This window comes from Streptomyces sp. NPDC030809, from assembly GCF_055572195.1.
The window spans coordinates 238,874-353,067 of the sequence record NZ_JBVIDV010000001.1 but is presented as its reverse complement, the minus strand read 5'-3'; the positions used below and the strand labels follow the sequence as shown (position 1 = coordinate 353,067).

93 protein-coding genes and 1 pseudogene (1 of these 94 cut by a window edge) are annotated in these 114,194 nt (G+C 74.8%); 49 read left to right on the top strand and 45 right to left on the bottom strand.

Annotated elements, in window-relative coordinates; translation table 11 throughout:
• Positions 1–179: 179 nt before the first annotated feature.
• Positions 180–1,478, top strand: a complete 1,299-nt coding sequence (locus ACZ407_RS01500) for a DUF6986 family protein (protein ID WP_468124555.1) — start codon at positions 180–182, stop codon at positions 1,476–1,478.
• Positions 1,479–1,880: 402 nt separating this feature from the next.
• On the opposite strand, the gene ACZ407_RS01495 is transcribed toward ACZ407_RS01500, so the two are convergent.
• The gene (locus ACZ407_RS01495; protein ID WP_468124900.1) at positions 1,881–2,867 is read right to left on the bottom strand and encodes a LacI family DNA-binding transcriptional regulator; all 987 of its coding nucleotides are present in this window, start codon (positions 2,865–2,867) and stop codon (positions 1,881–1,883) included.
• 210 nt (positions 2,868–3,077) lie between these two features.
• Here ACZ407_RS01495 and ACZ407_RS01490 point away from each other — a divergent pair, with 210 nt between their 5' ends.
• Positions 3,078–4,112, top strand: coding sequence for an NUDIX hydrolase (locus ACZ407_RS01490; protein ID WP_468124554.1), 1,035 nt, complete (start codon positions 3,078–3,080; stop codon positions 4,110–4,112).
• A gap of 11 nt (positions 4,113–4,123) precedes the next feature.
• On the opposite strand, the gene ACZ407_RS01485 is transcribed toward ACZ407_RS01490, so the two are convergent.
• Together ACZ407_RS01485 and ACZ407_RS01480 are read right to left on the bottom strand one after the other, a co-directional pair.
• Positions 4,124–4,834: an MBL fold metallo-hydrolase gene (locus ACZ407_RS01485; RefSeq protein WP_468124552.1), complete on the bottom strand. Its 711-nt coding sequence runs from the start codon at positions 4,832–4,834 to the stop codon at positions 4,124–4,126.
• A gap of 106 nt (positions 4,835–4,940) precedes the next feature.
• Positions 4,941–6,305 carry a M20/M25/M40 family metallo-hydrolase gene (locus ACZ407_RS01480; protein ID WP_468124550.1) on the bottom strand — a complete coding sequence of 455 codons (1,365 nt, stop codon included), beginning with the start codon at positions 6,303–6,305 and terminating at the stop codon, positions 4,941–4,943.
• Positions 6,306–6,817: 512 nt separating this feature from the next.
• Here ACZ407_RS01480 and ACZ407_RS01475 point away from each other — a divergent pair.
• Positions 6,818–8,068: a geranylgeranyl reductase family protein gene (locus ACZ407_RS01475; RefSeq protein WP_468124899.1), complete on the top strand. Its 1,251-nt coding sequence runs from the start codon at positions 6,818–6,820 to the stop codon at positions 8,066–8,068.
• Here the strand turns inward: ACZ407_RS01475 and ACZ407_RS01470 are convergent.
• Entirely contained in the window at positions 8,052–8,531 is a 480-nt protein-coding gene (locus tag ACZ407_RS01470) for a nitroreductase family deazaflavin-dependent oxidoreductase (RefSeq protein ID WP_468124548.1), read from the bottom strand. The two genes, ACZ407_RS01475 and ACZ407_RS01470, sit on opposite strands and share 17 nt — an antisense overlap.
• A gap of 164 nt (positions 8,532–8,695) precedes the next feature.
• Between ACZ407_RS01470 and ACZ407_RS01465 the strand changes: the two genes are divergently transcribed.
• Positions 8,696–9,394 carry a TetR/AcrR family transcriptional regulator gene (locus ACZ407_RS01465; RefSeq protein ID WP_468124546.1) on the top strand — a complete coding sequence of 233 codons (699 nt, stop codon included), beginning with the start codon at positions 8,696–8,698 and terminating at the stop codon, positions 9,392–9,394.
• Between the two features lie 43 nt (positions 9,395–9,437).
• On the opposite strand, the gene ACZ407_RS01460 is transcribed toward ACZ407_RS01465, so the two are convergent.
• The 5 genes from ACZ407_RS01460 to ACZ407_RS01440 form a co-directional block, all read right to left on the bottom strand.
• Positions 9,438–9,692, bottom strand: a complete 255-nt coding sequence (locus ACZ407_RS01460; RefSeq protein WP_468124544.1) for a DUF6332 family protein — start codon at positions 9,690–9,692, stop codon at positions 9,438–9,440.
• Positions 9,693–9,841: 149 nt separating this feature from the next.
• On the bottom strand, positions 9,842–10,585 hold the full coding sequence (locus tag ACZ407_RS01455) for a maleylpyruvate isomerase family mycothiol-dependent enzyme (protein WP_468124543.1): 744 nt from the start codon (positions 10,583–10,585) through the stop codon (positions 9,842–9,844).
• A 797-nt stretch (positions 10,586–11,382) separates the two neighbouring features.
• Entirely contained in the window at positions 11,383–12,060 is a 678-nt protein-coding gene (locus tag ACZ407_RS01450; protein ID WP_468124541.1) for a hypothetical protein, read from the bottom strand.
• Positions 12,053–12,625 carry an RNA polymerase sigma factor gene (locus ACZ407_RS01445; RefSeq protein ID WP_468124539.1) on the bottom strand — a complete coding sequence of 191 codons (573 nt, stop codon included), beginning with the start codon at positions 12,623–12,625 and terminating at the stop codon, positions 12,053–12,055. Before ACZ407_RS01445 ends, ACZ407_RS01450 begins: the two co-directional genes overlap by 8 nt.
• A gap of 2 nt (positions 12,626–12,627) precedes the next feature.
• Positions 12,628–12,876: a hypothetical protein gene (locus tag ACZ407_RS01440; protein ID WP_468124537.1), complete on the bottom strand. Its 249-nt coding sequence runs from the start codon at positions 12,874–12,876 to the stop codon at positions 12,628–12,630.
• A gap of 128 nt (positions 12,877–13,004) precedes the next feature.
• Between ACZ407_RS01440 and ACZ407_RS01435 the strand changes: the two genes are divergently transcribed.
• Complete coding sequence (locus ACZ407_RS01435; protein WP_468124535.1) at positions 13,005–13,664, top strand: alpha-ketoglutarate-dependent dioxygenase AlkB; 660 nt, start codon at positions 13,005–13,007, stop codon at positions 13,662–13,664.
• Positions 13,665–13,735: 71 nt separating this feature from the next.
• On the top strand, positions 13,736–14,989 hold the full coding sequence (locus tag ACZ407_RS01430) for an ROK family protein (protein ID WP_468124533.1): 1,254 nt from the start codon (positions 13,736–13,738) through the stop codon (positions 14,987–14,989).
• Positions 14,990–15,161: 172 nt separating this feature from the next.
• Here ACZ407_RS01430 and ACZ407_RS01425 read toward each other — a convergent pair whose 3' ends face one another.
• Positions 15,162–15,659: an ATP-binding protein gene (locus tag ACZ407_RS01425; RefSeq protein ID WP_468124531.1), complete on the bottom strand. Its 498-nt coding sequence runs from the start codon at positions 15,657–15,659 to the stop codon at positions 15,162–15,164.
• Between the two features lie 199 nt (positions 15,660–15,858).
• The gene (locus tag ACZ407_RS01420; RefSeq protein ID WP_468124529.1) at positions 15,859–16,143 is read right to left on the bottom strand and encodes a hypothetical protein; all 285 of its coding nucleotides are present in this window, start codon (positions 16,141–16,143) and stop codon (positions 15,859–15,861) included.
• 182 nt (positions 16,144–16,325) lie between these two features.
• On the opposite strand from ACZ407_RS01420, the gene cds1 reads away from it, so the two are divergent.
• Positions 16,326–17,468 carry an L-cysteine desulfhydrase Cds1 gene (cds1, locus tag ACZ407_RS01415; protein WP_468124527.1) on the top strand — a complete coding sequence of 381 codons (1,143 nt, stop codon included), beginning with the start codon at positions 16,326–16,328 and terminating at the stop codon, positions 17,466–17,468.
• Between the two features lie 119 nt (positions 17,469–17,587).
• Here cds1 and ACZ407_RS01410 read toward each other — a convergent pair whose 3' ends face one another.
• On the bottom strand, positions 17,588–18,076 hold the full coding sequence (locus tag ACZ407_RS01410; RefSeq protein ID WP_468124525.1) for an SRPBCC family protein: 489 nt from the start codon (positions 18,074–18,076) through the stop codon (positions 17,588–17,590).
• Between the two features lie 201 nt (positions 18,077–18,277).
• On the opposite strand from ACZ407_RS01410, the gene ACZ407_RS01405 reads away from it, so the two are divergent.
• Positions 18,278–20,806, top strand: a complete 2,529-nt coding sequence (locus tag ACZ407_RS01405; RefSeq protein ID WP_468124523.1) for a hypothetical protein — start codon at positions 18,278–18,280, stop codon at positions 20,804–20,806.
• Here ACZ407_RS01405 and ACZ407_RS01400 read toward each other — a convergent pair.
• The 5 genes from ACZ407_RS01400 to ACZ407_RS01380 form a co-directional block, all read right to left on the bottom strand.
• Positions 20,754–23,186 carry a right-handed parallel beta-helix repeat-containing protein gene (locus tag ACZ407_RS01400; RefSeq protein ID WP_468124521.1) on the bottom strand — a complete coding sequence of 811 codons (2,433 nt, stop codon included), beginning with the start codon at positions 23,184–23,186 and terminating at the stop codon, positions 20,754–20,756. The two genes, ACZ407_RS01405 and ACZ407_RS01400, sit on opposite strands and share 53 nt — an antisense overlap.
• Before the next feature lie 78 nt (positions 23,187–23,264).
• Positions 23,265–23,876: an Rv1733c family protein gene (locus ACZ407_RS01395; protein WP_468124519.1), complete on the bottom strand. Its 612-nt coding sequence runs from the start codon at positions 23,874–23,876 to the stop codon at positions 23,265–23,267.
• Between the two features lie 147 nt (positions 23,877–24,023).
• On the bottom strand, positions 24,024–24,848 hold the full coding sequence (locus tag ACZ407_RS01390; RefSeq protein WP_468124517.1) for an MOSC domain-containing protein: 825 nt from the start codon (positions 24,846–24,848) through the stop codon (positions 24,024–24,026).
• Positions 24,849–24,927: 79 nt separating this feature from the next.
• The gene (locus ACZ407_RS01385; protein WP_468124515.1) at positions 24,928–25,413 is read right to left on the bottom strand and encodes a DUF6643 family protein; all 486 of its coding nucleotides are present in this window, start codon (positions 25,411–25,413) and stop codon (positions 24,928–24,930) included.
• 247 nt (positions 25,414–25,660) lie between these two features.
• Positions 25,661–26,851 (bottom strand): glycosyltransferase, encoded by a 1,191-nt coding sequence (locus tag ACZ407_RS01380; protein WP_468124513.1) that lies wholly within the window; start codon positions 26,849–26,851, stop codon positions 25,661–25,663.
• A 162-nt stretch (positions 26,852–27,013) separates the two neighbouring features.
• On the opposite strand from ACZ407_RS01380, the gene ACZ407_RS01375 reads away from it, so the two are divergent.
• The 4 genes from ACZ407_RS01375 (at position 27,014) to ACZ407_RS01360 (ending at position 30,723) form a co-directional block, all read left to right on the top strand.
• Positions 27,014–27,808, top strand: coding sequence for a glutamate racemase (locus ACZ407_RS01375; protein ID WP_468124511.1), 795 nt, complete (start codon positions 27,014–27,016; stop codon positions 27,806–27,808).
• Positions 27,809–27,935: 127 nt separating this feature from the next.
• Entirely contained in the window at positions 27,936–28,472 is a 537-nt protein-coding gene (locus ACZ407_RS01370) for a hypothetical protein (protein WP_468124509.1), read from the top strand.
• 111 nt (positions 28,473–28,583) lie between these two features.
• Positions 28,584–30,218 carry an apolipoprotein N-acyltransferase gene (gene lnt / locus ACZ407_RS01365; protein WP_468124507.1) on the top strand — a complete coding sequence of 545 codons (1,635 nt, stop codon included), beginning with the start codon at positions 28,584–28,586 and terminating at the stop codon, positions 30,216–30,218.
• A gap of 10 nt (positions 30,219–30,228) precedes the next feature.
• Entirely contained in the window at positions 30,229–30,723 is a 495-nt protein-coding gene (locus ACZ407_RS01360; RefSeq protein WP_468124505.1) for an NUDIX hydrolase, read from the top strand.
• A 14-nt stretch (positions 30,724–30,737) separates the two neighbouring features.
• Here the strand turns inward: ACZ407_RS01360 and ACZ407_RS01355 are convergent, their stop codons facing one another.
• Both ACZ407_RS01355 and ACZ407_RS01350 read right to left on the bottom strand, forming a co-directional pair.
• Complete coding sequence (locus tag ACZ407_RS01355; RefSeq protein ID WP_468124503.1) at positions 30,738–31,508, bottom strand: trypsin-like serine peptidase; 771 nt, start codon at positions 31,506–31,508, stop codon at positions 30,738–30,740.
• A gap of 79 nt (positions 31,509–31,587) precedes the next feature.
• Positions 31,588–33,042, bottom strand: a complete 1,455-nt coding sequence (locus ACZ407_RS01350; RefSeq protein WP_468124501.1) for a glycosyltransferase family 39 protein — start codon at positions 33,040–33,042, stop codon at positions 31,588–31,590.
• Between the two features lie 336 nt (positions 33,043–33,378).
• On the opposite strand from ACZ407_RS01350, the gene ACZ407_RS01345 reads away from it, so the two are divergent.
• Both ACZ407_RS01345 and ACZ407_RS01340 read left to right on the top strand, forming a co-directional pair.
• Complete coding sequence (locus ACZ407_RS01345) at positions 33,379–34,665, top strand: ATP-binding protein (protein ID WP_468124500.1); 1,287 nt, start codon at positions 33,379–33,381, stop codon at positions 34,663–34,665.
• 383 nt (positions 34,666–35,048) lie between these two features.
• Positions 35,049–35,369, top strand: coding sequence for a DUF6191 domain-containing protein (locus tag ACZ407_RS01340; RefSeq protein ID WP_468124498.1), 321 nt, complete (start codon positions 35,049–35,051; stop codon positions 35,367–35,369).
• A gap of 19 nt (positions 35,370–35,388) precedes the next feature.
• Here ACZ407_RS01340 and ACZ407_RS01335 read toward each other — a convergent pair whose 3' ends face one another.
• The 4 genes from ACZ407_RS01335 to ACZ407_RS01320 all read right to left on the bottom strand — a co-directional run bounded on the left by ACZ407_RS01335 (position 35,389) and on the right by ACZ407_RS01320 (position 39,565).
• Entirely contained in the window at positions 35,389–36,135 is a 747-nt protein-coding gene (locus ACZ407_RS01335) for a hypothetical protein (RefSeq protein WP_468124496.1), read from the bottom strand.
• Positions 36,132–37,790 carry a serine/threonine-protein kinase gene (locus ACZ407_RS01330; RefSeq protein ID WP_468124494.1) on the bottom strand — a complete coding sequence of 553 codons (1,659 nt, stop codon included), beginning with the start codon at positions 37,788–37,790 and terminating at the stop codon, positions 36,132–36,134. Before ACZ407_RS01330 ends, ACZ407_RS01335 begins: the two co-directional genes overlap by 4 nt.
• A 137-nt stretch (positions 37,791–37,927) precedes the next feature.
• A complete protein-coding gene (locus tag ACZ407_RS01325) occupies positions 37,928–38,398 on the bottom strand; it encodes an NUDIX hydrolase (RefSeq protein ID WP_468124493.1) in 471 nt (156 codons plus the stop codon).
• Between the two features lie 108 nt (positions 38,399–38,506).
• Positions 38,507–39,565 carry a cation diffusion facilitator family transporter gene (locus ACZ407_RS01320; protein WP_468124491.1) on the bottom strand — a complete coding sequence of 353 codons (1,059 nt, stop codon included), beginning with the start codon at positions 39,563–39,565 and terminating at the stop codon, positions 38,507–38,509.
• Positions 39,566–39,727: 162 nt separating this feature from the next.
• On the opposite strand from ACZ407_RS01320, the gene ACZ407_RS01315 reads away from it, so the two are divergent.
• Genes ACZ407_RS01315 through ACZ407_RS01305 form a run of 3 tightly spaced genes read left to right on the top strand, consistent with a single transcriptional unit; the run spans position 39,728 to position 43,906 of the window.
• Positions 39,728–42,094: an ABC transporter ATP-binding protein/permease gene (locus ACZ407_RS01315; RefSeq protein WP_468124489.1), complete on the top strand. Its 2,367-nt coding sequence runs from the start codon at positions 39,728–39,730 to the stop codon at positions 42,092–42,094.
• Positions 42,095–42,098: 4 nt separating this feature from the next.
• The gene (locus ACZ407_RS01310) at positions 42,099–42,911 is read left to right on the top strand and encodes a hypothetical protein (protein WP_468124488.1); all 813 of its coding nucleotides are present in this window, start codon (positions 42,099–42,101) and stop codon (positions 42,909–42,911) included.
• On the top strand, positions 42,911–43,906 hold the full coding sequence (locus ACZ407_RS01305) for a serine/threonine-protein kinase (protein WP_468124486.1): 996 nt from the start codon (positions 42,911–42,913) through the stop codon (positions 43,904–43,906). The genes ACZ407_RS01310 and ACZ407_RS01305 overlap by 1 nt, the downstream gene beginning before the upstream one ends.
• A gap of 451 nt (positions 43,907–44,357) precedes the next feature.
• Here the strand turns inward: ACZ407_RS01305 and ACZ407_RS01300 are convergent, their stop codons facing one another.
• Positions 44,358–45,620 (bottom strand): streptophobe family protein, encoded by a 1,263-nt coding sequence (locus ACZ407_RS01300; RefSeq protein WP_468124485.1) that lies wholly within the window; start codon positions 45,618–45,620, stop codon positions 44,358–44,360.
• Between the two features lie 171 nt (positions 45,621–45,791).
• Between ACZ407_RS01300 and ACZ407_RS01295 the strand changes: the two are divergent.
• A pseudogene (locus ACZ407_RS01295) lies at positions 45,792–47,153 on the top strand (DUF6777 domain-containing protein); the annotation flags it as partial.
• 349 nt (positions 47,154–47,502) lie between these two features.
• Here the strand turns inward: ACZ407_RS01295 and ACZ407_RS01290 are convergent.
• Entirely contained in the window at positions 47,503–48,447 is a 945-nt protein-coding gene (locus tag ACZ407_RS01290) for a LysR family transcriptional regulator (RefSeq protein ID WP_468124483.1), read from the bottom strand.
• A gap of 160 nt (positions 48,448–48,607) precedes the next feature.
• On the opposite strand from ACZ407_RS01290, the gene ACZ407_RS01285 reads away from it, so the two are divergent.
• The 4 genes from ACZ407_RS01285 to ACZ407_RS01270 all read left to right on the top strand — a co-directional run bounded on the left by ACZ407_RS01285 (position 48,608) and on the right by ACZ407_RS01270 (position 56,644).
• A complete protein-coding gene (locus ACZ407_RS01285) occupies positions 48,608–50,053 on the top strand; it encodes an MFS transporter (protein ID WP_468124481.1) in 1,446 nt (481 codons plus the stop codon).
• A 202-nt stretch (positions 50,054–50,255) separates the two neighbouring features.
• Positions 50,256–51,074, top strand: a complete 819-nt coding sequence (locus ACZ407_RS01280) for an endonuclease I family protein (RefSeq protein ID WP_468124479.1) — start codon at positions 50,256–50,258, stop codon at positions 51,072–51,074.
• Positions 51,075–51,180: 106 nt separating this feature from the next.
• Positions 51,181–53,358 carry a SpoIIE family protein phosphatase gene (locus tag ACZ407_RS01275; RefSeq protein ID WP_468124477.1) on the top strand — a complete coding sequence of 726 codons (2,178 nt, stop codon included), beginning with the start codon at positions 51,181–51,183 and terminating at the stop codon, positions 53,356–53,358.
• Between the two features lie 406 nt (positions 53,359–53,764).
• Positions 53,765–56,644 (top strand): phosphodiester glycosidase family protein, encoded by a 2,880-nt coding sequence (locus tag ACZ407_RS01270; RefSeq protein ID WP_468124475.1) that lies wholly within the window; start codon positions 53,765–53,767, stop codon positions 56,642–56,644.
• A 43-nt stretch (positions 56,645–56,687) separates the two neighbouring features.
• Here ACZ407_RS01270 and ACZ407_RS01265 read toward each other — a convergent pair whose 3' ends face one another.
• The 4 genes from ACZ407_RS01265 to modA all read right to left on the bottom strand — a co-directional run bounded on the left by ACZ407_RS01265 (position 56,688) and on the right by modA (position 63,909).
• Positions 56,688–58,757 (bottom strand): dynamin family protein, encoded by a 2,070-nt coding sequence (locus tag ACZ407_RS01265; RefSeq protein WP_468124474.1) that lies wholly within the window; start codon positions 58,755–58,757, stop codon positions 56,688–56,690.
• Positions 58,758–58,761: 4 nt separating this feature from the next.
• On the bottom strand, positions 58,762–60,747 hold the full coding sequence (locus tag ACZ407_RS01260; protein ID WP_468124472.1) for a hypothetical protein: 1,986 nt from the start codon (positions 60,745–60,747) through the stop codon (positions 58,762–58,764).
• A gap of 98 nt (positions 60,748–60,845) precedes the next feature.
• Complete coding sequence (locus ACZ407_RS01255) at positions 60,846–62,840, bottom strand: ABC transporter permease (protein WP_468124471.1); 1,995 nt, start codon at positions 62,838–62,840, stop codon at positions 60,846–60,848.
• A 259-nt stretch (positions 62,841–63,099) separates the two neighbouring features.
• On the bottom strand, positions 63,100–63,909 hold the full coding sequence (modA, locus tag ACZ407_RS01250; protein WP_468124469.1) for a molybdate ABC transporter substrate-binding protein: 810 nt from the start codon (positions 63,907–63,909) through the stop codon (positions 63,100–63,102).
• 290 nt (positions 63,910–64,199) lie between these two features.
• Between modA and ACZ407_RS01245 the strand changes: the two genes are divergently transcribed.
• Positions 64,200–64,574 (top strand): RNA-binding S4 domain-containing protein, encoded by a 375-nt coding sequence (locus tag ACZ407_RS01245; protein ID WP_468124467.1) that lies wholly within the window; start codon positions 64,200–64,202, stop codon positions 64,572–64,574.
• A 78-nt stretch (positions 64,575–64,652) separates the two neighbouring features.
• On the opposite strand, the gene ACZ407_RS01240 is transcribed toward ACZ407_RS01245, so the two are convergent.
• Both ACZ407_RS01240 and dhaL read right to left on the bottom strand, forming a co-directional pair.
• A complete protein-coding gene (locus tag ACZ407_RS01240) occupies positions 64,653–65,060 on the bottom strand; it encodes a PTS-dependent dihydroxyacetone kinase phosphotransferase subunit DhaM (protein ID WP_468124465.1) in 408 nt (135 codons plus the stop codon).
• Positions 65,057–65,671, bottom strand: coding sequence for a dihydroxyacetone kinase subunit DhaL (dhaL, locus tag ACZ407_RS01235; protein WP_468124463.1), 615 nt, complete (start codon positions 65,669–65,671; stop codon positions 65,057–65,059). The genes ACZ407_RS01240 and dhaL overlap by 4 nt, the downstream gene beginning before the upstream one ends.
• 274 nt (positions 65,672–65,945) lie before the next feature.
• Between dhaL and ACZ407_RS01230 the strand changes: the two genes are divergently transcribed.
• Both ACZ407_RS01230 and ACZ407_RS01225 read left to right on the top strand, forming a co-directional pair.
• Positions 65,946–66,593, top strand: a complete 648-nt coding sequence (locus tag ACZ407_RS01230; protein ID WP_468124462.1) for a DUF4142 domain-containing protein — start codon at positions 65,946–65,948, stop codon at positions 66,591–66,593.
• Positions 66,594–66,599: 6 nt separating this feature from the next.
• A complete protein-coding gene (locus ACZ407_RS01225; RefSeq protein ID WP_468124460.1) occupies positions 66,600–68,066 on the top strand; it encodes a DUF1996 domain-containing protein in 1,467 nt (488 codons plus the stop codon).
• An 81-nt stretch (positions 68,067–68,147) separates the two neighbouring features.
• Here ACZ407_RS01225 and ACZ407_RS01220 read toward each other — a convergent pair whose 3' ends face one another.
• Positions 68,148–69,284, bottom strand: a complete 1,137-nt coding sequence (locus tag ACZ407_RS01220) for a PucR family transcriptional regulator (RefSeq protein ID WP_468124459.1) — start codon at positions 69,282–69,284, stop codon at positions 68,148–68,150.
• A 423-nt stretch (positions 69,285–69,707) separates the two neighbouring features.
• Between ACZ407_RS01220 and ACZ407_RS01215 the strand changes: the two genes are divergently transcribed.
• The 4 genes from ACZ407_RS01215 to ACZ407_RS01200 all read left to right on the top strand — a co-directional run bounded on the left by ACZ407_RS01215 (position 69,708) and on the right by ACZ407_RS01200 (position 74,325).
• Positions 69,708–71,126: a hypothetical protein gene (locus ACZ407_RS01215; RefSeq protein WP_468124457.1), complete on the top strand. Its 1,419-nt coding sequence runs from the start codon at positions 69,708–69,710 to the stop codon at positions 71,124–71,126.
• On the top strand, positions 71,123–72,631 hold the full coding sequence (locus ACZ407_RS01210; protein ID WP_468124456.1) for an NADH-ubiquinone oxidoreductase-F iron-sulfur binding region domain-containing protein: 1,509 nt from the start codon (positions 71,123–71,125) through the stop codon (positions 72,629–72,631). The genes ACZ407_RS01215 and ACZ407_RS01210 overlap by 4 nt, the downstream gene beginning before the upstream one ends.
• Before the next feature lie 114 nt (positions 72,632–72,745).
• On the top strand, positions 72,746–73,807 hold the full coding sequence (locus ACZ407_RS01205; RefSeq protein WP_468124454.1) for an SCO0930 family lipoprotein: 1,062 nt from the start codon (positions 72,746–72,748) through the stop codon (positions 73,805–73,807).
• Positions 73,808–74,067: 260 nt separating this feature from the next.
• Positions 74,068–74,325, top strand: a complete 258-nt coding sequence (locus tag ACZ407_RS01200; protein ID WP_468124452.1) for a hypothetical protein — start codon at positions 74,068–74,070, stop codon at positions 74,323–74,325.
• Between the two features lie 13 nt (positions 74,326–74,338).
• On the opposite strand, the gene ACZ407_RS01195 is transcribed toward ACZ407_RS01200, so the two are convergent.
• The gene (locus ACZ407_RS01195) at positions 74,339–74,959 is read right to left on the bottom strand and encodes a TetR/AcrR family transcriptional regulator (protein WP_468124450.1); all 621 of its coding nucleotides are present in this window, start codon (positions 74,957–74,959) and stop codon (positions 74,339–74,341) included.
• A 67-nt stretch (positions 74,960–75,026) separates the two neighbouring features.
• Positions 75,027–77,093: a galactose-binding domain-containing protein gene (locus tag ACZ407_RS01190; RefSeq protein ID WP_468124449.1), complete on the bottom strand. Its 2,067-nt coding sequence runs from the start codon at positions 77,091–77,093 to the stop codon at positions 75,027–75,029.
• 474 nt (positions 77,094–77,567) lie between these two features.
• Here ACZ407_RS01190 and ACZ407_RS01185 point away from each other — a divergent pair, with 474 nt between their 5' ends.
• The gene (locus ACZ407_RS01185; protein ID WP_468124447.1) at positions 77,568–79,787 is read left to right on the top strand and encodes an NADP-dependent isocitrate dehydrogenase; all 2,220 of its coding nucleotides are present in this window, start codon (positions 77,568–77,570) and stop codon (positions 79,785–79,787) included.
• Positions 79,788–79,910: 123 nt separating this feature from the next.
• Here the strand turns inward: ACZ407_RS01185 and ACZ407_RS01180 are convergent, their stop codons facing one another.
• Both ACZ407_RS01180 and ACZ407_RS01175 read right to left on the bottom strand, forming a co-directional pair.
• Positions 79,911–81,257 carry a HAMP domain-containing sensor histidine kinase gene (locus ACZ407_RS01180; protein WP_468124445.1) on the bottom strand — a complete coding sequence of 449 codons (1,347 nt, stop codon included), beginning with the start codon at positions 81,255–81,257 and terminating at the stop codon, positions 79,911–79,913.
• Positions 81,258–81,331: 74 nt separating this feature from the next.
• Positions 81,332–82,018 (bottom strand): response regulator transcription factor, encoded by a 687-nt coding sequence (locus ACZ407_RS01175; protein WP_468124444.1) that lies wholly within the window; start codon positions 82,016–82,018, stop codon positions 81,332–81,334.
• Between the two features lie 990 nt (positions 82,019–83,008).
• Here ACZ407_RS01175 and ACZ407_RS01170 point away from each other — a divergent pair.
• From ACZ407_RS01170 to ACZ407_RS01160, 3 genes are all read left to right on the top strand, one after another.
• Entirely contained in the window at positions 83,009–84,616 is a 1,608-nt protein-coding gene (locus ACZ407_RS01170; protein WP_468124443.1) for an ORC-CDC6 family AAA ATPase, read from the top strand.
• Positions 84,617–85,175: 559 nt separating this feature from the next.
• Positions 85,176–85,562 carry a GntR family transcriptional regulator gene (locus ACZ407_RS01165; RefSeq protein ID WP_468124441.1) on the top strand — a complete coding sequence of 129 codons (387 nt, stop codon included), beginning with the start codon at positions 85,176–85,178 and terminating at the stop codon, positions 85,560–85,562.
• On the top strand, positions 85,559–86,137 hold the full coding sequence (locus ACZ407_RS01160) for an HD domain-containing protein (RefSeq protein WP_468124439.1): 579 nt from the start codon (positions 85,559–85,561) through the stop codon (positions 86,135–86,137). Before ACZ407_RS01165 ends, ACZ407_RS01160 begins: the two co-directional genes overlap by 4 nt.
• On the opposite strand, the gene ACZ407_RS01155 is transcribed toward ACZ407_RS01160, so the two are convergent.
• Both ACZ407_RS01155 and ACZ407_RS01150 read right to left on the bottom strand, forming a co-directional pair.
• On the bottom strand, positions 86,125–86,598 hold the full coding sequence (locus tag ACZ407_RS01155; RefSeq protein WP_468124438.1) for an NUDIX domain-containing protein: 474 nt from the start codon (positions 86,596–86,598) through the stop codon (positions 86,125–86,127). The genes ACZ407_RS01160 and ACZ407_RS01155 overlap by 13 nt on opposite strands.
• Positions 86,599–86,600: 2 nt before the next feature.
• Positions 86,601–87,359 (bottom strand): helix-turn-helix domain-containing protein, encoded by a 759-nt coding sequence (locus ACZ407_RS01150; RefSeq protein ID WP_468124436.1) that lies wholly within the window; start codon positions 87,357–87,359, stop codon positions 86,601–86,603.
• Between the two features lie 588 nt (positions 87,360–87,947).
• Between ACZ407_RS01150 and ACZ407_RS01145 the strand changes: the two genes are divergently transcribed.
• The 14 genes from ACZ407_RS01145 to ACZ407_RS01080 all read left to right on the top strand — a co-directional run bounded on the left by ACZ407_RS01145 (position 87,948) and on the right by ACZ407_RS01080 (position 102,035).
• The gene (locus tag ACZ407_RS01145) at positions 87,948–88,205 is read left to right on the top strand and encodes a DUF6284 family protein (RefSeq protein WP_468124435.1); all 258 of its coding nucleotides are present in this window, start codon (positions 87,948–87,950) and stop codon (positions 88,203–88,205) included.
• The gene (locus ACZ407_RS01140; RefSeq protein WP_468124434.1) at positions 88,205–88,477 is read left to right on the top strand and encodes a DUF6303 family protein; all 273 of its coding nucleotides are present in this window, start codon (positions 88,205–88,207) and stop codon (positions 88,475–88,477) included. The genes ACZ407_RS01145 and ACZ407_RS01140 overlap by 1 nt, the downstream gene beginning before the upstream one ends.
• Positions 88,474–89,487 carry a DUF2637 domain-containing protein gene (locus ACZ407_RS01135; RefSeq protein ID WP_468124432.1) on the top strand — a complete coding sequence of 338 codons (1,014 nt, stop codon included), beginning with the start codon at positions 88,474–88,476 and terminating at the stop codon, positions 89,485–89,487. Before ACZ407_RS01140 ends, ACZ407_RS01135 begins: the two co-directional genes overlap by 4 nt.
• A gap of 159 nt (positions 89,488–89,646) precedes the next feature.
• Positions 89,647–90,072, top strand: a complete 426-nt coding sequence (locus ACZ407_RS01130) for a hypothetical protein (RefSeq protein ID WP_468124431.1) — start codon at positions 89,647–89,649, stop codon at positions 90,070–90,072.
• Positions 90,072–90,668: a plasmid transfer protein TraA gene (gene traA / locus ACZ407_RS01125; protein ID WP_468124429.1), complete on the top strand. Its 597-nt coding sequence runs from the start codon at positions 90,072–90,074 to the stop codon at positions 90,666–90,668. Before ACZ407_RS01130 ends, traA begins: the two co-directional genes overlap by 1 nt.
• 18 nt (positions 90,669–90,686) lie before the next feature.
• The gene (gene traB, locus ACZ407_RS01120) at positions 90,687–92,732 is read left to right on the top strand and encodes a plasmid transfer protein TraB (RefSeq protein ID WP_468124428.1); all 2,046 of its coding nucleotides are present in this window, start codon (positions 90,687–90,689) and stop codon (positions 92,730–92,732) included.
• A gap of 170 nt (positions 92,733–92,902) precedes the next feature.
• Positions 92,903–93,370, top strand: a complete 468-nt coding sequence (locus ACZ407_RS01115) for a hypothetical protein (protein ID WP_468124426.1) — start codon at positions 92,903–92,905, stop codon at positions 93,368–93,370.
• 129 nt (positions 93,371–93,499) lie between these two features.
• Positions 93,500–94,339, top strand: a complete 840-nt coding sequence (locus ACZ407_RS01110) for a bifunctional DNA primase/polymerase (RefSeq protein ID WP_468124424.1) — start codon at positions 93,500–93,502, stop codon at positions 94,337–94,339.
• Positions 94,340–94,341: 2 nt separating this feature from the next.
• A complete protein-coding gene (locus ACZ407_RS01105; protein WP_468124422.1) occupies positions 94,342–95,817 on the top strand; it encodes an ATP-binding protein in 1,476 nt (491 codons plus the stop codon).
• Between the two features lie 491 nt (positions 95,818–96,308).
• On the top strand, positions 96,309–96,506 hold the full coding sequence (locus ACZ407_RS01100) for an excisionase family DNA-binding protein (protein WP_468124897.1): 198 nt from the start codon (positions 96,309–96,311) through the stop codon (positions 96,504–96,506).
• 75 nt (positions 96,507–96,581) lie between these two features.
• A complete protein-coding gene (locus tag ACZ407_RS01095) occupies positions 96,582–97,766 on the top strand; it encodes a site-specific integrase (RefSeq protein ID WP_468124421.1) in 1,185 nt (394 codons plus the stop codon).
• Between the two features lie 149 nt (positions 97,767–97,915).
• On the top strand, positions 97,916–99,088 hold the full coding sequence (locus ACZ407_RS01090) for a UDP-N-acetylglucosamine--N-acetylmuramyl-(pentapeptide) pyrophosphoryl-undecaprenol N-acetylglucosamine transferase (RefSeq protein ID WP_468124419.1): 1,173 nt from the start codon (positions 97,916–97,918) through the stop codon (positions 99,086–99,088).
• Positions 99,085–100,107, top strand: a complete 1,023-nt coding sequence (locus ACZ407_RS01085; protein WP_468124417.1) for an SDR family NAD(P)-dependent oxidoreductase — start codon at positions 99,085–99,087, stop codon at positions 100,105–100,107. Before ACZ407_RS01090 ends, ACZ407_RS01085 begins: the two co-directional genes overlap by 4 nt.
• A gap of 257 nt (positions 100,108–100,364) precedes the next feature.
• Positions 100,365–102,035: an FG-GAP repeat domain-containing protein gene (locus ACZ407_RS01080; protein WP_468124415.1), complete on the top strand. Its 1,671-nt coding sequence runs from the start codon at positions 100,365–100,367 to the stop codon at positions 102,033–102,035.
• A gap of 13 nt (positions 102,036–102,048) precedes the next feature.
• Here ACZ407_RS01080 and ACZ407_RS01075 read toward each other — a convergent pair whose 3' ends face one another.
• Positions 102,049–104,565 carry a SpoIIE family protein phosphatase gene (locus tag ACZ407_RS01075; protein WP_468124414.1) on the bottom strand — a complete coding sequence of 839 codons (2,517 nt, stop codon included), beginning with the start codon at positions 104,563–104,565 and terminating at the stop codon, positions 102,049–102,051.
• A 258-nt stretch (positions 104,566–104,823) separates the two neighbouring features.
• On the opposite strand from ACZ407_RS01075, the gene ACZ407_RS01070 reads away from it, so the two are divergent.
• Positions 104,824–106,068 (top strand): glycosyltransferase, encoded by a 1,245-nt coding sequence (locus ACZ407_RS01070; RefSeq protein WP_468124413.1) that lies wholly within the window; start codon positions 104,824–104,826, stop codon positions 106,066–106,068.
• Positions 106,069–106,171: 103 nt separating this feature from the next.
• On the opposite strand, the gene ACZ407_RS01065 is transcribed toward ACZ407_RS01070, so the two are convergent.
• The 5 genes from ACZ407_RS01065 to ACZ407_RS01045 form a co-directional block, all read right to left on the bottom strand.
• Positions 106,172–108,106, bottom strand: a complete 1,935-nt coding sequence (locus ACZ407_RS01065) for a helix-turn-helix domain-containing protein (RefSeq protein WP_468124411.1) — start codon at positions 108,104–108,106, stop codon at positions 106,172–106,174.
• A gap of 21 nt (positions 108,107–108,127) precedes the next feature.
• Positions 108,128–109,501 carry an MFS transporter gene (locus tag ACZ407_RS01060; protein ID WP_468124409.1) on the bottom strand — a complete coding sequence of 458 codons (1,374 nt, stop codon included), beginning with the start codon at positions 109,499–109,501 and terminating at the stop codon, positions 108,128–108,130.
• Positions 109,502–109,640: 139 nt separating this feature from the next.
• Positions 109,641–110,417 carry a 3-hydroxybutyrate dehydrogenase gene (locus ACZ407_RS01055; RefSeq protein WP_468124407.1) on the bottom strand — a complete coding sequence of 259 codons (777 nt, stop codon included), beginning with the start codon at positions 110,415–110,417 and terminating at the stop codon, positions 109,641–109,643.
• A gap of 105 nt (positions 110,418–110,522) precedes the next feature.
• The gene (locus tag ACZ407_RS01050) at positions 110,523–111,041 is read right to left on the bottom strand and encodes a hypothetical protein (RefSeq protein WP_468124406.1); all 519 of its coding nucleotides are present in this window, start codon (positions 111,039–111,041) and stop codon (positions 110,523–110,525) included.
• A 151-nt stretch (positions 111,042–111,192) separates the two neighbouring features.
• On the bottom strand, positions 111,193–112,782 hold the full coding sequence (locus ACZ407_RS01045) for a serine hydrolase (protein ID WP_468124404.1): 1,590 nt from the start codon (positions 112,780–112,782) through the stop codon (positions 111,193–111,195).
• A 162-nt stretch (positions 112,783–112,944) separates the two neighbouring features.
• Here ACZ407_RS01045 and ACZ407_RS01040 point away from each other — a divergent pair, with 162 nt between their 5' ends.
• Entirely contained in the window at positions 112,945–113,694 is a 750-nt protein-coding gene (locus tag ACZ407_RS01040) for a class I SAM-dependent methyltransferase (protein ID WP_468124403.1), read from the top strand.
• A 33-nt stretch (positions 113,695–113,727) separates the two neighbouring features.
• On the opposite strand, the gene ACZ407_RS01035 is transcribed toward ACZ407_RS01040, so the two are convergent.
• Positions 113,728–114,194, bottom strand: partial view of an AAC(3) family N-acetyltransferase gene (locus ACZ407_RS01035; protein ID WP_468124402.1) — the 3' portion only. It continues 352 nt past the right edge of the window; 467 of the gene's 819 nt are visible here — the last part of the coding sequence; its start codon lies beyond the right edge, outside the window; it ends in the stop codon at positions 113,728–113,730.

Genomic DNA, 114,194 nt, shown 5'->3' with positions numbered 1-114,194 from the left:
GCGCACCAGCGACCCTCTCTCCCTCCTTCTTTTCTTCTTTTTCCCCCCCCCCCCCCCCCCCCCCCCCCCCCCCCCCCCCCCGCGCCGTTTCCTGCAACCATTGACTGAGCGGAACGCCCTGACTAAATTCTGCTATGCGGATCGATGCTTCCGTGAAGCGGAAAATAGGAGAGTGCAGGATGGGTCAGCAGGAGAAGGTGGCGACGAGCCTCGCGGGCGCGGTCAGCGAGGAGATCAGTGCCTCCCTCAAGCCGGTGGACGCGGAGCTGGCACGCCGCTACCCGGGCGACCCCGGCACGCGCCAGCCGATCCACACGGTCTACGTGCCCGGCGACGTCTTCGCGGCGGACACCATCCGCTCCTGGGGAGACCAGGCCCTCGCAGCCCTCGACGAGCACGCTCCGGACGCTGCCACCTTCGGCAAGGTGCTCGGGACATCCGACGAACTCGCCGGCACCGTCTACGAGCGCGTCCGCGCCAAGCTCGCCACCGAGCCCATCGAGGACCTGCGCATCGACTTCGAGGACGGCTTCGGCGTCCGCTCCGACGAGGAGGAGGACCAGGCCGCGGCCCGCGCCGCCCGCCTGGTGTCCGAGGCCTTCTCCAACGGCACCAACGCCCCCTACATGGGCATCCGGATGAAGTGCATGGAGTCCAACGTCCGCGACCGCGGCATCCGGACCACGGACATCTTCCTCTCCGGCCTCCTGGCCCACGGCGGCCTCCCCGACGGCCTCGTCCTCACCCTCCCGAAGGTCACGTACGCCGAGCAGGTCTCCGCCTTCGTCAGGCTGCTGGAGGCCTTCGAGACCAGCCGGGGGCTGCGCCCGGGCCGCATCGGCTTCGAGATCCAGATCGAGACCAGCCAGTCCATCCTGGCCGCCGACGGCACGGCCACCGTCGCCCGCATGATCGACGCCGCCAAGGGCCGCGCCACCGGCCTGCACTACGGCACCTTCGACTACAGCGCCTGCGTGGGCGTCTCCGCCGCCTACCAGTCCAGCGACCACCCGGCCGCCGACCACGCCAAGGCGATCATGCAGGTGGCCGCCGCGGGCACCGGCGTACGCGTGTCCGACGGCTCGACCAACGTCCTGCCGATCGGCACCACCGAGCACGTCCACGAGGCCTGGAAGCTGCACTACGGCCTGACCCGCCGCGCCCTGGCCCGGGCCTACTACCAGGGCTGGGACATGCACCCGGGCCACCTCCCCACCCGCTACGCCGCGGTCTTCACCTTCTACCGCGAGGGGCTGGAGGCCGCCGCCGCCCGCCTGAAGGCGTACGTGGCCAAGATCGAGGGCGACGTCATGGACGAGCCGGCCACCGCCAAGGCCCTCGCCGGCTACCTGGTCCGCGGCCTCGACTGCGGCGCCGTCGGCGCCGACGAGGTGACGGCGCTCACCGGCCTCAGCCGCGCCGAACTGGACGCCTTCGCCATCCCGCGCCGCTCCGCCACCCTGACGGCGACCGCCTGACCCGCCGCGCCGCCGACCCCGCCCCCGCCGGGCTCGCCCCCGGACCGCCGCCCGGAACGGATGCGGGCGCGCCGTCTTCAGCGGGCCGGGGCGGCGGCCTCCGGGGCAGGGACCGGCCCGTCGGCGGCCGTCGTCCGGCCACCTCGGCCGTGTCTTCCGGATCTTGCCTGACCCGCGACGCCTGGCACCGCGCCTCGCGGCACTGCGCTCGCTCCGCTCGCTTCGTCTCGGCTCTTCTTGAAGGCCCTTGGATGCCGAGCTGTCGGGCAGACCAAGTACGTCCAGTACGGCGGTCCACCCTCCGCCTTGCGATGCGCGGCACCAGACGCCGCGGGCTTGACCGGCAATATCCGAAAGACACGGCCTCGGCCCGGACGTACGGGGCTGCTGTGCCGGTCCTGCTCAGGGGGCCGGGGGCAGTTCGCCCGAGCCGCGGGGGATCAGGCGGGTGGGGAGTTCGATGCGCTCCGGCGCCGGGCGGGCCCCGGCCAGCCGGTCGAAGAGGCGCTCGGCGGCCACCCGGCCCAGGGCGGCCGGGTCCTGGGCCACGACCGTCACGCCCGGGCGCAGCAGGTCCGCGAGCTCGAAGTCGTCGAAGCCGACCAGGGCCACCGGGCGGGCCCGCCCGGCCAGGACGCGCACCAGGGTCACCGTCACCCGGTTGTTGCCCGCGAAGAGCGCCGTGACCGGCTCGGACCCGTCCAGCATCGCCGCGGCGGCCTCGGCCACCCGCCCCGGGGCCGTCGAGCCCAGCGCGGTCCAGGCCTCCGCGACCGGCAGCCCGGCCTCGGACATCGCCGCCCGGTAGCCGCGCAGCCGCTCCGCCGCGGTGTGGATGTGCGGGTGGTCGCCGATGAACCCGATCCGCCGGTGGCCGTGCGCTACCAGGTGGGACACCCCGGTGCGGGCCCCGCCGAAGCTGTCGGACAGGACCACGTCGGCCTCGATCCGGCCCGCCGGGCGGTCCACGAACACCGTGGCGATGCCGGCCCTGATCTCCGGCTCCAGGTAGCGGTGGTCGCTCCCGGCCGGGATCACCACCAGGCCGTCCACCCGCCGGGCGCACAGCGCGAGGGCCAGTTCCCGCTCGCGCTCCGGGTCCTCGGCGCTGGACCCGTTGACGAGGAGCGCCCCGTGGGCCCGCGCCACCTCCTCCACGGCGCGGCTCAGCGGGCCGTAGAACGGATCGGCCAGGTCCTCCAGCACCAGACCGATGCTCGCCGTGCGGCCCTTGCGGAGCACGCGGGCGCTGTCGTTGCGGCGGAAGCCCAGGGCCTCGATGGACGCCTGCACCCGGTGCTCGGTCTCCGGGGTGACCCCCGGTTCCCCGTTGACCACCCGGGAGACCGTTTTCAGTCCGACCCCGGCGTGCGCGGCGACGTCCTTCATCGTCGGGCGGATGCCGTAGCGGGGCTCGGACGGGCGGGGCGCAGGGGGCACGGGCGGGGTCCTCCGGACGGGTCGCGGGCGGACGGCAAGGCCCGCCGGTTCCAGGGTAGGGGGTCTGACAACGTTGTCGGCGCCGACTTGGCCGGTAACCGCGTTTCTGTGCCAGGGTGTTGCGGGCAAGCCACAGGGGGCTTCGGAAGAGGGGGATACGTGATTGTCTGGATCAACGGCACCTTCGGCGCCGGCAAGACCAGCACGGCGCGCGAGCTGACCGGCCTGATACCGAACAGCAGCCTGTACGACCCCGAGGTGATCGGCGGCGCCCTGGGGCACCTGCTGCCGCAGAAGCGCCTGGACGAGGTGACCGACTACCAGGACCTCCCCATCTGGCGGCGCCTGGTCGTGGAGGCGGCCGCGGCGATGCTCGCCGAGCTGGGCGGTGTGCTCGTGGTGCCGATGACCCTGCTCCGGCAGGAGTACCGGGACGAGGTCTTCGGGGGGCTCGCGGCCCGCCGGATCCCCGTCCGCCATGTGGTGCTCAGCCCGGACGAAACGATCCTGCGGGCGCGGATCGCGGCCCGCGAGGAGCCGGACCTCCCGGACGCCGAACAGCGGGTCCGCCAGTGGGCGTACGACCACATCCCGGCCTGGCTGGAGGCCCGGTCCTGGCTGACCGCCGACGCCTTCGCCGTCGACAACGGCACCCTGAGCCCCCGCGAGACCGCCGAGCTCATCGCGGCGGCGGTGCGCACCGGCGAGGCCGCGCCCTGCGAGATCGTGCAGACCCCCGAGCCCACCCGGGAGACCGTGGCGGCCGGGGTGCTGCTCTTCGACGACCGGGACCGGGTCCTGCTCGTGGACCCCACGTACAAGCCGGGCTGGGAGTTCCCCGGCGGGGTGGTCGAATCCGGTGAACCCCCGGCCCGGGCCGGGATGCGCGAGGTCGCCGAGGAGATCGGACTGACCCTCGACGAGGTGCCCCGGCTGCTCGTCGTCGACTGGGAGCCGCCGCGCGGACGCTCGTACGGGGGCCTGCGGATGCTCTTCGACGGCGGCCGGCTCCCCGCCGCGCAGGCCGCACGGCTGCGGCTGCCCGGCCCGGAGCTGCGGGACTGGCGCTTCGTCACCGAGGCCGAGGCGGCGGGCCTGCTCCCGCAGGCCCGCTTCGAGCGGCTGCGCTGGGCGCTGCGGGCGCGGGAGCGCGGGACGGTCCTCAACCTGGAGGCCGGCATCCCGGTCGGCTGACCGCAGGGCCGCTACCCGGCGGCCGAGTCGCGGACCGCGGCCGCCTCCAGGGTCTCGGCCGTGTCCCGGGTCAGCGGGTCTCCGTGGCCGAAGCACGCGATCGCCGGCTTGAGGGCCGCGAGGCGGCGGAACGTCTCCAGGGCCCGGGCGCGGTCGGTGTTGAACACGCCGAGCATCACCTGCTGCACGCCCGCGACGCAGTCGCCGGTGAACAGCACCCCGTGCCGCGGCAGGTGCACGGAGATGCTGCCGTCGGTGTGGCCCGGGCTGTGCACCGCGTACGCGCCGTCGCCGAAGCCGAGTTCCGCCCCGTCCTCCACCTCCCGGTCCACCCGGGTCGGCGGGGCCTCCGGCACCGTCATCCCGTGCGCGTACAGGGGGAGTTCCCAGTCGAGCAGCACCGGCTCCGGCACCGGCTGCTCGCCGCGGACGACGGGCGCCTCCAGCCGGTGCGCCACCACCTCGGCCCCGTACCGCCCGGCGAGCTCCTCGGCCGAGCCGATGTGGTCGCGGTGGCAGTGCGTGAGCACGATCCGGCGCAGGGCTTCGGGGTGCAGCCCCAGGGAGCGCACCGCCGCCTCGATCTCCGGTCCGGAGGTGGCGTTCCCGGAGTCGACCAGGGTCAGTTCGGCATCCGCGCCCTCACCGTCGCGCCACAGGTACGCCTGGCCGATCGGGAAGCGGAGCATGTGCAGCTGCGGGGTGATTTCCACGAGATCCATGCCGCGAACCTACGTCGCCCCCTCGGCCCGTCGGGCCGGAAAGCGCCGTGGGCGCACTACGCGCTCGGCGCAGTACGCCCACAGCGGATCCCGGAACCCGGGAGGGTCAATTCCGCTTGGATTCGGCGTAGTTGACGAGGAACAGGGCCTCGGCGACCGACAGCCGCTCCAGCTCCTCCGGGGAGACGCTCTCGTTCACGGCGTGGATCTGCGCCTCCGGCTCGCTCAGCCCGATCAGCAGGATCTCGGCCTCCGGGTACAGCCCCTGGAGGGTGTTGCACAGCGGGATCGAGCCGCCCATGCCCGCGGTCTGCATCTCCTCGCCCGGGTACGCGACCTGCATCGCGGCGGCCATCGAGGCGTACGCGGGGCTGTCGGTGTCGGCCCGGAACGCCTGGCCCTGGCCGATCTGCTCCGCCGTCACCCGCGCGTTCCACGGCGTGTGCGACTCCAGGTGCGCGATGAGCGCCTTGTTCGCGTCGGCGGTGTCCATGCCCGGCGGCACCCGCAGGCTCACCAGGGCGCGGGCGCTCGCGTGCACGGACGGGGTGGCGCCGACCACCGGGGGGCAGTCGATGCCGAGCACGGTGACGGCCGGGCGCGACCACAGGCGGTCGGACACCGAGCCCCCGCCGATCAGGTCCACGCCCGGCAGCACCCGGGCGTCGGTGCGGAACTGCTCCTCCGGGTACTGCATGCCCTGCCAGGTCTCCCCGGCGGGCAGGCCGTCCACCGTGGTCGAACCGTCCTCGTCCCGCAGCGAGTCCAGCACGCGGATCAGCGCGGCCAGGGCGTCCGGTGCGGCGCCGCCGAACATGCCCGAGTGCAGGTTGCCCTCCAGGGTGTCCACCTGGACCCGGACCAGGGTCATGCCGCGCAGGGTGGCCGTGACCGTCGGCAGGCCCAGCCGGAAGTTGCCGGCGTCGCCGATGACGATGGTGTCGGCGGTCAGCAGGTCCGGGTGCGCCTCCGCGTACTGCTGGAGACCACCGGTGCCCACCTCCTCCGAGCCCTCGACGATCACCTTGATGCCCACCGGCACCCCGCCGTTGGCCTTCAGGGCGCGCAGGGCGAGCAGGTGCATGATGAACCCGCCCTTGCAGTCGGCCGTGCCGCGGCCGTACCAGCGGCCGTCCCGCTCGGTCATCTCGAACGGCGGGGAGATCCAGGCGGCCTCGTCGAGCGGGGGCTGCACGTCGTAGTGCGCGTAGAGCAGCACCGTCGGCGCGCCCTCGGGGCCGGGCAGGTAGCCGTACACCGACTGCGTGTCGTCGGGGGTGTCCAGCAGGGCCACGTCCTGGAAGCCCTCGGCGCGCAGCGCGTCGGCCACCCAGTTCGCGGCGCCCTCGCTCTCGCTCTTCGGGAACTGCGCCCAGTCCGCCACCGACCGGAAGGCCACCAGCTCGGCCAGCTCCGACTTTGCCCTGGGCATCAGGGCGGCGACGGTCTCGGCGATCGGATGGGACGGCATGGGCACGCTCCTCGTGGGTGCGACGTTGTTGTATGTGTACGCCGGCACCGTACGCATCGTGTGCGTACCGGAGGTACGGCGGGGACAGGGCCGATCTTCCCACAGCGGGGCCGTGAGGGCCGCCGCCGTAGGATGCGCTCGGCACCGGAGCAACTGGGGATCAGGAGCAGCAGCACATCGTGAGCGAGCACGGGGACAACGGCCGCGCGGACCGCGCGGAGAGCGCCGAGGCCGTCGAGGGCACCGGGGACGGCGCCGTCGCGGCGGGGGCCGTCGTGGAGGGGCCCGTCACGGAGGGGCCCGTCACCCAGGGGGCGGACACGGGCGCCGGCACGGACGCGGACGCGGACGCCGGCGCGGGTACGGACGGGGCCTCGGTCGCGGACGCAGGTACGGACACGGGCGCAGGTACGGAGACGGGCGCGGTGCCGGACGCGGGCAGGGAGACGGCCGCGGAGGCGGACGCGGGCACCGGCTCGCACGCGGGCGCCGGCTCGGACGCCGACGCCGCCGTGGACGCCGACGCCGACGCCGCCGTCGAGGCGGGAGCGGGGGCCGGCTCCGGGGAGGTCTGGGACGTGGTCGTGGTGGGAGCCGGTCCCGCGGGTGCCTCCGCGGCCCATGCCGCCGCGGTCGCGGGGCGCCGGGTCCTGCTCCTGGAGAAGGCCCGGCTGCCCCGGTACAAGACCTGCGGCGGCGGGATCATCGGTCCCTCGCGCGACGCCCTGCCGCCGGGGTTCGTGCTGCCGCTGGAGGACCGCATCCACGCGGTCACCTTCTCGCTGAACGGCCGGCTGACCCGCACCCGGCGCGCCCGCCACATGCTCTTCGGGCTGGTCAACCGTGCCGAGTTCGACGCCGGTCTGGTGGCGGCCGCCGAGAAGGCCGGGGCCCAGGTGCGCACCGGGGTGACGGTGGCGCGGGTGGAGCAGCACGGCCCGGCCGTGCCCGACCGCCGCACGGTGGCGCTCGTGCTCGGCGACGGGGAGACCGTACTGGCCCGCGCCGTGGTCGGAGCCGACGGCAGCGCCGGCCGGATCGGCGCGCACGTCGGGGTCAAGATGCGGCAGGTGGACCTCGGCCTGGAGGCGGAGATCCCGGTTCCGGCCACGGTGGCCGAGGACTGGAAGGGCCGGGTGCTCATCGACTGGGGCCCGCTGCCGGGCAGTTACGGCTGGGTCTTCCCCAAGGGCGACACCCTCACCGTCGGCGTCATCTCGGCGCGCGGCGACGGGGCCGCGACCAAGCGGTACCTGGAGGACTTCATCGGCCGGCTGGGCCTGGCCGGATTCGAACCGGCCATCTCCTCCGGGCACCTGACCCGCTGCCGCAGCGAGGACTCGCCGCTCTCGCGCGGCCGGGTGCTCGTGGCCGGGGACGCGGCCGGTCTGCTGGAGCCGTGGACCCGGGAGGGCATCTCCTTCGCGCTGCGGTCCGGGCGGCTGGCGGGGGAGTGGGCGGTGCGCATCGCTGAGGCGCAGGACGCCGTGGACACCCGCCGCCAGGCGCTGAACTACGCCTTCGCCATCAAGGCGGGGCTCGGCGTGGAGATGGCGGTGGGCCGGCGCATGCTCGCCGTGTTCGAGCGCAAGCCGGGCCTGCTGCATGCGGCGATCACCGGTTTCCGACCGGCCTGGCGGGCCTTCACCCGCATCACGCGCGGGTCCTCCTCGCTGGGCGAGATGGTGCGCACGTACCCGCTGGCGCGGCGGGCCCTGCACGCCCTCGACCGCAGGGAGGGGCCGGTCACTCCGACACCGTGAGGACGAAGACGGGGTGGTCGGGGGCGGCGGCCAGGAGCTCCGCGGCGGAGGACCGGTGGGTCACCCCGCGGAAGAAGGCGTTGACCTCCCAGCCCCACTTCTCGAGGTAGCCGCGCAGGATCTCCGGCTTGTCGGCGTCGGCGAGCTCCGTGGCCGTGAAGGTGCGCACCTTGCGGCCCACGCGGAGCTCGCCGCCGCCGGCGGCGCGCATGTTGCGGACCCAGTGGGAATGGCCGCGGGCCGAGACGAGGTAGAGGCTGCCGTCGTGGTCGAACGGGTTCACGGGGATGCGCTGCATCTGCCCGGACTTGCGGCCGCGGACGGAGAGTTCGGCGGTTCCGGCGAGGCTGATGCCCATCCGGGCGAGCTTGCCGAGGAGCGCGTTCAAGCGCACCGCGAGGCCGCCCGCCCGGACGTAGTACGGGGCGGGGTCCGCGGTCGGGTTCGGGGTGCTGGCGTTCATCGTGGCCTCCGTCGGGGGTGACTGCCGAGCCGTCTGGCTGAGCGGTGCTCGCATTGGAGAGCAGCGCTCTCGCTTGGGATCAGTGTGCACGGATCGGTGCACCGAAGCAAGAGCAGTGCTCTCGTTTTCGTGCAGTGCTCCGATTCCATGGCAGACTGCTGCCCATGACTACGGTCCGAGGGGCCCGCGAGCGCGCCCGCATCGAAATCACCGCCGCGATCAAGGACGAGGCGCGCCGGCAGCTCGCCGCCGAGGGTGCGGCCAAGCTCTCCCTGCGGGCCGTGGCCCGCGAACTGGGCATGGTCTCCTCCGCGCTGTACCGGTACTTCCCGAGCCGCGACGACCTGCTGACCGCCCTCATCATCGACGCGTACGACAGCCTCGGCGCGGCCGCGGAGGGCGCCCGCGCCGAGTCCGCGGCCGCCGGGGTCCCGCCCCTCGCGCAGTGGGTGGCCGTCTGCCGGGCGGTACGCGACTGGGGCCTGGCCCATCCGCACGAGTACGCGCTCATCTACGGTTCGCCGGTGCCCGGTTACGAGGCCCCCCAGGACACCGTGGCGCCCGCCTCCCGGCTCGGGAACACGCTGATCGCCGTCGTCCGCGAGGGGCACCGCGGCCGGGGTCTGGCCCTGCCCCCGCTGCCCGCCGCCCTGCGCGGCGAGGCGGAGCGCATGGCGGCGGACTTCGCCGGGGACCTGCCGCCCGCGGTGGCCCCGGCGCTGGCCGCCGCCTGGGCCCAGTTGGTCGGGCTGGTCTCCTTCGAGCTGTTCGGCCAGTTCCACCGCGTGGTCGAGGCCCGCGACCTCTTCTTCACCCACGCCGTCACCCAACTCGCCCACCAGGTGGGGCTCCAGGCCTCCTGACGGCGGCCCCGGCCCGGCCGGGGTCCCGGCCGGTCTCCCGCCCTCAGCCGCCGTTCCCGTGCCGCTGCCCGTGGTCGAAGTCCCACAGCACGTGCGTGACGCGCAGCAGGAAGACCGTCATGGCGAGGACCGCGCCCACCCCGGTCAACAGGCCCTCCAGGGCGGGTGCGAGGGCGAACAGGAGAGCCGGGCCCGCCGTTGCGCCGAAGACCAGCGCGGCCGCGCAGGCCGCGCTGAGCACTGCGTGGGCGACCTCCACCGTGAGCGCGTGGCGGTCCGTCGGGCGGTTTCCTTCCATGCGGGGGAGTGTCGCCACCCGCCGGGGGAGCGGCAAGCGGCCTTGAGCGTGTTCGGAGCACGTCCGGAGCGCGTCCGGAGGGCTGCCGGAGGGGGCCGGAGGGCGGCCGCCGCATGTGCGCGGCGCGGTCCGGGGCGGTCGGTCCGCGGTCAGATCGCGGAGTTGGCCTGCCACAGGTGCGCCAGGGAGAGGTCGCCCGTGACCCCCGGCCCCGCCAGTGGCAGCCGGTTCCACAGCGCGGCGTACAGCCAGCCCGCCGGGGCCGTCACCTCGCAGTCGGCCGGCCCCGCGTCGTCCCGTACCGTCCGCGGCGGCTCCGCCGACAGGTGCACCGACCACACCGCGGCCGTGTCCGCGGACCGGATCCGCAGGAGTTTCGCCTCGCCCCCGGTCCGCACCCGGCTGCGCGGGCGCGCGTGGAAGCCGGTCAGCAGCTCGTCCACCCCGTCCTCCGCGAACCGCGGCGCGACCGCCGTGAACTCCCGTCCCAGCGCGGATTCCGCGTCCATCCGGTGCACCGCCGTCTCGTGGGCCTGGCGGCGGGCCCAGAAGGCCAGCGGCGAAGGCGGGGCGGTGGGCAGGAAGGTCCAGCACTCCCGCTCGGCGGGCGCCTGCGCGAGCACCTTGAGCAGCCCGGAGCTCTGCTCCCGGTACCAGGCCAGCAGTTCCGCACCCGACAGCTCCGGACCCGGCCCGAGCGGCAGCGGCTCCAGGAGCCCGTCGGCCACGAAGCGGGCCGCCCAGCGGTGCACGGCCCCGGTGTGCCGCAGCAGGTCGGTCACCCGCCAGCCGGGACAGACGGGCACCGGCGCGTCCGTGCCCGCCCGTTCCGCCGTGTCGGCCAGCAGCACGCTTTCACGTTCGAGCACGTCGAGGTGTTCGCTGATCTCCATGCCCGCGAGTCTGCCACCCGCGCCCGGCCCCGGGCGGGGCATTCCCCGCCCCGCCCCGCCCTGCCCGGCCGCGGGCCGAGTGGGCCTGGGGCCAGTGCGCGAAGCGGGACGAGGCGCGGGACGCGGGGCGGGTGTCCCCGGGGCCTTTCCGGGGCTCTGCCCCGGACCCCGGTCCTCAAGCGCCGGACGGGCTGGGATGTGCCCCCCGGCCGGGTGTCGGCTGACGGCCGGTCGGGCGGGATTTCTTCCCCGTGGAGGAGTTGCGGGACGCCGGGCGGGTGTCTCCGGGGCCTTTCCGGGGCTCTGCCCCGGACCCCGGTCCTCAAGCGCCGGACGGGCTGGGATGTGCCCCCCGGCCGGATGTCGGCTGACGACCGGTCGGGCGGGATTCCTTCCCCGTGGACGAGATGCGGGACGCCGGGCGGGTATCCCCGGGGCCTTTCCGGGGCTCTGCCCCGGACCCCGGTCCTCAAGCGCCGGACGGGCTGAAATGTGCCCTCCCGCCCGGCATCGGCTGACGACCAGTCGGGCTGGAATACGGCCCCGCCCGGGTGTCGGCTGACGGCCGGTCGGGCCGGAATGCGCCCCCGCCTGGGCATCGGCTGACGACCGGACGGGCTGGAATGTGCTCCCCCCCGGCATCGGCTGACGACCAGTCGGGCTGGAATACGGCCCCGCCCGGGTGTCGGCCGACGGCCGGTCGGGCCGGAATGCGCCCCCGCCCGGGCATCGGCTGACGGCCGGACGGGCCGGAGTGCTCCCCCGCCCGGGTATCGGCCGACGGTCGGGCGGGTCGGTCAGCTCGGCTGGAAGAGGTGCTCGTCCACGTCCTCGAAGAGCCGGACCACCTGGGCCTGCAGCTGCAGCGCGGCCCGGTGCCGTTCGGCGAACCCCTGCCGCACCGCCTCCGCGTCCGCCGACGGCGGATCGGTGCGCGCCGCCTCCGCCGTCCAGCCTTCGGCCTGCTCCTCCAGGAGCCCCAGGATGCGGTCGAACTCGGCCCCGGCGGACTCCTTGGTGAGGGCCCGGTCCAGCAGCAGCCGCCGGATGCGGTCCAGCTCCTCGTACACCGCGCCCAGCGCACCCCGGGGCCCGAGGCCGGCTCCGTACGCCCTGTCCGATGCCTGGAAGCGCCGCTGGATCGACTCCCGGAAGCCCGCCACCTCCCGCCGCTCGGCCGCCAGCGCCTCCAGGACGGCCGCCAGGGACGCGCTCCCCAGGTAGCGGACCTTCCCCCCGGGACTCAGCACGGCCAGGGTGATGCCGGGCGCGAAGGGGGCCGGCGGCGGCCCGTCGCGGGACCCGTCCACACGGACCCGGGTGTCCGCGAGCCACCGGTACGCCCGCCTGAGGCCCCCCTCGGTGTCGAGAACAGACCCGACCGCGGTGCGGAGCCCGGCCAGGTGCCCGGCCAGGACGGCGTCGAGTGCGGTGTCCGCGGCCGTGCCGCAGTCTTCCGGGCGGCGCTCACTCATCGCCCGCCACCTCCCCCGTCAGGCCGAGCATCGCGCCCAGTCGGCCGCGTGCACGCTTGTAGGCCTGGCGCACCGCCGCCGGGCTCTTCTGCAGGATCCGGGCCGTCTCGTCGTGGGAGAAGCCGTCGAGATGCCACGCCATCGCCTCGCGCTCCGCCGGCGGCAGCGCCGCGAGCAGGCCGAGCAGCCGCTCCTGCTCCTCGCTGACGACCAGCTCCTCCATCGGGCAGGTGCCGCCCGGCCGGTCGGGCACCGGGTCCGTCGGCAGGGTGCGGCTGACGGCCTGCCGCAGGTAGTTCCGGTAGGCCGTCTTGCGCAGATAGGCCTTCGGGTGCTCCAGCCGCCGCCACTTGTTCGGCAGCAGTTGGAGGAAGGCCTCGTGCGCGGCGTCGGCCGCCTCGTAGGCACTGGCCCCCAAGGTCATGAGGAACACCGTCACCCGCACCATCTCGCTCCGGTAGAAGGCGTCGAAGCCGAAGCCCTCCAGGTCCTCGGGTGACGGCACCGCGGGCCGGGGCGCCGCCGGCACGGCCCCGCTCCTGGCGGGCGCGGGAAGCTCGGCCACGGTCACCTCTCCCGGCCGCGGCCGGGAGAGGCGGACGTGCCGATCACGATCTCCACGTGCCGGTCCGCATCCCGCTCCGAGAGACGGCTGCCCGGGGGCAGCGACCGCACCCGCTCCGACAGCCACCGCTGCGCCGCCTCGGCCCGGCGGACCTCCGCCCGCGCCCTGACCACCCGGTACGCCAGCCGGGCCGGCACACCGACCAGCGGAGTCGCCCCCGCCAGCACCCACATCGCCGTCGCCGCTTCCACGTCCTGCCCCTCGGCCGGTGCCGGGCGGTGCGCCCCGCGTCTGGTTACTGAAGCACCGAGGGGCCCCGCGTGTGACATCCCCGGGCGGAAATCACGTACGCGCCGTCCCGGGGCACCATGGAAGGACCATGACCGGACTCCCCGACGCCCTGTTCCCCCGCGCCCGCACCACCGTCGCGCCCGGCGCCGTGCACGTGCCGGACTGGCTTCCGCCGGCGCGGCAGCGGGAGCTGGTCGAGGCCTGCCGGGAGTGGGCGCGGCCGCCCGCCGGGCTGCGTACCGTACGGACCCCCGGCGGCGGGACCATGAGCGCCCGGCAGGTCTGCCTCGGGCTGCACTGGTTCCCGTACGGGTACGCGGACACGGCCGTGGACGGGGACGGCACCCCGGTCAAGCCGATGCCCGAGTGGCTGGCGGACCTGGCCCGCGAGGCCGTGCTCGACGCCCTGGGCACCGGGCCCGGACCGGACCCGTACGACATCGCGCTGATCAACTTCTACGACGCGGACGCCCGCATGGGCATGCACCGCGACGGGGACGAGAACTCCGGGGCACCCGTGGTCTCGCTGAGCCTGGGCGACAGCTGCACCTTCCGGTTCGGGACGGCGGCCTCGCGCGGCCGCCCGTACCGGGACGTGGAACTCCGCAGCGGCGACCTGTTCGTCTTCGGCGGCCCCGCCCGGTACGCCTACCACGGCGTGCCCCGGGTGCACCCCGGCAGCGGCCCGCCCGAGCTCGGCCTGAAGGGCCGCCTGAACCTCACGCTCCGGGTCAGCGGCATGCGGTGACCGTCCGGATAGGGGCCCCGGCGGCGGGCGCGGGTGCGGAGCGCCGGCGAGATCGTGCGAGGATCGGCTCCATGAACGGCAACGCGGCCCCGCGGCGGGTGGGGGATGTGTCCACGCGGACCCGGCTGGAGCGAGGCCGCGGCGCCCTCGGACCGGCTCTGGAACTCGTCCACACCGGCCGGGCCCCGACCCGTGCCGTCCTGACCGCGGAACTCGGCGTCACCCGCGCCACCGCCGGAGCCGTCGCCGCCGAGCTGGAGGCGCTCGGGCTGATCCGCGTGGACTCCCGGCCCGTGGTGGCCGGCGGGGCGCAGGGCCGGCCCTCGCACCGGCTGTCCATCGACGAGAACGGGCCGGTCGCCCTCGCCGCCCAGGTGCACCCCGACGGCTTCCGCGCGGCCCTGGTCGGCCTGGGCGGCCGGATCGTCGCCACCTCCCCGGGCTGCGTGACCGTCTCCGCCGACCCCGCGCAGGTGCTCGGCGAGGTGGTCGACGCGGGCGCCGCCCTGCTCAAGGAGAGCGGCCGCCGCTGCATCGGTGCGGGCCTGGCCGTGCCCTCGGCCGTCGCCGAGCCCGACGGCACCGCCCTCAACCCCCTGCACCTGGCCTGGCCGGCCGGCTCCCCGGTGCGGGCGATCTTCGCCGAGTGCGTGCGCGACGCCGGCATCGAGGGCCCGGCCCTCGCGGGCAACGACGTCAACCTGGCTGCCCTCGCCGAGCACCGGCACGGCGCCGGGCGCAGCGCCCAGCACCTGCTGTGCGTGGCCACCGGCCACCGCGGTGTCGGCGGCGCGCTCGTGCTCGACGGCCGCCTGCACAGCGGCAGTTCGGGACTGGCCCTGGAGGTCGGGCACCTCACGGTGAACCCGGAGGGGCGGGCCTGCCACTGCGGGGGCCGCGGCTGCCTGGACGTGGAGGCGGACCCGCTGGCCTTCCTCACGGCGGCCGGCCGCACCCCCGGGCCCGAGGTCAACCTGCTCCAGCAGGCCCGCGAACTGCTGCGCACCGAGTACGCCGAACCCGCGGACCCGGCCGTCCGGCACGCGGCCGAGGAGCTCATCGACCGCCTGGGCCTGGGCCTGGCCGGGCTGGTGAACATCCTCAACCCGGACCGGATCATCCTCGGCGGACTGCACCGGGAACTCCTCGACGCCGACCCCGAGCGGCTGCGCGCGGTCGTGGCGGACCGCAGCCTGTGGGGCCGCAGCGGGGGCGTGCCGATCCTGCCGTGCACGCTCGACCACAACAGCCTGGTGGGCGCCGCCGAACTGGCCTGGCAGCCGGTCCTCGACGACCCGCTCGGCTCCCTGGGCGCGGCGGCCTGAACCGGCGTACGGGAGCCACGCGCGCACGGAGGAACGGGCGTACGCGGTACCGGCGTACGGAGGTACGCGCCCATGGAGGTACCGGCGCATGGAGGTACCGGCGTACGGAGGAACCGGCGCACGGAGGTGCGGGCGTACGGGAGCCCCGTACGCCCCGCCCGTCCGCGGCGGTTCAGAGCGAAGGCACCGCCACCGGCAGGAGTGCGGCCCGCAGCGGGGCCGGGCGGATCCGTACCGCGGTGGGGTGCGGCGGGGGCGGTGCGGCGGCGGCCGCCTCCAGCGTGAACCACACGACCTTGCCGGGGGCGCCCGCGTCCTCGCGCGGCCGCGCTCCCCAGCTCTCGCTGACGGCCGCCACCATGGCCAGCCCGCGTCCGCAGGTCTCCAGCGGCCCGGCGGTCCGGACCTCGGGGAGGCGGGGGTCGTGGTCGTGCACCGAGACCGTGAGCCGGCCGCGCAGCAGCCGCATCTCCACCGTGCACAGCTTGTCGGGCTGTGCGTGCCGGTGGACGTTGCTCAGGAGCTCGGTCACGCCGAGCGCGGCCCGGTCGATGAGCGGGTCCAGCTGCCAGTAGCGCAGTTGCGCAGAAACGATTCTGCGTATCTGCCCGATGCGTGGCGGCAGAGCGTCCAGCTCCACCGCGCAGTGCCTGCTTCGATGACTGATCACGGCTGCGACTCCCCGAAATGAGGTCCGGAAGAAGACGACGATCCGATCCAGCACGTGCTGACGTTCCGCACGGATGACGCTCCGTGCTGCGGGGTGCACCCTGCGTGACGTCCCTTCAGCGTCACCCGCCGCCGCGCTGCACGCAACTCGCGGCGGCCCGGGGCGGGGGCCCGGGGCGGGGGCCGACCGGGCCCGCGGCTCAGTCCCGGGCCGCTCGGGCCCGCCGTACCGCTTCCACGAGCCGGCGGGCCGGTATCCGCAGCCGGTAGCGGGTCCCGTTGAGGCGCGCCACCGTGGCCTCGCGGCCCGGCAGCCAGGACCTGGCCGCGCTCACCGCGCCCAGCGGGGCGCTGTCGATCTCGCGGTCGCTGCTCGTGAGCAGGTGCAGCCGGCCGTCCCGGATCAGAACCTTGCCGGCCCGGGTCAGCGCGCGCGGCCAGCGGTCGATGCGCACGCCCGTGGCGGTGAAATCGGGTTCGCTCATGGTCGACGGCCCCCTTCGACCCGGCCCAGTCTGCCCCGCCCGGGCCGCTCGCACCAGGGGGCGCGCGCCCTCGCACATCTGTTCTCAAAGCAAATCGGTGGGAGACCCAAAGTCAGCGTTTGCGCAGGTGAGAGAGGTACATTGCAGTTCAGGGGGACCGCACGGAACGAGGAGCACGGCACATGAGCACGACCGCACAGCAGGGCACCGCAGGCCCCCTGGCCACCGTCGACGTCGACCGCAGCGACGCCGAGTACCGGGCCTGGCTGAAGGAGGCCGTCCGCAAGGTGCAGGCCGACGCGAACCGCTCCGCCGACACGCACCTGCTGCGCTTCCCGCTGCCCGAGGCCTGGGGCATCGACCTGTACCTGAAGGACGAGTCCACCCACCCGACCGGCTCGCTCAAGCACCGCCTGGCCCGCTCGCTGTTCCTGTACGCGCTGTGCAACGGCTGGATCCGCCCGGGCCGCCCGGTGATCGAGGCGTCGAGCGGCTCCACCGCGGTGTCGGAGGCGTACTTCGCCAAGCTGATCGGCGTCCCGTTCATCGCCGTCATGCCGCGCACGACGAGCCCGGAGAAGTGCCGGCTCATCGAATTCCACGGCGGTCAGTGCCACTTCGTGGACGACCCGATGAAGATGTACGACGAGTCCGCCTCGCTCGCCGCCGAGACCGGCGGGCACTACATGGACCAGTTCACGTATGCCGAGCGGGCCACCGACTGGCGCGGCAACAACAACATCGCCGAGTCGATGTACCAGCAGCTGAAGCTGGAGCGGTACCCCGAGCCGGCGTGGATCGTCGCCACCGCGGGCACCGGCGGCACCTCCGCCACCATCGCCCGCTACGTGCACTACATGCAGCACGACACCCGCATCTGCGTCCCCGACCCGGAGAACTCCTGCTTCTTCGACGGCTGGACGCGGAACGACCCGCTCGCGCACAGCGACTGCGGCTCGCGCATCGAGGGCATCGGGCGGCCGCGCATGGAGCCGAGCTTCGTGCCGGGTGCCATCGACCGCATGATGAAGGTGCCGGACGCGGCGAGCGTGGCCGCGTGCCGTGCCCTGGAGCAGGCCATCGGCCGCAAGGCGGGCGGCTCGACCGGCACCGGGCTGTGGAGCGCGCTGAAGATCGTCTCCGAGATGGTCGCCGAAGGCCGCAAGGGCAGCGTGGTCACCCTGCTCTGCGACCCGGGCGACCGCTACCTCGACAAGTACTACTCCGACGCGTGGGTGGCGGCGCAGGGGCTGGACCTCGCCCCCTACGCGCGCACGATCGAGCACCTGCTCGCCACCGGCAGCTGGCAGGAGCCGGCCGCCTGAGCCCCGCCCCGCGTACCGGTCCCGCGTGCCGGTCCCGCGTGCCGGTCCCCGTACCGGTCCCGCGTACCGGCCGTGCAGGATCGTCACTGCACGGCCGTGCCCGCTGCCGCCGCCCGGTCTCAGACCGAGTCCGCCCAGGTGCCCGTGAGGCGGCGGTCCAGGGTGCGGACCGCATCGCGGAAGCTGCGGCCCAGTCCCGGGCGGGCGGCCCGGAGCGCCACCCGGAAGGCCGGGGAGCCCGCGGCCGCGAAGGTCCACCGCACCCGGGCCCCGCGGCCCGAGGGCTGGAGCCGCCACTCCTCCAACAGGGCGTGCACTCCGGGGCAGTTGGTCTCGTCGACCCGGTAGGCGTACCGCTCCGCCGGCTCGGCCGCCATGACGGTCTCCTGGAAGTGGACCCCGCCCACCAGCCCGATCTCGCGGCCCGCGCCCCCGTGCGTGGGCCGCGCCAGGGTCACCGCGCGGAACCAGGAGGGCCAGCCGGCCACCTCCTCGGCCAGTGAGCGGTAGAGGGTCTCCGGCGGGGCGTGGGTCACGGCCTCGAAGGCCAGGCGCACGGGAGCGGACTCGACGAAGTCGAGCCCCACGGGTCGGAGTCGGCGTGCCATGGCGGATACCCCCTGTGGTGCGACGGCGTGGACGGCGGCGGCCCGGCGGGCCGGCCGGAGTGCATCGCGCCACCCTAGCTGTCGGGCCGTCAGATGTCTTGACCCGTCTGCCTGCTGGGCGGACCGGCCGGGGCGCGGGATGCTGTGTGCGTGGGCCGGAGCAGGAGCCGGAGCCCGGCCCGGGTCGCGAGAGGAGCCGACGTGTCCGAAGCCCCGCTCTGTCTCGAACTCCTGGTGCACGGGGTGGCCGGCGCCGGCCCCGAGGAACTGCTCGGGGATCCCCGGACCGTGCGCGTGACCGGGGACGACACCGCGGCCGTCTTCCGCCGCGCCGACGACGCGGACGCGGAGGACCGGCCCGGCGGTTACACGGGCCGACCCGTGCCCGAGGCCTACTGCTGGTCCCGGCTGACCTCCGGGAACGGCGCCCGCGCCCTGTGGCTGCTGCTCCTGCCGTTCATGGTGGCCAACCTGGCCCACTGGAACCGGCCCGCCGCCACGGGCGCCCCGCGCACGGTCCGCCTGTACGGGGTGCTCGTCCGCCTGATCGCGCTCAGCCTCACCGTGCTGCTCGTGGCGGCCGCCTGCGAGGTGGCACTCGACCTGGTCGCCTGGCAGTGCGCGGGCTCGGCGCACTGCGCCTCCTCACGGTCCTGGCTCGCGTTCCTCGCCCCGGACGCGGCGGGCGGGAGCGGCGGTCGGTGGGCGCAGCCGGGCCGCCGCCTCGCCCTCGCCGCCCTCGTGCCCGCCGCCCTGACCGCCCTCCTGTGGTACCTCTCCCACCGCACCTGGAGCGCGTACGAGTCCCAGCCCCCACCCGGTCCGGCCGCCCCGGCCGCCCCACCCGCGCCCGGTCCGGCCCCGTCGTCCGCCCCGCCCCGTGCCCGCGCCGGGGGCACCGGCTTGGCCGCCGCCCCCGCCGCAGGCACCGGCTTCGCCGACGACCCGCTCGGGCGGCCCGGGTTCTGGTACGGGCGGCGGCTGGTCGGGCGGCTGCGGGTGGCGCATGCCGCCGCCGGGCTGCTCACCGTGGCTGCGGCCGTGGTCGGGCCGGCCGCCCGCCAGGACCGCGGGGCCGGGGGCGGGACCGGCCTCGCCGCGGCCGGGTGGGTGCTCCAGGCCCTGCTGGCCGCCGCGTTCGGGGCCGTGCTCTGGGTGGTCTGCCGCCGCGGCCGGGCCGAGCGCCGCGCCGACGAGCACGCCGACCGGGCCGTCATGGTCCTGCTGCCCGGCAGCGCCCTGGCCCTGCTCCTGGCCGCTCTCGGCTACGCGGCCTGGTCCCGCCCCGGCTGGACCTCGGCCGGCCGGCTCCCCGGCGATCCCGCCTTCGGCGTGCTCGTCCTCCTCCAGGGGCTGCTCGTCCTCGCCCTCGCGGCCACCGCGGCCCGCCTGCACCGCCGTTCGCCCGCCGATGCCGGCGCCGCGCTGGCCGGCCTCGGCGGCCCGGCCGTGGCCATGCTGGCCTGCGCCCTGGGCGGGGTGATGACCGGCGGAGTGGCCCAGCGGGTCGCCGACTGGCTCGACGGCGGCGCCACCCCCGGCATGTCCGGCGCCCCGCTGCCCGGCCCGCCCGTCCTGCTGTCCTGGCAGGCCTCCGTCCTCCCGCCGCTGTTCCTCGTCCTCCTCCTGCTCGCCCTCTGGTTCGCGCTGCGCGGCATCCTGCACCGGCGCCGGCTCGCCGCGGGCGTGGCCGCCGAGTACCCGGGGCAGGGCCACGACCCGGCCCGCAGCCGGGCGGTGGCCGGCGCCCGGGCCGCGGCCGCCCTCACCGACGCCACCCCCTGGTTCCTCGCCGCCGTCGCCGGGCTCACCCTCCTGCTCGGCACGGCGGCCGTCGCCGCCGCCTGGGCCACCGGCCAGGTGCCGGGCGAAGCGGCCCGCGGCACGCATCCGCTGCTGGAGCGCGCCGCCCAGGGCGCCCAGGGGGCCGGGTCCTGGCTCACCGGATTCGCGTTCCTGCTGTTCGTGACCTGGGGACGGCGCGCCTACCGGGACCCCTCGGCCCGCCGGACCGTCGGCATCCTGTGGGACGTGGGCACCTTCTGGCCGCGGGCCGCCCACCCCTTCGCCCCGCCCTGCTACGCCGAGCGCGCCGTCCCCGACCTGACCTGGCGGATCGCCACCTGGACCGGGCGCACCGGCGGGCGGATCGTGCTCTCCGGCCACTCCCAGGGCAGCGTGCTCGCGGCCGCGGCCGTCCGGCAGCTGCCCCCCGAGGTCCGCGCCCGGGTCGCGCTCCTCACCTACGGCTCCCCGCTGCGCCGCCTGTACGGGCGCTGGTTCCCCGCGTACTTCGGGCCCGGACCGCTCGCGGCCCTGCACCGGGACGTGGACTGCTGGCGCAACCTGTGGCGGGCCACCGACCCGATCGGCGGCCCGGTGCTCGCCCCCGCGGACGGCGTGGACCACGGCCCGCTGGCCGACCCCCTCGCCTACGGGCGTACGGCCGAACATCCGCTCCCCGCGCCCATCCTGGGCCACAACGGCTACCAGGCCGACCCGGTCTTCGCCGCCGAGCGCGCCGCCCTGCTGGCCCGCCTGGAGCCGGGCCCGGCCGCCTGCCCCGGGCAGGCGCCGGCATCCACCCCCGCACCCGCACCCGCCGCCGAAGGCAGCGCCGCGCCCCCACCCCCGCCCGGCTCACCGGACCCCGCCGGGCAGCTGCCCCGGCCCCGCGTCAGCAGGGTCCCGGAGCCGCCCCCGGCAGATCCTCCGGGAACAGCAGGGTGAGCTGGTCGGTGTCCGGCTCCGGCAGCTGCGCGACCCGGCCGGCGTGCCGCTCGACCATCGACTCGAAGGTCTGCCGGGCCGTGCGCCCGTTGCCGAACGCCGGGCCCCGCGGCAGCTCTGCGAAGTACGCGAGCAGGGCGTCGGCGGTGCCCCGGCCGAGCCGGTACTCGTGCTCCTCGGCCTGCTGCTCCACGATCCGCAGCAGCTCGCCGGGCCCGTAGTCGCCGAAGGTGATGGTCCGGGAGAAACGGGAGGCCACCCCCGGGTTCACGGTCAGGAACCGCTCCATCTCGGCCGTGTACCCGGCGACGATCACCACGACCGCGTCCCGGTGGTCCTCCATCAGCTTGACCAGGGTGTCGATGGCCTCGCGGCCGAAGTCCCGCCCCGAGTCCTCGGGCGCCAGGGCGTACGCCTCGTCGATGAACAGCACCCCGCCGCGGGCCCGTTCGAAGGCCTCCTGGGTGCGGATCGCGGTCGAGCCGATGTGCTCGCCGACCAGGTCCACCCGGGACACCTCCACCAGGTGCCCGCGCTCCAGCACCCCGAGGGAGGCGAGGATCTCCCCGTACAGCCGGGCCACGGTGGTCTTCCCGGTACCGGGGGAGCCGGTGAAGACCAGGTGGCGGCGGACCGACGCGGCCTTCAGCCCGGCCTGCTGCCGGCGCCGCCCCACCTCGATCATGTCGGTGAGCGCGCGCACCTCCCGCTTGACGCTCTCCAGGCCCACCAGTGCGTCCAGCGCCCCGAGCACCTGGTCGGCGGCGCGGGCGGCGGGCACCCGGGGGGCCGCGGCGGACGGTTCCGGCTGCGCCGCCGGGGCCGCCGACTCCGCGGCCGGATACCGGACGTCGGCCATCGCCGCGGTGACCGTGAGCGGAACGGCCGGCGCCGGTACGGGGGAGCGGCGCACCGCGCTCTCGTCGCTGGTGCAGTCGACCGCGACCGGCCCGTCCTCGGGGAACTCGTACCCCCCGCGCGCGCAGCGCTCGGTGCGGCAGCCGGTGAGGGTGGTGCGGCAGCCGTCGAGCACGTGGAAGCCGAAGCCGTCGCTGCCGGTCACCCGGCAGTCCCGGAAGGTCCCGCGGCCCTCGGCGGACACGTAGAACCCGGCCTCCGCGGGGGAGGTGACGGTGCACCGCTCCACTTGCGGGTCGGCTCCCTTGGTGACGATCACCCCGGTCTGCACGGAGTCCACCGAGCAGCCGGCCAGGGTGCCGCCGCTGCCGTGGTCGCGGAACCAGGCGCCGGTGCCCGCCTCGCGGATCCGGCAGTCGTCGAGCTCGGCCACCGCCCCGTCGCTGACCGAGACCGCCGTGTTGCGGACCTGGCTCAGATCGCTGTCCACGACCTGCGCCCGGGAGCCGCGGTCCAGGACGAACACCGCGTCCGGCACGTCGTGCACCCGGCAGGACACCAGCGAGGCGCCGGCCCCGTCGCTGATCCACACCGCAGGGTAGTCCCCGGTGCTGTCGTGGATCTCGCAGTGCTCGGCGGTGGCCCGGGTGCCCGGGTCCCACACCGACAGCCCGTTGCGCCCGAACCGGCGCACCTTGGTGTGGTGCAGGGTCAGGACCGAACGCGCCCGCAGGTCCAGCGCGTTCTCGGGCACGTCGTGGATCTCGCAGCCGGACAGCGTCAGCACCGCGTCCGTGTCCAGGGTGATCCCGTCCGCGGCCGTGCGGTGCACGGTGCAGTCGGTCAGCCGGGCCGCGGCGCGCACCGAGACCTGCACCCCGGCGCCCTTCACCTCGTAGATCTCGCAGCCCAGCGCCTCCAGCCCGGAGCCCTCCCCGGTGACCATCAGCCCGGCGCCCCCCGTGTGGTGGACCCGGCAGCGCTCCAGCCGCGGATGCCCGCCGCCGCGCACGGCGACCCCGGACTGCCCGGCGGACAGCACCTCGCAGTCCTCGAACACCCCGCCCGCGCCCTCCGCCACGGCGATGCCCACCCCGGTCGGATTGTCCACGGTGCACCGGCGCACGACCGGACGGCCGCTGCCGCGCACCTCGATGCCCGCGGCCGAGCGCGTCACCACCCGCAGGTCCGTCAGCTCGGGCGCCCCGTCCTCGACGAGCACCGCCGGAGCGGCCGTGTCCCGGCCCTCCAGGTGCAGGTCCTGGACCACGGCGGAGGCGTGCACCGTCAGCGCCACCCCGTCGGCGGGCGCGATCCGCACCGCCCCCGCCGCCCCCTCCGGGCCGCGCAGCGTGACCGCGTGACGGACCACCAGGTTCTCGCGGTAGGTGCCGGGGGCGATGGACAGCACGTCGCCGTCCCCCGCGGCCGCCAGGGCGGCGCTCAGGGTGGGGTATTCGCCGGTACGGCGCCGCCACCGCGAGGCGCTGCCGTGGGTGACCTGGACCGTTCCCTGTGCCATCGTGCTGCTGTGCCCCCGCCTGTGCCGACCGGACTGGTCGCTCCACCGTAGCGCGCGCGGGGCCGCGGAGTTGACCGCTCAGCTGCCCGCGCCCGCCCGGCCCCAGTCCGGCCCGGCCGCCGCCCAGGCCCGGTCGAGCCGGGCGTACCGCCGATGCACCAGTCTCCGTACGATCAGCCGCCGGACGGTGTCCACCAGCGCGGCCAGCGCTCCGGCCGCCGCGATCCCGGCCAGCGCCGCATAGGCGAGGGCCGCCGTGCGGTTCAGCGGCGGGGGCATCGGCCGGCCGCGGCCGTCGGTCCAGATCCGCAGCCGGTCACCGGGGCGCGGGCTTCCCTCGACGGCGTTCAGCGGCCCGGTGCGGGCGCTGCCGTCCGGAGCCGGCCACTCCGCGAGCACCTGCGGGTACGGCCCGGTCTGCCGCTGCCCCGGAGCCTCGGAGCCGGGGGCCGCGGGCGGTTCCTTGGGCGGCTGCAGCACCACGGCCACCACCTGGTGGCGGGCCCGGCCCTGGTCCCGGGCCGCCCGCTGGAGCGTGTCGTCCACCCGCGCACCGGCCAGCCAGCCGGCCGCCGGCGCCACCACGAACAGGCAGACCGCCGCGGCTAAGGCCACCCAGGCCTCCACGCAGTCCGTCCTCCGGCGCAGCGGATTGCGCCGCCACCGCCAGACACCCAGAGCCGTCCGCACGTACGGCACCCCCTTTGCCTCGGTCGTAGCCTCCCCCATGTCCCGGGACCGCGCACCCCGACCCGCTGGGACGTGGACCATCGTTCACAACGTCCCCACGGCATGCGCGGGTTCCCGCCCGGGACGGCCCCTGCGGGCCGGCCGTGCTCAGTCCAGGATCCGCACCTCGTCGCCCACGCGCAGGGTGCCGGGGGTCAGCGGCACCAGGTGCTGGCCGAAGACCAGCTGCTTGCCGAACCTGCGGTGCTGCCCCAGCGTGCGCAGCGGCTCCCGGCCGCGCTCGCCGGTGCTCTGGTCGGTCGTGGTGACGATGCAGCGGCCCACCATCTTGGCGACGCGGAACTCCACCGGGCCCACCGCGATCCGCCGCCACCCGTCCTCGGCCCACGCCTCGGCCCCGGCCACGACCACGTTCGGCCGGAAGCGGTCCATGGGCAGCGGGCCCTCGGCGGCGTGATCGCCTTCGGCGATCAGGGCGTTGAGGGCGTCCAGCGAGGCGAGGGTGGCCACCATCACCGGATAGCCGTCGGCCAGGCTCACGGTCTCGCCGGGCAGGGCGTACTCCGGGTCCACCGGCCGCCGGTGCTCGGGCGCGTCGAGGTGGATCATCCGCACGGGGACGCCCAGGTAGGTGCTGAACCAGCGGTGTGCGGCGGCGTCCGCGAGCACGGCCTCGATCTTCTTCCCGAAGATCGTCACCGGCACCGTCTCGTCCGCTCCGGGAACGGCCACGGTCAGCGGCTCGAGTCCCGGAGCGGTCAGGGCCACTCCGCCGCCCCCCAGCGGCAGAGCGGAGGCCAGCGCCAGCATCGGATGCTCGCGCTGTGTGAGGACCGCGCCGTCGGGCGCGACGAGCGCCCAGCGGCGGTCCCCGGACAGACCCCAGGGCTCCACGGCCACCTCCCGAGGGGCCGTACCCGCCAGGGACTTGACGGGGTGGACGTGGAGCGCCTGGACATGCATGTTCGCCATGAGGGCATGGTGCCATCCGGCCTTCACCGGCGGGCAGCCCCCTTCCTCGGACTGTTCCTCCGCGCGGTCCGCGGAGGGATCAGTAGCCGCGCCCCTGGTACTGCCGGCCGTACGGGTCCTCGTACGGTGACGGGGCCGGGACCGGCGCCTGCATCGGACGCGGGGCGGCCGGGCGCATCGCCTCGTACCCGGTGGTCGCCACCGGCCGCGGCTGCTGCTGCGGGGCGTACCCGCGGGCGGCCGCCGCCTGCTGCGGGATGTAGGGGGCCGGCGCGTTCTGCAGCGGGACGGGCTGGGCCATCTGCTGCTGGTACGGGTACCCGTACGCCGGGGTGTGCTGCTGGTTCTGGTACGCCGGGACCGGCGCGGCCGGGAGGGCCGGGAGCGCCGACGGCAGCGCGGGCAGATGGCTGCTGCTCAGCGCCGGTTCGTAGGCGGCGGGAACGCGGATCGGGGCGATCTGCGGGGTGCCACGCTCGGCCACGAGGGAGTCGTAGATGGGGGTGTCCGGGAAGGACGGCGCGGAGTAGTAACCGCCGCCGTAAGAGGCGCGGGGGGACGTCATGCGACATAAGTTAAGCCCACGGGTCCACCGGGTCTATAGCGAGGTTGTTTCAACCCCGCTCTGACCTGCCTCTTCCCAGGTCAGGGCCACAGCCGCCACCTGGCGCGCAGGCGTACGTTTCGTCACTTGCGCCCCTTTCTGCGCCCACTCGTACCGCCGGTAAGTCACGGCCTCCTGACGCTCTGTCATGCCGGGGCGGAGGCGGGACGGGTCCGGCGGCGCGCCCCGAAACGGAATCCGCTGCGGGTCAGGCGTCGCCCGGGCCGACCGGCTCGCCGGGACGGGTGTAGGTGCGGCCCTTCCATGCGGCGCCCGCCCCGCGGTGGTGCCGGAGCGCCGAGTCCACCGTCATCAGGAGGTACAGGAAGGCCGTCACCGGCAGCAGCGGCGCGAGCCACGCGGGCTGGCGGTAGTAGCGGAGCATCGGCAGGTAGGTCCCCGCCATGAGCAGCCAGGCCAGGGCGCCGGCCCAGGCCGCGGCGGGCCGGCCCGAGGCCGCGCCCGAGACGGCGGCGGCCGGCGGGACCAGGTAGACGAGCGCCAGCCCCGCCACCGTGCCGGCCAGCAGCACCGGACTGTGCCGCAGTTGGGTGTAGGCGCTGCGCGAGACCATCCGCCACAGCTCCCCGAGCCCCGGGTACGGGCGGACGCTCTCGACCCGGTCCGCGAGCCCCAGCCAGATCCGGCCGCCCGAGCGCTGCACCGCCTGCGCGAGCGAGACGTCGTCGATCACGGCGTGCCGGATGCAGTCGGGCACCCCGGCCCGGTCGGCGGCGCCGGTGCGCAGCAGCACGCAGCCGCCCGCGGCGGCCGCCGTCCGCCCGCCCGGCCGGTTGATCCACCGGAACGGGTAGAGCTGCGCGAAGAAGTAGACGAACGCGGGGACGATGAGCCGCTCCCAGCCGGTGACCACGCGCAGCCTGGCCATCTGCGAGACCAGGTCGAGACCGGCCGAGCAGGCGGCGGCGACCAGTTCGCGCAGGCCGTCCGGGGCGTGGGCGATGTCCGCGTCGGTGAGCAGGAGGAACTCCGGCTCCCGGGGCGCGGCCGTGCGCGCGAGCGCGATGCCGTGGCGCAGGGCCCACAGCTTGCCGGTCCAGCCGGGCTCCGGCTCGCCCGGCGAGGTCACGGTGAGCGGGAGCCCGCCGTGCCGCTCCGCCAGTTCCCGCGCCAGGGCGGAGGTGCCGTCGGTGCTGCCGTCGTCGACGAGGACCACGAAGGCCTCGCCCGGATAGTCCTGCGCGAGCAGCGAGGGCAGGCTCGCCGGCAGCACCCCGGCCTCGTCCCGCGCCGGCACCACCACCGCCACCGAGGGCCAGCGGGCGGGCGCCGCCCGCGGCGGCAGCCGTACGTCGGTCCGCCAGAAGAAGCCCTGCCCGAACAGCAGCCACACCCAGGCGGCCAGTGACAGCAGCGCGGTCACGGTGACGAAGCTCATCTCCCGGAGTCTGCCGCATCCGGTCCGCCCGGCAAGGGGACCGGCGGGCGGGCCGGACGGCGTGTCCCGGGCCCCTGCGCGGAAGCGGTTTCCGCCGACCGGCGGCCGGGTGCGCGGCGCGATCGCCCCGGGGGCCGCAGGGCGGTCGATTAAAGTGACCGGGTGAAGATCGCGCTGATGGACTCGGGAATCGGGCTGCTCGCGGCGGCCGCCGCGGTGCGGCGGCTGCGGCCGGACGCCGACATCGTCCTCTCCTCCGACCCCGACGGCATGCCCTGGGGACCCCGTACCCCGGAGGACCTCACCGGGCGCGCGCTCGGCGTGGCCCGGGCCGCCGCCGGGCTGGCCCCGGACGCCCTGATCGTCGCCTGCAACACCGCGTCCGTGCACAGCCTGCCCGCGATCCGGGCCGAGCTGGAGCCGGGCATCCCGGTCGTCGGCACCGTGCCCGCGATCAAGCCCGCCGCCGCCCGCGGGGGCAAGGTCGCCATCTGGGCCACCCCGGCCACCACCGGCAGCCCGTACCAGCGCGGCCTCATCCGCGAGTTCGCCGCCGGCGCCGAGGTCACCGAGGTGCCCTGCCCGGGCCTCGCGGACGCCGTGGAGCGGGCGGACGAGGAAGCCGTGCAGCGGACGGTCGCGGCCGCCGCCGCGCTCACCCCGCCCGACGTCACCGACCTCGTGCTCGGCTGCACCCACTACGAGCTGGTGGACGGGGCCATCCGGGCCGCGCTGCACGCCCGTACCGGCGGCGCCCTGCCCGTGTTCCACGGCTCCGCGGAGGCCGTGGCCGCCCAGGCCCTGCGCCGCCTGGGGCTCGCCGCCGCACCGGAGGCCGCGCCCACCGGCGGGCTGACGGTCCTCCTCAGCGGACGCACCGGGGAGCTGCCGGCGGACGCCCTGGCGTACGCCGAGGGCCGGCTGCTCGCCGCCGCGGCCGCCCCCGCCCGCGGCTGACCGCGGATCCCGGCCGGCCCTGCGCCGGGACGTTCCTGCACCCGGTCCCGCAGAGGACGGCCGCAGGTTCCCCCGGCCGGCCCAAGCACGCTGCCGGGCCCGGGCCGCCCCCAGTACGCTGCCTGGCATGAGGGACCATCCCCGCGGCACCCCCGCCGCGCTCTGGACCGGGCGCGCCACCAACCGCGGCCAGTGGCTGCTCGCCCTCGGCGGCGCCGCCTTCATGGCGCTCGGCATCGAGCTCGCCGTCGAGTACGCCTGGACCTCCGGGCTCGTCGCCCTGGTCATGTCCGTGGTCGGCTGCACGGCCGCGGGCCTGCTCGTCCTGTACGGCACCCTCGCCTTCGTCCACGTCGCGGTCACCGTCGACGACGAGGCGATGGAGGTGCGCTGCGGGCACATCGGCCTGCCGCGCCGCCGGATCCGCCTCAGCGAGGTGGCCGCCGCCGAGTTCGAACCCCGCGTCACCCCGCGCCAGTGGGGCGGCTGGGGCTACCGCTGGCGTCCCGAGAAGGGCACCGCGGTGGTGGTGCGCCGCGGCGAGGGCCTGGTGCTGCGCCTGGGCGACGGCCGCCTGTTCACCGTGACCGTGGACGACGCGGAGACCGCCGTCCGCATCATCCGCGCCCGCCTCCTGGCCCTCGCCACCCCGGGCCCGGCCTGACCCGGTGCGCCCGCCGCCCCCTGCGGGCCGCTCCCGCCTCCGCGGGCCCGGCCCGAGCCGGGGCGGCGCCCTGGGAGCACCCCGCACAGGACGTCGTCGTACACTCCGGCAATGAGCAGCGCCACCCGTACCGCCGAGGACACGACCGCCGCCGCCCCGCCGGCCGGGCGGGGGGAGCGGCTGCGGGCGCTCGTGCGGCCGGGGCAGGCCGCGGCCGCCGGGGTGCTCCTCTACCTGAGCTTCCCGCCGCGCCCCCTGTGGTGGCTGGCGGTGCCCGCCTTCGCGCTGCTCGGCCACTGCCTGTACGGCCGCCGGCCCCGCGCCGCGTTCGGCCTCGGGCTGCTCGCCGGGCTCGGCTTCCTGCTGCCGCTGCTCGTGTGGACCGGCGAGGAGGTCGGCCCGGTCCCCTGGCTGGCGCTCACCCTGGTCGAGGCCCTCTTCATCGCCGCCGGCTGCCTCGGCATCGCCCTCGTCACCCGGCTCCCGCTGTGGCCGCTGTGGGCCGCGGCGGTCTGGGCGGCGGCCGAGGGCGTCCGCGCCCGCTGGCCGTTCGGCGGCTTCTCCTGGGGCAAGATCGCCTTCGGCCAGGCCGACGGGATCTTCATCCCGCTCGCCGCCGCCGGCGGCACCCCCGCCGTCGGTTTCGCCGTGGCCCTGTGCGGGTTCGGCCTCTATGCCCTCCTGCGGACGCTGCGCACCCCGCGGCCCGGTCCGGCCGGACCCGCGGCCGCCGCCCGGTCCTTCGCGGGACCCGCAGCCGCCGCCCTCGCCGTGCTGGTGCCGGTGGCCGGGGCCCTCGCCGCCCGCCCCCTGGTGCATTCCGGCGCCGAGGACGGCACCGCCACCGCCGCCGTGATCCAGGGCAACGTGCCCCGCGCGGGCCTCGACTTCAACGCCCAGCGCCGCGCGGTCCTCGACAACCACGCCCGGCGCACCCTCCAGCTCGCCGCCGACGTGAAGGCCGGCCGGGTGCCCCGCCCCGACTTCGTGGTCTGGCCGGAGAACTCCTCCGACCTCGACCCGTACACCAGCCCGGACGCGTACGAGGTCATCGACCAGGCCGTGAAGGCCATCGGCGTGCCCGTGTCCATCGGCGCCGTGCTCGCCCCCGAGTCCGGACCGCTGCGCAACACCCAGATCCTGTGGGACCCGGTCGAAGGACCCACCGCCACCTACGACAAGCGGCAGATCCAGCCCTTCGGCGAGTACATCCCGATGCGCTCCGTCGCCCGCGTGTTCAGCTCCGACGTGGACCGGGTGCGCCGGGACTTCGGCCCCGGCGACAAGCCCGGCGTCTTCGACATGGCCGGCACCGGGGTCGGCCTGGTGACCTGCTACGAGGCCGCCTTCGACGGCCGCGTCCGCGACACCGTCCGCGCCGGGGCGCAGGTCGTCTCCGTCCCCAGCAACAACGCGACCTTCGGCCGCAGCCAGATGACCTACCAGCAGCTCGCCATGGACCGGGTCCGCGCCGTCGAGCACAGCCGCACCGTCCTCGTCCCCGTGACCAGCGGGGTCAGCGCCGTGATCCGGCCGGACGGCAAGGTGGTGCAGCAGACGGAGATGTTCAAGCCCGCCGCCCTGGTCGCGGAGGTCCCGCTGCGCTCCTCGCTCACCCCGGCCACCCGGCTCGGCGCCCTCCCCGAGTACGCGCTCTTCGTCCTGGCCGCCGCCCCCCTCGGCCGGGTCCTCGCCGGGGCGGTCCGGCGCCGCCGCCGGGCCGCTGCGTCCGCCGCCACCCCTTAGGGTCGGGATCATGGCCACCCCCGAGTTCATCCGCCGCATCCGTGCCACCGCCGGACACCAGCTGCTCCTGCTGCCCGGCGTGACCGCGGTCGTCTTCGACGAGGAGGGGCGGGTGCTGCTCGGCCGCCGCGCGGACACCGGCGGCTGGTCGGTCATCGGCGGCATCGCCGAGCCGGGGGAGCAGCCCGCGCAGACCGCCGTGCGCGAGGTGTACGAGGAGACCGCGGTGCGGTGCGTCGCCGAGCGGGTGGTCCTCGTCCAGGCCCTGCGCCCCGTGACCTACGCCAACGGGGACGAGTGCCAGTACATGGACATCACCTTCCGGTGCCGGGCCGTCGGGGGGTCGGCCCGGGTCAACGACGACGAGTCCCTGGACGTGGCCTGGTTCCCCCTGGACCGGCTGCCGCCGCTGGACGCGTTCGCGCTCGACCGGATCCGGCAGGCGGTCAAGGACGAGCCCACCTGGTTCGAGCCCGCGCAGCCCGCCGGGCCCGCCGGCACCTGAGCCCCGGCCCGCCGTCAGCCACCCGAGACGGCGGCCTCCTCGTAGAGCGCCCGGGCCGTGTCGCCGAGTACCGCGCTGTAGGAGATCTCCGGCACCGTGCCGCCCCCCTCGTACCCGCCGAGCACACCCGCGATCCCGCCGGTGGAGGTGAGCCAGGGGCTGCCGCTGGTGCCGCCGCTGAGCTCCGGGCAGCCGATCTCGCGCTGCGTGCTGCTCCACTTCTTGGTGGTGTTGGCGCAGATCAGCGGGGTCTCGCGCTCGTTGGGGTAGCCGACCACGGTCACCGCCACGTCGTCCGGCTGCGCCGCCTGGAGCGGGAATCCGCCCAGCAGGTCCTGGATCTCCTCGCCGCCGAGCGGGGCCACCGTGGCGAAGGCGATGTCCGCATCGGGGTCCGCGGCCGTCTCCCAGGCCGGGTCCTTGTACGCGCCGGTCAGCTTCCAGACCCCGTACGGCGCCGTGCCGTCGCGGTAGCCGGGCACGAACACCGTGTTCGTCACGTCGTCCAGGCAGTGCGCCGCGGTGGCGATCAGGTTGCGGTCGTCGCTGCGCACCACGGAGGCGGTGCAGAAGTGCCCGCCGTCGACCCCGCCCGCGAACAGGGCCCCCACCCGGTCGGTGACCTTGTTCGCCTGCGCCTCCGCCGTCACCCCGAGGGGCAGCGGAGCGGACACGGCGGGCTCACCCGTGGCCGCGACCAGCGCGGCCAGGGCCGTGGAGGCGATCAGTATCCGGCCGGAGGACCGGACCCGGGGGGCGGAACCGAGGTGCATGCCGTGGATCATGCCCCGACGATGGGCCGCGAGGCTATGGCCCAAGCCCGGTTTCAGCTGAGAATCGTCTGTGAATTCCGGCGGCGGAGTCTCACGTTCCGGACATCCCGCGCGAGTCGGCCCGAGCGGCCGCCGGCCGCCGCTCGTACAGCAGCACCCGGCGCCCCCGCACGGTGCGGTCCGAGAGCACCCGGAAGGACTCCGCCAGCACCCCGACCTTGACCCGGTCCCGCTCGTTGCCCGCCGCCCGGACCGGGCCGCGCGCATCCGTGACCAGCAGGATCCGCTGCCGGGCGAGCATCGCCGCCCGGATCCGCCGCCCGTCGCACTCCACGCCCTTGAGGGTGCCGGACTCCACCGCCGTCCGCGCCAGGGCCACGTCCGCGAGCCCCTCGAAGACGTCCGGCGAGACCAGTGCGGTGTCCCGGCGGGCCGCCGGGATGAACAGCACCGCGTCTCCCGGCCGCTTGAGCGCGGCCACCTCGCCGGCCGCGCCGAACACGTCGTCGGCCCGGCTGCCGGGCGACCGCTCGGCCCGCTCCAGCGGCAGCAGCCCGGCGAACGCGGCCAGCGCCGCCACCGGCACGACCAGCGGGGCCCACCGCAGCCCCCGGCCCGCGGCCGCCCGCACCAGCGCACCCAGCGCGTGCCCGGCCAGCAGCGCGAGGCCCAGCATGGAGAACAGGACGTACCGCTCCAGGTACAGCGGCTTGAACAGGGAGGCCGTGAGCAGCGCCGCCTGCGGGACGGCCAGCAGCGGCAGCCCCACCGCCGCCGCACCCGGACGGCCCGCCGCCCGGGGCGCCCGCACCAGCGCGCAGATCCCGCCGGCCAGCAGCAGGGCCCCCGGCCCGGTCAGGGTGTGCCAGGTGGTCGGCGGGATCCACGAGACCTGCCCCGACTGGGACCGGCTGAAGAGCACCAGCGGCAGCGCCCCCGCCACCGCCCCGGCCGCGGCCGCGGCCCAGCGGCGCAGCAGCGCCCGGTCGGCCCGCACCCAGGCCAGGCTGACCGCGTGCGCGGCCGGGACCAGCAGCGAGAACCAGTTGAGCAGCGCGCAGCCCAGTAGCACCAGCCCGTACGCCGTCCACAGCCGCCGGCTCCCGGGGCCGGTCCCGTCCAGCGCCCGGACCAGCAGCCAGGTGGCCGCCGCCGCGCCCGCGGTAACCAGGGCGTACGAGCGGCCCTCCTGCGCGTGGAACTGCATGGCCGGGAGCAGTGCCACGGTGAGCCCGGCCGCCGTGCCGGCCCAGCGGCCGCCCAGCCGCGCCCCTGCAAGGGCCGTGCAGGCTGCGGCGGCGGCCATGGCCAGCACCGAGGGCAGCCGCAGGGTGGTGGTGCTGTCCCCGAACAGCGTGAACAGTCCGTGCATCAGGAAGTAGTAGAGCCCGTGGACCGCGTCCACCTGCCCGAGCATGTGCCAGATCTGCGGCACGGTCCGCAGTGCGGTCTGCCAGGTCGCCGCCTCGTCCCGCCACACGCTGTGCCCGCGGGAGAGCCCCCACAGGCCCAGCGCCAGGGCGGCCAGGGCGGGGACCAGCGGCACGGCCGCGCCGCGCAGCCGGGACCGCGGGCGGGACCCGGCGTCGGGCCGGGGTCGGGCCGGCGGACAACGGAGGGGGAGCGGAGGCATCGGGACTTCCGTGACTGGGTGGCGGGTGGCGGGTGGCGGCATGGCGAGCGGCTGGTGGCGGCGGTCGGCCGCCGGCCGCCTCGGCCGGGCTGCGGGCGGCCGTGACCTGCGGCGGACGGGCCGCCGGGGTCCGGCCCCCGTCTATAGACGGAACGGAAGGGCCCGGGGTTGCCCTTGTGCACCACGGAGCTGAAGTCCGGCCCCGGCCCGCCCCTAGCCTCGGCCCAGGAGACGAAAGGGGCGGTACCGGTGAACTGGCTGATCCACGACTACCGCGAGAGCGATCTCGCCGCGGTGGTCCACCTGATCGACACCACGGCCGAGCTGGGCCAGGAGTCGGTGTTCTCCCTGGCCGAGTGCATCAGCGCGCTCACCGGCCGGCAGCCCGCCGTGGTCGCCGTCCACCAGGGCGTCCCCATCGGCGCGGCCCTGGCCTGCGTGGCGGGCGAGCGCGCCTGGGTCATGCGGATCGCGATCAACTCCGGCTGGCGGGGCCGCGGCCTGGCCAGCGCCCTCCTGGTCGAGCTGGAGCGGCGCCTGATCGCCGCCCGCGTCGGCAGGATCGCGTACGTGCTGCCCGAGGAGGACCTGCTCGGCGAGGGACTCCTCAACGCCGGCTACACCCGGCAGCCCGCGGTCGCCTACTTCGAGAAGACCGAACCGCACGGCCCCGCGGCCGGACTCCTCGACGACCTCGGCGGCCGGTTCCTCCCGAACGACCTGTGGGCCAAGGTGGCCGGCATGGAGAAGGAGAAGGACCTCATCGAGCGCCGGGTGGTCCTGCCCCTCGCCGAGCCCGAGCGGGCCGCACAGCACGGGGTGCAGCCGCCGCGCGCCGTCACCCTCTTCGGCCCGCCCGGCACCGGGAAGACCACCTTCGCCCGCGCCATCGCCTCCCGGCTCGGCTGGCCCTTCGTCGAGCTCCTGCCCTCCCGGCTCGCCGACGAGGGCAACCTCGCGGCCGCCCTGCGCAGCGCGTTCGCGCGGATCGCCGAGCTGGAGCGGGTGCTGGTCTTCATCGACGAGGTGGAGGAGATCGCCCCGGTCCGCAGCGAACCGGTCCAGCCGGGCGGCATCCACGGGGTGACCAACGAACTGCTCAAGCTGATACCCGGCTTCCGCGAGGGCGACGAGCGGCTCCTCGTCTGCGCCACCAACTCGATCCGCTCCCTCGACCCGGCCTTCCTGCGGCCCGGCCGCTTCGACTACCTGATCCCCATCGGCACCCCCGACGCCGCCGCCCGCGCCGCGATCTGGTCCCGCTACACGGCCGGGCGCGCCGACGTGGACGTGGCGGCGCTGGTCGAGGCGAGCGAGATGTTCTCCCCCGCGGACATCGAGCACGCGGCCCGGATCGCCGCCCAGGTCTCCTTCGAACGGGACCTGGAGGCGGTCGGGGTCCGCATCGCGAGCGAGGTGCCGCTCGGCGCGAGCACCGCCGACTACCTGGCGGCGGTGGCCCGCAGCCGGCCGACCGTGACCCCGGCCATGCTGGGCGAGTTCGAGGCGGACATCACCGCACACGCACGCGCCTGAGCCCGGGCCCCGGCCCGGGGCCGCGGGCAGGCCGGTGGCCCGCAGCGCTCCCCAAAGCACTGCGGGCCTTCCGCGCGGACTCGCGTCCTGCGCGGAACGCCGCGTTCCTGTTGGGGTGTGCCGCCGGCCGGAACGCGGACGCGGTGCTGCCCGGCGACCCGCTCGTGTCCCCGGCAGCACCATCCAGTGAAGCCCCCGCACCCCGCCCCGCGCCTCGGCCGCCCGGCCACACCCGAACCGGCCGAACGGCCGGAGCCGTTGGACCCGGGCCTTCCGTCCGGGACCCCCGGCCCCCCCGCACGGGACCTCCGTCCCGGGCCCCGCTCGGCTACGCTGCCCGCAGGCGCGCAGCGCCCCCGTACGGCCGTCGTGGAGGGAGCAGCATGGGTTTCGCCGTCTTCGTGACCCTTCCGGGCCTGGCCATCCTGCTCACGCTGATGGCCTTCGCCGACTTCGCCCTGGTCCGCGCCGGCCGGGCGGGACTGCTGCCGTGGCGCTGGGGCGGCCGGGAGGGGCAGATCTCCGCCACCGGCTTCGAGCAGCTCCACGCGAGCTTCTCGCCCGGCAAGCAGAACGAACTGAAGGAGCGCCAGAGCTCCCTCGTGCTGCGCGCGGACGAGGAGGACGGCGCCCCGCCCCGCACCCGCGTGGACCTCGACGGCGGCACCGCGGTCATCCGCCTCCCCGGCGGCGGCACCGCCTGACCCCCGCCCCGGCCGTCCGTCACGCACACCGGTACGTGAACTCCCCCGCGGCCGCCCGGTGCACGGGGGACAGCAGCTCCAGCCGGGCCTGCGCGCGGTACGTGCCCGTGCCGCGGAAGGTCCACAGCAGGCGCAGCCGGGTTTCCCGCTGCCCTCGGACCACCCGCTCGGAGAGGGCCTCGGAGCGGGTGCCGTCGTTGCGGACCCAGCGGTAGTCCAGGGTGCCCGGGCGGCCGTTGGTGCGGACGACCGCGGTGATCTCGGCCGCCGAGTCGCAGGCCGGGCCCCCGGCGGGGGTCTCCACCCGCAGCCCGCGCACCTCCAGCGCCGGCCCGTACCTCTGCCACCCCAGGTGGCAGAGGACCGCGAGCAGCACCGCGCAGGCGAGTGCGTACCGGCGCAGCCCCGCCCGGCGGGCGGGCGCGGGCTGCTCGGGGAGCGCGCCCGCGGTGCCGTGCCAGACGAGCGTGGTGTCGAACCCGCGCGGCCGCGGCACGGCCGCCGTCACCCCGGGTCCGAAGCGCAGCACCGAGCCCTCGACCCGGTCGGGCACCACCACCGGAACGGTCGCCGGTTCGGTGGCCTGGTCGGCCACCCGCACCGTACGGGGATGCCCTGCCGGGTCGTACGGCCCGTCGAACCACTGGCTGCCCAGCACGGTCGCGCTGTAGTCGCCGTCCGCACCGCCGGCGCCGGCCGACGGGCGGGGCGGATCGGGGTCCCGCGGGGCGGGGCCCTGGGCGAAGGGGATCCGCGGATCGCTCATGTGATCGTGCACCGCCTGATGAAGAGCTGCCGGACGGCAGGGCCGTGGGCCGGGGCGGGCCTGGTGGTGGCGCGCACGCCCCAATGGCAGCCGTTGCCGGTGAAGGAGTGGACCGCGGTCAGCGCTTCCCCGCGGGAGGTGAACACGTCGGTGCCCTCGGCCGCGCCGAGGCTGCCGGACTCGTCGGAGGTGAACCACTCCACGGTCACCGTGACCGGGCCGGAGCCCTCCGAGGCCACGGAGACCGAGGCCTCGCCGGTGGCCGTCCCGGTCTGCCGGAACGAGCCGATGTCCACCGAGCGCACGCGCACCGAAGGCGGGGGCGCGGACGTGGTCGCGGGCGGGGTGGGCGGCAGGGTGCGGACGGTCCGGGTCGGGCTCGGGGCCCAGGTGGGAGCGGGCGTCCAGGTGGGGCTGGGGGTGGTCCACGTCGGGGCGGGGCTCGGCTCCCAGGTCGGGGCGTCCGGAGTGGGGGAGGGCGCGGGGGAGGAGGACGGCGCGGGGCCGTCCTCCGAGGGCGAGGGCGAGGGGGTCGGCGTACCGGGTCCGGGAGCGGGAGCGGCCGTTCCCGCCGGCCGGGCCTGCGTGGTCGCGAACGCGCTCACCGCCGAACGGCCGCCGGGCTCCCCGCCGGCGGCCTGGGTGGCGAACACCAGCACCGCCCCGGCCACGGCCGCGACGGCCGCCGCGAGCCAGCCGCTCCGCCCGGGCCACCAGCCGCCCGGCCCGCCCCCGCCGCCCAGGGAGGTGTCGGCCAGCGCGGTCGTGCCCACGGCCGGACCGCCCGCCGCGGAGGGGAACAGCAGGGGCAGCAGCGCGGCCAGCGCCGCCAGCTTGCGCTGCCCGCGCTCCTCCCAGTCCGGCCCGTACGCGGCCCGCGCCAGCCCCTCCAGCTCCGCCACGAACACCTCGGCGTTCTCCGGCCGGTCCTCCGGGGCCTTCGCCAGCCCGCGCCGGATCAGCGGCCGGACCGGCTCCGGCGCGGCGGCCTCCGGCACCGGGGCCTCGATGTGCTGCACGGCCAGCTCGGCGAAGTTCTCCCCGGCGTACGGCTTCCGGCCCGTCAGGCACTCGAAGAAGGTGGCCGTCGCCGCGTACACGTCGGCCGCGGGCGAGGCCGGCCGGCCCTGCCACTGCTCGGGCGCCATGTAGGCGGGGGTGCCGGCCACCCCCGGGGTGCTGCCCCGGCCCGCGGCGATGCCGAAGTCCACCAGCTTTGAGGAACCGTCCGCCGCGACCAGCACGTTCTCCGGCTTGTAGTCCCGGTGCACCACCCCCGCCCGGTGCGCCGCCGCGAGCCCCAGCAGGGAGCCCTTGAGCACCGCCAGCGCGGGCTCCGGGTCGGTGCGGCCCTCCCGGGCGAGCAGGGCGCGCAGCGAGATCCCGTCCACGAGCTCCATCACGATGGCCGCCCCGGACGGCGCCTCCACGTACTCGTACAGGCCGACCACGTACGGCGAGTGCAGCCCGCCCAGCAGGCGGGCCTCCGAGCGGAACTCCGTGACGAAGGCGGGGTCCCGGCGGAAGCGCTCGCCGAGGTACTTCACCGCGACCGGGATGCCGGTCGCGTCGTGCACGGCGAGGACCACCCGCCCGCTGCCGCCGGATCCGAGTTCCCTGGTCTCCGTGTAGCCGGGGACCGTCCACGCGTTCATTTCGCCCCCTGGGCGGACCCGGCCGCCGCGGTGTGCCTGCCTGTTGACACCTCACCAGACACGTTTCCCGCCACGGCCGGTTCCCATCCCCGGACCGTTCCGTCCGACGGGGGATCCCCGCGGGCCGCCCGCCCCGGTCAGCGGGCCAGGTGCGCCACGAGACGGTCGAGGAACGCCGTCTGGGCCGTCACCATGACGCTGCGCGCGGCCTCCAGGGAGAACCAGGCGACCCGGTCCAGCTCGGGGAACACCCCGGTGCGGCCGGAACGCGGCGGCCACTCCATCGTGAAGGTGCCCGGCCGCACCGTCGCCGGGTCGAAGTCGGCGGCCACCGCCCACACCGTCACCAGCTTCCCGCTGGTCTGCCGGACCTCGCCCAGCCCCGTGTACGGGCCCGGCGGCGGGGGCCATCCGAGCTCCTCCTCGAACTCCCGCAGGGCCGCCGCCTGCGGAGCCTCGTCCGGCCCGTACTCGCCCTTGGGGATGGACCAGGCGCCCTCCTCCCGGTGTTCCCAGAGCGGCCCGCCCATGTGGCCGAGCAGCACCTCCGGGGCGCCGTCCGGTCCGGGGCGGTGGAGCAGCAGTCCGGCACTGCGTTTCTGTGTCATGACCTCATGCATGCCCCGGCCCCCGGCCCCGGCATGCGCCGGTCGCGGGCCCCCGAAGGCCCCGCCGCCCCGGACCCCCGCAGCAGGGGCGGCGGGTGCGGGAGGGGCTCAGTGGTCGTGCGGGCCCTCGCGGTGCACCGGGCCGTGCGGGGCCGCGCAGTGCGCGTCCCGGTCCCGGTCCGGGACCGAGCCGGCCGGGCCCACCGTCAGCAGCTCCTCCTGCACGTGGTCGACCTGGAGGGTGGTGTGCCCGATCCCGTACTCCTCGCGCAGCAGCTGCTCCAGGTCCCGGCGCACCGCGTGGCAGTCGCCCGCCGGTTCCACCAGCACGTGGGCGGAGAGGGCCGCCTCGCCGGAGGTGATCGTCCAGATGTGCAGGTCGTGCACCTCGGCCACCGGGTCCTGCCCGACCAGCCGGTCCCCGACGGAGTCCGGGTCCAGATGGGCGGGGGCCGCCTCCAGGAAGATCCGGCCCGACTCGCGGACCAGCCCGTAGCCCGCCTTGACCATGAGGGCCACCACCACGAGCGTGGCGATCGCGTCGGCCTGCACGAAGCCCGTGGTGAGCACGATCAGACCGGCCACGGCGGTGCCGATGAAGGCGAACAGGTCGTTGAGGATGTGCTGGTACGCGCCCTCGACGTTCAGCGAGGTCCGGTTCGCCTTGGAGATGCACCAGGCCGCCGCCACGTTCACGACGATCCCCGCCAGCGCCGTCACCAGCACCAGCCCGCCCTCGACCTGCGGGGGATCCAGCAGCCGCCGCACCGCCTCGTACGCAAGCCAGACCGCGAGCAGCAGCAGGGTCAGCCCGTTGGCCTGCGCGGAGAGTATCTCCGCCCGCTTGAGCCCGTACGTGAAACCGCCCTTGGCGGGCCGCGCGGACAGCCGCATCGCGATGAGGGCCAGCACGATCGAGGCGGCGTCGGTGAGCATGTGGGCCGCGTCCGACAGCAGGGCCAGCGAGCGGGCCAGGATGCCGATGGCGACCTCCACCGCCATGAACGCGCCGATCAGCCCGAGCGCGATCCCCAGCCAGCGGCGGTCGGCGTCCTCCGCCACCCCGTGGGAGTGGCCGGCGTGGCCCCCCGCGCCGTGGGCGTGCCCGCCGTGGTCCCCGGGGCCGTGCGCGTGTCCGTCGCCGTGCGCGTGGTGGTGTGAGCCCATAACGTCCCCCGAAATGCGTTCGAAGCGGTCCGTCCGACGCGTGAAGTGAAGCGCACCGCGGCGGGAAGGGCAAAGGCTGCACCGGTGACCGTTGTCATTACGGTTAAGACGTCCCTGACCTGCGGTTATGCCCTCAAGGAAGGTTCGTGGGAAAATCTGGTCATGGTCCAGCCGTCCGGCGCGCAGGCCGCGCCCGAGCTCGTCCTGGAAACCGACACGGGCGCCACCATGGTGATCAGCCCGGGCCGGGTCTACCACGTCGGCCGCGACCCCCTGAGCGAGGTCTTCCTCGACGACGCACGCGTCTCCTGGCACCACGCCGTCCTGCGCCCCGAAGGCGACCACTGGACCGTGGAGGACGAGGACAGCACCAACGGCACGTACGCGGACGGCCGCCGCGTCCACGCCTGGGGGGTCGGCCCCGGCACCGTGCTCTGCTTCGGCAGCCCCACCGACGGCCCGCGCGCCGTGCTCGTCGGCCGCGCCCCGCCCCCCGCCCCCGGCTACCGCACCTCCCGGCCCCCCGGGGTGCACAGCCCCGGCCTCACCGGCACCTTCCGGCAGCCGACCTCGGTGCGGCCGCTGCCCGCCCGGGCCCCCTTCCGCATCGGCCGCGGCCCGGACAACGACCTCGTCGTCGACGACCTCGTCGTCTCCCGCCGGCACGCCGAACTCATCGCCCACCCCGACGGCACGTACGAGATCGTGGACCTGGGCAGCCACAACGGCACCTACCTCAACGGCGCCCCCGTCACCCGCGCCCGCATCGGCGAGGGCGACATCGTCGGCATCGGACACAGCGCCTTCTGCCTGGTCGGCGACCACCTCCAGGAGTACGTCGACACCGGCACGGTCTCCCTCGACGTCCAGGACCTCGCGGTGGCCGTCGACCACGGCCGCAAGGTCCTCCTCGACCACGTCTCCTTCCCCGTCGGCGAGAAGTGCCTGCTGGCGGTGGTCGGCCCCAGCGGGGCCGGCAAGTCCACCCTGCTCGGCGCCCTCACCGGCCTGCGCCCCGCCGACCAGGGCACCGTCCTCTACGACGGCCGCGACCTCTACCGCGACTACGCCGAGCTCCGCAGCCGCATCGGACTCGTCCCGCAGGACGACATCCTGCACGCCCAGCTCACCGTCCGGCGGGCCCTCTCGTACGCCGCCGAACTCCGCTTCCCGCAGGACGCCGCCAAGGCCGAGCGCGAGGCCCGGGTGGACGAGGTGATCCGCGAACTCGGGCTCCAGCAGCGGGCCGCCCAGCCCATCCACAGCCTCTCCGGCGGCCAGCGCAAGCGGGTCTCCGTGGCCCTCGAACTCCTCACCAAGCCCTCGCTGCTCTTCCTCGACGAGCCCACCTCCGGCCTCGACCCGGGCATGGACCGCTCGGTCATGCACATGCTGCGCGGGCTCGCCGACGACGGCCGCACCGTCATCGTGGTCACCCACAGCGTGCTCTCCCTCGACGTGTGCGACCGCCTCCTCGTCCTCGCCCCCGGCGGCCGGATCGCGTACTACGGGCCGCCCGGGGACGCCCTCGCCTTCTTCGGCTTCGAGCAGTGGCCCGAGGCCTTCGAAGCCTTCGAGAACGACCGGGACCGGGACTGGGCGGGGGAGTACCGCCGCTCCCAGCCGCACCGCCGCTACATCGCCGATGCCGGAACCCGCCGTCCCGCCCCCCTCGGCGGACAGCCGCTGCGGCAGCCCGCGCCCCCGCCCGCCCCGCAGAGCTGGGGAGCCCAACTGCGCACCCTGGTCCGCCGGTACGCCGCCGCACTCGCCGCCGACCGCACCTTCCTCGCCATCATGATCGCGCTGCCGTTCGTGATGGGAGCCATGGCGCGCGCCCTCGCGGGCAGCCGCCTCACCACCGAGACCGCGATGAACGCCCTGCTCATCCTGTGCGTGGGCGGGGTGCTCACCGGGGCGGCCAACGCGGTGCGCGAACTCGTGAAGGAACGGGTCATCTACCAGCGCGAGAGAGCCGTCGGCCTGTCCCGCTCGGCCTACCTGATGTCCAAGGTGGTGGTGCTGGGCACGGTCACGGTGCTGCAGGCCGTCGTCCTCACCCTGGTCGGCCTCGCCGGGGTGGACCTCGCCGCCCCCGGCGGAAAGGGAGTGCTGCTGCCACCGCTCGCCGAGATCGCCCTCGCCGTGGCCCTGCTCTCCTTCACCGCCATGATGCTCGGGCTGCTGGTGTCCGCCCTCGTCCGCAAGGAGGAGGTCACGATGCCCCTGCTGGTGCTGCTCGCCATCGTGCAAGTGGTCTTCTGCGGGGCCCTGCTCAAACTGCACGGCGTACCGGTGATCGAGCAGCTGTCCTGGCTGGTGCCCTCCCGCTGGGCCCTGGGCGCCATGGCCGGCACCATCGACCTGGCCGCCATCGTCCCCGGGAAGATCACCGCGGATCCGCTCTTCGACCACGCCGCCGGTGTCTGGCTGCTCACCCTCGGCATGCTCGTGGTGCTCTCCCTCCTGTTCGGGCTGGCCGTGGCGCGGCTCCTGCGCCGCCACGAGCCGGCCATCATGCGGAAGTAGTGCCATGGCCGGAATCCAGGGCCCGGAGTTCCGCCCCACCCACGTGGTCCCCCAGGAGGGCCTGCCCGCCTGGGAGACCCCCGACGTGTCCCGGCCCACCCAGTCCCTCGACCCCTTCCTGCCGGTGGAACTGCTGGCCCGCCGCGGTGCCTGGGCCGAAATCCTGTGCGCCAACGGCTGGTCGGCCTGGGTGGACGGGCGGCTGCTGGTCTCCGTACCCGGCCCGCCGCCCACCGCCGGCGCCCCGCTGACCCGCGCCGAGGACCCCGCCCCGCTGCTGGCCCGTGCCGCCGAGGCCCTGGAGCGCTACCGCTCGGCCGCCGAGGACCTCGCCGCCGGCCGCACCGACGCGGAGGGCTTCCGCCGAGCCACCCGCGGGCTCCGCGCCGGGATCGTGGTCGACGGGGAGGCGGTCTGGCTCTACGACGCGACGGCCGGGCGGTGGATGTACGGCGACGGGGTCCGCCTGACCACGTACGCGCCCGTGGCCGCGCCGGACGCCCGCACCTCGGGAGTGCGGCCGCAGACGGAGGAGCGGGGCGGCGGGGCGGGGGACGCGGCCGAGGCGCCGGGCGGGCCGGGTGCGCCGGACGCCACGTACGTCGTGGGGGCCGCGGATGCCGCGGGAGCTGCGGCTGCGGCCGCCCCGGGCCGGGCCGACCCGGTCGGCGTCCAGTTCGACGTACCGCCCGAGCCCGCGCAGCCCCCGGCGTGGGGCGGGCCGGGTGGCGGGGAGGGCGAGGGCAGGGCCCGGGAGGCGGCGGCCGGGCATCCGCCGACCCGGGTGGTGGCCCCGCCGGGCTCCGGTGACCGGTGATGACCTCCGGAGTGCACGACGGCAGCGGGCTGCCCTACGACCTGACCGGCCGCCAGATCGCCGGCTACCGCGTGGAGGCCGAGCTCGGCCGCGGCGGCATGGCCGTGGTCTACCGCGCCCACGACATCCGGCTCGGCCGGACCGTCGCGCTGAAGGTGCTCGCCCCGGAATGGGCCCGGAACGACTCTTTCCGGGCGCGGTTCGCCCAGGAATCGCAGGCGGCGGCCGCCATCGACCACCCGCACATCGTGCCCGTCTTCGAGGCCGACGAGGTCGGGGGGCTGCTGTTCATCGCCATGCGCTACGTCCCCGGCCAGGACCTGCGGGCCCTCCTGGACCGCACCGGTCCGCTGCCCCTGGCCGCGGCCATCCGCATCGCCACGCAGGTCGCCTCCGCGCTCGACGCGGCCCACGACCACGACCTCGTCCACCGCGACGTGAAGCCGGCCAACATCCTCGTGGCCGCGGGCACCGACGAGGAGCACCCCGAGCACGTGTACCTCGCGGACTTCGGGCTGACGAAGAAGTCCCTCTCGCTGAGCGGGATCACGACCGTCGGGGACATCGTGGGCACCGTCAACTACATGGCGCCCGAGCAGATCGACGGCCTGCCGCTGGACGGGCGGTGCGACCTCTACAGCCTGGGGTGCGTGGTGCAGGAGATCCTCACCGGGGCGCCGCCGTTCCAGCGGGACAACGACTTCCTCGTGCTCATGGCGCACAAGGCGGAGCTGCCGCCGCTGGTGTCGGCGCTGCGGCCGGAGCTGCCGGGGGCGCTGGACGAGGTGCTGGGGCGGGCGCTGGCGAAGCTGCCGGGGGACCGGTACGAGAGCTGTCTGCAGTTCACGGGGGCCTTGCGGCTGGCTGCGCGGGGGGATGGGGGGCCGCCTGCTCCGGGACGCGGCGCCCCGCCCGCGGGCCGGCCGGGCGGGGTCGGCCCGCCCCCGCCGCCCCCGGTCTGGGCCCTCCCGGTCTTCGCCGCCCGCCCCCGCTGACCGCAACCACCCCGGCGGCTCCGCCCCGCACCCTGCGCCTCAATCGCCGGCGGGGCTTGATTCGGGGGCTCCGCCCCCGGGCCCCCGCGCCTCAAACGCCGGCGGGGCTGGATTTGCTCCGGCCCGGTGTCTTGGGTGCGGGCCGCCGGTGGTTTCGGGGGCTCTGCCCCCGGGCCCCCGCGTCGCAAACGCCGGCGAGGCTTGGGTTGGCGCCGGGGCTGGGTGGACGGTGGGGGTGGGTTGACGGTGGGGGTGGAGTTTGCCGCGTAGGGGGCAGCCGAGGGGGTCGGGAGGGGGGAATCGAGCCCGTCCGGCGTTTGAGGACCGGGGTCCGGGGCGGAGCCCCGAAAACCGGCGGACGGCCGCACGTTCAAGGCGACCGGGGCACATCGAGCCTCGCCAGGGGGTACCTGCCGGGGGGAGCGCGAGGCGCGGGGCGCAGCCCCGGCGGTCAGCGGCGGAGGCGGCGGGCGAGGGCGCCGCCCAGGTAGCCCGCGGCGGCGCCCGCCAGCAGGCCCACACCCACCGTGCGCCACAGCACCGCCCGCAACTCGACCCGCCCGCCCAGCCCGTCGACCTCGCCGATCCCGAGGAGGGACAGCCCGAAGCGGGCCTGGACGTCGGCCAGCAGGCAGATCACCAGGAACGCGGCCCCCAGGGCCACCCCCAGGTGCACCGCGTGCTGCCACGGCTTCATGCGGACCGGCGAGCGCATCGCGGCGACGAGGCCCGTGCCGAGCAGCAGTACGGCGGCCACCGCGACCAGCAGCCATGAGCGGCCGTCGTACTCGGCCAGGGAGGCCGCATCGAGCCGGGACAGGTCGGGGGTGCGCAGCACCTCGTCCAGGACCTGGGGCATCGGCAGCCCGAAGGGGCCGTCCACCCTGCCCTCCCAGGCCCCGCCCAGCCCCACCGTCAGGGCGATCCAGACCAGGTTGGGCAGGCCCAGCAGGACCACGGCGAAGGTCTCCGCCGGGTGCCCCCGGGTGAGGGCCACGACGATGCCGACGCCGACGCCGATGACCACGTACGCCAGTAGCAGGAGCACGGTGGCGGACGCGGCCGGGCGGACCGATTCGTGGAAGCGCAGCAGCCGGGCGGGCAGCGGGGTCCGGCGGGACACCAGCAGCCCGAGCAGGATCATGCCGACGATCCACAGCAGCCCGAAACCCAGCGTGGCGGGGAGGTCCGCGCGGAAGCCCACGGTGGGGGAGGCGTCGAGGAGTTCGCCGAGTTCGCCGATCGGGTTGTCGCCCGTGTCGATGCCGAACGTGTGCCGGGCGAAGAGCGCGTACCCCGTCAGCAGGGCGAGCCAGAGCAGCACCAGCTGCCCGGCCCGGGCGAGGAGCTCCCCGGAGCCGGCGACGGCGCGCAGCCGCAGCGGGCGGAGCAGCAGGCAGCCGGCGGTCAGGGCCCCGGCCAGGGTGACGGACAGCGGGAGCAGCGAGATGCCGGCATCGGCGTCGGCGAGGAACCCCGCCCCGCCGGACACCTCCACCGAGCCGCCCGCCGCCATCACGACCACGGCCGCGACCACGTGCGGGAAGGCGCCGCCGGGCAGCGAGCCGGCGCCCGCCGCGGCGAGTCCGGCCGCGGCCACGGCCGTCATCGCCGCGAAGCCGGCCAGCGCGGCCAGCAGGGCGTCCCGCCAGCCTGCGGTCGCGGCCCGGGACCGGTCCGTCCGTCCTGCCGCCTGTCCTGCGGGGGAAGTCACCCTGCCACCGTAAGCAGGGCCGGGCCCGGCCGCTCGGCGGGGAGATCCGCGGCGGCTCCCGGTTGCGGGCGCCACCCGGATGGCGCACAGAATGGTCGGCAGGAGTGTCGGAAGTCCGGTTCGTCCCGCAGGGGCCCGGAGTCCTCCGCTACGTCAGGGAAGAGGCCGCCCGTGACCACTCAGCCCTCCGGCCGGCCGCCGTCCGGCGACCGCCCCACAGGTCCCCCCTCCGGCCCGCTGTCCGGTTCCGCCGGACAGGGCCCCCCGACGATCCCGCACGGGGTCCCGCCCGCCCCGCCCGAGGGCGGCGACGGCGGCCCGTCCGGCCCCTCGGGTCCCGGCGGCCCCTCCGGCCCCGGCGGCGGGGACGGCGGTACGGGCGCCGGCGGTCCGGGCCGCCCCTGGTGGCGCTCGGCCCCGCGGATCGCGACCGCCGCGCTGGCCGTGGTCGCGGCCGTGGTCCTGACCGTGGTGCTCACCCGCCCCGGAGGGACCCCCAAGAGCGGCGGGGAGGTCTTCCTCCAGGCCGCCTCGGCCGAGGGACCCGACCCGTACACCGGTTCCACGGTCGCGAAGGCCGCCGTGCCGCCGCAGCCCCCGCCGAGCCCGCCGCCCGAGAGCACCCCGCCGCCCGGCGGCCGGACCGTGACGCAGAGCGTGTCCGGTTCCGCCCCCGGCCTGTACGGCGGTACGAAGAACGCGGCCAGCTGCGACGTGGAGAAGCAGATCAAGGCGCTCGGCGCCCAGCCCCCGAAGAACGAGGCCTTCGCCTCGGTGGCCGGGGTCAAGCCCGCGGGCGTGCCCGGCTACCTGCGCTCGCTCACGGCCGTACAGCTGCGCTCCGACACCCGGGTGACCAACCACGGCTACCGGGACGGCCGCCCGACCAGCTACCAGGCGGTGCTCCAGACCGGCACGGCGGTGCTCGTGGACGGCCACGGCGTGCCGCGGGTGCGGTGCGCGTGCGGCAACCCGCTCGGGCCGCCGGTGGCACTTCAGTCGAACCCGGTGCGGCAGGGCCAGGCCTGGCCCTCGTACCGCCCGGCGAACGTGGTGGTGATCGCACCCTCGGTCACGATCATCAACAAGTTCGTCATCTACGACCACAAGGACCGCCACTGGTACCAGCGCGACCGCGGAGACCACCACGGCCGGCACGACAAGCCCGTCCCGCCGCCCCCCGACCCCTCGCCGTGGGTGCCGCCGAGCCCGCTGAGCCCGCCGGTGTCCCCGCCCGCCTCGCTGTCGCCGGACGAGTCCGGGTCCTCGCCCGCCTCGCTGTCCCCCGGCGAGTCCTCCCCGGACGAATCGGTGTCGGACTCGGGCTCGCCCTCGGGGGAGTCGCCGAAGAACTACGTGGTGCCCCCCGGCGAGGACTCCACGAGCCCGTCCGGTCCGAGCTCCGAGCCGGGCTCGTCGCCGGCCTCGGAACCGGCGTCCTCCCCGGCGTCGGAACCGGCGTCCGCGAGCTCCTCGAAGGCGGAACCGGCGAGCCCGCCGCCGCCCGCCACCAGCTCCTCGCCGCCGGTCGCCCGCTCGGTCTCGCCCCTGGCCACCCCGTGTCCCACCCTCTCCGGGACCATCGTGGTGACCCCGCCGCCGCGGCCGGGGATCACCCCGCCGAACCCCTGCCCGGCGATCGTCTACCCGCCGAGCGGGCCGCCGTCCTCGGCCTCGCCGGTCCTGCCGCCCCCGCCGCCTCCGCCGCCGGCCGACGTACAGAGCTCGCAGCCGGAGCAGCAGCAGCCGACGGACCAGCAGCCGGCCGATCAGCAGCCCGACCAGCAGCAGGACCAGCAGCAGGACCAGCAGCAGGACCGCCGGCAGCCGCAGTAGACCGGCGCGCCGGCGGGGGTTGGGGCGGGGGCGGGGGCGGAGGCGGTCACAGGGTGCCGCCCCCGCCCCCGCCGGTGTCCCCGCCCGGCTCCCCACCCAGCAGTTCGCGCGCGCACTCCCGCAGCCAGGCGTGTGCCGGGTCCGCGTCGTGCCGGGGGTGCCACGCCATGCCGAAGGGCAGCACCGGCAGTTCGAGCGGCACCTCGAAGCACTCCAGCCCCACCGCCTCGGCCAGCGGCACCGCGTGACAGGTGATCAGGCCCACGAGATCGGTCTCGCGCAGCACGAACAGCGAGGCCGGGAACGAGCCGACCGAGCCCACCACCCGCCGGGAGAGCCCGAGCGCGCCCAGCGCCGTGTCCACCGGCCCCTCCAGCCGTCCGCGCCGCGAGACCGTGAGGTGCTCGGCCGCCGCGAACCGGCGGGCCGTCAGCCGGCCGCGCAGCAGCGGATGGCCGGACCGCGCCACCCCCAGCATCCGCTCGTCCAGCACGTGTTCCACCCGCACCTCGGGGGCGTACGAGTCCACCACGCCGAGTTCCAGGTCGGCGGTGCCCTCGCGCAGGGCGGGCACGTCCACGTGGCTCTCCGACAGGAACCGCAGCCGCACCCCGGGGGCCTCGCGCGACAGCCGCGTGAAGAGCGCGGCCCCGAAGGACGCGGCGAAGGAGTCGTGCGCCAGCACCGTGAACGTCCGCTCCAGGGTGCGCAGGTCCACCTCGCCCCCGGACAGGAACAGCGCCCGCGCCCGCTCGACCACCTCCCGCACCTCCGCGTGCAGGGCGAGGGCGTGCGGGGTGGGCACCATGCCCCGGCCCGCCCGGACGAGCACCGGATCGCCGAGGGCCCGGCGGATCCGCCCCAGGGTGCGGCTCATCGCGGGTTCCGACAGGTGCAGGCGGGCGGCCGCGCCGGAGACGCTGGACTCCTCCAGCAGCACGTCGAGGGCCGCGAGCAGGTTCAGATCCAGCCCGGATTGCGTCACACGCATTCATCCCTTGCGGAAGTTGCACTGGAAAGCAGGACGGGGCCCACCCTACGGTGAACGGGCGAGGGGCGTTCCCGGGCCCGGCCCCTCTCGCGCCACCCGACCCCGCAAGCTCCGAGGAGGAGCCGTGCCCCGCCCTGCCCCGCCCCGCCCGGGAACACCCGTGGGTCCCGCCCCGTCCACCGCGTCCGCCCCGTCCACCCCGTCCGCCCCGGCGGGCCCGCCCGCCGCCCGCGCCGCTCTCGGCTGCGCCGCCCGGTTCGCGCTGTACGCCTGCGTCCTCGTGGCCCAGAGCCTGGTGGCGGCCGTGAACCTGCTCGTCCCGCAGCTCGCCGCCTCCGCCCTGCACCCGACGGCCACTCAGCTCCTGTGGGCGGTGGACGCGTACGTCATCGTCTTCGCGGCCCTGCTCATCCCGGCCGGGGCCCTCGGCGACCGCTGCGGCCGCAAGGGCGCCCTGCTCTCCGGGCTCGCCCTCTTCGCGGCCGGCGCCGCGCTCAGCTCCCTCGCCCGGGACCCCGCGGTCCTCATCGCAGGCCGCGGGGTCTGCGGGGCCGGGGCGGCGCTGATCATGCCGGCCACCATGTCCGTGCTGGTCCACCTGACCCCGCCCGCGCGCCGCGGCCAGGCCCTCGCCACCTGGACCCTCGCCGCGGGCCTCGGCGGGCTGGCCGGCAACGTCGGCGGCGGCCTGGCGGGCGAATACCTCACCTGGCGCGCCCTCTTCAGCGCCGTGGTCCCGCTCGCCCTCCTGCTCGCCCTCGCGGTGGCCCGGCTCGTCCCGCGGATCCCGCGGCGCGCCGAGGCGCCGGTGGACCCGGCCGGGGCCGCGCTGCTCACCGGGGCCCTGGTCGCCCTCGTCTACGGGCTCATCGAGGGCCCCTCGTACGGCTGGGGCTCCGGCCGGGTGCTGGGCGGCTTCGCCGCGGGCCTGGGGCTGCTGGCCGGTTTCGTCCGGCACGCGCTGCGCGCCGCCCGGCCGCTCTTCGACCCGCGGGTGTTCGCCTCGCGGCGGCTGCGGGCCGGTGCCCTCGGCATCGGCGCGGCCTTCTTCGGCCTGTTCTCGCTGTTCTTCGTCAACGCCCAGTACCTGCAGTACGTCAAGGGGTTCGGGCCCGCCCGGACCGGCCTGGCCATCGTCCCGCTCACCGTGGGCATGGCGCTGGTGCCCCGGTTCGGCGCCCGGCTCCAGGACCGCCACGGCCCGCGGCTGCCCGCGAGCCTGGGCCTCGCGGTGATCGGGTGCGGGCTGCTGCTGGTCTCGACCGCCGGTGCGGACACCCCGTACCCCGTCTACGCGGTGTACCTGCTGGTGATGTCGGCAGGCACCGGGCTCTGCGCCCCCGCGCTCACCCTGAGCGTGGTCACCGAACTGCCCGAGCACCAGGCCGGACTGGGCTCGGGGCTGAACACCGCGGCGCGTGAGATCGGGGCCGCCCTGGGGGTGGCGGTGGTGGGCACGGTGCTCGCCTCGCGGCTCCACGGCGGCGTCCAGGACGCCGCCCACGCGGCCGCGTTCACCTCGGCGATGGGCACGGCCCTGCGGGTGGCCGCGGTGACCGTGCTGCTGGCCTCGGCGGCGGTCGGAGCCTCGTACCGGCGTGGCTGAAATGTGGTGTGTGCCACGCGCGTAGCGTCGGGCCGCCGGGTATGTCCCGAGCGGTCCCGCTACGCGCGTCCACCAGCCGAAGATCTGCTGCGCGACATGTTTTCTTCATCTGTTCGGCACATGACAATGTGACCCTCGCTCTGCCACCTGACGCCCCGCCGACTGGACGGCGGGAGCGGTGCGTTGAAGAGGTGTCCCCCACGTGAAGAGAATCTCCCGCGCCCCCTGGGCCGCCGGGCTCGCGGCCGTGGCCGCGGCCGGCCTGTTCCTGATACCCGCCCCGGCCGGTGCCGGCACCGCGCAGACCGCCACCGTGCCGACCGCCGCCACCGTGACCCCCGAGGTGTACTACGCCCCGGCCCAGGGCAAGACGGGCGCCGCCCTCAAGTCCGCCCTCCACGAGATCATCAAGACGCAGTCCAAGATCAGCTACTCCGCCGTCTGGAACGCGCTCAAGGTCACCGACGAGGACCCGGCCAACCCGAACAACGTCATCCTCGTCTACTCGGGCCGCTCCCAGTCCAAGTCCACCAACGGCGGCGGGGTCAACGACTGGAACCGCGAGCACGTCTGGGCCAAGAGCCACGGCGACTTCGGCGAGGTCACCGGCCCGGGCACCGACCTGCACCACCTCCGCCCGGAGGACGTCACCGTCAACAGCACCCGCGGCAACAAGGACTTCGACCTCGGCGGCAGCCCCGTCGCCGAAGCCCCGGGCAGCTACACCGACGCCGACTCCTTCGAGCCGCGCAACGCGGTCAAGGGCGACGTGGCGCGCATGCTGCTCTACATGGCCGTGCGCTACGACGGCGGCGACGGCTTCGCCGACCTGGAGATGAACGACCGGGTCAACAACGGCTCTGCGCCGCTCTTCGGCCGGATCAGCCTGCTCAAGCAGTGGAACCGGATGGACCCGCCGGACTCCTTCGAGCAGCGCCGCAACCAGGTGATCTACGACACCTACCAGCACAACCGCAACCCGTTCATCGACCACCCCGAGTGGGTCGACCAGATCTGGTAGGCGCGGCCGGGCGCAGGGGCCGGAGAGGGGCGGCACTACCGGTGGGTAGGCGCAGGCGCGGCGCCTTCCCCGCCCCCTCCGGCCCGATCGGTGAGACAGTTGGACCATGGCCGAAAGGGCAGTGCCCGAGGCGGCCGCGCCGCAGCCCGACGCGTGGCCGGCCCCGCCGGACCTGAGCCTGGCGCTCAACCGGATGGGCACCTTCGACTGGAACCTCGACAGCGGGCAGATGCACCTCGACCCGACCGCCCTCGAGGTCTTCGACCTGCGTCCCGAGGAGTTCGGCGGCTCTGCGGCCGCCTTGCGCGCACGCATCCCGCCCGGGGAGGAGGCCCGCCTCGACGCCCGGGTCTCCGAGGCGCTCAAGCAGGGCCACCACGCGTACGGGGCCTACTTCCGGATCCGGCTGCGCGACGGCACCAGCCGCTGGACCCACACCCAGGGCCGCATCCTGCGCGACCCCGCGGGACGCCCGTACCGGATCATCGGCGTGGTGCGCGACGCCTCGCCGGACCCGTACGAGCCGGGGGCCCGGGAGGAAGGGGCCGGCCGTCGGGACGAGGCCCGCCGCCGGATGACCGGGGTGGTGGACCGCACCACCGCGATCCTGGCGCACGCCCGCACCGTCAACGACGTCACCGACGTGCTCAAGGACCCCGAATCCCTCGGGCACCTCGGCGCGGTCAGCGTGATGCTGGGCGTGGTGGACGGCGGCCGGATCCACCTCGTCGCCGAGGGGCAGCTCGGCTCGTACGTACCCGAGATCGAGTACACGCGCATCGACGCCCGGCTCCCGATGAGCGAGGCCGTGCGCACCCTCCAGCCGGTGCTGCTGAGCTCGCGCGAGGAGTTCCAGGAGCGCTTCCCCCGGCTCTGGCCGTACATCGAGCCGCTGGACGTGCGCAGCGGGGCGTACCTGCCGCTCATCGCGCAGGGCCGCCCGATCGGCGCCCTCGGCCTGCTGTACGCGCGGGACGGGGGCTTCTCCGCCGAGGAGCGCAACCTGCTGGTGGCGCTGGGCAGCGGCATCGCGCAGAGCCTCCAGCGGGCCATGCTGTTCGAGCAGGAGCACGACCTGGCGGAGGGCCTCCAGCGGGCCATGCTCCCGCGCAGCATCCCCGAGGTGCCGGGCGCTCAGATCGCGGTCCGCTACCGGGCCGCCCGGATGGGCCGGGACATCGGCGGGGACTGGTACGACGTGGTCCCGCTCGGCGAGGGCCGGATCGGGCTGATGATCGGCGACGTGGAGGGGCACGACACGGACGCCGCCGCCGTGATGGGGCAGCTGCGGATCGTGCTGCGGGCGTACGTCACCGAGGGGCACACCCCCGGCACCGCCATGGCCCGCGCCTCCGCCTTCCTGCGGGAGCTCGACACCGACCGCTTCGCCACCTGCACCTACGTCGAGGCCGACCTCGCCACCGGGCTGCTCCAGCTGGTCCGCGCCGGGCACCTCGACCCGGTGGTGCGGCGCGGGGACGGCACCTGCCACCGGATCGCCGTCGCGGGCGGCCTGCCGCTGGGCCTGCCGGCCCGGCCCGCCGGCCCGGACTCCGCCGGGGGGCGGGAGGGCGCGGGCCCCGGCCACCCCTCCGGGCTGGGCGCCGGCTATCCGGTGACGGCCCTCGAACTGCACCTCGGGGAGACGCTGGTGCTGTGCACCGACGGCCTGATCGAGCGGCCGGGGGCCGACCCCGACCTCGGCATGCGCGAGCTCATGGCCGCCGTGCGCCAGGGGCCCGCGGCCCCGGAGGAGCTCGCCGACACGCTGTGCGATCTGGTGGGCGACGCCGGCGGCGGGGACGACATGGCCCTGCTCCTGCTGCGCCGCCAGGGGGTCGCCGAGCACCGCGGCGGCGGGCCGCTGCGCCACCACCTGACCCCGGGGGACCCGGACGGCCCGTCCACGGTCCGCCACCTGGTGCGGGCCGCCGCCGCGGCCTGGGGCGCCCGCGACCGGGCCGACGAGATCGAGCTCGCCGCCGACGAGCTGATGACGAACGTCCTCGTGCACACCGACGGCGGCGGCGAGGTGATCCTGCGCTGCACGGCCGAGGGCCGCATCCGCGTGGAGGTGGAGGACGGCTCCAGCGCCCTGCCGCGCCGCCGGGAGGCCGGGGACTGGGCGGTCTCGGGCCGCGGACTCCAGCTCATCGAGGTGCTGGCCGACGGCTGGGGGGTCGAGCCCCGCGGCGGCGGCAAGTGCGTCTGGTGCGAGTTCGCCGTGACCGCCGCGGCGCAGGAGGCGCAGCGGCCCGCTCAGCCGGCGGCCACCGGCCCCTGAGCCTGCGGATGAGGCCGGGCCTGCGGCTGCGGCTGCCTGGCTGCCTGTACGGAGGTGGAGACGGCGGTCCGGATGCCGGCAGGACGAAGGCCCCCGGGGCATGGCGTGGTCGGTTCCCGCCGACCGGCGGGCGGGCGGACCCTGCGGCATGCGTTCCCCCGCAGGCAAGCGCCAGGGTGGCCGCGGGGCGGGGGAGCCGGGGCCCACCGGCCGGTCGGTCCGGGGGCCGCCCCGGGGGCCGGGCCTGCGCCGGGCCGGAGGCCCGCACGCACCGTCGCGACGCCCGCGCCCCGGTGCACCGGCGCTCGGCTGTGTGCGGGCGAATGGCTGAACCCGGGCGGACGCGACCGGTCCGCGCCCTTGTGTCCCGGGCTCGCGGGGCGGCCCGTGGCCCAGGGTGGGCCATGTGCACTCAGCTTTTCCGATCATCATCTCGGCGGTCCTGGTTCTCCTTCCCCAGCCCGCACCGCCCGCCGCCGCCCGGCCCGCCCCCGCCCCCCGCCCCCTCGCGGCGGCGGACGCCGAGCCCGCCGGGATCGAGACCGACCGCACCGAGCGGACCGTCGCCGCCGGCATCCGGCTGCTCTCGTACGATCGGCTGGAGGCCCGCCGCCGGCTGCGCATCGACGCGCTCGATGTGGACCTCGCCCGGCCGGGGCTGCGCGTGGAGTACCTGGGCCCCGGCCGCGGCACCCTCGCCGAGCTGGTGGCCCGTCACCGGCCGGGCCCCGGCCGCCGCGTGGTCGCCGCGGTCAACGGGGACTTCTTCGACATCGGCCGCACCGGCGCCCCGCTCGGCCCCGGCATCGCCGACGGAACACTGCTGCACGCTCCGTCCCCCGGCGCGGGCGCCGCCGTCGGCTTCGGGCCCGGGCCGCTCGGCCGGGTGCTGAAGCTCACCGCCTCCGGCACCCTCGCCCTGCCCTCCGGCCCCCGCCCCCTGGCCGGCTACAACTCCGGCCGGCTGGCCGCCGACGCCATCGGCGCGTACACCTCCGCCTGGGGCGGCACCGACCGCGCCCTGCTCGCCACCGGCGCCGGGGAGCGGGCCGCGGAGGTGCTCGTCCGCAACGGCCTGGTCCTCGCAGCCGCCACCGCACCCGGCCGCGGCCCCCTCCCCGCCGGCACCACCGCACTCGTCGGCCGCGGCGCCGGAGCCGAGATCCTGCGGGCCCTGCGCGCCGGGGACCCCGCCGGTATCCGCCCGGCCCTGACCGCCGCCGGCGGCGGCCCGCTCCCCGCCACCGCCCTCGGCGGTCGCGAAACCCTCGTCACCGACGGCGTCCCGCACAGCCACGAGGGGCTGCCGAACAACACCGCCGCCCCCCGCACCGCCGTCGGCTTCAGCCGCGACGGACGGCACATGCGGATCGTCACCGTCGAGGGCCGCCGCACCGAGAGCGCCGGCCTCACCCTCACCGAGCTCGCCCTCCTCCTGCACCGCTCCGGCATGCACAACGCCCTCAACCTGGACGGCGGCGGCTCCACCACCCTGCTCGCCGGCCGCAGCGGAGACCGGGCGCCGCAGCCCGAGAACACCCCCTCCGACGGCCGGCCCCGGACCCTCCCCAACGGGCTGGTCCTCACCGTCCCCGCCGGTGACGGCCGCCTCGCCGGCCACCGCATCGAGGCCCCCTCCGGGTCCCTGCGCACCTTCCCCGGCCTCACCCGGCGGCTCACCGCCACCGGGTACGACGCCTCCGGCGGCCCCGCCGCCGGCACCCCGCACTGGCGGACCCGGCCCGCCACCGGCACCGGGCAGCCCGTGGGGCGGACCGACGCCGCCGGGGTGTTCCACGCGGTCCGCAGCGGCGCCGCCGAGGTCCGGGCCTCCGACCGCGCCGCCCTGCCCGGTCCGGCCACCGTCACGGTGCTCGGACCCCTCGACCGCATCGAGCCTTCCGCGGCCCGGATCTCCCTCACCGGCACCGCCGACACGGCCGGCTTCCGCCTCACCGGCCACGACGTCCACGGCTCCGCCGCCCCCCTGGAACCGGCCGACGTGACCTGGACGTACGACCGCGCGGCCTGGCGGGTGACCGGCGAACCCGACGGCGGCTTCCGTCTCAAGGCACTGGCCCCCGCCGCCACCGGCGTCCTGCGCGCCACCGCCGGCGGCCGCCGCACCGCGATCGCCGTCTCCGCGGGCCTGCGCACCGAGACCCTCCCCGCCTTCACCGCCCCCGACCGGTGGACGGCGACGGGCGCCCGGATCCGGCCCACCGCCCCCGGCACCGGACTCGGCCTCTCCTGGGAACTCCCCGCCGGCCCGGCCGAGATCACCGCCCGGCCCCCGCAGCCCCTCCCGCTGCCCCCCGACCCGCGCACCCTCGCCCTCCGCACGAGCGGCCCGGACGGCGGGGCGCGCACCGCCCTGCGGCTCACCGACGGATCCGGCGCCGCCCTCGTCCTGCGCGCCGCCGAAAGCGCCGCCGGGGAGACCGGGCCGCGGATCCTCCGGTTCACCGTCCCGGCCACCGCCCGCGGCCCCCTGACGCTGACCGGCCTGACGCTCACCGCCACCGGACCCGCCACCGGCAGCCCGCTCTACGCATCCCTGACCGTGGACGCGCCGCCCCGGCTGACCCCGCCCGCCCCCGCCCCGCCCGGCCGACCCGTACTCGCCGGCCCGGCACCCGTACGGGCCCGCAGCTGGCGGTTCGCCGTGCTGTCCGCCGCGGGCGGCACGGCCGCGGCCCGCGACCGCACCCGGCGCGCCCTGGCGGGAATCGGCGCCGCCCGGCCCGACTTCCTGCTGCTGGCCACCGGTACGGAGCCGGTACCGGTGGCCGCCGGCCTGGCCGTGCACCGCTTCCCGGGACCGTCCTTCCGCCACCGAGGGACCCGCTTCCTGCCCCTCACCCCCGGCCGCTGCACCCTCGACGGCGGGGGACCGGCCCGCATCGGCGCCCTGCGGACCGGCCTCGCGGCAGCCGCCCGCGAGACGGCGGCCGGCGCCCTGGTGCTGCTGCGCCCCGCACTGCCCGCGGGCTGCGTGGACGCCGGGGAAGCGGCCCTGCAGGAACGGCTCCTCGCAGAGTTCCAACGCACCACCGGCAAGGGGACCGCCGTCCTCGACACGGGCGGTCCCGCGTTCACCGCCCGCCGCACCGAAGGCGTCCCGTGGCTGGCCGAGGGCAGCACGGCCGCCCGGGGCGCGGCCCCCTCCTGGTACCTGGCCGGGGCCGACCCGGTACCGGCGGCGGCCCGTGCCGCCGCCCGCCGGGCCCCCTGGGCGGGCGGCCCCGACTGGCTGTCCGTGACCGTGCGGCCCGGCAGGCCGTGACCGTACGGACCGGTGACCGGCAGCGGCGGCGGCCGGGCGCCGCTCAGGGCTGGTCGCGCTCCGCCTCGCCCACGTACGGCTGGAGGAAGGAGCCGATCTGCCGCTCCACCTCCGTGATCCGCTGCTCGTGCCGGTACAGCTTCTCGCGCATCTCCTGCTTGGCGCTCTCGTCCCGGCGGCCCCCGTCGATGTGGCGCTGCACGCTGGCGATCAGCTCCTGGAGCTGCGCGTGCAGGGTCTCGCTCAGGCTGCCCCACACCGTGCGCAGGTCCTCGGCCCGGCTCGCCGCGTACTGCCGGGCGGCCCGGTCCGCGGACTCCCGGACGTGCTGCGAGAACTCCTGGGCGGCCCGCGCGCGCAGCTTGCGGTCGGCGAAGACCACGGCCCCCGTGGCCATCAGCGGACCCAGGGCCGAGCCGATCGCCACGGCGATCCCCACCGGCGGCAGCGCCAGACCGAGGCTGATCACACCCGCGGCGCCCGCGGCGGCCGCCCCGCCGCCGAGCGCCGCCCCGGTGCCGGCGCCCACCGCGAGCAGCGAGTTGGGGCGGAACCGCCAGGGCACGTCCCCGCGGCTGCGCCGGGCCGCGTGCCCGTTGCCGCGCGCCGCGGACATCGCCAGGGTGTGCAGGAGGTCGTTCTGCTCGCGCGGCGAGCGGGTGCCGGTGAACTCGGCGCGCAGCTCGTCCAGCAGGTCGGCGTGGGTGCGCAGCAGCGGTTCGAGCTGGCGCAGCAGCTCCTCCTGCCGCTTGCCGATCAACTCCTCCAGCCGGGTGGAGCAGAAGCCCTGCATCCTGCGCTGGAGCATGCCGGTGTAGGCGTCCCGCAGCTCGTTGTGGACCAGCTCGCGGCCGGCCCGGCCGAACACCTTCACCGCCCGGTTGAAGCGGCCGCCCTGTTTGACGTTCCAGCTCGGGATGACCTTGCTCTCCTTGACGAGGAAGCGCTTGAACTCGATCTCGATCTCCCGCTGCACGTCCGCGACCCGGCTCCCGACCAGGTCGCGGACCGCGTCGGCACTCTGCCGCAGCTGGTCCTGCGTGCCCCGGCTCTGCTCCAGCAGGTTGCTCAGCTCGGCCTGCGAGCGCATGAGGATGCCGCTCTCGTCCTGGAGGCGCATCCGCAGCTTCACCGCGTTCTGCCGGAGGAACTCGGCGAGCCGTACGAACTTCACCCGGGCCGCGTCCCGCATGCAGAACAGCGCCAGGGCCGACTCCAGTTCGCCGATGCCCGAGTCGAGCTCCGCCTCCTTGTCCCCCGAGACCCGCGCGGCCAGGGCCTTCTTGGCGCTGATGAAGAACAGGTTCGGGACGCTCGGGAAGCCGGAGCCCCCGCTGAGCTCCGCGACCACGTTGCGGCAGCGGCTCATCACGTCCTGCCGCTCGTCCTCGTCGATCCGGTCGAACTGGTTGACCACGAAGAAGACGTCCCGGTGCCCGAGTTGGCGGACGTGCTGGAGGTAGTCCTCGGTCTCGTGGAGGGTGAAGGGCCGACCCGCGTCCGTGACGAACACGACGGCGTCCACCTCCTCCAGGAAGCGCAGGGTCACCAGTTCCCGGTCGGGACTCTCGTTGATGCCCGCGGAGTCCACGATCTCCACCGACCGCAGCAGCAGGTCCAGCGGCTGCTCGACCACGGCCAGGGCGTACGCCGGAGCCCGCGGCGCGCCGTGCGCGTCGATCTGGAGCTGGACCTCCTGCCGGAACACGTCCATGGGCACGGGCTGTTCGTCGTTGATGTGGTCCGCGTCCCGGTACAGCCAGGCCCGCTCGCTCTCACCCCACCGCAGCACCGTCGTGAACGCCGTCGCCGGATTGGCCTTCGTCGGCAGCAGCTTCTTCCCCAGCAGGGCGTTGATCAGCGTGCTCTTGCCGCTGCTGAACTCGCCCACCACCATGATCCGGAAGGATTCCCGCTCGAAGACCGCCCCGTTCATGCCCAGGTGCAGGCCGTGCACCCCGTTCTCGGGCGGTCCGACGACCCCCTCGGCCTCCCCGGCCACCTGCTGGAGCTGCTGGTAGTACGACCGCAGGCTCGCGAGGTTGTCGCTCCAGCCGCGGAAGTGGGCGGCGGCGGACTCCGGCGCGGGGGCGGGGGTTGGTTCGGTGTCCAATGTCCTAGGTCCCTTCGAAGAAGGAGAGTCGGGTCATCACGGTCCGGTGCAGGCCGTGCGCGCGCTCGCGCAGTGCCTGCCAGTGGCCGGCCGAGTCCGGCGGCGCCGTCAGCGCCGAGGTGTGCAGCCGCCACCACTGCTCGTCGCGCTCCCGGGCCTCCCGCAGCAGCCGCTCGTACGCCGGCCGCAGCCGTTCCGCGGTCCGCTCGGCCTGCTCGGTGAAGGCGGCCTCGACGATCCGCCGCAGGTCCGTGATGGTGCGCTCGCGGCGCTCGGCCTGGCCGTGCTCCAGGGCCTCGGTGACGAGCGCGGTGCCCGCCGCGCCGGCGATCTGCCCCACCACGTCCGTGGCGATCGGCGACAGCACGCCCTCGATGGCGCTGCCGACGAACTCCGGGAGCCAGGACGCGTCCCAGGCGGCGTCCTCCGCCGCCTCGCCGGCCGCTGCGGTACGCGCCGCCCCGGGCAGCGAGGCCGCCGGGACGACCTGCTCGGCGCGGGGCGCGTCGAGCTCCGGCTCCTCGAACAGCTCCGTACCGGGCCGGTTCGCCGGCAGCACCGCCCGGAGCCAGTCGGTGTCCTGCTTCAGCGCCCGCGCGGTCTCGGCCGTCACCCAGTCCCGGAACTCCAGTTGCGCCTGCTCGGTGCGCGGGAGCACGTGCAGCCGGAAGAACAGCTGCTCCTCGGGGGAGTCGATCAGGCCGGAGTACTGCGCGGAGAGTTCGCGTACGAGGTCCGCCCGCCGCCGGCGGCCCTCCGCGGCGATCCCGTCCGCCAGCCGGACGCGGCGGCCGTCGGCCTCGGCGCTCAACGCGATCCAGTGGAACTGCGCGGCCTCGCGCGCCGCCTGCCAGACCCGGGCGGCGCGCGCCCGCTCCGGCCCGGTGCGCCCGGCGTCCGCCAGGGAGCGGGAGGCGGCCTCGGCCACGAGGGTGCAGGTGGCGGCCAGCAGGTGCAGCCGCCGCACGGTCCGCACCACCCGGCGCATCCGGCTCCCGACGAGCCCGGAGAGCACGGCCCGGCACTGCTCCACGGCGAGGTCCTGCGCCGCGCGGTCGGGTTGCGGGGCGGGGTGGCCCGCCGGCGGGGCGGGGTCGGCCTGCGCGGTGGGGCCGGAGCCGTGGCCGTGGCCGGAGCCGTGGCCGGGACCGGAGCCGTGGCCGGGGGCCGCGGCGGGCGGGCCGGGCGCGTCCCGGGGGCGGGGGACCGCGGGCCGGGACGGGCGGGCGGTGGCGGGTGGGGCGGCCGGGACGGCGAGGACCGGGGCGCCGGGGGCCAGTTCCGCCGCCAGGTGGCGGACCCGGCGCATCACGTCGGCCGCCTCGTCCTCCCCTTCTTCCGCCACCTCGTCGAGCTTGGTGACGACCAGCACCACCGGCGGGCTGTGCGGGGCGGAGGCCAGGGCCTTGAGCCGGGCCTGCTCGGTGGCGAGGAGGGCCCGGCGGGCCTCGCTGACGACGATCACCGCATCGCAGCCGGTGACCACCCGGGCCAGCGCCTCGGTGTCCGGGCGGCGCGCCCCCGACCAGCCCTCCCAGCCCGGGGTGTCCACGAGTTCCACGCCCGCGTGCCGCAGCCAGGCCTCCGCGGGCAGCTCGGCGTACACCGTCCGCAGCGGATCCGGGTCCCGGCCGCCGGCTCCGCGGCCGGATGCGGACCGGGCTTCCGGTAAGAGCCCCGGGCCCGGCGCGCCCTGATCCCCGCCGCCGGCCGGCGCGGGGCGGACCAGTACCGGGGTGCCGGGACCCGCCCGCCGGTCCGGCACCGGCAGGCAGTCGGCCCCGGCCAGCAGGTTCACCAGCCGGGACTTCCCGGTGCTCGTGCCGCCGACCACGCAGATGCGGGCGGGGAGTTCCGCCGCGCGGCGCTCGGCCCGGCGGATCAGCTCGGCCGCGGTGTCGGCACCGGCCTGGTCGGCCAGCAGGGCCACCTGCTCGGCGAGTTCCCGGACCCGGGCGTGCCCGCCCGCGGCATCCTCGTACGCCCCCACCACGCCCTCCGCCCCCCGGCCGTACCCCTCGGCGCGACCATGATGCCGAAGACGGCCCGGCCGCGTGGCCGGTTCGCGAACTCGGGACCCGCCCGAGCTCAGAGGGAGACGAGCGTGACCTCGGTGGCCTTCACGCTGGTCCACACCGGGGTGCCCTCGGCGAGCCCGAGCTCGGCCGCGGCGCCCGGGGTGATCTCGGCGACGAGGTCCGGGGCCTCGGCCGAGGTGATCAGCAGCCGCATCCGGCTGCCCACCGCGGTGATCTCCCGGACGGTGCCCGGCCACACGTTGCGGGGGCTGCCGCCGGGGCGCTCGCGGTGCACCGACACGGCCTCCGGGGCGATGATCGCGAGGGCGTCCGCGCCCTCGGGCGCGGAGTCCGCGACCACCAGCCGCCCGCCGCCCGCGGTGGTGAGGACGCCCGCGGAGACCGTGCCCGGCCAGGCGTTGCGCCCGAGCATCCGGGCCACCCAGGGGGACCGCGGGTGCCGGGCGACCTCGGCGGGCGGGGCGTCCTGGAGGGTCTGCCCACCGGCGAGTACGAGCACCCGGTCGGCCAGCGACACGGCCTCCACCGGGTCGTGCGTGACGATGAGGCAGACCCCGCCGAAGCCGCTCAGGTGGCTGCGCAGGGTGTGCCGCACCCGCGCCCGGGTGGTCTGGTCGAGGGCGGCCAGCGGCTCGTCGAGGAGCAGCAGCCGGGGGCGGGCGGCGAGGGCCCGGGCCAGTGCCACCCGCTGGGCCTGGCCGCCCGACAGCTGTCCGGGGCGGCGGTGTGCGAGGGCCCCGACCCCCAGCCGGTCCAGCCAGGCCCGGGCCTCGCGGCGGGCCTCCGCCCGGCCGACCCCGCGGGCGCGCAGCCCGTACGCGGTGTTGGCGAGGGCGCTCAGGTGCGGGAACAGGGCGCCGTCCTGGGGCACCCAGGCCACCTGCCGCTTGTGCGGCGGCAGGGCGGTGACGTCGGTGCCGCCGAGGACCAGCCGGGCGTGCGCCCGCGGGGTCAGGCCGAGCAGGGCGCGCAGCAGGGTGGTCTTCCCGGCGCCGTTCTCGCCGACCACCGCGATGGTGGTGCCCGGCTCCGCGTCGAGGCTGAGCCGGTTGAAGCCGGTCACCTCCGCGTGCAGGGAGGAGGGCTCGGCGGGCGGGGCCGGGTCCGGCGCGTCCGCGGGGCTGCCGGGCCCCGGCCGGGCGGCGGCCGCTGCGGAGCCGTCCGCTGCCCACCCGGCGGGGTCCGGTCCCGGGTCCCGGCCCGGGCCCGGCTCCGGCTCCCCGGGCGGGGCCGGGGCGCGGCGGCCGGCCGGGCTGCCCGTCCAGCGGCCGCGCAGGGCGATCAGCACCCCCATGGCGATGGCGAGGAGCAGCAGGGACAGCGAGGTGGCGGCCTCGGGCTGGTCCTGGAGCAGCAGGTACACCTGGAGCGGCAGGGTCTGCGTGGTCCCGGGCAGGTTCCCGGCGAAGGTGATGGTGGCCCCGAACTCGCCGAGGGCCCGCGCCCAGGTGAGCGCGGCCCCCGCGACGAGACCGGGCGCGACCATCGGCAGGGTGACCGTGAAGAACACGCGTACCGGCGAGGCGCCCAGGGAGGCGGCCGTCTCCTCGTAACTGGTCTTCAGGCCGCCGAGTGCCCCCTCCAGGCTGATGACGAGGAAGGGCATGGCCACGAAGGTGGCGGCGACCACGGCCCCCGAGGTGTGGAACGGGAGGGTGACCCCGAAGGTGTCCTCCAGCCAGGGGCCGAGCAGGCCGCGCCGCCCGAAGCCGAGGAGGAGCGCCACCCCGCCCACGGTCGGCGGCAGCACCATCGGCAGCAGCACCAGCGAGCGGACCACCGCCTTGCCGGGGAAGTCCACCCGGGCCAGCAGCCACGCGAGCGGCACCCCGAGCAGCAGGGACAGGCCGAGGGCGCAGAAGGACACGAAGAGGGAGAGGCGGAGGGCCTCCAGGACGCCGGGGGTGGTCAGGTGCGCGCCGAGGTCGCCCCACGAGGTGCGGACGAGGATGCCGACGAGCGGCAGCAGCAGGAACGCCACGGCGAGCAGGGCCGGAAGGGCGAGCGTGAACGGGGTGCGGCGGGTGCGGGGTCTGCTGCTCATGCGGGTTCCTGCGTTCTGCGTGGGGCCGGTGCGGAGCGGGGTGCCGGTCGGTCGTGTTCCGGCCCGAGCCCACGGGGGCGGAGCCGGGCTGCTGCGCCGGCAGCTCCCGCGCCGGCTCCGCGACGGGGCGGCGCGGGGTCCCGCGAGGCTGCCGCCGGGTGGGGCGGGAAACGGGAGGGGGACTGCCCGTCCCCCGGACCAGGCAGCCCCCGGACCAGGGAGTCCCGGTCGGTCCCTCTCGGCGCGGCCGGGGCGAGTGCTACGGCTGCTGGAAGCCCGCGTCGCGGAGGATCTTCTGGGCTTCGGGGGTGCCGAGCCACGCCACGAACGCCGCTGCGGCCTCGGCGTTCTTCGACTGCCTGAGGGCTGCCGCCGGGTAGGAGGCGACGGCGTTCTGGCCGTCCGGGATCACCACGGCCTCGACCTTGCCGGCCGCCTTGGCGGCATCCGTCTTGTAGACCAGGCCCGCGTCGGCCTCGCCGAGCTCGACCTTGGAGAGCACCGCGCGGACGTTCGGCTCCAGGGAGACCGGCTTCACGGTGATCTTCCGGGCGTCGAGGATCTTCTTGCTGTAGCGGCCCACGGGCACTTCGGGCGCGGCGAGGACCACCTTCAGCTCGGGGTCGGCGAGGTCCTCAAGGGCGCGGACCTCGTGCGGGTTGCCCTGGGTGGTGGCGATGACCAGGCGGTTCTTGGCGATGACCGCCGGGGTGCCGGTGACCTCCGCCTTGAGCCCGTCCATGGTCTTGGTGTCGGCGGTGACGAGGGCGTCGGCCGGGGCCCCCTGCTTGACCTGGGCGGCGAGCTCCTGGGAGCCGGCGAAGGAGAAGGTGATCTTCGTGCCCGGGTGCGCCTTCTCGTACGCGGCGCCGGCCGTCTTGAAGACGTCGGACAGCGAGGAGGCGGCCAGCACGGTGAGCTCGGCGCCCTTCGGGGCCGCGGCGCCGGTGTCCTTCTCCCGGGTGGACTGCTTGTCGCCGCCGTTGTCCCCGCAGGCGGCGAGCGGGACGAGCAGGGCGGCGGTGAGGACGGCGGCAGCGGCGCGGCGGCGGTTCGGAGCAGGGGACATGGGGCCAGTTCTCCTGGAGGGACGGGACCGGTGGTGCGGTCCGCACTGCGGATGGGCGGCGCCGGTGACGGGCGGAGCAGGCTCGTTCGCTTCGGAATTGGGTCGGGGGTCGGGTGGGGAGCGGAAGGCCGGCGGCACGGGCGAGCCGTGCGGCCGTCACCGCATGTGCGACACGGTAGGGGCTGTAATCCGGCATTTGCAATTCTCTTCGGATGATCCACATGGCAGATGCCAGGTGGCTTGTCGCATCCGCCAAAGGCGCGCCCGCCCGAGTTCGCTAGAGTTCCGGCATGGCTGACGAAGGCACCTCTGCACGCGTCGACAGCTGGATCTGGTCGGTCCGGCTCACCAAGACCCGCTCGCTGGCCGCCGCGGCCTGCCGCGCCGGGCACGTACGGGTGAACGGGGAACGGGCCAAGCCCGCCCAGACCGTCAAGGCCGGGGACGAGGTGCGCCTCTTCCACGAGGGCCGCGAACGGATCGTCGTGGTCCAGCGGGTGATCACCAAGCGGGTCGGCCCGCCGGTGGCCGCCGAATGCCTGATCGACAACAGCCCGCCGCCGCCCACCCGGGTCGAGGCCGCGGCCACCGGCCTGCGCGACCGCGGCAGCGGCCGACCCACCAAGCGAGAGCGCCGCGAACTCGACGGCCTCCGCGGGCGCTGACCGGAGCACCGGCCGGGGCCGTGCCGCCGCGGCCGGGTACGGCCCAGGCCCGGCCGTGCCGCCCCGGCCGGCGCCGGCTCAGGCCTTCCGGTACGAGTACGCCTCGGCGGCCGAGGCCGCCACGGCCTCCAGGTCCGCCCCGGCCGAGGCCGTGACCAGCGCGGAGACGGCACCCTCCACGAACGGGGCGTCCACCAGCAGGGCGCCCTCGGGGAGTTCGCCCTCCTCCGCCAGCAGGGCCTTCACGGTCAGCACGGAGCTGCCCAGATCCGCCAGCAGGGCCACGCCCGCGCCGTGGTCCACCGAGCGGGCCGCGGCGACGATCAGTTCCGCACTCGTGCCCAGCCCGCCGTCCAGGGTCCCGCCCGCGGTGGCCAGCGGCACCGGCGGACCGCCCGCGGCCAGGCCGCGCGCCAGCTCGGCGACCGACTCCGCCACCTGCGCGCTGTGCGAGACCAGCACGATCCCGACCAGGGGCCCGGTCATGCCGCGTCCTGCCCCGGGTCCGCGACCTCCGCGAGGGCGGCCAGCAGCAGGGCCGACGAGGCGGCCCCCGGGTCCTCGTGGCCGATGCTGCGCTCGCCCAGATAGCTGGCCCGGCCCTTGCGGGCCTGGAGCGACACCGTCGCGAGCGCGCCGTGCAGGGCCGCTTCCCCGGCCGCCCGGTACGAGGTGCCCAGCGCCGCCACTCCGGGCACCAGCGCGTCCAGCATCGTCTTGTCCCCCGGGGCCGCGCCGCCCAGCTGGGCCACCGCGCCCACTCCCGCGTACAGCGCGCGCCGCAGCTCGTCGTCGCCGACCTCGGCCGCTTCGCCGAGCTCCTTCCCGGCCCGCCGCAGCAGGGTGCCGTACAGGGGTCCGGAGGCGCCGCCCACCGTGGAGATCAGGGTCCGGCCCGCGAGTTGCAGCACCCCGCCGGGGTGGTCCGGGGGATCGGCCTCCAGGGCGGCCATCACCGCGGTGAACCCGCGCTGGAGGTTGGTGCCGTGGTCGGCGTCCCCGATCGGCGAATCGAGCTCCGTCAGCCGTCCCGCCTCGCGGTCGACGGCCGCCGTGGCCGCCGCCATCCAGCGCCGGAAGAACTCCGCGTCGCGCACCCTGCCGCCTCCTCGCCGATCCGGCCGCCCGCTCCGCTCGCCCGCCGCACCCCTCTGGACGGGTGCGGCCGGGGCGCCGGCCCACGGGATCAGCGTACGGACCGGGCCGCGCCCGGGAGCGGCGAACCGCGCAGAGTAGCAGCCGCCGGGCCGGGCGGGCCGTTCTTTGTCGGGTGCCGATGAGAGCCGCCGCACCCGCCCCGCCCGGCACTAGCGTCCCGTGCCACCCCGGGAACCGCCATCCCCCGGAACCCCCCTGGAGCAAGGAGGACCGGTGCGCGCATCCGTCCGCAGAACCCTCACCTCGGGCCGCGGAGTCGGCACTCTCCTGGTCGTCGGCGCCCTCGCCGTCACCCTGGCCGCCCTGCTGGTCCCGGTCCACTCCTTCGGACAGAGCCGGTCCGCGGCCGCCGGACTGCCGTTCACGGACGACGGCCGGGGCACGGTCAGCACCCCGTACGGGCCGCTCACCCCGCAGGACCGGGACTTCGTCCGCCGGGTCCGGCTGGCCGGCCTCTGGGAGCTGCCCGCCGGGCGGGAGGCGATGCAGCGCGGCGGCCGCGAGTCCGTGCGCACCGCCGGCGAGCACCTCGTGATGGGCCACACCGAGCTGGACCGCCGGGCCCGGAAGACCGGTGAGGCGCTGGACATCCCGCTCCCGGACCGGCCCTCCCCCGAGCAGCAGGGCTGGCTCGACCAGCTGCACGCGGCCCGCGGCGAGCGGTACGAGCAGCTGTTCGCCAATCTGCTGCGCGCCGCCCACGGCAAGGTCTTCGCCCTCGTCGCCCAGATCCGGGCGAACAGCCGCAACGCGATGGTCAGATCGCTGGCCACCGTGACCAACTCCGTCGTGCTCGACCACATCACGGTCCTGGAGGACACCGGCCTGGTCGACTTCGACGCCCTCAACGAAGGCAGGTGATCCCCCATGAGGCAACGACGCCACACCCGCGGCCGCCTCAGGAACAAGACCCTCGCACTGGCCGCCGTGCTGGTGCTCGGCGGGGCGGGGACGGCGCTGGTCGCCGCCCACGCCTCCGGCGCACCCCCGGAGGCCGGCGGCCCACGCGGGTCCGGGCCGGGCGCCGCCGCGGCCGCGGCGGCCTGGACCGGCACCGTCGACTGCCCCGACGTGGGCGACCGGCTGCGGGAGGTGCCGGCCCCGGCGCGCGCCGAGGTGGACCGGCTCCTCGCGCGCATGGACGCCCAGACCGCCGATGCGTACCGCGAGCTGGTGCGCGATCCGCGGGACGGCCGGCAGGTGCTGGACGGGCTCCGCGAGCAGCGCCGTACCGCCGTCACGGGGGTCGCGGACGCCATCGAGCGCGGGGGCGCGGCCCGCCCTGCGGGGCTGGACGGGCTCTCCGGGTGCCGGATCACCCCGGGACCGCCGCCGGGCGGAGCCGCGGAGGGCACCGGGGACGGTGCTGCGGGCGGGAGCACGGAGGGCCCCCGGAACGGTGCCGGGGAGGCGAGCGCGGACGGTGCTGCGGGCCGGAATGCGGGCAACGCCCCGGCCCGGTCCGACTTCGTCGACATCAGGACCGTACGGCGCAACGTCAACCGGCCCTTCCGCCAGCGCAACGCCTCCACCGGCAGTTTCCGCTCCCGCTGCGGGACCAATCGCGAGGGCCGGTTCAACTCCGACAACGTGATCGTGGCGCCGGGCGTGTCCAACGGCGCCCACCACATGCACGACTACGTGGGCAACCGCGCCTCGGACGCCTTCGCGACCAACGACAGCCTGGCGGCCGCCGGCACCACCTGCACCAACGGGGACCAGTCCACCTACTACTGGCCGGTGCTCCGGCTCCAGGACGGCCGCCGGGAGCGGGACGCCAACGCCCCGGGCGGCGGCACCGAGGGGAACTCCGGCACGATCCTGACCCCGAAGGAGGTCTCGATCACCTTCGTCGGCAGCCCGGTGGGCCGGGTCGCGGCCATGCCGCGCTTCCTGCGCATCATCACCGGCGACGCGAAGGCCTTCACCAACGGCACGGCCAACGCCAACGCCTCGTGGAGCTGCACCGGTTTCGAGGACCGGCAGCTGCGGGCCAAGTACCCGCTCTGCCCGCGCGGCAGCGACGTGGTCCGCACCTTCTCCTTCCAGAGCTGCTGGAACGGGCGGGACACCGACAGCGCCAACCACCGTACGCACGTGGCCTTCGCGCAGGCGGACGGGCGCTGCCCGCGGGGCTTCCGGGCGATACCGCAGCTCACCCAGCGGATCGTGTACGCGGTTCCCGGCGGAGGGCGGTCCCCGCTCTTCGCGGTGGACAGCTTCCCCGAGCAGCTGCACAAACCCGTCACCGACCACGGGGACTTCATCAACGTGATGCGGGAGGGGCTGATGAACCGGGTGGTCGGCTGCATCAACAGCGGGAGCCGGTGCTGAGGGCCTGAAGCCGGACGGCCGCCGGGCGCGAGGGCGTCCGGCGGCCGTCCGTGTTCCGGTGGGAACCGTGGTGACCCGGGGTCACAGTCCGTTCACGCGCGCCTCCTTGGCGATCCCGGGGGAGCGCAGCCCTGCCCGCAGGCCGCGCGGGCCGCGGAGCATCCGCGAGTACTGGCGGCGGGCCCGCTCCACCTGGGCGGCCAAACGGCGGCTGCGCAGGGCCATTTCGAGTTCGAAGCGGGTGCCCGGATCGCGCAGCCCCGGCCCGAAGAGCCGCTCGATCTGGCGCAGCCGGTAGCGGACCGTCTGCGGGTGCACCTGGAGGGCCTTGGCGGCCTCCGGTGCACCGCCGCCCTCCAGCCAGGCCAGCAGGGTCATCTCCAGCCGCTCGCTCTGCCGCGGGGTCAGGCCCGCCAAGGGTCTGAGCCGGCGGGCGGCCAGTGCTCGGGTGAGCGATTCGTCCTGCATCAGCAGCAGCCCGGCCAGGTGGTCGTCCACGAACACGGGCCGGGAGTCGGCCCCGCTGCGGGCCGGGGTCATCGCCAGCAGGCGACGGGCCCAGCGCACCGAGGAGGCCGCGTCGTACAGGGGCACGGCGTGGCCCACGGCGGCGGTGCGGCCGCGCAGGGCCGCGTGGAACAGGGCGCGGCCGTCCGCGTCCTCCCCGCCGTCCGGATCCCGTCCTTCGGGATCGCGGCCTTCGGGGCCGGGGGGTTCGGGGGCGAGGCGGTCGGGGTCGGGGACGAGCAGGCAGAGCTCCTCGCCCACCGCGCCGACCAACGTGTCGCCCAGTGAGGTGAGTTGGGGGGCTTCGCCGGGGGTCACCAGCGCCACGGCCTGGACCGTCTCCGGCAGCGGCCAGCCGGCCAGCCGGGACAGCTCGGAGAGCGGGGTGCCGGAGCCCGGCGCACCGGCGGCCAGGATGTCGAACAGTTCTCTGCGCGCTTCCTCGGCGGTCGCAGACGGGAAGGATCCGGCCGCAGAGCGAACGGTTTCGGCCGGGGGGCCGTGCGGGCCCGGGGGCCGGGCCGGGGCGGTGCCGGCGGCGGGGGCCGCGTCCGGGCCCGCGGGGCGGGCCGCGCCCTTTTCCGCGGTCGGGGGCCCGGTGGTGCCTGCGGAGCCCGGGTCGGGGCCGGTCGGGGAGGCCGGGCGACCGAGTGCGGCTCTCAAGGACTGTTCGATCCGCTTTTTGGCCTTCTCGCGGTCGGATTCCTCCATCAGTTTTGCAAATCCTGGAATGACTCGCTCAAGTTCAACCATGATGGTCTCCGCCAGGGAGGAGAGGGCGTGCCGCGGAACGCGTGCCGCCTCGCTCTGCGGGCGTGACCTGATGCGGTTCACCAGTTCGTACATGTCACCTAGTTCTTGGTGGGTCGAGACCTTCCCCCCGGTCCTCCGCAGCCTCGTGGAGGATCCCCCAGCCCGCCGGAGCTTTGTGGTCTCTTTGCCTCCGGGATGTTTGCGGGGGATCATGCCGGTGCTCCGCGGGTGTTCGACCCGCCCTCGCCAGAACTTGTCATGTTTCGATAAATCACCGAGGGGGCGCGTGAACTTCGGCGAGGCTGCTGAGTCCAGAGCGACCTGACGCGAGTCGCCGCGACGGCCCGATGCCCGCGCACTCGCGTGAACGGGAGGCATTCCATGCCCATCACCCCTCAGCAGGTGGCCCGGTTAAGGGGAACCCACCGCAGGGGGCGCCACGCCGGACCGGCACCCACAGGAGAGAGCCGCCGGCCGGCGGCCCGCACCCGGGCCCTCCCGGGACGGCCCCGGCACCTGCGGGCCTACGCCCTCGGCCTCGCCCTGCTGCTGTTCCTCCTCATCGCAGCCGACGCCGGGGCCTACGGACGGCTCTGGTCCTTCCTCGACTACGGGGCCGGGGTGCTGGCCCTGGTCTCCCTGACCGCCACCGTCCTGTGGGGCCTCGCCGCCACCGACCGGAGGCTGCTGCGCTCCGGACACCGGATCGTCGCCCAGGGCGTGCACCGGGGCCTCGCCCTCGGCGGACTCGGCTTCCTCGCCCTGCACATCGCCGTGAAGGTGGCCGAGCAGCGGATCTCCCCGGCCGCGGCCGCCGTGCCCTTCGCCGACCCCGGCCGACGGGTCCTCCTCGGACTCGGCACCCTCGCCGGCTACCTCTTCCTCGCGGTCGCCGTCACCGGTGCGGTCCGCAGCCGGTTCGCGTCCGGCGGCGGCTCCCGCCGCTGGTCCCGCTGGTGGCGCGCCCTGCACATGGCCGCCTACCCGGCCTGGGGCGCCGCCCTCGTGCACGGCCTCAAGTCGGGCCGCCCGGCGGCGGGCTGGGTGACGATCGCCTACGCCCTGGCCCTCGCGGGCGTGGCCGCGGCCCTCCTGCTCCGCCTGCGCCCCGGACGCGCCCCGGCGCCCGTCGCCGCCGCCCGGATCACCCTCACCGTTCCGCAGGGCGGGAGCCCGGGAACCGAGGGGGCGGCGGATCCGGCGCCCACCCGGCGGGGGGCGGTGGCCGCGCCCGTGCCTGCGCCCGCGTCCGTGCCTGCGCCGGTGCCCGTGCCCGCCGAGTCCGTACCGGCTCCGGGGGCCGGGGACACCCTGGCGGGCGCCGCGTTCGGCGGCCCGACGGCCGGTGTGCCGGCCCGAGGCGCCCCGTCCGGTCCGGTCCTGCCGGACCCGCCGGTCCGTGAGCCCGCGGCGGCCGCCGCGTCCCGGGCCGGAGCGATCGGGGCAACGGACCTGCCCCGGACCGAGGCGGGGGAACGGCCGCGGTTCACCGGAACCGTCCGCCCCGTCGGTGCGGAGCCCTGGGGAACGCCCCAGCCCACCTGGCCGTTCGTGCCGCCCGTCCCGCAGGAACCGCCCGTCCGCCCGGGGCCTCCGCTGCCGTCGGCGGCCGCCGGGGCCGCGGGGATCGCGGCACGGCAGGGACCCGCCGTACCGCAGATGCCGTACGGGCCGCCGCTGCCGCCCGTACCGTCCGCGCCGCCGGTACCTTCCGCCCCGCCCGTGCCCTCGTTCGCCCCCTTCGCCGCCCGCCAGGGCGAGCCGCTCCGGGCCGCCGGCGCCGGGGGTGGCCCCCGGTGAGCACGGCCCTGCCCGCCCTCGCGGCCGTCGGCGCGCCCCGGCTGTTCGCCGGGCTCGACCGGACCGGCCGGCTGGACCGGGTCGCGCACCTCACCGTGCACGGCTCGCTGCCCCGGCTGCGTCCCGAAGAGCTCGTCGCGCTGGCCGAGAACACCGGTCTGCGCGGCCGCGGCGGGGCGGGCTTCCCCTTCGCCCGCAAGCTCCAGGCCGTCATCGCGGCCGCCGCCGGCCGGGCGGTGGCCCGTACCGCCGTCGTCGTCAACGGCAGCGAGGGCGAGCCGAGTTGCCTCAAGGACACCGCCCTGCTGCTGTACGCCCCGCACCTGGTGCTCGACGGGGCCCTGCTGGCGGCGGCCGCGCTGGGGGCCTCGGAAGTGGCCGTCGCCGTCCACCGCGTGGACGTGGCGCGCTCGGTCCGCGACGCGGTGGCCGAACGCGGTCCCGATGCCCGGGGCGTGCGCGTGGAAGAGCTGCCGGACCGCTTCGTGGCGGGTGAGGGCTCGGCCGTGGTGGCCGGCCTGGGCGGGGCCGCCGCACTGCCCTCGGGGCGGCGGATCCGCACCAGCGAGAGCGGGCTGGGCGGGCTGCCCACCCTGCTCTCGAACACCGAGACCTTCGCCCAGCTCGCCGTGGCCGCCCGGCTCGGCGCCCTCCCGTACCGGGAGACCGGACTCCCCGAGGAACCGGGCACCCTCCTGCTCACCGTGGCCGGCACCTGGGTGGTGGAGACCCCCACCGGGGTGCCCCTCCCGTACGTGCTCCGGCTCTGCGGGCTCGATGCCGGGCAGGGGGTCCTGACCGGCGGCTACCACGGCCGCTGGCTCGGCCGCCGGGACGTGGCGCGGGCCCTCGTCTCCCGGGAGTCCCTCGACGCACTGGGCGCAGCCCTCGGGGCCGGGGCCGTCCTGCCCCTGCCGGAGGGCACCTGCCCGCTCGGCGAGACCCTGCGGGTGGCGCGCTGGCTCGCGGCCGAATCGGCGGGCCAGTGCGGCCCCTGCGTCCTCGGCCTGCCCGCAGTCGCCGACGTGCTCGCCGAGGTGGACCGAGGCGGCGGCCCGGCGGCCCTCACGGCCCTGGCGGCCGCACTCGACGCCGTACGCGGCCGGGGCGCGTGCAGCCACCCCGACGGCACCGCCCGGTTCGTGGCCTCGGCGGCGGCCGCGTTCCCCGAGGAGTTCGCCGCCCACGCCGCCGGCCCCGGCTGCGGGCGGCCCGTGCTCGGCGCCCTCCCGGTCCCGGTGCCCGAGCGGCCCGCGCTGCCGGCCGCAGCCGCCCCGGCGGCGGAGAGCGCCGTCGCGCGCCGCCCGCGTACCGAGGCCCTGATGGTCGACTGGACGCTCTGCCGGGGGCACGGACTGTGCGCCGACATCGTCCCCGGCGTGGTCGAACTCGGCGCCGACGGCTACCCGGCGCAGGCGGCCATGCAGGTACCGCGCCACCTGCGCGGACAGGCGGTCCGCGCGGTCCGGCGCTGCCCCGCCCTCGCCCTGCGCATCCAGGACTGACCGACACGGACCGACCGGACCCGAACCGAAGCGACCCGACCCGAACCGAAGCGACCCGACCCGAACCGAAGCGACCCGACCCGGCACGATCACGCGATCCGAGGAGTGGTGGAGATGGCCATGGACACCGACACGTACATCCGGCACCCGCAGCAGGACGAGGACGGGCGCCGGCCCCGCCGCGGCGGGCGCCGCAGGCTCCGCTGGGCCGCGACCGCAGTGGCCGCCGTCCTGCTCGCGGCGGGCTGCGGATCCGAGGGCGGCGACAAGACCCTGGTGCAGAACGCGGCGGGCAACGCCCCGGCGGGCAGCGGCGGTTCCGGGTACGGCGCAGGCGGCTACGGCGACTCCGCCGCCAACGCCGATTCCGGCGGCTCCGGCGGAAGCGCGGTGAAGCAGGTACCGGCGAAACAACTGGGCGTCCGCGACCTCGCGGACATCGGCCCGGCCGTCACCGACAGCCGCGGGTTCACGCTCTACCGCTTCGACAAGGACACCGCCAACCCGCCCGCCTCGGCGTGCGAGGGGGCCTGCGCCAAGACCTGGCCGCCCGTCCCCGCCGACGACGCCACCGCCGGCTCGGTCATCGACCCGCAGAAGCTCGGCGAGGTCGTCCGCGGCGACGGCACCCGGCAGCTGACCCTCGGCGGCTGGCCCGTCTACCGGTACGCCCCGGACACCAAGCCGGGTGATGCGAAGGGCGAGGGGGTCGGCGGCACGTGGCATGCGATCGGCGCGGACGGCAAGCCCGCCGCGAACGCGGGCGCGGGCCGGGCGGCGGACCCCGGCAAGGCCGGGGAGCCCTCCGCGGACCCGGCCGGCCCCGAGCTGGCCGCCCGGCAGGACCCCGAGCTCGGCACCGTCCTGGTGGACCGCGCGGGCCGTACGCTCTACCGCTTCGACAAGGACAGCGCCTGGCCGATGAAGACCCGCTGCACCGGGGCCTGCCTGGACATGTGGAAGCCCGCGGAGCCGGTTTCCCGCGACCGGGTCAGCGGTGTGGACCCGCGGCTGGTCAACTCCTTCACCCGGCCCGACGGTTCGAAGCAGCTGGCCGTCGACTGCTGGATCCTCTACACGTACGCCGGTGACACCAAGCCCGGAGACGTCAACGGGCAGGGCGCGGGCGGTGTGTGGTGGGCGGTCAAGGAGAACGGCAAGAAGGCGGGCAAGTAGCCGCGGGCGCCCGGGTGTCCGCCGCCGAGGTCCGGCCGCCGGGCCGTGCAGCCCTCGTACTGGCCGCCGCAACCGCCCTGCTGTTCACCGCAGGTACGGCGTGCACCACGGACGCGGCAGGGGATCCGCAGGGTCCGCACGGTCGGCAGAGCGGGCAGGGTCCGCAGACTCCGCACGGCCGGCATGGGGCATCCGCGCCCCCTGCCCCGCCCCCGGCCCTGGACGCCCTCGCCCGGGCCGTCCCCTGCACGCCCGAAGTGGTGACCGACGCGCGGGAGTTGCGCGAGGGGGCCTGCCGCACCGGCTCCGGCGCGTACCGCCTGCTGACCTTCGCCTCCCCGGCCGGGGAGCGGGCCTGGCTCGCCGAGGCCCGGGCCTACGGCGGCAGTTACCTCGTCGGCGACCGGTGGGTGCTGGTGGCCCAGCGCCCCGACACCCTGCCCGGGTTGCGGACCCGGCTCGGCGGATCGGTCGAGGAAGGTGCGCAGCACCCCCACCACGGGAGCGCACCCCCGTGATCCGCCCGCGCGCTCAGGACACGGCCGCGGGGGAGTGCCTCCCGTCCCGCACCAGCCCCTCGACCTGGTCGTTGATCATGTCGAGGACGGCGGCCGCGGCCGTGTCGTTGCCCAGCACGAGCAGGTGCAGGGTCAGCCCGTCGGTCATCGCCGCCAGGTACCGGGCCAGCACCGGCACCGGCACGCTGAGCTCGAACTCCTCGCTCTCCCGGAGCTGTTCGATGAGCTCGGCGTACGTGTCGGTGTACAGCTCGTACTGCCGCCGGGCCAGGTGCTCCAGGCCCGGCCGGCGCAGGGCGTACTGGGTCAGCTCGTACGTGAGCAGGTGCTCGCCCGGCCGGGCGGCCACGTGGTCCCAGTACGCCCGGAAGCCGGCCCGCACCGTCTCCTGCAGGGTGGTGCGCGGGCGGATGGCCTCCTTCACGACCGTCAGGTAGTGCTCGGTGATGGTCGTGATGACGGATTCGAGCAGTGCTTCCTTGGAGTCGAAGCAGTAGTGGAAGACGCTCAGGGACACGCCTGCCTCGGCGGCGATGGACCGGGTCGTGGTCTGCGCGACCCCGTCCCGGGTCATCGCGCGGATCGCGGCCTCGGTCAGCTGCCTGCGCCGCTCCGCCGAGGGCATGCGCGCCATGGATCACCTTTCGTCGTGGTGCCGGCCGGCCGGCCGCCCGTTCGCTCGGCCGGTCGGCCGCGGTCCGTCAGCTGCTGAAGACGCCCACCTCGTGGAGCGAGTAGCCCCACTGCGTGCCGCGCTGCAACCCCTGGATGCGTACATACCGCGCCGAGACCCCGGCGAACCGGGCCGTGTCCAGACCGCCGTCCCCGGAATCGGTGGACCACACCGTCTGCCAGTCCGAGCCGTCCGCGGACACCTCGATCCGGTACGCCCGGCCGTACGCGGTCTCCCAGTCCAGGGTGATCCGCCTGACCAGGCTCGCGGAGCCGAGGTCGATGCGCAGCCACTGGTTGTCGTTCCACTCGCTCGCCCACCGGGTTCCCGAGTCCCCGTCCACCGCCCGGCCCGGCTGGTAGCTGACGAAGGGGTTCCACCACTCCGAGGTGGAGGCCGAGGCGGAGGCGCCGGTGGCGAGGTTCACCCCCGACTTGTGGCGCTCGGAGGCGCCCCAGGTGGTCAGGTAGGACTCGGCGCCGCGCATCAGGTCGTCCACCACGTCCTGGCCGCCGACCAGGCGGATGTCCTCGATCCAGTCGGGGACGAGGCCGTAGTGCGAGGCACCGTCGGTGTTGATGTCCCAGGTCCGCTGCCCGGTGGTCTGCTTCTCGATCACGGAGCCGCCGTCGGCGCTGCGGAAGGGGTACTTCACCGGGTTCGGGGTGTCCGCGCCGCGCGGACCGGGCCAGCCGCCGACCCCGTTCATGTCGGTGCCGTAGCCGTAGCCCACCTGGTACTTGTCGCGCAGGGCGTCCGTACGCTTCGCCTCCGCGCTGAAGCCCTCGGCCCCGTTCATGTACTGGGCGGCGAAACCGCCGAGCTTGTACAGGCGCTCGGTCCACTCGGAGTCCATCCAGCTGTGCGAGGAGATCACGCCGGGGTAGGACTCGGACTCCAGGATGTCGAAGGCGCGGCCGGCCGCCTTGACGCTCATGTGGTCCACTTCGAGCATCATCTTGCGCTTCATCATCCCGCGGACGGCGTACTCGCCCAGCTCGGTGAGACCGCGGGTGTTGCACTGGGCGTCGGCGGCGTACGAGGGGACGGCCACGCCCGCCGGCAGCTCCTTCTGGGCCTGCGGGGCCGCCGCCAGGCCGATCGGGTTGTCGTGCTGCGGGCCGGTGCACTTCTCGGTCTTCCAGAAGGTGCCGGTGGAGAGGAACTGGCCCACGTTGATCGCAGTGCCGAGCGCTCCGGAGTCGAAGCGCACCCCGCACAGCGCGTTGTCGAACTTGTGGCACAGGAACATGCTGCGCACGCCGATCCGGTGCAGCTCGTCGAGACCGCGGTCGATGTCGGCCTTGCCGCACTGCGCGATGTCGAGGACCTGCTTGCAGCCGAAGGGCTCGGAGGTCTCCACCCCGAGGACCACGGCCAGCTTGCCCTGCTTGATCACCTCGCGGGCCTGGTCGGAGTCGGTGACGATCCGGAACCAGCCCTTGCCCGCGCCGCCGTACATCTTGTCGATGTACGCCTGCATCTCGTACGTCTTCTGCGCTTCCAGCCGGATCGCGGTCATCTCGTCGCAGCTGCGGTCCTTGAAGAAGTAGACCGAGCAGATCACGCCGTTGGTGACGAGGTCGTTGACGAGGACCCGCTGGCCGCCGCGCCAGGCCCGCTCGATCCACGCGTAGTAGTTCTGCTGGTGGGTGAGGGAGTCGTGGGCGGGCCAGTCCTTGAAGGTGGGCCAGCCGTCCGGGTCGTGCTTGCCGTCACCGCCCTTGGTGATGAAGTCGAAGACCGCGAGGGAGCCGTCAGGGTAGTGCTCGGGACAGTCCTTCAGGGCATCGGCGATGCCCTGCTCGGAGAAGGCCTTTCCGCAGATCAGGCGGCCTCCGAAGCCCTCGTTGGACATGATGTGGTCGTGGGCGTCGACGAAGCCCCGCACCCGGCCCTTGTCGTCGGTCCCCTTGAAGGGCTCGCCGGTCACGCCGATCTCGGAATCGGGTGCGGGCCGGGCGGTGGGCGTCCACCACCCCGGGTCGGCCGAGGCGCCCGCGACGGGGCCGAGCGCCAGGCCCAGGAGGGCGAGCAGCAGGGTCAGGAGGGCCAGGGGGCGGAGCCTGCTGCGTGGGGGTGCAGTCATGGTCATCACTCACGTCTCGGTTCGGCGGCACGGTGGGGGAACCAGCCGTCCGGCGCCATGACCGCATGGCTCGTTTGTCATGTTCGGCGCAAACGGCGTGTCGAGAATCCCGACTGCCGACAGCGGAGTCAAGAGTCCGGGACGGATGACCTGATGGGTCGTCGGATCCGGCTGCCACTCCGCCGAATTCACCGGCCGTGTGTGCGGCATTGCCGTCCGTGTGCACAGCAGTGCCGCCGTGCGGGCCGATCCGGGCCGCGGGGCCCGCGTACGGACGGGTCGCCTTCCGTGAGGGCGTCGTCACGGTGCGTGGACGGCTCGGCGGGTCGCCCCGGGGCGGCACCCCCTGCTGCGGCGGGATCCGGCCGCCTGCGGCGCGCCACTCGCGCCCCAGTGCCCCACCCCTGTCCTGAACACCTCGATCACGAGATATCTTGATGTCGAGCAATGTTGCAGACGTGACGTGGAGCGGAGCACCCGGTGACTGACTCGACCATCATCTATACCCACACTGACGAGGCCCCGGCCCTGGCGACCCATTCCTTCCTGCCCTTCGTCCAGGCGTACGCCTCGAAGGCCGGCGTGAAGGTGGAGACCCGTGACATCTCCCTGGCCGGCCGGATCATCGCCAGCTTCCCCGAGCGTCTCGACGAGAGCCAGCGCATCGCGGACGCCCTCGCCGAGCTCGGCGAGCTGGCCAAGACCCCCGAGGCCAACATCATCAAGCTGCCGAACATCTCGGCCTCGATCCCGCAGCTGAAGGCTGCGATCGCCGAGCTCCAGGGCCAGGGCTACGCGCTCCCGGACTACCCGGACGACCCGCAGACCGACGAGGACAAGGACGTCCGCGCCCGCTACGACAAGGTCAAGGGCAGCGCCGTCAACCCGGTCCTGCGCGAGGGCAACTCGGACCGCCGCGCCCCCGCCTCGGTGAAGAACTACGCCAAGGCCCACCCGCACCGCATGGGTGCCTGGAGCGCCGACTCCAAGACCAACGTGGCCACCATGGGTGCCGAGGACTTCCGCTCGACCGAGAAGTCCGCGGTCATCTCCGAGGCCGGCGCCCTGCGCATCGAGCACGTGGCCGCCGACGGCGCCGTCACCGTGCTGCGCGAGTCCGTACCGGTGCTGGCCGGCGAGGTCGTCGACGCGTCCGTCATGCGCGTCGCCGCCCTGCGCACCTTCCTCTCCGAGCAGGTCGCCCGCGCCAAGGCCGAGGGCGTGCTCTTCTCGGTGCACCTCAAGGCCACGATGATGAAGGTCTCCGACCCGATCGTCTTCGGCCACGTGGTCCGCGCCTTCTTCCCGAAGACCTTCGCCGCGTACGGCGAGACCCTCGCGGCCGCCGGCCTGTCCCCGAACGACGGCCTCGGCACCATCCTGAACGGCGTGGACGCCCTGCCGAACGGCGCCGAGATCAAGGCCTCCTTCGACGCCGAGATCGCCGAGGGCCCGGCCCTCGCGATGGTCGACTCCGACAAGGGCATCACCAACCTGCACGTGCCGTCCGACGTCATCGTCGACGCCTCGATGCCGGCCATGATCCGCACCTCCGGCCACATGTGGGGCCCGGACGGCAAGGAGGCCGACACCCTCGCCGTCCTGCCGGACAGCAGCTACTCGGGCGTCTACCAGGCCGTCATCGAGGACTGCCGCGCCCACGGCGCCTTCGACCCCTCGACCATGGGCTCCGTCCCGAACGTCGGCCTGATGGCGCAGAAGGCCGAGGAGTACGGCTCCCACGACAAGACCTTCGAGATCGCCGCCGCGGGCACCGTCCGCCTCGTCGACGCCGCGGGCAACACGGTCCTGGAGCAGGAGGTCGCCGAGGGCGACATCTTCCGCGCCTGCCAGACCAAGGACCTGCCGATCCAGGACTGGGTCAAGCTGGCCGTCACCCGCGCCCGCGCCACCGGCGCCCCGGCCGTCTTCTGGCTGGACGAGACCCGCGCCCACGACGCGCAGCTGATCGCCAAGGTCAACGCGTACCTGTCGCAGCACGACACCGAGGGCCTGGAGATCAAGGTCCTGTCCCCGGTCGAGGCCACCAAGTTCTCCCTGGAGCGCATCCGCCGCGGCGAGGACACCATCTCCGTCACCGGCAACGTGCTCCGCGACTACCTGACCGACCTCTTCCCGATCCTGGAGCTGGGCACCAGCGCCAAGATGCTGTCGGTCGTCCCGCTGATGGCGGGCGGCGGCCTGTTCGAGACCGGCGCCGGCGGCTCCGCCCCGAAGCACGTCCAGCAGCTCGTCAAGGAGAACTACCTGCGCTGGGACTCGCTCGGCGAGTTCTTCGCCCTGGCGGCCTCCTTCGAGCACCTGGCCGCGACCACGGGCAACGCCCGCGCCCAGGTCCTCGCCGACACCCTCGACCGCGCCACCGGCACCTTCCTCAACGAGGACAAGTCGCCGACCCGTCGCGTCGGCGGCATCGACAATCGCGGCAGCCACTTCTACCTGGCCATGTACTGGGCCCAGGAGCTGGCCAAGCAGACCGACGACGTGCAGCTCGCCGAGGCCTTCGCGGGCCTGGCCAAGGCGCTGACCGAGCAGGAGCAGGTCATCGTCGACGAGCTGATCGCCGTCCAGGGCAAGCCGGTCGACATCGGCGGCTACTACCAGCCGGACGTCGCCAAGGCCCAGGCCGTCATGCGCCCGTCCGAGACGCTGAACCAGGCGCTGGCCACCTTCGCCTGATCCACGGGGGCTCCGCCCCCACTGCGCAGACCTGCGGGGCCGGGACCCGTCCGACGAGTCCCGGCCCCGCAGCGCGTGCCGTCGAGGGACCGGTCCGGGGCGGAGCCCCGGGACCGGCCCCGCTCAGGCCCGCCCGGCAAAGTGCAAGCGGAACAGCGCCCCGCCTCCGGGAGCCGCTTCCGCCGTCAGCACCGCGCCGTGCGCCACCGCGATCTGCCGGGCCATCGCCAGCCCCAGCCCCGACCCCGGCAGTGTCCGCGCCGCCCCCGCCCGGTAGAACCGGTCGAACACGTACGGCAGGTCCTCGGCCGCGATCCCCGGCCCGTGGTCCCGTACGGTCAGCTCCGCAGCCCCGCCCGGGCAGCCGAGCGCGACCTCCACCGGCAAGCCCGGCGGGCTGAACTTCGCCGCGTTGTCGAGGAGGTTGGACAGCAGCCGGCTGAGCCGGGCCGGCACCCCTGGCACCACGGCCCGTTCCCCGTCCACCACCTCCAGGGCGAACGGCACCGCCGGCCAGTGCGCACCCGCCGCCGCCACCGCGTGCTCCGCGAGGGCAGCCAGCCGTACGTCCTCCACCAGCGGTTCCGGCTCCTCGTCCCGGGCCAGCTCGATCAGGTCGTTGACCAGCCCGGTCACCTCGCGCAGCTGCCGCCCCAGGGCCCCCGCCGCCCGCTCCCGCTGAGCCGGCGTCAGCCGGTCCGCACGCGCCAGCAGTTCGGCGTTCGTACGCAGCGCCGTCAGCGGGGTCCGCAGCTCGTGCGAGGCGTCCGCGACCAGCCGGCGCTGCGCCGTCACGGACTGCTCCAGCTCGTCGAGCATGCTGTTGAAACTCCCCGCCAGCCGGGTCAGCTCGTCCTCGCGTCCCGGCGGCGGCAGGTCGATCCGGTGCCCCGGATCCCGGGTCGCCGTGATCCGCTCGGCCGTGGCGGTGAGCCGGGCCACCGGGGCCAGGCCGGTACGCGCCACCCACGAGCCGAGCGCGGCCGCCAGCAGCACCCCGGCCGCACCGACCAGCACCAGCAGCCGGGCCGCCTGTCCGACCCCTTCCTCCACGGTGTCCGCCCGCAGGGCCACGCGCAGCGCCAGGCCGTGGCCGTAGGGGGTGGTCAGCAGCCGCGCCGGATGGCCCGCCAGCCTGAAGTCGGTGGAGAAACCGCGGTGTTCGCCGGCGGCGACCCGCCGTGCGGCCTCGCCGGGCGGCGGCAGCAGGCCGGGTCCGCCGGGGTCCCTGGCGGGATCGGCCGGCACCAGCTCCGCGCAGGCGGGGGCGGCCAGGAACCGGCACTCCCCGGCGAGCACCCCCGGCCCCGCGTCCCGGTGCTGCTGCGCGACCAGCCGCGCGGACTGCGTGAGGTTCAGGTCGAGCTGCCGGTAGAGCTCGTAGCGCACGATGAAGAAGGCGGCCGCACACACCCCCACGGCAACGAACGCCACGGCAGCCGTGGCCGCCCCCGCCAGCCGAGTCCGCAACGGCCCCCTCCGCCGCCACCGCCCCCCGAGCCCCCGCCCACCCCGCCGCCCGGACCCGGCCGCACCCGGCCCGCTCACGCCGCGTCCAGCCGGTAGCCGACCCCGTGCACGGTGTGCACGAGCCGGGGCTCCCCGGCCGCCTCCAGCTTCCGCCGCAGATAACCCACGTACACCGCAAGGGAGTTGGAATCGGGGCCGAAGTCCCGCCCCCACACCAGCTCGAAGATCAGCTCCCGCGGCAGCACCTGCCCCGGATGCCTCATCAGCAGCTCCAGCAGCGCGGCCTCGGTCCGGCTGAACTCCAGATGCCGCCCGCCCCGCCGCCCGGTCCGGGTCTCCGGATCCAGCACGAGGTCCCCGAACACCAGCGGCCCGGCAGCCCCCGCCGGATCCGGCGCGGCCCGCCGCAGCAGCGCCCGCACCCGCGCCACCAGCTCGTCCAGCGCGAACGGCTTGACCAGGTAGTCGTCGGCCCCCGCCTCCAGCCCGTCCACCCGCTCGCTCACCGAGCCCAGCGCCGTCAGCACCAGCACCGGCGTCCGGTCACCCACCGTCCGCAGCCGCCGGCACACCCCCAGCCCGTCGAGCACCGGCATCATCACATCCAGCACCACGGCATCGGGCTGCCAGGAAGCCACCTGGGACAGCGCCCCCAGCCCGTCCCCGGCCTCCCGCACTTCATACCCCTCCACCACCAGCCCGTCCACCACAGCCGCCCGCACCTCGGGCTCGTCATCGACCACCAGAATTCGCCAGCACATCCCCAAAGCCTGCCAAACCCCACTCTTAAAACCCTCTTAGGTTCGGGGCTGGCGAGCCTTGAGGCAGCGGCCTCCCCGCCCCCTGCCGCCCAGCAGCTCAGGCGCCCGACCGTCCACACGAGTCCATGCCAGTCCGACCGATGTCGCGGCGGGTGGCTCCCCAACTGGCTCCCCGGCCAGCCAATGAAGCAGGGCGGTCAGCAAAAGCCGACCGCCCTGCAACTGACCTCGACGGGGTGCAAGCTCACCCGCCGCCCGTGCCGCCGCTCCTGGGAGATTCTTCGCGCGGCGCCTGAGCGCGCCTGCGCGCGGCTGCCGCGCCTCATGACCGTCAACCGACGACGCCGGCCCAGCGCGAGTGGCCGGCACCGGGGTCACTGCTTCTTCCGAAGCTTCCGCATCTTCGCCTCGGCTTCCTTCTTCTTCCGCTGCGCCACCCCGTACGCCGACCACGGTCCCTGATGCCTGGCGCACCGCGAACTCCCGATGATCGCCTTGTTCTGGCAACGGCCCCCACTCTGCGTCGGTGCCCCACACTTCGACTGCGCCACCTTGCCCCCTCCGCCCAGCAGCACGACTGACCGACCCAAGGCATGCTCGCAGCCGCCCTCCCAGCCGAGGAGGCGCAGACAACGCGAACGGAAGCACCCTCAGGCACACGGCTCCGGAGGGCCCGTGAGCATCACGCGTTTCCGCAGGTCAAGCCGTGTGGGGGAGCCCGAACCGTTCCTGTCCACAAAGTAGGCCACAGGGAACGATGTCCGGGCTGGCGTGGGCCTGGCAGTTGACCGTGGCCGGAACGCCAACGGCCGCCACCGCTAGCGGAGGGCATCTGTACGCCTCGTCGCGGAGGCGCCAAATGCGGGTCGCATGTGTGCCCAGCTAGCTACTGGTAGACAGCTTGTCAGCATCCGGGCCTCGTAGACTTCGGGACGGTTGGTTTTACCCAAAACGCCTCCCCGCGGGATCCGATAGCTCTAGCATCGCGCCATGGCTACTGGACTCTCTCCGATTAATCGTGCCCTCAATTTGGTACCCAAGCGAGCCGAGTCGCGACACTCTGAGCAGCTAAGGGACACGTTCGTCGACTCGGGTGTGGCGGTCGTGATGGAGTCTGTCGACCATCAGATTCTGTACGGTCGGCGGGGTACGGGGAAGACGCACGCTTTCCGATATCTGGAAACGGTAGTCAAGGCCAGCATGGATATCCCGATCTATCTGGATCTTCGTACGATTGGTTCGCCCGAGGGGTTGTTCCTCGGAGAGGAGATCAAGCCGACGGAGCGAGCGTCCCGGCTGTTGGTGGACCTGCTAAACCAGTTTCACGACTCTCTAATGGAAGCCGCGCTGGAAGATGAGCAGCTTCTTAACGATGCGTCGCTGATTGGGAACCTGGATGCCCTGCTTGACTCCATCTCCGCCGTGAAAGTGTCGGGCGAGGTGGAGATTTCAAAGGAGGGGGAAGCGACCAAGACGTCCAAGTCCACCCTCGCCGTCAAGCTCGGATTTAAGGCTCCTGAGATCGAACTTGGCGGTGAGGCGGGTGACGAGACGCGGAGTCTGACCACGGAGACCCGACATGGAACGGAAGGCTTGTCGCTCAACTTCAGCGATATTGCGCGAAGCCTAAGGTCTCTATTCAACTCTCTTGGCGGCCGCCGTGTTTGGCTTCTGATGGACGAATGGAGTAGTGTACCCGGTGATATTCAGCCGTATCTGGGCGAGTTTCTCGTGCGCTGCCTGCTGCCACTGCAAGCGGTAACGGTGAAGGTGGCCGCTATCGAACAGCAGACCAATTTTCGTGTCACCCTTCCTTCTGGTCAGCAGATCGGCCTTGAGTTGGGTGCTGATATTGCAGCGAACGTCAGTCTCGATGAATTTATGGTATTTGAGGAGAATAGGGAGCGGTCTCGCGAATTCTTCAAGAGTCTCTTCTTTAATCATCTGACGTTGGGTGGAGTTCCAAATTCTCCTGTTGCCTTGATCGGAAACTCGCAGGGAATCGTGAGGCAAGGGTTCACGGATATTCGGGCATTCGACGAGCTTGTGCGCGCGGCTGAAGGTGTTCCGCGGGACGCTCTAAATATTGCAGCTAAGGCCGCGGTCCGGGCCGCAACGGAAAAGATTTCCGTCCATGATGTTAGGGCGGCAGGTCGTAGCTGGTTCCAATCGGACAAGGAGGCTGCCCTTAGGAGCAAGGAGGAAGCCTCGCGGCTGCTCAACTGGATCATTGATAAGGTTATCCGTGAGCGTCGCGCGCGCGGTTTCCTGGTAAATCAGCGGCAGGCGAATAATGCGCTGCTTCTCGCGCTATTCGATGCCCGTGTTCTGCATGTGGTGCGCCGCGGGTACTCCGCCCAGGACGAGCCTGGGGAGCGATACGACGTGTACGTCATTGACTACGGCGCATACGTTGACCTCATGCAGACCCGATATGCCCCTCAAGGTGTGTTGCCGTTCGGCCCCGAGGAGGAGGAACCCGAGTATGTGGAAGTCCCGACTCAGGATCTAAGGGCAATCCGACGAGCAGTGCTCGACATCGACTCATTCTTGGCAAGTTCGCCTTCCGCAGCCCGCCTCGGAGCCGCGCGCGGATAGCCGGACCCTGCTATCACTCCGTGCGGGTCGTTGGCAGACGGGAGTGCAGCTCCCCGCCCCCACCACGAACCGGCCGGTAGACGCAGGGCGGGCCTCGTGCATCCCGGAGCCTGAGCGCCTCATCGTACTTTCCGGCGGGTAGCTGATAGCGCAGGCCGGTTCACTCCTTCAAGCCCCTAGTCATGTTGGCGCGCGGCCGACGGCCGGGCTGGAGCGGGGTGGGGGACAGGAGCGCAGGCCCGGGGCGACGGTCGCGCGACGCCGCCTTGGGCGGCGGAAGCGCCCTTGACCCAGTAGGGAAAATCCCACCCCTCGGAGCAGGGCTTGAGGGGGCGGCCTGGTAGCCCCGGTGTAGAGGGCTGCAGGGAGCGAAGTGCTGCCTGAGTCTTGTGGTGCGGCTGCGCAGTGCCCGGAGGGGTCGGGGGGACTTGTTTCGTGCGAGGCTGGGGGTAACGCGCGAAGCAGATAGGGAGATCGAGTGTCGGAACAGCCCAGCCCCCGGGGGACCTTCCTGAAGATTGCCGACTCGCTCAGGTCTCAGATTGCCGCGGATCGTGGGATGGCCGAGCTGCCGTCCCTGGCCGAGGTCATGGAAGAGCACGGGGTGTCGCGTGGTGTGGCCTTGCGAGCTTTTCGGGTGCTCCAGAACGACGGTGTGGCCGAGCCGGTGCCCGGGTCGCGGTGGAGGGTGGTCCGTGAGGACAACGCGGCAGACCGCCGGCCGCTGCCGGAGCGGATCGCGGCGCTGATCACGGCTGAGGGCCTGGAGGTTGGGGCAGTCTTCCTCAGCGAAGGAGAGCTGAGCTCCAGGCTCGGGGCGTCCCGCCCCACCATCAGCAAGGCCCTTGCTCAGCTTGAAGCGGCCGGACTGCTGACCGGAGGTGGGCAGGGGAAGCGCCGGTCTGTGCGTGCCCTGCCGTCCCAACAGGAGGATTCGAAGTCTTGAGCACTGCCACGCTGACGGAGTGGGCCTACCCTCTCGCAGAGTCCCTGCTCGCTGATCCGCTGCCCCGCCGCTGGCGGCACTGCCTGGGCGTCGCGAAGCGGGCCAGGTCGATCGCGGAAATTCTCGGGTCGGACGCGGAGCTGCTCGAAGCAGCGGCAGTTCTGCACGACATCGGTTACGCCCCGGACCTGGCCAAGACCGGCTTCCACCCGCTCGACGGCGCCCGCTACCTCCGCAGCGTCCAGGCCAACGAGCGCGTCGTGCGGCTTGTGGCTCACCACTCGTGCGCCTGGATGGAGGCAGAGGCGCGCGGGCTGCGCGAGGAACTGGAGGCGGAGTTCCCGCGGGAGGAGCCGCACCTCGCGGATGCTCTCTGCTTCTGCGACATGAACACGACGCCGGACGGGACCCCGACGAACCCCGTTGACCGGATCAACGAAATCGCCGGTCGCTATGGCCCGGAGAGCCTGATCGGTCAGTTCATTCGGCGGGCCGAGCCGGAGATCCTGCTGTGCACCGTCCGGGTGCTCACCAGGATGTCCGAGGCGAAGGCCGGCGTGGCTCAGCCGATGTAGGGGGCGGTGCGCGTCCGGTCCAGGGCGTGTTCGATGCGCAGTCGCATCGTGGAGTGGATGTCGAGTTCGGACAGGTCCGCTGGGTCTACCCAGCGGACCTGTGTCGTCTCGTTGCTCGTACGGAGGTCTCCGCCGATCGGCCGTGCGCGGAAGCAGATGCTGAACTGCTGCCGGGCCTCGCCGTCGTCGTAGAGCATCACGTGCCCGGGGTCCGTGTAGATCCCGGACATGTCGATGACCTCGGCCTTGATGCCGGTCTCCTCCCAGACCTCGCGGACGACGGTGTCGCTGATCGACTCGCCCACGTCGTGCCCCCCGCCGGGGAGGGCCCAGCGGCCGTTGTCCGAGCGCTGGATCAGTAGCACCTGGCCGGCGTCGTTCTGCACGAGCGCCACGACGGAGGGTACGACCGAGTTGGGGGCCGGCGCGTCGGGGTCGTGCAGGTAGTCGATGCGTCCCATGCTCAGGCTCCTGTGAGGTCGTGGTCGGCCACCGGGCGGGCGCCGCCCCAGGTCTGTTCGATGCTATTCGCATAGGTGTCGAACAGCCCGCCGCCGGGCAGGCGGCGCAGGTGGAGTACGGGAGCCATGTACGCCCCGATTCCGTACACGTGGGTGTTCACAAGCATCTCGTCGTCGGCCCGGAACAGGGAGTTGTACAGCGTGGCGTCGTGCAGGCGGAACCCGATTTCCGGGTGGCTCGTGAAGAGCGGGCGGTAGTTCATCAGGGCGTTGCGGATCTTGCCGTCCATGATGCCGTGTCCCTCGTCGATGCCGCGCTGGTGCACCGCGGGGCAGGCAGGGTCTCCCAGGAGGATGCGCACCTGGGCGTTCTTCTCCACCTTGGCCTTGAGGAGCCGGTGGAACTGCGGATCCTCTGACAGCCACAGTCCCGCGTACACAAGCACATCGACGTGTTTCTCGGCGCGGGCGTACATCTCGCGCCAGAGCCCCGCAGGCACCAGGTGGCGGTGCGGGCAGACCGTGACGATCTCCGCCTTGCTCAGGTCAGCGGAGGTCTCGACCGCCCGTTCGTCGTTCCAGAGCGTCGTCACGTCCACGCGTAGTTCGGCCGCAACGGCGTACTGGTGGCGCCGGTACGGGACTTTGTCCTGCGTGATCCATCGTTCCACGGTCTTGGCGTTGACCCCGATCGCGTCGGCCAAGCCCTGAATCGTCAGACCCCGTGCCAACAGGGCTGAGCGTAAGCGTTCGTTGGACATCTTCACCCCCGGGTGGGACGTCTTGGGAGGTCTTGACGCTAGCCAGAAGGCCTTCAGGTGTCCAGGTAGTGGGTATCCAACGCCCCTGACCTGGAGCGATTCTGATGGTGCGCCAGGAAGACCGGGCGCGAAACCGAAGAACTCCGGAGTCCTGCTTGACGGATGCCCGATGCGGTACCTGTAATAGAGGTACCGCATCGATCCTGAAGGGTCCGGAGCGGAGCCTTGGCCCCGGCTTGCCCGAAACGGCTGGCGGGGCTGGGCGCAAGCACGGCCAGGAGCCCCGCGGCGGTCGGGGGGAGGGTCCCGGATCCCTTGTCATTCCGGAGGGCTTGAGGCCGAAAGGCCACGTCTCCGTACGCCTACACGGGAGCACGCTCCCGAAGGAGACATCGCAAGAGTTCAGCCCCGCGGCTCGCGCCGCGGCCGGTTGCCTCTCCCGCCGGTCCGGGTCCCGCTTGCAGGTGCTCGTACGGGCGGGGTGGGGGGAGCTGGAGTTCTTCCTGCTTCACAACGAGGTGCGCCCCCGGTGCTGGAACACCAGGGGCGCTGTTCGGTCCCGTTCCTGTGTGAGAGGAGCAAGACACGATGAATCCCATCGTTGCACGTCACGTGGGTGTTACCCGTCTGCCGGCGGATCTGGAGCCGACGGATGCGGAGCTGGATGCGATCGAGGTGGAGATGGACGTCATCTCGGCCGAGGTCGAGCTGCTGGACGCGCTGATCGTGCTGCTGGACCGCCCGGCGTCGGAGTTCGACGCGCGTCGGATCCGGCATGCGCACCGGCGGGTGCTGGCTGCCCGCCGGGACGCGGAGAACCGCTCGATGCCGCCGGTGGTGGCGTGATGGCGCGGGCGCAGATGGCGTGCCGGTCGGGCCGCTGGCACCTGTACGTGATTCAGTCCGGCGCGTCCCGGTGGCCCCACCACGCCTTCCCGGGCTCTACGGTGCCGACGGTCGCGGAGCGTTCACGGGCCCTTGAGGCACTGGGCTATGTGTTCACGGGGGCGCCGGAGTGGACGTGGGTGGAGGACGCGGAGCAGTATGGCGACCCCGCCTCTCCGGTGGTCCTGATCGCCGCCGCCCACGTTGCTCTGGCCGGCGGGGGTGCGTCGTGAGCGATGTTCAGGTGCGTTCATCGGAGCGCGCTCTGTCGTTCGGGACGTGGTTGATCGTGGGCGGGGCGATGCTGTTTTCGGTCCTGACGGTCACGCCGCTGATGGAGGCGCACACGGCGGAGCGGTGGGAGTGGACGGCTCCGATTCTGCCGCTCGTGGTGGATGCCGCGGTGGTGATCGTGGTCCGCCTTGATTCGGTCCTGGCCCGGTTGGGCGGCAGTGCCGGCGGGTGGCCGGTGGCGCTGCGGTGGATGACCGGCGCCATGACCCTGCTCTTGAACATCGGCGAATCGGCCCTGGCCGGGGACCTGGTGGGGGTGGCGGTGCACTCGGTGGCGCCGCTCCTGCTGATCGTCACCGCGGAGGCCGGGCTCGCCTACCGGCGGGCCCTGACCGCCGCCGTGCTGGCCCTGGAAGCAGAGCGGCGGGCAGAGGCGCAGGCCCGGGAGAAGGCGGCGGCGGAGCGTGAGGAGGCTCGCCAGCAGCGGGTGCGTGAACGCCGCGACCACGAGGCGATGCTCGCTCGTGAACAGCGTGAACACGAGGCTGCTCTTGCCCGTGAGGAGCGGGACCGGCAGGACCGGATCCGCCGGGAAGAGGCGGAGCGGGTGGAGGCTCGTGAACGCGCTCAGCGGGAGGCGGATGAACGCCGTGAACGCGAGCGTGAACAGCAGCGCGTGGAGGCTGAACGCCGTGAACGCGAGGCTGCGGAGCGGCGTGCGGAACAGCTCCGGCGGCAGGCCGAGGATGCGCGCCGTGAACGCGAGCGTGAACAGGAACGGGCCGCGCGTGAACAGGCTGCACTGCTGGCCGCCGGCCCGCCCGAGCAGAAGCTCTCCGAGGACCGGGCGCGCCACGTGGTCCAGGCCGCGTATGCGGCCGGGGTGCCGGTGCGGACGGCGGCGGAGCTGACCGGCCGGTCCGTGGGCTGGGTCTCCTCCCGCTACCAGGAACTGCGCGAACTCACCACCACCGCACCCCGCCGGGTGCTCGAAGGCACTGCGTCGTGAAGCCCGCCCGGGCGGCGGGGCCGGTGGCACTCCCGCCTGGTGCCCCGCCCGCCCCCTTTCGACTGTCTTGAAGGAGTTGCTGTGTCTCGTCGTACGCGGCCGCGGGCCGCTTCGAGTGTGCACATCCCGCGTCAGCGTGGCCGGCGTGAGCCGGTGGTCGTGTTCATCAGCACCGAGCCCGCGCAGAGCCTGTGGGTGCGCATGGCCGTGGCCGTGGGCCGATGGGCCTGGAAGCACCGTCACGCATGGACCCCGACCGGCACGGCCGTGCTTGTGCTGGCCGTGACTGCTGCGGCTCACCTGGTGGAGCCGGGGGCGGGCTGGTGGCTCGCCCTGGCCGGTGCTGCGCCGCTGACTGTGTGGGGGTGGCTGGCGGTGCGCCGTCCGGCCGGTACCCGGCAGGTGCGCTGGTGGCGGGCGGCTCTGGCCGTGGCTGCCACCGTGCTGTTCGGCTGGGTGGGCCTGGCGGTGGCGCTGGGTCCGTGGCAGGGCGGGCTGCTGCTGGGCTGGGCGGTGGGGACTCTCGCCGCGCAGGTCGCCTGGCTGGTTGTCCGTCGTATGAACTCTGAGAAGGAGACCGTCTGATGAGCCAGTCTTCCCAGTTCCCCGGCGCGGGTCAGGGCGGGTTCGGGGTGTGGAACACGGTCGGTCCGCAGAACCAGCGGCGCCGCTCGCCGGGTGCGGGGGCGAACGGGTCGCAGACGAAGGTGAACAGCAAGTCGTTCGCGCCCGGTTTCACCCTCAATGTCAACGCCGGCAACCGCACCACGAACAGCAACGGCGGCGGTGGCCGGGGGTTCCAGCCCGGCTCGGGCGGGCGTCAGCCGCAGGCCCTGCTGCCCGCGCCGGAGTTCAGCTCGCCGGCGCAGGTCCGCCAGTACTGCAACAGCGTCCGCGCCGCCGGTGTCGCCCTGTCGATCGAGGTCGCGATGGGCGCGGAAATCCTCAAGGCCACCCTGACGCAGGTCCCGGACCCGAACGGCCGGATCGGGGGTTCGCGGATCCGGGCGGCGAAGGTCGCGCGGAAGATGCAGCGGGCCGCCGATGCGTTGCGGGACGCGGCGAAGAACGCCGCCGCCACCTACGCCGCCTTCCAGCAGGAGTACGAGGAAGAACTCAACCGCGTCCGCCACCGCGCCCGGCCGCCGCAGGCCCCGCGCATGGACTGGGCCCAGTACTAGAAGAGGGGGCTGATCGTGATGGCCGAGCACAACACCGAGCAGGTCTACGAGGACCAGCTCCGCGGCGCTTCCGACGGCGCCGGGGTCTGCTCCTACCTGCTGCACCGGCTCAAGCCGCACCTGCCGCCGTGGCTGTGTGCGGGTGGGGTAGGGCTCGCCGGGGCGCTGGGAAGCTGGCAGTGGCAGGGCAGCGCCGCCGCAGGCGTGGGACTGACGCTCTCCTCGGTCGCGCTGACCGGGGTGGCGTGGTGGGCGGGAAAGTCCACCGGCCAGCAGCGGCGCCTGCACTCGGCCATCACGGTCGCGGCCGGCTCGGCATGGCTGACAGGCGCCTGCCTGGCCGGGCCCCTGACCGGACCGCTCCCCGACCTCTACCTCATGGGCGCCCCGGCCGTTGCCCTGTCGTGGAACATCCGCATGGTCCTGCGCCGCAACGTCGAAGGCACGGCCGCCGGCGGCGGGGACAAGGGGCTGCTGGAGAAGGTCGGTCTCGCGCGGGCTCAGATCGGCGCCACGTCGGTGGAGCCGAACCGGGTCACGGCCAAGGTGGCGCTCGAACCGGGTGAGCAGACCAACGAGGACGTTGCCAAGGTCCTGCCCCGGCTCGCATCCGCCCTGGACCTGCCGACTTCCGCCGTGCGCTACCTGCCGGACGCGGACTCGGCCCGCCGCGGCGAGATGGTCATCGTCCCGGAGGACATGCTCGCCCACGTCATGGAGTGGGAAGGACCCTCGCACCTGGGCGGCAGCATCGCCGATCCGCTGGTCATCGGCCGCTACGACGACGGCGCCCCTCTGCAGCTCTGGCTGCCGGGGGACCCGGACGTCAAGCGCAACAGCACCCACCTGCTCATCGCTGGCGGCACTGGCTCGGGCAAGGGCGAGACCGCCCTGAACCTGATGCTGGAGGTCCTCTCCCGCCGCGATGTCCTGCTGTGGCTGTCGGACCCGAAGATGTTCCAGGACTTCCGCCCCCTGCTCCCGGGCCTGGACTGGGCGGCCGAGGGCGGGCAGGACACCGAAATCATGGTCGAAGCCATCAAGGCCGTCATCCCCGCCCGGACCCGGTGGCTCGGCGCTCACGGCTACCGCCAGTGGGTCCCGGCCGCCGCCGAGAAGCAGACCGACCCCGCCCGCTCCTGCCGCCCGGACGGCCGGGCGTGTGGGTGTGAGGGCATGCCGTTTCTGGTGACGTGGATGGAAGAGGCCGCGAACACCCTGCGGCTCATGGGCGACGACGCGTTCACCGGCATCGCCCAGGAAGCACGATCCGCAGGCGTCAGCCTCATCGTGTCCCTGCAGCGGCCGTCCTACGACCAGATGTCCACCTCCACCCGGGCTTCCCTGCCGTCGGTCATCGCACTGGGCTGCGACCCCCGCGACGAAGGGTTCTCCCTCCCCGAGGCAGTCATCGACGCGGGCGCCCACCCGGGGGCGTGGGGCAACCGGCGGCCGGGCTACTGCTACCTCGTATCCCCGGGCGTCCCCGAAGACCGCTACCCCTCCCCGGGCCGCACCCTCGCCATCCCGCACACCGCCACCCCGACCATCGAAGCACTCGCCGCATGGGCCCAGCAGCACGGCGCCACCGCCGACCCCGTCACGGCCGGCGCCGCAGGATCGGTGGCCGGACAGAACTACACCGGCCGCCCCAACGACACCGACACCGACCGCGGGCCGCGCCCGGCGGAGGCCCGGGAAGGAGCCGACGGCATGGAAGCGGAACCGTACGGGCTCCTCGTGGACCCGGAAGACGCGGGCATCGACCCCACGGCCGAACTGCCCGACGACGAGCCCGGCGACGACGCCCCGCTCTGGACGGCTCCCGGCCGCAAGCCGTCCCCGGCCGAAGCCCGTGAGCTGTTCGCACGCGCGCTGGACGACTTCGAGGCGACCGGGCAGATGGTGGTCGGGCCGAAGGACTTCATGGACTGGTGCGACGCCCACAACCTGTCCCGCCCGTGGGTCTCCGAACGCCTCAAGGAAGCCGCCCTGACCGGCCGCCTGGAGCCGACCTCCGCCACCGGCCGGTGGCGCATCGTCCCCACCCTCATGGCCGCCTGACACCTGACACCGTCACACCGCCCTGACACCCAAACCCCTAGGCAAACCCGCTGTCAGAACTCGTGACACCCACCACGTGACACCACCTGACACCGGCACCTGACACCTCCACCCACGGGCCCGCGCCGACCACCCGGCGCGGGCCCCACCCCTATCCAGGAGGCACCCCGATGCCCCACGAGCCCGCCCTCCACCACCCCCTCCCGATCACCTGGCACCCCGCCGCGACCACCCCGCCGGCGCCCCTGGTCCCGGCCTCCCAGGGTGGCCCGGAGATCCGACTCGTCACCCTTCCCGACGGCACGCGCACCCTCGCTTACGCCCACCCCAACACCGTCGAACCCACCGCCGCCCCAACCGGGCTCCCGCGGTGGGCCAAGACCACCGCACTCCTCGCCCCCACCGTCGGCGGAGGCATCGGCGCGGCCGGAATCGGAATCTCCTACGCCGCCCCCGGCCTCATCGCCGCCGCTGACGCCCTCTGGGCCGGCGCCGCCCTCGTCGCAGCCCTCGTCGCGGCCCCGGCCCTTCTGCGTGCGGGCCGCGGCCGCACCCCCACGGCCACCACCCACATCACCCAGAACGTCACGGCCACCGGCCTCTTCGGCCGCGCCACCGGCACCCTCAGCAAGCGTTGACCGACTGCAACAGCAAGGGCGGCCCCTTCTCGGCAAAGACCGGGGCCGCCCTCTTCCAGCACTACGAACTGGAGGTTCCAGCATGACTCACCCGACCCCGATCCGGCGAGACCACCGGCAGGTGGCCGCATGAACGAGCACCTGCAGACCGCCCTCGAACTGGCGGCGATCGGTATCCCGGTCCTGCCGCTCAGTCGCGAGAAGCGGCCCGTAGCCAACTGTCAGGCGTGTCGCGGGAATGCGTGCGGCGGTCGGCCGAACATGAAGACCCCCGGCCCCTGCCGGTGTGCGCGCCCCTGCCACGCCTGGGCTGCTGCCACCACCAATCCCCGCTTGGTCACGTCCCTGAGGTGGCGGGGTGCTTGGGAGGCCGGGGGAGGCGTCGCCTACCACCCCGGCGGCGCCCGCCTGACCGTCGTAGATCTCGACAACGCCTATGCGATCGCCTGGGCCCGCGAGCACCTGCCCGCGACGCTCACCGTGGCGAGCACGCGTGGCGAGCACTGGCTCTACCGCGGTGCCATGGCTTCCGCCAACAACGTCCGCCCCGGCGTGGACATCAAATCCAGCATGGCCTATGCCCGTTGGCTCGGAAGCGGTACCGGCGACATGGTCTGGCTCCCCGAGGACGTGCGCGCGCTGGTCGTGAAGCAGCCCAGCATGGTCCGGCCGGCGCCGGGCACGGGCACGGTGTCCGCGCCTGCGGGAGGTGAGCAGTGCCCGCACCGGTCGCCCGCCTACCTGGAACGGGGCATCGCGATGGCGGAGCAGCGAGTCACCGCGGCTTCCAGTGCCGTGCACGCCACCGTGTACCGAACCTTTTTGGCGGTCCTGTCCGCGCACGGGAGGTGCGGCTGCCTCACCGAGGGGCACGTGGCCCGGCTGTTCGCCGCCGCGCAGGCCAAGGGAGAGTCCCCGCGGCACTGCACGGAGGCCTGGGTAAACGCCCGTACCCGGTTGGGGCTGTAGCCATGGCCGATGACGACAAGACCCCGGGCCGGGAGGTCATCACCGACTACGCCCGAAGCGAGTTCCTGTACTTCCGCACTGCCGACGGGACCGTGTTCGCGCAGCGCAAGGGCCACCCCGTCGCGCGCCCGATCCGCTCCCAGGGAACTTCCGGCAGCCACCGGCAGGAACTCATGGTCGGCCTCTTCAAGGATGGGCTGGGTGTGTTCAACGGGACGGCGCTCAAAGAGGCCCTCGACCTGATCGAGGCCCTGGCGATGAGCCAGCCGGTACAGCCGGTCCACATCCGGGTCGCGCCGGGGTTCGACGGCGCTACGTGGCTCGACCTCGGCCGCAACGACGGGCAGTCCGTACGCATCCACCCCACCGGATGGGAGGTCACAACCCCTAAGCCGGAGGAGGTGTGCTGGCGGCGGACCCAGCTCACCGGCGAGCTGCCGATGCCCGCGAAGGACACCGACGGCAAGGGGCTCGACCTGCTGCTGCGGCTGTGCAACTTCGCCAACCCGGCCACCGAGTGCCTGGCCGTTGCCTGGCTCATCGGGTGTCTGGGCCCGTCCGTGCCCGTGCCGGCCCCGTTCCTCACTGGCCCCCAGGGAGCCGGCAAGTCCACCGGCGGCAGGATGCTGGTGCGGATCATCGAGGGCATGAGCGGCGACCTGCGCCGTGCGCCGAAGGACGAAGAGAACCTGATTGCCGCGGTGGCGGCCGGGTGGGTCACGGCGCTGGACAACCTCTCGCACCTGGCTCCGGACCTGTCCGACCTCATGTGCTGCATCGTGACCGGCGCCGAGACAATCAAGCGGGCCCTATACACGGATGGCGATGTGGTGCGGGCCCGCTACCGCAGGCCCCTGCTGCTGACCGGCATCGATGTGGGCGTCATCCGCCCCGACCTCGCCGAACGCCTCCTCCCGCTCCGCCTCGAACGGCCCCAGGTACGGCGCACCGAGGCGGAGCTGTGGGCGGAGTTCGAAGAGGCCCTGCCCGTCATCCTCGGATCGCTGCTCGACCTGACCGTCAAGGTCCGCGCCGCCGAGGCGGACATTCCCACCGACCTGCGGATGGCTGACTTCGCCCACCTGTGCGCTCAGCTCGACGCGGCCACCGGCCTCGGCGCGCTGAACGCCTACCGGACCGCCCTCGATGACCTCAACGATGACGTTATCGAGGGTGACCTGCTCGCCCAGACCGTGCTCAAGCACGCCGCCGGCACCGCGCCGGGTACGGAAGTCCGGATGACTTCCACCGAGTGGCTGCACGCCCTGACCCGGGTCTACACCGGAGAGGACTTCCGCCCCCTTCCCAAGGGCTGGCCCACCACCGGCAAGGTCCTCTCCGACCGCCTCAAGCGCCTGCAGCCCACCCTCGCCGCCCGCGGCGTGCTCGTGGACTGGGGTCGCACCAAGACCGCCAGGTACGTCGAAATGACCCGACCGTCCGTCCCGCCGCCCGACCAGACGACGCCGATGTTCTGACCAGCCCCGCCGCGGGGGTGGTCGCATCTGCAAGAGGAGCACCCCCGGCCAAGGCGGGCCGGTGCTCCTCTTGCAGTTCCGGCGGCACGCCGGCCCAAAAGGCGGCCGCGTAGCGGCTCCTTCTCATGCTCGAAGGCGCGCACCACAACAGACAGCCCAACCCCTTGTCCGAAGGGGAAAGGCGCTGCGTCACCCGCGTCACCATCGGACCGCGAACGGTCTCCGGCCTGCGGCCCGACGGTGACGCATACGGCCGCACCCTCTGTCACCCCACGTCACCTGCGTCACCGATGACGGACACCCCCACGGCCCGGTGACACACCATGACCCCCGCCCCGTCACCGAGACGTGCAGGTCAGGCACCGGAATGACGAAGGTGACGCGATGACGCAGAAATCCGGTCCTCGGACGGCACGATCCACCAGCCCATCCGGCCAGGGCGAGGAAGCGTTGGCCGATGAACCTGGAGAGGAGCCCCTTCAGTGGCACTGATGGTTGTACCTGAGCGTCGGCTTCACAGCGTCGAGCAAGCAGCCGAGCTGCTCGGTGTCGGGCGTTCCACGGCGTACGAGGAGATCCGGCTCGGGCGCCTGCGCACCGTGCGCTCCGGTCGCCGGAGGCTCGTTCCCACCGAATACGTCGATGAGTATGTCGAACTCCTCAAGCGCGAAGCACGGGCCGCCGCGTAAGCGCACCCGTAACCAACCCATCACGGGGCTGCACCGATGCCGGTGCGGCCCCGTTTTCATGCTGAAAGGTGCCAGATGGTCAACGAGAGCGCGCCGGCTCGGAAGGCGGCCAACGGCGAGGACTCCATCTACTGGGACAAGTCCAAGGAACGTTGGATCGGTGCTGTCTCGCTGGGCTACACCCCGGCCGGGAAGCGCAACCGTCCCAAGGTGTCCGGCAAGACGAAGACCGAAGTGCGGCGGAAGCTCCGGGATCTGCGCAAGGAACTGGAGCAGGGAGCCAAGGCGCCTGCCCACTACACCGTGAAGCAGGCGGTGGAAGCCTGGCTTGAGCAGGGACTCAAAGGGCGGGCGCCCAAAAGCCTCGACACCTATCGGTACTTGGCGAACACGCACATCTACCCGCCGCTCGGCGCTGCCAAGCTGCGTCTGCTGGAGGCGGACGCGCTGGACGAGTGGCTTGACGAGAAGGCCGAGGTGCTGGCCACCAGCTCTTTGCGGCTGCTGCTGTCGATCCTGCGGCGCTCCATTTCTCACGCGCAGAAGCGCGGTCGGGCAACGCGCAATGTGGCCACCCTGGTTGCGGTGCCGGACGGGCGGCCCGGACGCCCCAGCAAGTCCCTCTCGCTTGAGCAGGCAGCCGCTGTCTTACGTGCCAAGGAAGGCACGTGGATCCACGCGTACGTCGTACTGTCGCTGCTCGTGGGAACGCGGCCGGAAGAGACGCGGCCGCTGCTCTGGACGCATGTACACACGGCTCCGGAAGACGGGAGCAAGCCGCACATCGACGTGTGGCGGTCCGTGCGCAGGAGCGGGGACACGAAGACGCGGAAGAGCCGGCGGTCCCTCGCCATGCCGAAGCAGGCGGTGGAAGTGCTGGAAGCGCACCGGGAGCGCCAGCAGGCCAAGTTCAAGGCGGCCGGCAAGACGTGGACGAGGGAAGGCCTCGTCTTCCCCTCGACGGTGGGCCGCGTGATGGACGCGGGCAGGGTGCGCATCAACCTGCGGTCGCTCCTGAACGAGGCCGGGCTCGGCAATGCGGGGGAGTGGACGACTCGGGAGTTGAGGACGAGTTTCGTGTCCTTGCTGTCCGACCACGGCATGCCCATCGAAGCGATCTCCCGCCTGGTGGGGCACAGCGGCAGCAACACGACGGAGCGTGTGTACCGTAAGCAGCTCCGGCCCGTGATCACCGAGGGCGCCGAGGCGATGGACGAGATCTTCGGCCGCGGTCACGATGGTGAGGCGGAAGCGCCGTAAGAGCGCCGAAATGCAGGTCGTGGCTCCCTGATTGGCTCCCTCGGAGCGGACGCGCGGCCTGCGGCGAGGCTCTGAGCTGCGGCCTACCGCCGCGGGCCGCCGCATTCGCTCTTAGAACCCTCTTAGGGCGGGCGTGGAGAGTGCGGCGCATGACGACAGCACTCTCCGTTGTGATCGGTGCCGGGGGTACCGGTGGGCATATTTATCCTGGGCTGGCGCTTGCCGAGACGTTGCGGCGGGTTGTGCCGGGGGCCGTGATCTCCTTCGTGGGGACCGAGCGGGGGCTGGAGACCGAGCTGGTTCCCGCCGCCGGGTACCGGCTGCACACCGTGGACATGATTCCGTTCGATCCGGGGCTCGGGGCCCGGCGGTACCTGTTGCCGGCGGACCTGCTGCGGTCGGCCGGGCAGGCGCGGGCGGTGCTGCGGCGGCAGCGGGCGCAGGTGGTCGTGGGGATGGGCGGGTACCCCAGTGCCCCGGCGGTGCTCGGGGCGCGGTTCGCCGGGGTGCCCGCGCTGATCCACGAGTCCAATGCGGTGCCCGGCCGGGCCAACCGGTTCGCGGCCCGGCTCACCCCGCACCTCGCCGTGGCCTTCGACCGCAGCCGGGCCCATCTCGCGGGCGGGGAAAGGGCGTTGACCACCGGCATGCCGATCTCCGCGGCCCTCGCCGGACTGGACCGGGCCGCCCTGCGCGACAGCGCGCGGCAGGCCCTCGGGGTGCCGGCCGGGGCGCGACTGGTGGTGTTCAACGGCGGCAGCCTCGGGGCCGCCCGGCTCACCGCCGCCGCCACCGGCCTGGCCCGCAGCTGGCGGCGCCGCGAGGACGTACGGCTGCTGGTCAAGACCGGGCCCGCGGCCCTCGACGCAGCCCGGCAGGAGCTCGCGGAGAGCGGCGGGGACCGGATCGCCCGCGCCGTGCCGTACCTGGATCGGATGGACCTCGTCTACGCGGCGGCCGACCTGATCGTCTGCCGCGCCGGTTCGGCCACCGTCGCCGAACTCACCAGCACCGGGGTCCCGGCCGTGCTCGTCCCCTACCCGTACGCCCCCGGCGACCACCAGACCCACAACGCGCGGGTCCTCGCCGACGCCGGAGCCGCCCTGCTGCTGCCGGACGCCGAGACCACCGCCGAGCGGCTCGACGCCCTCCTCGGCCCGCTGCTGGCCGACCCGTCCCGGCTCGCCGCCATGGGCGGGGCCGCCGATCCGGGGCCGCACGCCCGGGCGGCCGAGCTGCTCGCCGCCGAAGTCCTGCGGCTGGCCGGCCACCCGGCCGCCGCCCCCACTCCCACCCGCACCACCGAACCGGAGCACGCGTGAACACCGACATCCCCGCCCAGCCCGCCGCCGGCCCCTGGCACGGCCGGACCGTCCTCGTCACCGGGGCCGAGGGCTTCATCGGCTCCACGCTGGTGGACCTGCTGGTGGCCCGCGGCGCACGGGTCCGAGCCTTCGTGCACTACAAGCCGTACGCCGAGAAGGGCCACCTGGCCCGGTACCTGGGGCCCGGCAGCCCGGTCGAGATGCTCGCGGGCGACATCCGCGACGCCGGACGCGTGAGCGACGCCGTCCAGGGCTGCGACACCGTCTTCCACCTCGCCGCGCTCATCGGCATCCCGTACAGCTACGACTCGCCCGGCGCGTACGTGCAGACCAACGTGACCGGGACCGAGAACATCGCCGAGGCCTGCCGCCGCCACGCGGTGCGCCGCCTGGTGCACACCTCCACCAGCGAGGTCTACGGGACCGCCCTGACCGCGCCCATATCCGAGAGCCACCCGCTCCAGCCGCAGTCCCCGTACTCGGCGTCCAAGATCGGGGCGGACATGATGGCGCTCTCCTTCCACCATGCGTTCGAGCTGCCCGTCACCGTCGTACGCCCCTTCAACACGTACGGGCCCCGGCAGTCGGCCCGCGCCGTCATCCCCACCATCCTCGCCCAACTCCACTCCGGTGCACGGGAGATCAGGCTCGGAACGGTCACCCCCACCCGGGACTTCACCTACGTCACCGACACCGCCGCGGGATTCCTCGCCGTCGCCGGGTGCGACCGGGCCCTCGGGCAGGTGGTCAACCTCGGCAGCGGCCGCGAGATCTCCATCGGGGACCTGGCCCGGGCACTGATCACGGCCTCGGGCCGGGACGCCGAGGTGGTCGCGGACCCGGCCCGGATGCGCCCCGCGGGCAGCGAGGTCGAGCGCCTGCTGTCCGACAACGCCCGGGCCCGCCTGTGGGCCGGCTGGGAGCCGCAGGTGCCGCTGGCGGAGGGGCTGCGCCGCACCTCGGACTGGGTGGCGGGGAACCTGCACCTGTTCGCACCGGAGCGCTACCAGGTCTGAGCGGGCGGCGGCGAGGCGATCCGGCGGACCGCATGCGCCGTACGCGCTGCACCCCTGCATGCGCCGTACGCGCTGCACCCCTGCGCGCGCCGTACCCGTGCACGCGCCGCACCCGCCGCACCCGCCGCACCCGTCGTACGGGCGGCCGACTCGGCGTGAACTCGGCCGAGTCGGCCGCCCGTACGGCGGGAAGGCTCTGCACGCTGTGGGTGCGACGCACGCGCACCACCGCCGGACCGCCGACCTCAGGGGGACCCGTGTCCTTGACGCGCAGCACACGACTCGGCCTCGCCGCCACGGGGTGCGCCCTCGCACTCGCCGTGGCCGCCGGCCCCGCCCCGGGTGCCCCGGCCGCGGCCCCGGCCGCCGCGGCCCCGCCCGGGGGCGCGGCCCTCGCCGCCGCCCCCGCCCCGCCCCGCTTCGACCTCGACCGCGACGGTCTCGGCGATCTCCTCACCACCGGCGACGACGGCCGCGCCCACCTGCTGACCAGCAGCCGCGGGTACGCCCCCGCCCCCTACGCCCTGGAAGCGGCCGACCTCTCCGAGGTCTTCGAGGACCTGGTGCCGGCCGGCGACCTCGACGGCGACCGCAGACCCGAGCTGCTCACCCTCTCCGCGGACGGCCGGCTGACCCTCCACACCGCCGCCCCCGAGGGCACCCGCCCGGCCCGCTGGACCGGCCGCGGCTGGCAGATCTACAACCGGGTCGTGGCCGCCGGCGACCTGACCCGCGACGGACACCCCGACCTGCTGGCCCGCGAGCCCGGCGGTGACCTGTACCTGTACCGGGGGACCGGCCGCGCCTCGGGCGGACCCTTCGCCCCGCGCGCCAGGGTGGGCGGCGGCTGGGGCGGCTACGACCAGCTGGTCGGGCTCGCCGACGCCGACGGGGACGGCACCGGGGACCTCCTCGCCCGCTCCCTCGACGGCACCCTCTGGTTCCACCGCGGCACCGGCGAGGCCTCCGCGCCCCTGCGCCCGCGCACCCGCGCGGGCACCGGCTGGGACCGCTACAACCTGCTCATCGGGGCCGACGACCTCGACGGGGACGGCCGCGGGGACCTCCTCGGACGCGCCCCCGACGGCACCCTCTACCGCCACTCGGCCACCGGCGCCGGCACCTTCGGCCCCGCCGTCCGGCACAGCGGGGGCTGGCAGCACCGCCGCCGCACCGCCGGCGGGGGCGCCACCGCCGTCTACGGCCGGGCACAGGCCGTGGGGGTCACCGCCGACTGGCGCTGGCTGCGCCACGACACCCGGGCCGACGGCCGGTTCGCCCCGGCCTGGGACATCTCCGACCCCGCCGACCCCACCCTGCCGGCCGGCATGAAGACCGGCTATGCCGCCGCCCTGCACACCCGCGACCACGCGACGTTCGTACAGGTCCAGGGCAGCGCCCTCTACCTCAACGGGCGTCTTGCGAGCAGCAGTTGGGCGTACGACGCCACTGTCGGACCCGGTGACCTGACCGGCGACGGCCGCGGGGACCTGCTCTCCCGGGACTCCGCCGGCATCCTCTGGCTGCACCCCGGCAACGGCGCCTTCCACACCTCCCTCGGCCCCCGGGTGCGGATCGGCGGCGGCTGGCAGGTCTACGACCGGCTCGCCGGCGGCGGGGACCTCACCAACGACGGCCGCCCCGACCTGCTCGCCCGCGACCGCACCGGTCGGCTCCACCTCTACGCCGGCACGGGTACGGCCGCCGCGCCCTTCCGGCCCCGCGTACCGATCGGGGCGGGCTGGAACGCGTACGACGCCCTGCTCGCTCCCGGGGACCTCGACGGGGACGGCAAGGCGGACCTCGTGGCCCGCGACTCCCGAGGGGACCTCTACCGCTATTCGGGCACCGGCCGGGAGAGCGCCGCCGTGCTGGCCCCCCGGGTGCGGATCGGCAGCGGCTGGCAGAAGTTCAGGATGCTCTTCTAGAGGCTTCGAGCGCTCAGGAGGCGCCCGGGGTACGGGCCGCCAGCAGCAGGGCGATGTCGTCCGGCCGGTCGGCGGCCCGCAGCGCCTCCGCGATCAGCCGGTCGGCGATGTCCCCGAGCGGGGCCGGCCCGGCCGCGGCCAGCGCCCCGCGCAGCCGCTCCACCCCGAGGTCGATGTCCGTGCCCGGTTTCTCCACCAGCCCGTCCGTGTACAGGGCGAGCACCGCACCCGGCTCCAGGTGCAGCCCCGCCACCGGATAGGCCGCGTCCGCGGCCACCCCGAGCACCACCCCGCCCGGCAGGTCCAGCACCTCGGTCCCGCCGCCAGCCCGGCGCAGCAGCGGCTGCGGGTGCCCGGCCCGCACCGCCCGCGCCTCTCCGGTCGCGGGGTCGAGCAGGACGTAGCAGCAGCTCGCGAACTGCCCCGGGTCCAGGTCGATCAGCAGCCGGTTCGTGCCGCGCACCACGTCCTGCGGACTGTTGCCGCCCAGCGCGAACGCCCGTACCGCGCTGCGGAGTTGGCCCATGGTCGCGGCGGCGGACACCCCGTGCCCCTGGACGTCCCCGATCACCAGGGCCAGCAGCCCGCCGCCGGTCTCGATCACGTCGTACCAGTCGCCGCCCACGTCCATGCCCTGGGTGCCGGCCAGGTACCGGCCCACCGTCTCCACCTGCTCGTGCCGGGGCAGCCGGTGCGGCAGCAGGGCGTCCTGCAGCCCGCGCGCGAGCGCCGCCTCCGTGTCGTAGCGCTGGGCCCGCTCCAGGGCCTGCGCGATCAGGCCCGCCAGGGCGGTGAGCACCGTCCGGTCCTCGGGGCTGAATCCGCGCGGCTCCTCGAAGCCGAGGATGCACGAGCCCACCGGCCGCCCCGAGGCGATCAGCGGCAGGAAGGCGCGGGCGCCGGTGTCCGCGTCCATCGGAATCCCCGGGTAGGCGGCGGCCAGGTGCTCCATGGACTCGAAGAAGATCGGCCGGCCGGTGGTGAGGGTCTCCACGCCCGGCAGCCGCTCGTCCAGCGAGACCCCGTCGAACCGGTCCAGGAACCCGTGCGGGAAGCCGGTCTCCCACGCCAGGTACAGGTGCCGCTCGTTGAGCAGGTAGATGGCCAGCTGGCGGCCGCCGAACGCGGGCAGCAGCTCGTCGGTGACCACCGCGGACACCTGCCGGGCGGTGACCGCCTCCGTCAGCGCGATGGCCAGGGCCACCGGCCGGTACAGGGCCGCGGCCCGGTCGGCGGGGGAGCCGAGCCCGGCCCCCGGCCGCACCACCGAGCCCGGGGCGTACGCCGGCTGCTCGGTGGCGGCGAAGGTGACGGTGACCGCGTTGCGGTCCGGGTGCAGGAACACCGTCAGCCACTCCCGCGGCGAGCGGCGGGCCGCGAAGCTGACGTGGTCCCCGGAGAGCAGCACCGACCGGAAGTAGTCGGCGTACGCGGGATGCCCGAGCCAGGGCAGCGCCTCCCACAGCACCCGGCCGGCCAGCTCGGCCCGCCCCAGGCCGAGCAGGGCGCGGCTGCCGTGGTTGGCGTACGTCACCCGGCCCAGCCGGTCGATCGACACCACGGCCTGCGGCAGCCGGTCGGCGGCCTCGTCGGGCACCGCACCCGTGCCCGGGTCCAGCACCAGCCCGCTCAGCCGGCGGCCCGGCAGCGCCGTCATCTCCAGCAGCAGGATCCGCCCGTCCGCCCCGCGCAGCGGCATCCTGCGGGTGGCCGGCCCCTCCGGCCCGCCCAGCGCGTGGGCCGCCGCCCACATGCCGACCCGGTCCTCCGGCGCCCACCCGGCCATCAGCTCGTCCGCCGTCCCCCGGAACTCCTCCGGATCCAGCCCGGCCAGCGCGCACAGCCCGGGGTCCGCCTCCATGGCCCCCGTACCGAGGTCCCAGGTGAACCGGCCGCTGCGCACCGGCGGGGCGGCCGGCTCGGGCAGCTGTACGCACACCGGCTCGGCCTCCCACTCCACCGGTACGCCGGTGGACACCAGCGCGGTCAGGGCCTCGCCGAGCCGGGCCGCACCCGCCCGCATCGCCCGCCGGGCGGCCTCGCCCACGGGCGTTCCCGGCTGCACCGGACGCAGCACCATCAGCACCCCGAAGCGCTCCCCGCCCGCGGCCACCGGCTCGTACAGGGAGCCGAAGGGGAAGGGCAGCCCCGCCATCAGCTGCGGGAAGCGGCGCATGGCCTCCTCGGCGTCCGCCAGGTACACCGCCCGGCCGGTGCGATGGGCCTGGGCCACCGGGAACGGGCGGTTCACGTGCATCCGCCACCACGGGCCGAACAGCCGTCCGGGCAGGCCGGCAAGCACCGCGAGCCGCAGCAGCCCGCCCGTACGGGACCGCAGGTAGACCCCGCCGGCGTAGCCGCCGACGGCCTCGGTCGCACTCACCGTGGCCTGGGCCATCGCCAGGGTCAGCGGGTCCGGACCGCCGGCCGGGGCCCCGCTCCCGCGCGCAGCACCGTCCGGCGCTGGGTGCCCGGCCACGCCGTACCCGGTCACACTGCCAGGATGCGCCCCGCCGGACCGGGGGCGCATCCGGTGCCCGACGGGAGGGGGCGGGTCGGCCGGGCCGACGTGCGGTCGGCCGCTGCTCGGCGGTCGGTGGGGAGCTGCCCGGCAGCGGCGCCCGGCCCGGTGGGGCCGACCCCGGTGGGGCCGACCCGGGTGGGGCCGACCCCGATGGGGCCGGCCCCGGTGGGCGGCCCCGTGCGGTGGGCCGGTGAAGGGCCGCGGGCCCGGTTCCGTCCGCGCGGGCGCTGGCCCGTCCGCCGCCCGGCCTGACACAGTGGCCGCGTGCGCGTACTCATCGTCACGGCAGGCTCCTGGGGCGACGTCGCCCCCTACACCGGGCTCGGGACCCGGCTGCGGTCCGCCGGGCACGAGGTGGACCTCGCCACCCACGCCCGCTTCGAGGCCGCCGTCCGCGTTCACGGCCTCGGCTTCCGGCCGCTGCCCGCAGACCCCAAGGACATCCTCGCCTCCCCCGCCGGACAGGGGCTCGCCCGCGCGGTCAGCGCCCCCGTGGCCATGGCCCGGATGGTGCACATGGCCGGGGAGTTCCTGCCGCGGCTCACGGCGGGCATCGCGTCCGCCGTGGCCGCGGGCACCGACGTCCTCATCGCCTCGCCGCTGACCGAGCCGATGTGCGCGGCGCTCGCCGAGGCGCACCGGCTGCCCTGCCTCGGCGCCCACCTCCAGCCCGTCACCCCCACCGGCGCCTACCCGCCGCCGGTCACCGCCGCGCGGTGGCTGGGGCGGCACGGCAACCGGCTGGCCTCGCAGGCCCTGTGGGCGGCCGGGGACCGGCTCTTCGCCCCCTCGGTGGGCCGGCTGCGCCGTGAACTCGGCCTGCCCCGCCGCCGGTTCGCGGGACCGCTGGGGCTCGACCGGGACCGGCCGGTCCACCACGGATTCAGCGCCCGCGTCGTGCCGCGGCCCGCGGACTGGCCTGCCGGACACCGGGTCGGCGGCTACTGGTGGCCGCCCGTCCCGCCCGGCTGGCAGCCCGACGCGCGGCTGACCGCCTTCCTCGAAGCCGGACCGCCGCCGGTGTTCGCCGGCTTCGGCAGCTTCGTCACCGACCGGCCGGAGCGGCTGAGCGCCCTGCTCGCGCAGGCCCTGCGGGCCGCCGGGGTGCGCGGCATCGTCCAGAGCGGCTGGAGCGGCCTGCACGCCGAGAGCGAGGACCTCCTGACCGTCTCCGAGGTGCCCCACGCCTGGCTGTTCCCCCGCACCGCCGCCGTGGTCCACCACGCCGGGGCCGGGACCACCGCCGCCGGGCTGCGGGCCGGGGTTCCGGCCGTCCCGGTGCCCGTCCAGCTCGACCAGCACTTCTGGGCCGCCCGCCTCACCGCCCTCGGCGTGGCCCCGGCCGGCCTGCGGTTCCAGCGCCTGACCGCGGACCGGCTGGCGGACGCGGTCCGCCGCGCCGTCTCCGACCCGGGCTACGGGGTGCGCGCCGCCGCGATCGCCGCCGCGCTCGCGGCCGAGGACGGGGCGGCCCCCGTACTGGCGGCCCTCGACCGGCTCGGGGGCTGACCGGCGCACCCGCCGCCCGTCCGCCGCCCACCTGCCGAAGCCGTTGTGCGGAAGCACCCGCCGGCTGCCCGCCCGCCCTGGCCGAAAGGGTTGTGGGACCAGCTCATTGGCGGCCCGTCAGCTGGTGCAGGTGCAGGGCGAGTTGGATCTCCAGGGTGCGTGCAGGAGTGTTCCAGTCCGCCCCCAGCAGGGTCGCCACCCGCTCCAACCGCTGGACGACGGTGTTCACATGGACGTGCAGGACCGCCTTGGTCCGGGTCAGGCTGCCGCCCTCGGCGAAGTACGCCGCCAGCGTGCCCGCCAGGTCCGTCCCGCGCTCCGCGTCGTAGTCCAGGACCGGCCCGAGTTCGCCCCGTACGTACGCCGAGAGGTCCGCCTTCTCGCCGAGGAGGAGGCCGATGAACCCCAGGTCGGCCAGGGCCGCGCCCTGCCCCGTACGCCCCAGGGCCCGGAGTGCGGCCAGGCAGCGCCGGGCCTCTTCGTGCGCGGCGGGCAGCCCGCCGGGACCGGCCGCCGGGCCCGCCGCCCCGACCGTCACGTCCGTGTCCAGCAGCCCGCCCAGTTCCCGGGCCACGGACTGCGCGAGCCGGCCGGGCTGCTCGGCGGGGGCGATGAACGCGACCTCCTCCCGGTGCAGTCCGGCCAGCCCGCGGCGGGCCTGCGCCAGCCGCGCCGCCGCCGAGAGCAGCCGGGGAGCGGGCACCCCGGGCGCGGCCACCGCGAACACCGCGTGCCCGCGGGCCAGGTTGACGCCCAGCCGGCGCGCCCGGCGGGCCAGGCCGGAGGGCTCGGCCGTACCGGACAGCAGGTCGTTCAGCAGCTCCCCGCGGATCCGGTCCTCGGCCTCCGCCACCGACCGCCCGAGCAGCAGCAGGAGGGCGGTCACCACGCTCGCCCGCTCGAACAGCAGCCGGTCGGCGTCCCCGAGCCCGTCCCCGTCCCGGTCCCCGCGCGTCAGCGCGATGCTGCCCAGCGGCTCCGGCCCGGCCATCACGGCGCACAGCCAGCTCCCGCCGGCGCGCACCGCCCGCCCGCTCGCGCGGGACGCAGCCACGGCCTCGGCCGGCGGCGCGGCCGGGCCTTCCCCGGCCCTGGCCAGCTCCACGCCCTCGCTGTCGTGGACCACGATCCCGCCGTCCAGGAGCCCGGCGAGGGCCACTGCCAGGCCGGTGACGTCCCCGCCGCGCAGCACCAGGTCGGTCAGCCGGCCGTGGGCCTCCTCGGCCCGCCGCATCGCCTCGCTGTGCGCCCGGATGGTCACGGAGGCCGCGTTCAGCTCGTCCAGCGCGGCCCGGGTCTCCTCCAGCAGCCGCGCCCCGTCGATGGCGACGGCCGCATGGTCGGCGAGCGAGGACAGCAGGGCCACCTCGTCGGCCGTGAACCCGCGCGGGGCCCGGTCCGCCGCGTACAGCACTCCGATGATCCGGGCGCCGACCCGCAGCGGCACCCCGAGGATGGCCCGCAGCCCCTCCTCGGCGACCGCGCTGTCGATGGCCTCGGTGTGCCGGAACCGCTGGTCCGCCTGGTAGTTGCTCGTGACGTACGGCCGCGCGCTCTGGGCCACCAGCCCGCCGAGGCCCTCGCCGAGCCCCAGCCGGACCTGCTGGAAGGCCGCCGCCACCGAGCCGTCGGTGACCCGCATGTACGTGTCCCCGGCGGCCTCGTCGTTGAGGGACAGGTAGGTGACGTCCGTGCCCAGCAGCAGCTTCGCCCGGTGCACGATGGCCCGCAGTACGGCGTCCAGGTCGCGCAGCCGGGCGAGGTCCCCTGCGGTGTCGAACAGTGCGGTCAGTTCCGCCTCCCGGCGCCGGTGCTGCCCGATGGTCCGCCGGATCCCCAGGGCGACCGCGGTGGCCTCCTCGATCTCCGCGAGCGCGGCGGCCGGCAGGCCCGCCTCCCGGGCCTCCGCCGCGGGGCGCGCGAAGTCCTCGGCGGGCGCGCCCCCGGCCAGCAGGTCCAGCAGGCGCCGCAGCCCGGCCGCGGATCCGGCAGCGGATCCGGCATCGGCATCGGCTGAGGCTGTCACGCCGGTGAGCATACGTGCCCGCCCTTCCCGGGGTCAGCGGGCCGTCGGCTGCCGCACGGCCGGGGCCGGTACGGAGGCACCCGGTGCGGCCAGGCTGCGCCCTCGGGTCTCCCGGGCGAGGGCCACGGTGACCACGGTGACCAGGGCGGCGGCGCACAGGTAGACCGCGACCGGCAGGGCCGAGCCGTAGTCCTTGAGCAGTTCCACCGCGATGATCGGGGCGAGGGCCCCGCCGACGATGGAGGCCAGCTGGGAGCCCATCGAGGCCCCCGAATAACGGACTTCGGTGTCGAACATCTCCGAGATGAAGGCCGCCTGCGGCCCGTACATCGCCCCGTGCAGCAGCAGTCCGCCGGTCACGGCCAACGTGATCACCGGGAAGGAGCGGGTGTCCAGCAGGGCGAAGAAGGCGAAGGCCCAGCCGGCCATGCCCGCCGCGCCGATCAGGGTCACCGGCCTGCGGCCGATCCGGTCGGAGAGCGCGCCCCAGGCGGGGATGGCGACGAAGTGCACCGCCGAGCCGATCAGGACGGCGTTCAGCGCGTCGCTCTTGGGCAGGTGCAGGTGGGCCGTCACGTAGACGAGCAGGAACGCGGTGAGGATGTAGTACGAGATGTTCTCCCCGAGCCGGGTCCCGATGGCCGTCAGCACCTGGCGCCGGCTCGTGCGCAGCACCTCCACCAGGGGCTGCCGCTCCTCGGCGCCCGCCGCGGCCCGCTCGGCGGCCTTCTCGCGGGCGGCGAGGAAGACCGGGGACTCGGACACGGAGATCCGGATCCACAGGCCGATGGCGACCAGTACCCCGGAGAGCAGGAACGGGATCCGCCAGCCCCAGGCCAGGAAGGTCGCGTCGGACTGCACGGCGGCCAGCAGCGCCAGCACCCCGGTCGCCAGCAGGTTGCCGCCGGGCGCCCCGGCCTGCGGCCACGAGGCCCAGAACCCGCGGCTGCGGTCGTCCCCGTGTTCCGAGACCAGCAGGACGGCCCCGCCCCACTCCCCGCCGAGGGCGAAGCCCTGCACCAGCCGCAGGAGGGTCAGCAGCACCGGTGCCCCGGCGCCGATCGTGGCGTGGGTGGGCAGCAGGCCCATGGCGAAGGTGGCCCCGCCCATCATCAGCAGGCTCACCACGAGCAGCTTCTTGCGGCCGATCCGGTCGCCGAAGTGTCCGAAGACCATGCCGCCCAGCGGCCGGGCGGCGAAGCCGACGGCGTACGTGAGGAAGCTGAGCAGGGTGCCGGTGAGCGGGTCGCTGGCCGGGAAGAACAGCTTGTTGAACACGAGCGCGGCCGCGGACCCGTAGAGGAAGAAGTCGTACCACTCGACGGTGGTCCCGATGAGGCTGGCGGCGACGATGCGCTTGAGGTTCGAGGGGGACGCGCTCGGCGGAGCGGATGCGGAGGAGGGCATGGGTCACCACTTCCGGGTCGGGGAGGGAGGTACCGGGGGAGGAGCGGATGCTGCGGAGGGAGGTGCCGGCGGTGGGCGGGGGTGCCGGCGCTGGAGGCGGGTGCGGGGGCGAGCGGCGGTGCGGGGCGCGGTGCGGGCGTCAGTGTGCGCCCCAGCCGCCGTCCACCGGGAGGGAGGCGCCCGAGATGTATCCGGTGAGGGGGCCGCAGAGCCAGAGGGCGGCGGCCGCCACCTCCTCGGGCTCGATGAGCCGCTTGATGGCGGAACGTTCCAGCAGGACATCGGCGGCCACCTGCTCCGGCGGGATGCCGTGCACGGCAGCCTGGGCGGCGATCTGGCCCTCGACCAGCGGGGTGCGGACGTAGCCGGGGTTGACGCAGTTGCTGGTCACCCCGTGCGCGGCCCCTTCGAGGGCCACGACCTTGCTCAGCCCCTCCAGCCCGTGCTTGGCGGCCACGTACGCCGACTTGTACGGACTGGCGCGCAGCCCGTGGACGCTGGAGATGTTCACGATCCGGCCCCAGCCGCCCCGGTACATGTGCGGCAGGCAGTGCCGCACCAGCAGGAAGGGGGCGGTGACCATCACGCGCTGGATGAGCTCGAAGCGCTCCGGCGGGAACTCCTCGACCGGGGCCACGTGCTGGAACCCGGCACTGTTGACGAGGATGTCCACGGCCGCGGGCAGGGCCCCGATCGCGGCCCCGTCGGCGAGGTCGGCCACGTGGGCCTCGCCCCCGGTGGCGGCGGCCGCCGCGCGGGCCGCGTCCGCCCGTACGTCCACGATGTGCACGGCGGCCCCGGCCGCGGCCAGGGCCCGGGCGCAGGCCAGCCCGATCCCGCTGCCGCCCCCGGTGACCAGGGCGGTGCGGCCGCTGAGATCCGGCCGTCCGAGGTCCGGCAGGCTGTCGTTCGTCATGGCCGGAACGTTAAGGAGCGGCCGGGAGCCTGCCCATGGCTGCCGCCACCACACCCCGGGGGTGCGTCATGGTGGCGGCCGCCATGGCACCGCACCGCCGTGGCCCTACACGCGGAACAGCTGTTCCTCCGGGAGGGCCAGGGCGGTCCGGCCCGCGGCCAGGATGCGCACCCCGGGCGCGGCGGCCGGAAGCCGGCGCAGCCAGGCGCGGGCGGGCTCGTCGAGGTGCTCGGTCCCGTCGAGCACGAGCAGCATGTCGCGCTCCGCCAGCCAGGTGGTGGCGTCGGCGGTGCCGCAGGGCAGGAACGGCATGCCCTCCAGCCGGCCCAGGGCCGCGGCGATGTCGGCCGGCCCGAACGCCCGGTCCATGGTGACCACGGCGGTGCCGTCGAAGAAGTTCGAGGCCAGGCGCTGTGCGATGGTGCGCGCCAGCCGGCCGGCCGGTTCCCCGTCCGGCGCGGTGAGCGTCACCACCCGGCCGCGGCGGACCGCGGTCAGCAGCCGAGAGAGCCGGTGGACCTCGGACGGCGGGCGGCTTCCGCAGGAGCGGTCTCCGGACGGGCCGGCGGGCCGCATGGCTTCGGCGCACAACGCGCCCGGAATTCCCCAGTAGTCGATCGTCACGATGCCCCCGTTGCATACGTGTGACGGCGCGGCCGGGTAGTCCAAATCAGGCCGCATTGCTGTCGATTATGCGTCGCGCGCTCCAAGAGACCAGAGGAATCGCCCAGTCCACTGAAAAATGGACCAATCGGCGGAAGCCGTAACCTGCTTGTCACTCGGACGACGTTTCTCCGGCGGCCTTGGTGAAGGTGCCGAGCCCGGTCTGGTTCAGGTACTCGACCGTCACCGAACGGTCCTTGAAGGTCACCCCGGTCCGCCCGACCGCGTTCTCGCCCCGTGTCTCGAAGCTGAACACGTTCCCGTCGTAGTGGCTCAGCCGGTAGCGCTCCGGCTTCGGCCCGAGCAGCAGGACGAGTCCGCCGCCCGGTTCCTCGGTCACGGTGAGCCGGCCGTAGTAGGGGTTCTCGTAGCTGCCCGTGTAGGCGGAGTTGTCCTCGGCGGCCTTGCGATCGGCGGGCGGGGAGGCGTAGTCGGTGGCGGACGGCTCGTCTCCCAGGGTCAGCTGCTGGGAGTAGAGCGAGGCGGCGAGGGCGAGCCAGTCCGTGCGCGGCTTCCCGTACTGGGCGGTGTCGAAGAAGTCCAGGGCCACCGCGTCGGGCAGGCCGGTGGGCGCCGCGTTGGTGAGGACCACGATGCCCAGCTGCTCGGCCGGCAGCATCGTCACGTTGGTGTTCGCGCCGAGGTCGAAGGCGCCGGTGTGGCTCAGCCGCAGCCGGCCCTGGTCGTCGTAGCTCACGTTCCAGCCCAGGCCGTAGAACCCGGTGCGGGCGACCGGCGTGCGTGCGGGGGAGGAGGTGACCTGCGGCTGGTGGGTGTGCAGGAGTTCCTCGCCGTTGACGATCTGCTTGCCGTCGAGCTTCCCGCCCGCGAGCTGGAGGCGCAGCCACCGGGACATGTCCCGGACGCTGGAGCTCACTCCACCCGCCGGGGCCTGGGCGTCGGCGTCGCGGACCTCCAGGGTCCGCCAGCTGCCGTCGGGGGCCTTCTCGTGCCCGTACGCCCGGTCGGCCGCCTTCTCGTAGTCCGCGAACGTGGTGCTGGTGGAGGTCATCCCGGCGGGCTTGAACAGCAGGTCCTCGTTCAGCTTCTGCCAGGACACGCCCTTGGCCCTGGCCACCGCTTCGGCGGCCGCCGTGAGGCCGAAGTTCGTGTACGCGTAGCTCGCCCGGAACGGGTCCAGCGACTCGTACTTCAGGTGCTGGAGGATGTACTCCTGGTCGTAGCCGAGGTCCTCCAGCAGGTCGCCCGCGTGGTCCGGCAGCCCGCTGCGGTGCGAGAACAGGTCCGCGACCGTCACGTGCGCGCCCACCCACGGGTCCTTGAGCGTGAACCCCGGGAGGTACTTGGCGACCGGGTCGCCCCAGCGGACCCCGCCCCGGTGCACGGCCTCGGCGACCACCGTGGAGGACACCGGCTTCGACACCGAGGCCAGCTGGAACACCGTGTCCGCGTTCACCGTCGCGGGCTCGCCCGCCTTCCGCACCCCGAAGCCCTTCATGTACACGACCTGGTCCTTGTACACCACGGCCACCGACACCCCCGGCACCCCCGTGGTGCGCATGGTGGAGGCGACGAAGCCGTCCAGGCGCTTGAGCGCGTTGTCCACGTCCGCCTTGGTGAGCAGCGGCCACGGCTCCGGTGGAGGTGTGGGTCCTGCGGCTTCCGCGCCGGGCGCCGCCACGGCGGCCAGCAGCGTGGCCAGCCCCGTCGCGGCGAGCAGCCGGCTCCTGCGGAGCCGCATGCTCCGTACGGCATGCATAAAGCCCATTGAACGCCTGCCGGGCCGGTCTGTCGTGCGCAGCGGCCGCCGCCGGCGACCGGGCGCCGGTGGTCCGACCGGGCGACAGCCCGGCACGCGCCGGTCCCTGGCGCGTTGATCCCGCCGAAACGTTCCGGTGTGCGGATGTGCGAAGGGCTGGACATGGAGCTGTACGACACGATCGGCGAGCGGTTCGAGGAATCGAAGACGGCGGCGGCGTTCTCCGCAGCCGACACCTTCACCCTGCTCGCCGCCCTGGATGCGCACGGCGGCGTCGAAGGCCTGGACGTCCTCGACCTGGGCTGCGGCCACGGGCACTACACCCGGCTGCTGGCCCGCCGCGGCGCCGCCCGCGCGGTCGGCGTGGACAGCTCGACCGAGATGATCCGCCTGGCCCGCGCGCACGACCCCGGGGGAGCCCCGGACGCGGAGTACGTGGTCGGCGACGCGGCCCGCCTGCCCGCCCTCGGCAGCTTCGACCTCGCCACCGCGGTCCACCTGTTCGACCACGCCCCCGACCGGGCGGCCCTGCACGCCATGTTCCGCTGCGCGCACGCCGCCCTGCGGCCCGGCGGCCGCCTGTTCGCGATCGTCCCGAACCCGGGCTCGCACCCCGACGCCGACTGGTCCCCCTTCGGCGTCCGCATCCTCGAACGGGTCCCGGGCGGGGACGCCCCGCTGCTGCGCGCCCTCTTCCTGACCGATCCGCCGGTGCCGTACGAGTTCCGGGAGTGGCCGCACGCGGAGTTCGAGGCGGCGGCCCTCGCGGCCGGTTTCACGGACGTGGACTGGCAGGTCAACCGCACCCCGCCGCCGGACGGGGAGCGCGACGCGGCCTTCTGGGCCCGCTACCGGTCCTGGCCGGTCGGCTCCCTCATGAACTGCCTGGCCTGATCGACCGGGGCGGAGGCCGTCCCTGACGTACCGTCAACTTCGGTGGGCAGGGAGCCAGCCGACGGCGAAGTCCACGGCATCGCGGAGCGAGAACAGTCGGCAGTCCGCCGACCCCGCCGCCCCGGTCCGCACCGGAGCTCCGCCCGGACCCCCGAACTCCGCCCCGATGGCCGCGAAGTCGCTGTCGTCCAGGTCCACGTCCTCGTACTCCCACCAGCGCCGGACCCCGCCGGACCGCACCACGCACCGGTAGGTGCGCCGCGGCGGGTCCGGCACCCGGTACTCGGCCAGGTGGAAGGCCGTGCACCGGTCGAACCCGACGCCGAGCAGCAGCACCTGCGCGTCCAACTCGTAGAGCCGGGCCAGCGGGGAGTCCTCGCCGAGGTGGCAGTCGGGGTGGTGGCCGCCGACGATCCCGGCGGCCGCCGGGCCGAGCGCGGCGAAGGAGGTCTGCGGATGCCCGCTGCGCAGCGCCCCCGGGGCCTGCCGTGTCGTTTCGG

Bases quoted from the DNA above. Each gene is read 5' to 3' on its own strand.
- ACZ407_RS01500 (WP_468124555.1), top strand. From the start codon at position 180: ATGGGTCAGCAGGAGAAGGTGGCGACGAGCCTCGCGGGCGCGGTCAGC.
- ACZ407_RS01495 (WP_468124900.1), bottom strand. From the start codon at position 2,867: ATGAAGGACGTCGCCGCGCACGCCGGGGTCGGACTGAAAACGGTCTCC.
- ACZ407_RS01485 (WP_468124552.1), bottom strand. From the start codon at position 4,834: ATGGATCTCGTGGAAATCACCCCGCAGCTGCACATGCTCCGCTTCCCG.
- ACZ407_RS01480 (WP_468124550.1), bottom strand. From the start codon at position 6,305: ATGCCGTCCCATCCGATCGCCGAGACCGTCGCCGCCCTGATGCCCAGG.
- ACZ407_RS01470 (WP_468124548.1), bottom strand. From the start codon at position 8,531: ATGAACGCCAGCACCCCGAACCCGACCGCGGACCCCGCCCCGTACTAC.
- ACZ407_RS01465 (WP_468124546.1), top strand. From the start codon at position 8,696: ATGACTACGGTCCGAGGGGCCCGCGAGCGCGCCCGCATCGAAATCACC.
- ACZ407_RS01460 (WP_468124544.1), bottom strand. From the start codon at position 9,692: ATGGAAGGAAACCGCCCGACGGACCGCCACGCGCTCACGGTGGAGGTC.
- ACZ407_RS01455 (WP_468124543.1), bottom strand. From the start codon at position 10,585: ATGGAGATCAGCGAACACCTCGACGTGCTCGAACGTGAAAGCGTGCTG.
- ACZ407_RS01450 (WP_468124541.1), bottom strand. From the start codon at position 12,060: ATGAGTGAGCGCCGCCCGGAAGACTGCGGCACGGCCGCGGACACCGCA.
- ACZ407_RS01435 (WP_468124535.1), top strand. From the start codon at position 13,005: ATGACCGGACTCCCCGACGCCCTGTTCCCCCGCGCCCGCACCACCGTC.
- ACZ407_RS01430 (WP_468124533.1), top strand. From the start codon at position 13,736: ATGAACGGCAACGCGGCCCCGCGGCGGGTGGGGGATGTGTCCACGCGG.
- ACZ407_RS01420 (WP_468124529.1), bottom strand. From the start codon at position 16,143: ATGAGCGAACCCGATTTCACCGCCACGGGCGTGCGCATCGACCGCTGG.
- cds1 (WP_468124527.1), top strand. From the start codon at position 16,326: ATGAGCACGACCGCACAGCAGGGCACCGCAGGCCCCCTGGCCACCGTC.
- ACZ407_RS01410 (WP_468124525.1), bottom strand. From the start codon at position 18,076: ATGGCACGCCGACTCCGACCCGTGGGGCTCGACTTCGTCGAGTCCGCT.
- ACZ407_RS01400 (WP_468124521.1), bottom strand. From the start codon at position 23,186: ATGGCACAGGGAACGGTCCAGGTCACCCACGGCAGCGCCTCGCGGTGG.
- ACZ407_RS01390 (WP_468124517.1), bottom strand. From the start codon at position 24,848: ATGGCGAACATGCATGTCCAGGCGCTCCACGTCCACCCCGTCAAGTCC.
- ACZ407_RS01385 (WP_468124515.1), bottom strand. From the start codon at position 25,413: ATGACGTCCCCCCGCGCCTCTTACGGCGGCGGTTACTACTCCGCGCCG.
- ACZ407_RS01380 (WP_468124513.1), bottom strand. From the start codon at position 26,851: ATGAGCTTCGTCACCGTGACCGCGCTGCTGTCACTGGCCGCCTGGGTG.
- ACZ407_RS01370 (WP_468124509.1), top strand. From the start codon at position 27,936: ATGAGGGACCATCCCCGCGGCACCCCCGCCGCGCTCTGGACCGGGCGC.
- lnt (WP_468124507.1), top strand. From the start codon at position 28,584: ATGAGCAGCGCCACCCGTACCGCCGAGGACACGACCGCCGCCGCCCCG.
- ACZ407_RS01360 (WP_468124505.1), top strand. From the start codon at position 30,229: ATGGCCACCCCCGAGTTCATCCGCCGCATCCGTGCCACCGCCGGACAC.
- ACZ407_RS01355 (WP_468124503.1), bottom strand. From the start codon at position 31,508: ATGATCCACGGCATGCACCTCGGTTCCGCCCCCCGGGTCCGGTCCTCC.
- ACZ407_RS01340 (WP_468124498.1), top strand. From the start codon at position 35,049: ATGGGTTTCGCCGTCTTCGTGACCCTTCCGGGCCTGGCCATCCTGCTC.
- ACZ407_RS01335 (WP_468124496.1), bottom strand. From the start codon at position 36,135: ATGAGCGATCCGCGGATCCCCTTCGCCCAGGGCCCCGCCCCGCGGGAC.
- ACZ407_RS01330 (WP_468124494.1), bottom strand. From the start codon at position 37,790: ATGAACGCGTGGACGGTCCCCGGCTACACGGAGACCAGGGAACTCGGA.
- ACZ407_RS01325 (WP_468124493.1), bottom strand. From the start codon at position 38,398: ATGACACAGAAACGCAGTGCCGGACTGCTGCTCCACCGCCCCGGACCG.
- ACZ407_RS01320 (WP_468124491.1), bottom strand. From the start codon at position 39,565: ATGGGCTCACACCACCACGCGCACGGCGACGGACACGCGCACGGCCCC.
- ACZ407_RS01315 (WP_468124489.1), top strand. From the start codon at position 39,728: ATGGTCCAGCCGTCCGGCGCGCAGGCCGCGCCCGAGCTCGTCCTGGAA.
- ACZ407_RS01310 (WP_468124488.1), top strand. From the start codon at position 42,099: ATGGCCGGAATCCAGGGCCCGGAGTTCCGCCCCACCCACGTGGTCCCC.
- ACZ407_RS01305 (WP_468124486.1), top strand. From the start codon at position 42,911: ATGACCTCCGGAGTGCACGACGGCAGCGGGCTGCCCTACGACCTGACC.
- ACZ407_RS01290 (WP_468124483.1), bottom strand. From the start codon at position 48,447: ATGCGTGTGACGCAATCCGGGCTGGATCTGAACCTGCTCGCGGCCCTC.
- ACZ407_RS01275 (WP_468124477.1), top strand. From the start codon at position 51,181: ATGGCCGAAAGGGCAGTGCCCGAGGCGGCCGCGCCGCAGCCCGACGCG.
- ACZ407_RS01255 (WP_468124471.1), bottom strand. From the start codon at position 62,840: ATGAGCAGCAGACCCCGCACCCGCCGCACCCCGTTCACGCTCGCCCTT.
- modA (WP_468124469.1), bottom strand. From the start codon at position 63,909: ATGTCCCCTGCTCCGAACCGCCGCCGCGCCGCTGCCGCCGTCCTCACC.
- ACZ407_RS01245 (WP_468124467.1), top strand. From the start codon at position 64,200: ATGGCTGACGAAGGCACCTCTGCACGCGTCGACAGCTGGATCTGGTCG.
- ACZ407_RS01240 (WP_468124465.1), bottom strand. From the start codon at position 65,060: ATGACCGGGCCCCTGGTCGGGATCGTGCTGGTCTCGCACAGCGCGCAG.
- ACZ407_RS01225 (WP_468124460.1), top strand. From the start codon at position 66,600: ATGAGGCAACGACGCCACACCCGCGGCCGCCTCAGGAACAAGACCCTC.
- ACZ407_RS01220 (WP_468124459.1), bottom strand. From the start codon at position 69,284: ATGGAGGAATCCGACCGCGAGAAGGCCAAAAAGCGGATCGAACAGTCC.
- ACZ407_RS01215 (WP_468124457.1), top strand. From the start codon at position 69,708: ATGCCCATCACCCCTCAGCAGGTGGCCCGGTTAAGGGGAACCCACCGC.
- ACZ407_RS01205 (WP_468124454.1), top strand. From the start codon at position 72,746: ATGGCCATGGACACCGACACGTACATCCGGCACCCGCAGCAGGACGAG.
- ACZ407_RS01195 (WP_468124450.1), bottom strand. From the start codon at position 74,959: ATGGCGCGCATGCCCTCGGCGGAGCGGCGCAGGCAGCTGACCGAGGCC.
- ACZ407_RS01190 (WP_468124449.1), bottom strand. From the start codon at position 77,093: ATGACCATGACTGCACCCCCACGCAGCAGGCTCCGCCCCCTGGCCCTC.
- ACZ407_RS01175 (WP_468124444.1), bottom strand. From the start codon at position 82,018: ATGTGCTGGCGAATTCTGGTGGTCGATGACGAGCCCGAGGTGCGGGCG.
- ACZ407_RS01170 (WP_468124443.1), top strand. From the start codon at position 83,009: ATGGCTACTGGACTCTCTCCGATTAATCGTGCCCTCAATTTGGTACCC.
- ACZ407_RS01165 (WP_468124441.1), top strand. From the start codon at position 85,176: ATGGCCGAGCTGCCGTCCCTGGCCGAGGTCATGGAAGAGCACGGGGTG.
- ACZ407_RS01155 (WP_468124438.1), bottom strand. From the start codon at position 86,598: ATGGGACGCATCGACTACCTGCACGACCCCGACGCGCCGGCCCCCAAC.
- ACZ407_RS01150 (WP_468124436.1), bottom strand. From the start codon at position 87,359: ATGTCCAACGAACGCTTACGCTCAGCCCTGTTGGCACGGGGTCTGACG.
- ACZ407_RS01145 (WP_468124435.1), top strand. From the start codon at position 87,948: ATGAATCCCATCGTTGCACGTCACGTGGGTGTTACCCGTCTGCCGGCG.
- ACZ407_RS01140 (WP_468124434.1), top strand. From the start codon at position 88,205: ATGGCGCGGGCGCAGATGGCGTGCCGGTCGGGCCGCTGGCACCTGTAC.
- traA (WP_468124429.1), top strand. From the start codon at position 90,072: ATGAGCCAGTCTTCCCAGTTCCCCGGCGCGGGTCAGGGCGGGTTCGGG.
- traB (WP_468124428.1), top strand. From the start codon at position 90,687: ATGGCCGAGCACAACACCGAGCAGGTCTACGAGGACCAGCTCCGCGGC.
- ACZ407_RS01115 (WP_468124426.1), top strand. From the start codon at position 92,903: ATGCCCCACGAGCCCGCCCTCCACCACCCCCTCCCGATCACCTGGCAC.
- ACZ407_RS01110 (WP_468124424.1), top strand. From the start codon at position 93,500: ATGAACGAGCACCTGCAGACCGCCCTCGAACTGGCGGCGATCGGTATC.
- ACZ407_RS01105 (WP_468124422.1), top strand. From the start codon at position 94,342: ATGGCCGATGACGACAAGACCCCGGGCCGGGAGGTCATCACCGACTAC.
- ACZ407_RS01100 (WP_468124897.1), top strand. From the start codon at position 96,309: ATGGTTGTACCTGAGCGTCGGCTTCACAGCGTCGAGCAAGCAGCCGAG.
- ACZ407_RS01095 (WP_468124421.1), top strand. From the start codon at position 96,582: ATGGTCAACGAGAGCGCGCCGGCTCGGAAGGCGGCCAACGGCGAGGAC.
- ACZ407_RS01090 (WP_468124419.1), top strand. From the start codon at position 97,916: ATGACGACAGCACTCTCCGTTGTGATCGGTGCCGGGGGTACCGGTGGG.
- ACZ407_RS01075 (WP_468124414.1), bottom strand. From the start codon at position 104,565: ATGCGCCCCCGGTCCGGCGGGGCGCATCCTGGCAGTGTGACCGGGTAC.
- ACZ407_RS01065 (WP_468124411.1), bottom strand. From the start codon at position 108,106: ATGCTCACCGGCGTGACAGCCTCAGCCGATGCCGATGCCGGATCCGCT.
- ACZ407_RS01060 (WP_468124409.1), bottom strand. From the start codon at position 109,501: ATGCCCTCCTCCGCATCCGCTCCGCCGAGCGCGTCCCCCTCGAACCTC.
- ACZ407_RS01055 (WP_468124407.1), bottom strand. From the start codon at position 110,417: ATGACGAACGACAGCCTGCCGGACCTCGGACGGCCGGATCTCAGCGGC.
- ACZ407_RS01045 (WP_468124404.1), bottom strand. From the start codon at position 112,782: ATGCGGCTCCGCAGGAGCCGGCTGCTCGCCGCGACGGGGCTGGCCACG.
- ACZ407_RS01040 (WP_468124403.1), top strand. From the start codon at position 112,945: ATGTGCGAAGGGCTGGACATGGAGCTGTACGACACGATCGGCGAGCGG.